This is a genomic window from Nostoc sp. DSM 114161 (genome assembly GCF_052692665.1).
Map to the genome: position 1 here is coordinate 1,446,789 of NZ_CP195141.1, position 115,343 is coordinate 1,562,131.

General features: G+C 41.1%; 86 protein-coding genes, 1 tRNA gene, 1 pseudogene and 1 other annotated feature (1 of these 89 only partly in view). Of the genes and pseudogenes, 40 read left to right on the top strand and 48 right to left on the bottom strand.

The features are described from left to right. The 5 genes from NSTC745_RS06215 to NSTC745_RS06235 form a co-directional block, all read left to right on the top strand. Positions 1 to 564, top strand: the 3' portion of a protein-coding gene (locus NSTC745_RS06215; protein WP_445636371.1) for a glycosyltransferase family 2 protein. 402 nt of this gene lie to the left of the window's left edge; the window shows 564 of its 966 coding nt (coding positions 403-966); its start codon lies beyond the left edge, outside the window; it ends in the stop codon at positions 562 to 564. 168 nt (positions 565 to 732) lie between these two features. Beyond that, on the top strand, positions 733 to 1,200 hold the full coding sequence (locus NSTC745_RS06220; RefSeq protein ID WP_445636372.1) for a DUF2141 domain-containing protein: 468 nt from the start codon (positions 733 to 735) through the stop codon (positions 1,198 to 1,200). 138 nt (positions 1,201 to 1,338) lie between these two features. Continuing rightward, entirely contained in the window at positions 1,339 to 2,598 is a 1,260-nt protein-coding gene (locus NSTC745_RS06225; RefSeq protein ID WP_445638542.1) for a glycosyltransferase, read from the top strand. Positions 2,599 to 3,223: 625 nt separating this feature from the next. Beyond that, positions 3,224 to 4,501, top strand: coding sequence for a glycosyltransferase (locus tag NSTC745_RS06230; protein ID WP_445636373.1), 1,278 nt, complete (start codon positions 3,224 to 3,226; stop codon positions 4,499 to 4,501). 224 nt (positions 4,502 to 4,725) lie between these two features. Next, the gene (locus tag NSTC745_RS06235) at positions 4,726 to 5,382 is read left to right on the top strand and encodes a hypothetical protein (RefSeq protein WP_445636374.1); all 657 of its coding nucleotides are present in this window, start codon (positions 4,726 to 4,728) and stop codon (positions 5,380 to 5,382) included. A 71-nt stretch (positions 5,383 to 5,453) separates the two neighbouring features. Here the strand turns inward: NSTC745_RS06235 and NSTC745_RS06240 are convergent, their stop codons facing one another. Further along, the gene (locus NSTC745_RS06240; RefSeq protein ID WP_445636375.1) at positions 5,454 to 6,413 is read right to left on the bottom strand and encodes a tetratricopeptide repeat protein; all 960 of its coding nucleotides are present in this window, start codon (positions 6,411 to 6,413) and stop codon (positions 5,454 to 5,456) included. A gap of 692 nt (positions 6,414 to 7,105) precedes the next feature. Here NSTC745_RS06240 and NSTC745_RS06245 point away from each other — a divergent pair. After that, positions 7,106 to 8,983 carry an iron uptake porin gene (locus NSTC745_RS06245; RefSeq protein ID WP_445636376.1) on the top strand — a complete coding sequence of 626 codons (1,878 nt, stop codon included), beginning with the start codon at positions 7,106 to 7,108 and terminating at the stop codon, positions 8,981 to 8,983. Between the two features lie 208 nt (positions 8,984 to 9,191). Here NSTC745_RS06245 and NSTC745_RS06250 read toward each other — a convergent pair whose 3' ends face one another. After that, entirely contained in the window at positions 9,192 to 9,725 is a 534-nt protein-coding gene (locus tag NSTC745_RS06250) for a DUF2085 domain-containing protein (protein ID WP_445636377.1), read from the bottom strand. An 815-nt stretch (positions 9,726 to 10,540) separates the two neighbouring features. On the opposite strand from NSTC745_RS06250, the gene NSTC745_RS06255 reads away from it, so the two are divergent. The 3 genes from NSTC745_RS06255 (at position 10,541) to NSTC745_RS06265 (ending at position 18,668) form a co-directional block, all read left to right on the top strand. Further along, the gene (locus NSTC745_RS06255) at positions 10,541 to 15,934 is read left to right on the top strand and encodes a translocation/assembly module TamB domain-containing protein (protein ID WP_445636378.1); all 5,394 of its coding nucleotides are present in this window, start codon (positions 10,541 to 10,543) and stop codon (positions 15,932 to 15,934) included. 43 nt (positions 15,935 to 15,977) lie between these two features. Further along, on the top strand, positions 15,978 to 16,268 hold the full coding sequence (locus NSTC745_RS06260; protein WP_445636379.1) for an HNH endonuclease: 291 nt from the start codon (positions 15,978 to 15,980) through the stop codon (positions 16,266 to 16,268). A 183-nt stretch (positions 16,269 to 16,451) separates the two neighbouring features. Continuing rightward, positions 16,452 to 18,668, top strand: a complete 2,217-nt coding sequence (locus NSTC745_RS06265) for an ATP-binding protein (protein WP_445636380.1) — start codon at positions 16,452 to 16,454, stop codon at positions 18,666 to 18,668. A 108-nt stretch (positions 18,669 to 18,776) separates the two neighbouring features. Here NSTC745_RS06265 and NSTC745_RS06270 read toward each other — a convergent pair whose 3' ends face one another. Further along, entirely contained in the window at positions 18,777 to 18,995 is a 219-nt protein-coding gene (locus NSTC745_RS06270) for a hypothetical protein (RefSeq protein WP_096535610.1), read from the bottom strand. 208 nt (positions 18,996 to 19,203) lie between these two features. After that, positions 19,204 to 21,791 (bottom strand): annotated as a pseudogene (gene nrdJ, locus NSTC745_RS06275) (ribonucleoside-triphosphate reductase, adenosylcobalamin-dependent). Between the two features lie 341 nt (positions 21,792 to 22,132). On the opposite strand from nrdJ, the gene NSTC745_RS06280 reads away from it, so the two are divergent. Further along, entirely contained in the window at positions 22,133 to 22,852 is a 720-nt protein-coding gene (locus tag NSTC745_RS06280; protein ID WP_445636381.1) for a Uma2 family endonuclease, read from the top strand. Positions 22,853 to 22,866: 14 nt separating this feature from the next. Here the strand turns inward: NSTC745_RS06280 and NSTC745_RS06285 are convergent, their stop codons facing one another. The 3 genes from NSTC745_RS06285 to NSTC745_RS06295 form a co-directional block, all read right to left on the bottom strand. Next, positions 22,867 to 23,082, bottom strand: coding sequence for a hypothetical protein (locus NSTC745_RS06285; RefSeq protein ID WP_445636382.1), 216 nt, complete (start codon positions 23,080 to 23,082; stop codon positions 22,867 to 22,869). Positions 23,083 to 23,228: 146 nt separating this feature from the next. Continuing rightward, a complete protein-coding gene (locus NSTC745_RS06290; protein WP_445636383.1) occupies positions 23,229 to 26,879 on the bottom strand; it encodes a tetratricopeptide repeat protein in 3,651 nt (1,216 codons plus the stop codon). A gap of 1 nt (position 26,880) precedes the next feature. After that, the gene (locus tag NSTC745_RS06295; RefSeq protein ID WP_445636384.1) at positions 26,881 to 27,207 is read right to left on the bottom strand and encodes a hypothetical protein; all 327 of its coding nucleotides are present in this window, start codon (positions 27,205 to 27,207) and stop codon (positions 26,881 to 26,883) included. 170 nt (positions 27,208 to 27,377) lie between these two features. Between NSTC745_RS06295 and NSTC745_RS06300 the strand changes: the two genes are divergently transcribed. Next, the gene (locus NSTC745_RS06300) at positions 27,378 to 27,962 is read left to right on the top strand and encodes an Npun_F5749 family FMN-dependent PPOX-type flavoprotein (RefSeq protein WP_445636385.1); all 585 of its coding nucleotides are present in this window, start codon (positions 27,378 to 27,380) and stop codon (positions 27,960 to 27,962) included. 202 nt (positions 27,963 to 28,164) lie between these two features. Here NSTC745_RS06300 and NSTC745_RS06305 read toward each other — a convergent pair whose 3' ends face one another. Further along, entirely contained in the window at positions 28,165 to 29,274 is a 1,110-nt protein-coding gene (locus NSTC745_RS06305; RefSeq protein ID WP_445638543.1) for an S-(hydroxymethyl)glutathione dehydrogenase/class III alcohol dehydrogenase, read from the bottom strand. A 348-nt stretch (positions 29,275 to 29,622) separates the two neighbouring features. Here NSTC745_RS06305 and NSTC745_RS06310 point away from each other — a divergent pair, with 348 nt between their 5' ends. From NSTC745_RS06310 to NSTC745_RS06350, 9 genes are all read left to right on the top strand, one after another. After that, positions 29,623 to 30,906, top strand: a complete 1,284-nt coding sequence (locus tag NSTC745_RS06310; RefSeq protein WP_445636386.1) for a valine--pyruvate transaminase — start codon at positions 29,623 to 29,625, stop codon at positions 30,904 to 30,906. 160 nt (positions 30,907 to 31,066) lie between these two features. Beyond that, positions 31,067 to 31,624, top strand: a complete 558-nt coding sequence (rimM, locus tag NSTC745_RS06315; RefSeq protein ID WP_445636387.1) for a ribosome maturation factor RimM — start codon at positions 31,067 to 31,069, stop codon at positions 31,622 to 31,624. A 22-nt stretch (positions 31,625 to 31,646) separates the two neighbouring features. Next, positions 31,647 to 32,360, top strand: coding sequence for a Uma2 family endonuclease (locus NSTC745_RS06320; protein WP_445638544.1), 714 nt, complete (start codon positions 31,647 to 31,649; stop codon positions 32,358 to 32,360). A 543-nt stretch (positions 32,361 to 32,903) separates the two neighbouring features. Next, complete coding sequence (locus NSTC745_RS06325) at positions 32,904 to 33,107, top strand: hypothetical protein (protein ID WP_445632650.1); 204 nt, start codon at positions 32,904 to 32,906, stop codon at positions 33,105 to 33,107. 19 nt (positions 33,108 to 33,126) lie between these two features. Continuing rightward, positions 33,127 to 33,399, top strand: coding sequence for a winged helix-turn-helix domain-containing protein (locus NSTC745_RS06330; protein WP_445632651.1), 273 nt, complete (start codon positions 33,127 to 33,129; stop codon positions 33,397 to 33,399). A 52-nt stretch (positions 33,400 to 33,451) separates the two neighbouring features. Continuing rightward, on the top strand, positions 33,452 to 33,988 hold the full coding sequence (locus NSTC745_RS06335) for an IS630 family transposase (protein WP_445632652.1): 537 nt from the start codon (positions 33,452 to 33,454) through the stop codon (positions 33,986 to 33,988). A gap of 205 nt (positions 33,989 to 34,193) precedes the next feature. Beyond that, the gene (locus NSTC745_RS06340) at positions 34,194 to 36,575 is read left to right on the top strand and encodes a phosphoketolase family protein (RefSeq protein ID WP_445636388.1); all 2,382 of its coding nucleotides are present in this window, start codon (positions 34,194 to 34,196) and stop codon (positions 36,573 to 36,575) included. A gap of 336 nt (positions 36,576 to 36,911) precedes the next feature. Next, on the top strand, positions 36,912 to 37,577 hold the full coding sequence (locus NSTC745_RS06345) for a DUF4118 domain-containing protein (RefSeq protein WP_445636389.1): 666 nt from the start codon (positions 36,912 to 36,914) through the stop codon (positions 37,575 to 37,577). A 303-nt stretch (positions 37,578 to 37,880) separates the two neighbouring features. Then, complete coding sequence (locus NSTC745_RS06350; protein WP_445636390.1) at positions 37,881 to 39,554, top strand: DUF1565 domain-containing protein; 1,674 nt, start codon at positions 37,881 to 37,883, stop codon at positions 39,552 to 39,554. Between the two features lie 67 nt (positions 39,555 to 39,621). On the opposite strand, the gene NSTC745_RS06355 is transcribed toward NSTC745_RS06350, so the two are convergent. Next, on the bottom strand, positions 39,622 to 40,398 hold the full coding sequence (locus NSTC745_RS06355; protein WP_445636391.1) for a Uma2 family endonuclease: 777 nt from the start codon (positions 40,396 to 40,398) through the stop codon (positions 39,622 to 39,624). A gap of 276 nt (positions 40,399 to 40,674) precedes the next feature. Here NSTC745_RS06355 and NSTC745_RS06360 point away from each other — a divergent pair, with 276 nt between their 5' ends. Beyond that, positions 40,675 to 41,625 (top strand): hypothetical protein, encoded by a 951-nt coding sequence (locus NSTC745_RS06360; protein WP_445636392.1) that lies wholly within the window; start codon positions 40,675 to 40,677, stop codon positions 41,623 to 41,625. A gap of 277 nt (positions 41,626 to 41,902) precedes the next feature. Here the strand turns inward: NSTC745_RS06360 and glgP are convergent, their stop codons facing one another. Both glgP and fghA read right to left on the bottom strand, forming a co-directional pair. After that, entirely contained in the window at positions 41,903 to 44,116 is a 2,214-nt protein-coding gene (gene glgP / locus NSTC745_RS06365; RefSeq protein ID WP_445636393.1) for an alpha-glucan family phosphorylase, read from the bottom strand. A 799-nt stretch (positions 44,117 to 44,915) separates the two neighbouring features. Then, positions 44,916 to 45,770: an S-formylglutathione hydrolase gene (fghA, locus tag NSTC745_RS06370; RefSeq protein ID WP_445636394.1), complete on the bottom strand. Its 855-nt coding sequence runs from the start codon at positions 45,768 to 45,770 to the stop codon at positions 44,916 to 44,918. A 434-nt stretch (positions 45,771 to 46,204) separates the two neighbouring features. On the opposite strand from fghA, the gene NSTC745_RS06375 reads away from it, so the two are divergent. Then, positions 46,205 to 47,725 (top strand): choice-of-anchor Q domain-containing protein, encoded by a 1,521-nt coding sequence (locus NSTC745_RS06375; RefSeq protein ID WP_445636395.1) that lies wholly within the window; start codon positions 46,205 to 46,207, stop codon positions 47,723 to 47,725. Between the two features lie 68 nt (positions 47,726 to 47,793). Here the strand turns inward: NSTC745_RS06375 and NSTC745_RS06380 are convergent, their stop codons facing one another. From NSTC745_RS06380 to NSTC745_RS06450, 15 genes are all read right to left on the bottom strand, one after another. Next, positions 47,794 to 48,606, bottom strand: a complete 813-nt coding sequence (locus tag NSTC745_RS06380; RefSeq protein ID WP_445636396.1) for a WecB/TagA/CpsF family glycosyltransferase — start codon at positions 48,604 to 48,606, stop codon at positions 47,794 to 47,796. Between the two features lie 277 nt (positions 48,607 to 48,883). Beyond that, positions 48,884 to 50,050: a glycosyltransferase gene (locus tag NSTC745_RS06385; protein ID WP_445636397.1), complete on the bottom strand. Its 1,167-nt coding sequence runs from the start codon at positions 50,048 to 50,050 to the stop codon at positions 48,884 to 48,886. Positions 50,051 to 50,084: 34 nt separating this feature from the next. Then, positions 50,085 to 50,972, bottom strand: a complete 888-nt coding sequence (locus tag NSTC745_RS06390) for a hypothetical protein (protein WP_445636398.1) — start codon at positions 50,970 to 50,972, stop codon at positions 50,085 to 50,087. 44 nt (positions 50,973 to 51,016) lie between these two features. Continuing rightward, positions 51,017 to 51,904 (bottom strand): glycosyltransferase family 2 protein, encoded by an 888-nt coding sequence (locus NSTC745_RS06395; RefSeq protein ID WP_445636399.1) that lies wholly within the window; start codon positions 51,902 to 51,904, stop codon positions 51,017 to 51,019. A gap of 78 nt (positions 51,905 to 51,982) precedes the next feature. After that, positions 51,983 to 52,999, bottom strand: coding sequence for a hypothetical protein (locus NSTC745_RS06400; RefSeq protein WP_445636400.1), 1,017 nt, complete (start codon positions 52,997 to 52,999; stop codon positions 51,983 to 51,985). Between the two features lie 69 nt (positions 53,000 to 53,068). Next, positions 53,069 to 54,304: an O-antigen ligase family protein gene (locus NSTC745_RS06405; protein ID WP_445636401.1), complete on the bottom strand. Its 1,236-nt coding sequence runs from the start codon at positions 54,302 to 54,304 to the stop codon at positions 53,069 to 53,071. A gap of 6 nt (positions 54,305 to 54,310) precedes the next feature. Beyond that, positions 54,311 to 55,567, bottom strand: coding sequence for a glycosyltransferase family 4 protein (locus NSTC745_RS06410; RefSeq protein ID WP_445636402.1), 1,257 nt, complete (start codon positions 55,565 to 55,567; stop codon positions 54,311 to 54,313). A 43-nt stretch (positions 55,568 to 55,610) separates the two neighbouring features. Continuing rightward, complete coding sequence (locus NSTC745_RS06415) at positions 55,611 to 56,645, bottom strand: glycosyltransferase family 2 protein (RefSeq protein ID WP_445636403.1); 1,035 nt, start codon at positions 56,643 to 56,645, stop codon at positions 55,611 to 55,613. Positions 56,646 to 56,721: 76 nt separating this feature from the next. Continuing rightward, positions 56,722 to 57,834 (bottom strand): glycosyltransferase family 4 protein, encoded by a 1,113-nt coding sequence (locus NSTC745_RS06420; RefSeq protein ID WP_445636404.1) that lies wholly within the window; start codon positions 57,832 to 57,834, stop codon positions 56,722 to 56,724. A gap of 328 nt (positions 57,835 to 58,162) precedes the next feature. Then, entirely contained in the window at positions 58,163 to 58,711 is a 549-nt protein-coding gene (locus NSTC745_RS06425; protein WP_445636405.1) for a class I SAM-dependent methyltransferase, read from the bottom strand. A gap of 20 nt (positions 58,712 to 58,731) precedes the next feature. Continuing rightward, entirely contained in the window at positions 58,732 to 60,240 is a 1,509-nt protein-coding gene (locus tag NSTC745_RS06430) for a lipopolysaccharide biosynthesis protein (RefSeq protein ID WP_445636406.1), read from the bottom strand. Positions 60,241 to 60,334: 94 nt separating this feature from the next. Further along, positions 60,335 to 62,512, bottom strand: coding sequence for a GumC family protein (locus NSTC745_RS06435; RefSeq protein WP_445636407.1), 2,178 nt, complete (start codon positions 62,510 to 62,512; stop codon positions 60,335 to 60,337). 56 nt (positions 62,513 to 62,568) lie between these two features. Then, entirely contained in the window at positions 62,569 to 62,982 is a 414-nt protein-coding gene (locus tag NSTC745_RS06440) for a hypothetical protein (RefSeq protein ID WP_445636408.1), read from the bottom strand. A 1,408-nt stretch (positions 62,983 to 64,390) separates the two neighbouring features. After that, complete coding sequence (locus NSTC745_RS06445; protein WP_445636409.1) at positions 64,391 to 67,063, bottom strand: non-ribosomal peptide synthetase; 2,673 nt, start codon at positions 67,061 to 67,063, stop codon at positions 64,391 to 64,393. A 718-nt stretch (positions 67,064 to 67,781) separates the two neighbouring features. Continuing rightward, positions 67,782 to 68,573, bottom strand: a complete 792-nt coding sequence (locus NSTC745_RS06450) for an ion transporter (protein WP_445636410.1) — start codon at positions 68,571 to 68,573, stop codon at positions 67,782 to 67,784. An 87-nt stretch (positions 68,574 to 68,660) separates the two neighbouring features. Between NSTC745_RS06450 and NSTC745_RS06455 the strand changes: the two genes are divergently transcribed. Beyond that, the gene (locus NSTC745_RS06455; protein WP_096535579.1) at positions 68,661 to 69,086 is read left to right on the top strand and encodes a nucleoside deaminase; all 426 of its coding nucleotides are present in this window, start codon (positions 68,661 to 68,663) and stop codon (positions 69,084 to 69,086) included. Positions 69,087 to 69,090: 4 nt separating this feature from the next. Here NSTC745_RS06455 and NSTC745_RS06460 read toward each other — a convergent pair whose 3' ends face one another. Together NSTC745_RS06460 and NSTC745_RS06465 are read right to left on the bottom strand one after the other, a co-directional pair. Beyond that, the gene (locus NSTC745_RS06460; protein WP_445636411.1) at positions 69,091 to 69,756 is read right to left on the bottom strand and encodes a response regulator; all 666 of its coding nucleotides are present in this window, start codon (positions 69,754 to 69,756) and stop codon (positions 69,091 to 69,093) included. Beyond that, positions 69,753 to 71,018: a sensor histidine kinase gene (locus NSTC745_RS06465; protein WP_445636412.1), complete on the bottom strand. Its 1,266-nt coding sequence runs from the start codon at positions 71,016 to 71,018 to the stop codon at positions 69,753 to 69,755. Before NSTC745_RS06465 ends, NSTC745_RS06460 begins: the two co-directional genes overlap by 4 nt. A gap of 207 nt (positions 71,019 to 71,225) precedes the next feature. Here NSTC745_RS06465 and NSTC745_RS06470 point away from each other — a divergent pair, with 207 nt between their 5' ends. The 3 genes from NSTC745_RS06470 to NSTC745_RS06480 all read left to right on the top strand — a co-directional run bounded on the left by NSTC745_RS06470 (position 71,226) and on the right by NSTC745_RS06480 (position 73,411). After that, on the top strand, positions 71,226 to 71,729 hold the full coding sequence (locus tag NSTC745_RS06470) for a Spy/CpxP family protein refolding chaperone (protein WP_445636413.1): 504 nt from the start codon (positions 71,226 to 71,228) through the stop codon (positions 71,727 to 71,729). 824 nt (positions 71,730 to 72,553) lie between these two features. Further along, positions 72,554 to 72,796 carry a regulatory protein SipA gene (sipA, locus tag NSTC745_RS06475; protein WP_445636414.1) on the top strand — a complete coding sequence of 81 codons (243 nt, stop codon included), beginning with the start codon at positions 72,554 to 72,556 and terminating at the stop codon, positions 72,794 to 72,796. A gap of 57 nt (positions 72,797 to 72,853) precedes the next feature. Further along, entirely contained in the window at positions 72,854 to 73,411 is a 558-nt protein-coding gene (locus tag NSTC745_RS06480; RefSeq protein WP_445636415.1) for a peroxiredoxin, read from the top strand. Between the two features lie 86 nt (positions 73,412 to 73,497). Here NSTC745_RS06480 and NSTC745_RS06485 read toward each other — a convergent pair whose 3' ends face one another. The 3 genes from NSTC745_RS06485 to ligA all read right to left on the bottom strand — a co-directional run bounded on the left by NSTC745_RS06485 (position 73,498) and on the right by ligA (position 77,208). Beyond that, entirely contained in the window at positions 73,498 to 73,659 is a 162-nt protein-coding gene (locus NSTC745_RS06485) for a hypothetical protein (RefSeq protein WP_445636416.1), read from the bottom strand. 253 nt (positions 73,660 to 73,912) lie between these two features. After that, positions 73,913 to 74,707, bottom strand: coding sequence for a molybdate ABC transporter substrate-binding protein (gene modA, locus NSTC745_RS06490; protein WP_445636417.1), 795 nt, complete (start codon positions 74,705 to 74,707; stop codon positions 73,913 to 73,915). 461 nt (positions 74,708 to 75,168) lie between these two features. Next, a complete protein-coding gene (gene ligA, locus NSTC745_RS06495; RefSeq protein WP_445636418.1) occupies positions 75,169 to 77,208 on the bottom strand; it encodes an NAD-dependent DNA ligase LigA in 2,040 nt (679 codons plus the stop codon). A gap of 206 nt (positions 77,209 to 77,414) precedes the next feature. On the opposite strand from ligA, the gene NSTC745_RS06500 reads away from it, so the two are divergent. The 4 genes from NSTC745_RS06500 (at position 77,415) to NSTC745_RS06515 (ending at position 80,850) form a co-directional block, all read left to right on the top strand. Further along, complete coding sequence (locus tag NSTC745_RS06500) at positions 77,415 to 77,555, top strand: hypothetical protein (protein ID WP_445636419.1); 141 nt, start codon at positions 77,415 to 77,417, stop codon at positions 77,553 to 77,555. 337 nt (positions 77,556 to 77,892) lie between these two features. Further along, on the top strand, positions 77,893 to 78,447 hold the full coding sequence (locus NSTC745_RS06505) for an HNH endonuclease (RefSeq protein WP_445636420.1): 555 nt from the start codon (positions 77,893 to 77,895) through the stop codon (positions 78,445 to 78,447). 185 nt (positions 78,448 to 78,632) lie between these two features. Then, the gene (locus tag NSTC745_RS06510) at positions 78,633 to 80,123 is read left to right on the top strand and encodes an ABC transporter permease subunit (protein WP_445636421.1); all 1,491 of its coding nucleotides are present in this window, start codon (positions 78,633 to 78,635) and stop codon (positions 80,121 to 80,123) included. Continuing rightward, on the top strand, positions 80,116 to 80,850 hold the full coding sequence (locus tag NSTC745_RS06515; RefSeq protein ID WP_445636422.1) for an amino acid ABC transporter ATP-binding protein: 735 nt from the start codon (positions 80,116 to 80,118) through the stop codon (positions 80,848 to 80,850). Before NSTC745_RS06510 ends, NSTC745_RS06515 begins: the two co-directional genes overlap by 8 nt. A 21-nt stretch (positions 80,851 to 80,871) precedes the next feature. Here NSTC745_RS06515 and NSTC745_RS06520 read toward each other — a convergent pair whose 3' ends face one another. The 4 genes from NSTC745_RS06520 to NSTC745_RS06535 form a co-directional block, all read right to left on the bottom strand. Next, entirely contained in the window at positions 80,872 to 81,084 is a 213-nt protein-coding gene (locus tag NSTC745_RS06520; RefSeq protein WP_445636423.1) for a hypothetical protein, read from the bottom strand. A 170-nt stretch (positions 81,085 to 81,254) separates the two neighbouring features. After that, positions 81,255 to 82,526: an EndoU domain-containing protein gene (locus NSTC745_RS06525; protein ID WP_445636424.1), complete on the bottom strand. Its 1,272-nt coding sequence runs from the start codon at positions 82,524 to 82,526 to the stop codon at positions 81,255 to 81,257. Between the two features lie 155 nt (positions 82,527 to 82,681). Beyond that, positions 82,682 to 83,320, bottom strand: a complete 639-nt coding sequence (locus NSTC745_RS06530; protein ID WP_445636425.1) for a ThiF family adenylyltransferase — start codon at positions 83,318 to 83,320, stop codon at positions 82,682 to 82,684. A 79-nt stretch (positions 83,321 to 83,399) separates the two neighbouring features. Continuing rightward, positions 83,400 to 84,230 (bottom strand): hypothetical protein, encoded by an 831-nt coding sequence (locus NSTC745_RS06535; RefSeq protein ID WP_445636426.1) that lies wholly within the window; start codon positions 84,228 to 84,230, stop codon positions 83,400 to 83,402. A 145-nt stretch (positions 84,231 to 84,375) separates the two neighbouring features. Continuing rightward, positions 84,376 to 84,431, bottom strand: a sequence feature (23S ribosomal RNA rRNA prediction is too short). 468 nt (positions 84,432 to 84,899) lie between these two features. On the opposite strand from NSTC745_RS06535, the gene NSTC745_RS06540 reads away from it, so the two are divergent. Beyond that, positions 84,900 to 86,006 carry an acyltransferase family protein gene (locus NSTC745_RS06540; protein ID WP_445636427.1) on the top strand — a complete coding sequence of 369 codons (1,107 nt, stop codon included), beginning with the start codon at positions 84,900 to 84,902 and terminating at the stop codon, positions 86,004 to 86,006. Positions 86,007 to 86,141: 135 nt separating this feature from the next. Here NSTC745_RS06540 and NSTC745_RS06545 read toward each other — a convergent pair whose 3' ends face one another. The 6 genes from NSTC745_RS06545 to NSTC745_RS06570 all read right to left on the bottom strand — a co-directional run bounded on the left by NSTC745_RS06545 (position 86,142) and on the right by NSTC745_RS06570 (position 90,589). After that, positions 86,142 to 87,575, bottom strand: a complete 1,434-nt coding sequence (locus tag NSTC745_RS06545; protein WP_445636428.1) for a vWA domain-containing protein — start codon at positions 87,573 to 87,575, stop codon at positions 86,142 to 86,144. Positions 87,576 to 88,051: 476 nt separating this feature from the next. Next, a complete protein-coding gene (gene rplL / locus NSTC745_RS06550) occupies positions 88,052 to 88,432 on the bottom strand; it encodes a 50S ribosomal protein L7/L12 (protein WP_445636429.1) in 381 nt (126 codons plus the stop codon). Positions 88,433 to 88,653: 221 nt separating this feature from the next. Beyond that, positions 88,654 to 88,722 (bottom strand) — tRNA-Ser (locus tag NSTC745_RS06555). A 32-nt stretch (positions 88,723 to 88,754) separates the two neighbouring features. Further along, positions 88,755 to 89,480 carry a hypothetical protein gene (locus NSTC745_RS06560; protein WP_445636430.1) on the bottom strand — a complete coding sequence of 242 codons (726 nt, stop codon included), beginning with the start codon at positions 89,478 to 89,480 and terminating at the stop codon, positions 88,755 to 88,757. Between the two features lie 484 nt (positions 89,481 to 89,964). After that, a complete protein-coding gene (locus tag NSTC745_RS06565; protein WP_445636431.1) occupies positions 89,965 to 90,165 on the bottom strand; it encodes a hypothetical protein in 201 nt (66 codons plus the stop codon). A gap of 241 nt (positions 90,166 to 90,406) precedes the next feature. Next, entirely contained in the window at positions 90,407 to 90,589 is a 183-nt protein-coding gene (locus NSTC745_RS06570; RefSeq protein ID WP_445636432.1) for a hypothetical protein, read from the bottom strand. 521 nt (positions 90,590 to 91,110) lie between these two features. Here NSTC745_RS06570 and NSTC745_RS06575 point away from each other — a divergent pair. Next, on the top strand, positions 91,111 to 91,377 hold the full coding sequence (locus tag NSTC745_RS06575) for a hypothetical protein (protein WP_445636433.1): 267 nt from the start codon (positions 91,111 to 91,113) through the stop codon (positions 91,375 to 91,377). Between the two features lie 235 nt (positions 91,378 to 91,612). On the opposite strand, the gene NSTC745_RS06580 is transcribed toward NSTC745_RS06575, so the two are convergent. From NSTC745_RS06580 to NSTC745_RS06600, 5 genes are all read right to left on the bottom strand, one after another. Next, positions 91,613 to 93,226 (bottom strand): NAD(P)H-quinone oxidoreductase subunit 4, encoded by a 1,614-nt coding sequence (locus NSTC745_RS06580; RefSeq protein WP_445636434.1) that lies wholly within the window; start codon positions 93,224 to 93,226, stop codon positions 91,613 to 91,615. Between the two features lie 247 nt (positions 93,227 to 93,473). Then, on the bottom strand, positions 93,474 to 93,983 hold the full coding sequence (locus tag NSTC745_RS06585) for a hypothetical protein (protein WP_445638545.1): 510 nt from the start codon (positions 93,981 to 93,983) through the stop codon (positions 93,474 to 93,476). Between the two features lie 190 nt (positions 93,984 to 94,173). Next, complete coding sequence (gene thrB / locus NSTC745_RS06590; protein ID WP_445636435.1) at positions 94,174 to 95,085, bottom strand: homoserine kinase; 912 nt, start codon at positions 95,083 to 95,085, stop codon at positions 94,174 to 94,176. Between the two features lie 269 nt (positions 95,086 to 95,354). Then, positions 95,355 to 97,175, bottom strand: a complete 1,821-nt coding sequence (locus tag NSTC745_RS06595) for a lipoxygenase family protein (RefSeq protein WP_445636436.1) — start codon at positions 97,173 to 97,175, stop codon at positions 95,355 to 95,357. Between the two features lie 481 nt (positions 97,176 to 97,656). Beyond that, positions 97,657 to 99,360 carry an NAD(P)H-quinone oxidoreductase subunit 4 gene (locus tag NSTC745_RS06600; RefSeq protein ID WP_445638546.1) on the bottom strand — a complete coding sequence of 568 codons (1,704 nt, stop codon included), beginning with the start codon at positions 99,358 to 99,360 and terminating at the stop codon, positions 97,657 to 97,659. Between the two features lie 555 nt (positions 99,361 to 99,915). Here NSTC745_RS06600 and NSTC745_RS06605 point away from each other — a divergent pair. Together NSTC745_RS06605 and NSTC745_RS06610 are read left to right on the top strand one after the other, a co-directional pair. Next, complete coding sequence (locus NSTC745_RS06605) at positions 99,916 to 100,683, top strand: integrin alpha (RefSeq protein ID WP_445636437.1); 768 nt, start codon at positions 99,916 to 99,918, stop codon at positions 100,681 to 100,683. Continuing rightward, a complete protein-coding gene (locus NSTC745_RS06610) occupies positions 100,628 to 104,887 on the top strand; it encodes a beta strand repeat-containing protein (protein ID WP_445636438.1) in 4,260 nt (1,419 codons plus the stop codon). The genes NSTC745_RS06605 and NSTC745_RS06610 overlap by 56 nt, the downstream gene beginning before the upstream one ends. Before the next feature lie 50 nt (positions 104,888 to 104,937). On the opposite strand, the gene thrS is transcribed toward NSTC745_RS06610, so the two are convergent. Further along, positions 104,938 to 106,776, bottom strand: a complete 1,839-nt coding sequence (gene thrS / locus NSTC745_RS06615) for a threonine--tRNA ligase (RefSeq protein ID WP_445636439.1) — start codon at positions 106,774 to 106,776, stop codon at positions 104,938 to 104,940. Between the two features lie 440 nt (positions 106,777 to 107,216). On the opposite strand from thrS, the gene NSTC745_RS06620 reads away from it, so the two are divergent. From NSTC745_RS06620 to trpE, 6 genes are all read left to right on the top strand, one after another. Beyond that, the gene (locus NSTC745_RS06620; protein WP_445636440.1) at positions 107,217 to 107,534 is read left to right on the top strand and encodes a DUF2605 domain-containing protein; all 318 of its coding nucleotides are present in this window, start codon (positions 107,217 to 107,219) and stop codon (positions 107,532 to 107,534) included. 304 nt (positions 107,535 to 107,838) lie between these two features. After that, on the top strand, positions 107,839 to 108,162 hold the full coding sequence (locus NSTC745_RS06625; RefSeq protein WP_445636441.1) for a DUF2973 domain-containing protein: 324 nt from the start codon (positions 107,839 to 107,841) through the stop codon (positions 108,160 to 108,162). A 345-nt stretch (positions 108,163 to 108,507) separates the two neighbouring features. Next, a complete protein-coding gene (locus tag NSTC745_RS06630) occupies positions 108,508 to 109,170 on the top strand; it encodes a DUF1877 family protein (RefSeq protein ID WP_445636442.1) in 663 nt (220 codons plus the stop codon). A gap of 756 nt (positions 109,171 to 109,926) precedes the next feature. After that, positions 109,927 to 111,936 (top strand): DICT sensory domain-containing protein, encoded by a 2,010-nt coding sequence (locus NSTC745_RS06635; protein ID WP_445636443.1) that lies wholly within the window; start codon positions 109,927 to 109,929, stop codon positions 111,934 to 111,936. Between the two features lie 220 nt (positions 111,937 to 112,156). Then, positions 112,157 to 112,579, top strand: a complete 423-nt coding sequence (locus NSTC745_RS06640) for a photosystem I reaction center subunit II PsaD (RefSeq protein WP_445636444.1) — start codon at positions 112,157 to 112,159, stop codon at positions 112,577 to 112,579. A 201-nt stretch (positions 112,580 to 112,780) separates the two neighbouring features. After that, entirely contained in the window at positions 112,781 to 114,310 is a 1,530-nt protein-coding gene (trpE, locus tag NSTC745_RS06645; protein WP_445636445.1) for an anthranilate synthase component I, read from the top strand. Between the two features lie 124 nt (positions 114,311 to 114,434). Here trpE and NSTC745_RS06650 read toward each other — a convergent pair whose 3' ends face one another. Further along, positions 114,435 to 114,689, bottom strand: a complete 255-nt coding sequence (locus NSTC745_RS06650; protein WP_445636446.1) for a hypothetical protein — start codon at positions 114,687 to 114,689, stop codon at positions 114,435 to 114,437. Positions 114,690 to 115,343: the final 654 nt, after the last annotated feature.

Sequence of the window (115,343 nt, forward strand, 5' to 3'; positions counted from 1 at the left end):
CAAAACTACGATATCAAACTCAAGACAGATGCTCTAAAGCCACACCAACGCTTTCACGAATTACTGGCTAAACATCTATGTTATCAGTGCTATGGCGTAATTCGTGCTAGCGCTCTGAAAAAAATACCGCCTATGGGTGGTTATGGTAATGCAGATGGAATTTTGTTGTCAAGGCTTGGTCTTCTGGGGAAATTTTATGAAATTCCAGAATACTTGTTCTTTGCTAGAAGCCATCCGCAACAATCCATGAGTATGTTTTTTCCCAATTATTTGTTGGTAGCAAACAACAACCATGCATCTTCATTCAGAAGATTACCTGATTTTTATGGGTATACAGTGTGGTTTGATTCAGCAAAAAAAGGAAAAATCCTATTACCACATTGGAGAATCTTATGGGAGTATTTGCTATCCATCTGGTGTAGCCCCATAAGTTTGTATGAGCGGTTCTGTTGCCATATAAGCCTGCAACATAAGTTGAAAGGCACAGAATATTTGTTACTGAAAGATTTGCTCAAAGTGTTACATAGACTTGCATTAAACTGGCGAAAAACTTCATTTTCATAACAAAATATTACACTTTGAATGAATTGTTAACAGTAAAATCAAAAAGTAAAAAGAGAAGAAGGAAAAACGTTTTTTAATATTTCATCTCTTTTTAGTTTTAAGTTGTGAATGTTGACTTAGTGATTTTTTCCATAGTTTTCCAAAGTAACCAATTTTCACTACAAAATTATGCTGAAACTATCTCAATTACCTTACTTTTTGCTTGCTACTTTAATGGGCATTAGCTTTGCAAAAACAGTGAATGCTGAATCAACAGCAAAACTGAGTATTGTAGTCAATGGAGTCCGTCACCAAAAAGGTGAGATTTGCTTCCGAGTTTTTGGAGGCGAAAAAGGATTTCCCATGAATAGTACTAGTGAAGTTAAAAGTGGCTGCGCTAAGATTACAGGCACTTCTGTAACAAAAGAATTCTCTGGTTTAAAACCTGGGACTTATGCTGTTGCTGTAGTTGACGATCAAAATGGCGATCGCAAACTCAATAAAGACTTTTTTGGTATTCCTACAGAAGGTTTTGGCCTATCCAAAAATCCAACTGTGTCAATACAAACAGGCACACCAAAGTTTCGTGATGCCAGTTTTGTAGTCAACAAAAATACCACAGTCAACATTGTTATGAAATACTCTTTGGATTCATAAAAGGGACTGGGGAAGATGGGGAGATAAGGAGATGGGGAGATGCGGAGAGAATTATACCCCATCGCCCCACCACCCCACCACCCCATCTCCCCACACTTCCAATGCCCCATGCCCCATGCCCTATTCTCGGAGAATTTAATGGAAGATTTGGCAATATTTCTGTCTAAGTCTTTGATGGGTTGGCTAGTTATTCAGGTATGTTTAACGCTAATCTTTGTTTGGTATCTACGCTCATCTCGCAAGACTTTATTACCAGATGAAGAGTTGCCTAAAACAGCAGTAATTCTTTGCCTACGGGGAGCAGATCCGTTTTTACATAATTGCTTGCGATCGCTCCTAAATCAAAACTATCCAAATTATGATTTAAAGTTAGTTATTGATAGCCAGGAAGATCCAGCTTGGAAAATTGCCAGCGAAACTATCATAGAACAAGAAGCGACTAATGTTCAAATTAGTCCTTTGAGAATAGTACGCAATAATTGTAGTCTCAAATGTAGTTCTTTAGTGCAGGCCGTTCGTGAGTTAGACGATTCCTATAAAGTAGTTGCTTTAGTAGATGCTGATACTATAGTTCATCGCAATTGGTTGCGAGAATTAGTCAGTCCTCTAGGAGATGCTAATGTTGGCGCCACAACCGGTAACCGTTGGTATGTGCCAACAGGCAGGTATTGGGGATCTTTAGTGCGATATATAGGCAATGTATCGACGGTTGTGCAAATGTTTCTCTTCCAAATTCCTTGGGGCGGAACTTTAGCTATGAAAACAGAAGTGCTTCACCAAACAGAACTTTTAGATAAGTGGGCACAAGCTTTAAGCGAAGATTTCATGATTCACGATGTCCTAAAAATACATGGACTAAAGGTTAAGTTTGTACCTACTTTACTAACAGTTAATCGGGAAGAAATTGATTTATTCAGCTTACTAGACTCTCTCAAGCGCTTGATACTTTGTTCTCGACTTTATCACCCGCGTTGGTTGGCTATAGTTAGTGAAGCTATTTCTAGTATTCTGTTTCCGACTACAGTAATAATGTTAATTTTAGACTCATTATTAGAGGCAAAATGGGAAGCTGCATCTCTATTATTTGTCTGCTACAGCGTCTATATTGTAGGATTACTTTTGCTGATGCTCGTTTTGGAGTTAGGCATACAGCAAGTGGTTCGCTTAAATGACCAGCCAATAACTAAATTATCAGCCCCTACCATTGTTAAAATGTTGATTGGCATTCCGTTAACACAATGGGTTTATGGGTTAGCAATGCTATCGTCTTTGTGGGCTTCAACAGTCACCTGGCGCAGCCTCAGCTATCGGGTTCGAGGAGCTTGGAATATTCGCTTAGTAGAATATCGCCCCTATCAATGGTTAGATCAGCCTGTTAATAGTAAGATTTCTCTTTGAATAGAATTCAGAATTCAGGAGTCAGAATTCAGGAGTCAGAATTAGAATAGGCTTTCTGGGTAGCTTTGAGATATATATAGCATAGTTCGCTTTTCTTTAAATCTGCTGTCAATATCAACTAGGGCTATGAAAATTATCAGACTAAACATTCCCTAGTGCTGAATTTATATTATCTTATTTTTTAGTAGATTATATTAACGATAACCCTTGTTACACATTGTTGCATTACAAGCAAGGGTTGAAAAATATATTAAGGGGAATTTTGACTAAGTTTTTCAGGTTTTGATAATTTCTGATTAAGAATCGGAAATATCTTTTCCACAATCTCAAACTGAGACTGTTTATCAATGCGTAAATCCTAAAGTGAAATGTATTAGCGGGAATTACTGAGCCAAAATCAGGATGTTAATAGTAAGAAAAAAGCCCTCAAATTTTAGATTTTGAGTAATCAAAAAATCAGGCTTACTATAACTTATTGATTTTTTAAATTTTTAAGTTTGAGGAGAAAAATATTCTGAATTCTGAATTCTGAATTCTGATTTCTGATTTCTTACTTTTCATGAAACATTGCTGCGTAAGTCCTAAGTCCAAAACCAGCATTTTCGTGAAATAATTCCTTTTTGATATGACTAAGCAAAAACTCCGCATTGCCCTATTTACAGGCTTGTACGCTCCTTTCTTAACTGGAGTATCTGTAGCAGTACATCAACGAGTTCGTTGGTTATTGGAACAGGGACATGAGGTTTTTCTAATTCATCCACAAATTAACGATCGCTACCCGAAAAATGTTGGCGATCGCCCCATGCCAGGATTAAGTGAAATCCAATCTTTTCCTAACTTAACTACTTACGCATTTCCCACAAAACCATTAATCTTCTACAAGTCTCTTCCCCAACCATTGCACTACCGACATTGGAGTGATACCAAGCTGTTAGAGAAGTTTAAGCCAGACATTATAGTGGTTGAAGAAGCACCACAAATGAGAGGTTTATACTCATTTTTCTTGCAAGGTTACGGTCGCCCTGTGGGGACACAATACGCAAGACGAACAGGTACGCCAATAATATCGCTTTTCCATACAGATATTGTTGAGTACATCAAATATTACTTTGGAAAGAAATTCTTCAGTTTAGTTCGTCCCATCATTCCCATTTTGGTGAAACAGTTTAGCAACTCGTATGACTTGAATTTCTTTCCTTCCCAAGAACAACTCAAGAAATACAAAGCTTTCAAATGCCAACGTGCTGAATATCTTTCTTATCAAGGTATAGATTGCGAAAAATTCCACCCACGAAATATTTGTTACGACCCAATTCCCAACGATAAACGACCAACTTTATTGTTTGTCGGACGGATTACGGCCGAAAAGAATGTCAACCAACTCATTGATATATATCCCCTCATTGCTGCCAAAATCCCTGATGTCCATCTGGTAATTGTTGGTAGCGGCCCGCAGGATCGAGAAATTCGCGAACGTGCCCAAAAGTTTGCATCGGGTATTACTATCTGGGGTGAATCCCACGGTACGGAACTTTTAGGTTGGTTTGCTAGAGCCGATATTTTTGTTAACCCCTCTATCACCGAAAACTTCTGCACCACAAACAACGAAGCTCTAGCCTCTGGAACCCCTCTGATTGCTGTTGTTGCACCTTCAACCTCAGAACAGGTATCTCCAGGCCATAACGGCTTCCTAGCCCAACCTAACAACTCAATAGACTTTGCCCAAAAGGTAATTGCGATTCTAGGAAATCCTGAGTTGAAGGCAGAAATGACTACAAACGCTCGCCCCTCGATAATCGATTTCGATTGGTCAACATGTATGGAAAAATTTGAAGACAAACTCTATCAAATTGTTGAAGGATCGAAGAAAGTGGAGGTAAGTACAGGCGCTATAAAACTATAGCGATCGCAAACATATCTTAAGGCGATCGCTAGTAATAGATACTAGCGATCGCAAATTCTTGTGTGCGAAGGCAGTACTTTAAGTAAATATCCTGACATTGCTTGATAACTATTAAAATTCAGGTAAAATTTTTATGAATTTACAGTGAAGTTACTGTAATAGCTTTTAATAGTATGCTGATAGCTGTATTATTCTCATAATATTTGCTTGATAAAGTAATACCTATGATTTATTTACGCAAGTTATCGATATCTATAGCAGGAGCAGCTTTAATTGCTTTTAGTACAGGGCAAATAGCCCAAGCAGAACTATTTGCTGAATCAGAGTCGGCAGTTGTGAATCTTGATACTCAAGAAATATTATTTACTATAAATTTTAATAGGGTTCCAGACTTTTTTTCAGTTGATGAATTTGGTAGGCAAGCCGACTCTTTTCAATACTTTATCAACACAGATGGTAAATTTCCTGTTTTTAGTGAAACATCGCCTTTCTATGCCAGCCTTGAGACCATTATTCGAGGAGAAGAAATCAACGTTGGAGGTGATGTTCGGATACGTAATGTCTTCCCAATTGGATCGGAGGAACCAAATTCAGGAGGCTGGGGTAATATTCGGGGTTCAGTACCATACACCCTTGATGGTACTGTCCTCAAATTCTCAGCCCCTGTGCAACTTGTTGGTGATTCAGATGGTTTGTTTAGCTATGCCTTAGAGTTGTACGAGTTTGGTTCTTGGAATGGGATCGCAAACGAAAATAAGTCAACTTTTACCAGTGTTCCCGAACCTAATTTTGTATTGGGTGCATTCTGTTGTGGAGTCCTAAGTGTAGGCTTACGGCTAAAGCGTAAACATAAATCAGCCCAAACCTTGATAACTGATTAATCAGCTAAATTAGATACTTAGTAAATTAGTTCATTTGCAGCTTAATTACTGTTGACAAAACTAATTTTGCTTTAAACTGGGATGAATGATTGCCGTTCTTGTTTCAGCAAAGCAATTTCTGATAACAATGAGAGTTGCCGCTGTAAATTTTTCAGTAAAGCTAAAGTTAGTTCATAGGTTGTAGTGTCTCCCTGTTGGGCAAAGTATTCCAGCGCCTTTCGTAAATCTGCAATTGCCGCTGGTTCGCGGCCAAGCTGATGGTAAGCTATACCCCGATTTAGATAAGCTTGGGCGTTGGTTGGGTTAAGTTTGAGCGATTCCGTAAAATCCCTAACAGCGCAAGAGCGATCGCCACTTCTGGTACAAGCACAACCCCGATTATAATAAGCTCTGTAATCATTGGGATTGATAGCAATTGCCTTTGAGAAGTCGAGCATAGCTGCTTTTAAATCCAATAACTCAAAACGAGCAATTCCTCTATCGTTATAGATATCCGCTTTCAGTACGCCAGATGTTTGGGGAATATTAGTTAGTGCCAGTTCGTAATCTGATATTGCTTGTAGTCGATCGCCCAACATAGCACGAGCTACCCCTCGATTGTAATAAGCTTTAAAATCATTAGGTTTGAGTGCGATCGCTCCATCGTAATCTGCGATCGCTGCTTGATAATTCCCTTGTCTGTAGTATGCTAGTCCTCGGTGTAGATGTGCTTCTACATTGTTGGGTGTAAGATTCAGAGCTTGATTGCAATCGGCGATCGCATTTTGATAATCTTTTAGTTTTAGATAAACAAGACAGCGATGGTTATAAGCCGGAGCAAAATCATTTTTGAGCTTAATTGCCTCGGTAAAATTTTCAATAGCTTCTGCGTAACTGCCATGCTGCATTTTTTCAATTCCTAACTTGAAAAAATCTCCGGCTGTAATTTCAGTAATGGTAGTGGGTAACGAGTACCCAGGTGAAGCGATAAAAAAACAGACGAGTGCGAAGGCAATACCAAAATTGAGCATGAATCGGTAAAAGCGACTCATAATGATATCTCGCATTGCTAACAGAACTAAACTAGTAGGTAATATCAAGTTCGTGTGAATACTTGTAATTAGGTTTAATGTACGCAGAGTTTCCAATTATAAGTAATTCAGCGAATTTGTAACTGATGTATTAAAACCTTCAGATCCTCGTACATTTTGCCTAAAAACGAGGATTTTCATCAATTACCGAGTTGAGCAAGGGCTTTAAGCTCCTTATCAATTCTAATTTTCTTTCTCTTAGCTAGTCACGTCAAAAGACAGTCTGTCAAACTGCGGTCTTTTTAAGGCTAAGGGAGATCTAAAAATCCATCAAATCGCGAGCGAGTTCCCTGCGATATATTCAATCCCGTAAAAACACCGATCCGATCGCCTCCATTCGCACGGTGGACAGCCCAGAACTGCGATCGCTAAAGCTTTTGATAACACGCTACATATCATAATTTTTATTTATAGTATAGAAATTATAAGATTTATTTATAGCATTTAGTGTAATTTTTGTCCCGAAATAGTATTTACTATAATTTAATGCCTGCGAGAAAAATCTATGTATTGATAAGTCACTTCGGCAAAGTAAATTCCTGAGATTTAAAGTTAACAAGATTAGCTTGCTCAAGATACTTTAAAATTACTTATCAATCGTATTTAAATATCGCAATTAAGTTTTTTCTATTTCATATATGTGAGGAGTTGTCATGGCACATCTACTGGCCTCCGCTGGTGGAGCAGGCTTTTTGTGGTTAATTTGCGGATTATTACCCGTACAAGCCCTGAGTAATTTAAATATTGCAGACGAAAATTTAGGAAGCGATCGAGATAACGCCAGCTACACTAAAACTGATTATCTGATTGCCGATAAATTAAATACAGAAGATTTTCCTTTAATCAATAAACAAGAGAAATCTGAAGATGTAGGTTTGCAAAATCCTGCTAATTCTTTACCGCAAACCACACCAAACTCGGCAAATTCATCTCGATCGTCAGATCGACTCGCACAAGTAACATCTGTATCGCAATTGTCTGACGTACAGCCCACAGATTGGGCTTTCCAAGCACTACAATCCTTAGTAGAGCGCTATGGTTGTATTGCGGGTTATCCGAATCTTACCTATCGCGGCAATCGCGCGTTGACTCGCTACGAATTTGCAGCTGGCTTAAATGCTTGTCTAGATAGAGTCAACGAACTAATTGCCACAGCAACGGGCGATTTGGTGACTAAAGAAGATTTAGCCACCTTGCAAAAATTACAAGAACAATTCGCTGCGGAATTAACAACATTGCGCGGTCGGGTAGATGCTGTAGAAGCACGCACAGCAGAGCTAGAAGCAAATCAATTTTCCACTACTACTAAACTGAATGGTGAGGCTATTATTGCTGCTGTTGGTGCTACCGGCGGCGCTCCTGATACGGACGATCCTAATATCATCCTAGTCAATAGAGTGCGATTAAATCTGACCACTAGTTTTACAGGCAAAGACTTATTAATTACTGGCTTGCAAGCTTACAACTTTTTAGGTGGAGCAGATGGTACCGGTAGCGTGCAAGAAACTTTGGGATTAGCTTCGCCTTTACTGAGTGCTAGTAGCGCTCGTACCAGTTTTGAACCACAGTTTCCAGGGGTTAACGCCAGGGATTTGTCCGCCGTTGGCGCCAATAGCTTACAGGTTTACAAATTGCTGTATATTTTTCCCGTCGCTAATAAATTAACCTTATTCGCGGGAACTGCGGCGGAAACATCAGACGCTTTTCCCACAATTACACCTTTTTATGGTGAGGGACAAGAATCAATTTCTCGTTTTGCAAGTTTGAATCCTGTATTACGTGTCTCTGGTGGAACTTCCGGTACCGGTTTAGCATCGGCGGCGGGATTCATTTTTAATATTTCCCCAAGTCTGGATTTCAGAGCTTTATACGGGAACGCCAATGCTAACCTTCCTCAAAAATCCCCAGATGAGGCAGTACCAGGAACAGGAATATCCACTACACCTTTAGGAGCCGGTCTTTTCGGCGGTAGTAGTGTTATAGCCGCACAGTTAACCTTCAAGCCCAGCCGCGACATTGACATTGGTCTGAACTATGCTAACAGCTACCACGAAATCAATATTTTAGGTACGGGATTAATTAGCAGTGACATCGGTGCTTTAGGTGGCGTACCTGCTGACACACCAGTCAAACTCAACTCTGTTGGCGGTACTGTGACATGGCGATTTTCTCCGAAGATAGCCTTATCTGGTTATGGTGCGGCACTATTTGTTGATGATTCTTCTGGAGCTGTTGATGCTTCCACTACCTTTACAAGTTGGATGGTGGGAGTTCACTTCAACGATTTATTCAAGTCAGGAAACAATGCCGGCATTATTTTTGGTCAACCGCTTTATCGTAGTGATGCTAGTGGTGCGGCTGAACTTGGTGCAAATCGGGCTACCCCTTACCATTTAGAAGCGTATTATCGCGTCAAACTCAACGACAACATTAGTATTACCCCTGGTGGATTTGTTCTGTTTAACCCAGAGGGTGACAGCACAAACGAGACGACAACGGTAGGTGTGCTGCGGACTACTTTTACATTTTAAAGAAGTAGGAACGCAAAACAATAGACCTCTTGCAATCGATTGCTTTTTGCACTCTTGTGGTCAAAGGGAAAAGGTTAAAGGGGAAAGGGAAAATACCAAACCTTTCCCCTTTTCCCCTTCCCCTTTTCCCGACTTCTGCAAGAAGTCTAATGGACAGGCGTAGTTTTTACGCTTTGTCCAAAAAATACCGATTTAGGATGTCAAGGTATTAAATTGTTGATGAAAAATTGCGATCGCTAGATCCGTGTAAAATCGGCATGGTAAAAAATCCCCATGCCAAACCCGTAATCAACCCAAAGGGCGTAACGATGTAATTATTGAAACTCCAAAAACCAAAAACCTCTGCTGCCAATTCCAATGGATAAGCCATCATTAGCACGCTAGCTAACGCTGCACCACTCCAGCCATACTGACTTAACCAGTAAAAACCTTTACCATTTGTAATCCCATACAACAGGCGAGTAATTAACAAACCAGTGACAGTACCGTAGCAACGCATACATACAGCCATAATATATGGGGATGCCAAATCTAAGCCCATTGTCGGTTGCGGACATACACAATCGCCCATAAAGTAAATGATATTGGCAACTATGCCAAGCAAAGACACCCCAGACGCAGCCAAAAAAGGAGCAGTTACAGGGCCGACAACCATCCCCGCTAGCATAATATCAGCGATCGAACTGACCCAATTAATGTTTTTGGCAGATTCTAATTGCCTTGCGGAAACGATTCTTTGCATAAACCTTTTTTCGTCTTTTTTAATATATTTACATATCTATAGCCATCCTATTTCAGTTTACGGTTAACTGTTCGGGACTTACGCAAAAATAGGCAACTTCGCTTAATCTAATCAATTTACCCTAACCGTTGGTTTCGACTTCGCTCAACCAACTTCATAACTTACGCAAAAATAGCTAACTTCGCTTAATTTAATGAATTTACCCTAGCCTTGGTTTCGACTCCTTTCTGGAGCGAGACGCTACGCGTAGCTTGCTCGTATTGTAGGGGTATGACTCGGCTCAGGGCAAGTAGCTCAACCAACTTCATAGTCGAGAGTTGAGCGGAGTCGAAACTCGTCAGCGTTGGTATTTTCTTCGCTAAAAATCACCTTAAAAGCTAAATTCGCAACCCACCATTATCGAGGGTTTGATGTTGTACTCTCTGCGCTCATACACCTTACCTATCTTTTGAGAAATCAAACCTTATTCTTATAGTTCAGTTAACAATTACGGAATAAACTTTGAGGTTAAATACATTAGGTTAATCGTTATTTATTATGCACTAGTTGATGAATTTTTTTTAGCGATCGCTCAAATGCTACCCGAATAAAACCAACAATGTAACACTGATAACATTTCTACATAGGCAAGGGCATTATAACTACATACACTTGACGCTGATTTACTAGATAATGCTTTAAAAGCCAAAATGTCAACACTCATCAGAATGAATTATAAATTCTATCTAGAGAAAGTTTTAAGAAATTATTAAAAACATTATGGTATTGTCGGGTAATAAATTTTTTATTACCCTACAGCGGTACTACTAAAGACAATGACAGGCTCTCCAAATCCAGGGAACGATCGCCAACCAAGCAATCCTCGTTTAAATCTGCTGCTTTTAAAACGTGTCGGTTTGGTTTTAGGAATCATTTTGCTTGGAGGAATTGCAGCTGGTGTTTGGTGGACTATAAACTATGTCTATGAAGATCTTGCACCTTTAGTACAACAAAATCTTGAGCAATTACTTGGGCGTCCAATCGAATTAGGGAGAGTTGAACGTTTTTCACTTTCTAGTTTGAGATTTGCTTCGCTATCGATACCAGCAACTCCTACCGATGCAGACGAGTTGACAGCAAAGGCAGTAGATGTGCAGTTTTCGCCTTTACAAGTTATTTTAACTAGAAAGCTAGCATTAAATGTCACATTAGTCCAGCCCAATGTTTACATCCAACAAGATCGAGATGGTCGTTGGGTGACGGCTCAAGTTAAGAGTGGAGAAGGTGCAGGTCCCATTCAAACTGAGTTACAAACACTCCAAATTGTTGATGGAAATGTAGAGTTATCACCAGCCTCTGCGCCAAATAAACCCAAAGGTTCTGTAGTTATAAATCAATTCGGTGGTGTTGCCAAATTTTTACCAAGAAACCAAGGGGTTGGTTATGAAATAAATGGTCAACTCACTAGAGGTGGCGCTGTAAAAATCTCTGGGGAAACCCAATTTAAAGCCGAACAAACTAACCTGAAAGTTGTAGCGCAAAGTTTACAAGCATCTGATGTCAGCCGTTTAATCGAGTTACCAATTGTTTTGCAAGCTGGGCAAATAGATGCTGATTTAGGAGTTACAATTCCATCAAAAGTTTCGGAAATAGCTATCACTGGTACGGCTATTCCTAATCAAGTTACTGCTCAAATTGAAAATTTTCCGCAAAAGTTTGCTAATGCCAATGGCAGATTAATATTTCAAGGTAAAACCATTGCCTTAAATAATTTAACTACAAACTTTGGCAAAGTCCCCATCATTGCAAATGGAGCAGTTAATACTCAAACAGGTTTTAATCTCTCAGCCCAAATCAAACCAGTTAGTGCGAGAAATATCTTAGACACGCTGAAAATAAGTTCGCCGGTGGTGGCTATCGGTGAAGTGCAAGCAAATATTAAGTTACAGGGGCCACTCCAGCAGCCTGTTCTCAGCGGTATTGCAAGTAACACCAAGCCAGTTCAAGTTGACCGCGTTCAATTCAAAAGTGTCAACACCGATTTTAAATTAAGTGTCTCTAAAAAAACATCTACGATCGCCGTCTCTAATCTCAAATTAGTCCCCGCAGCAGGTGGTGAAATTACTGGAAGCGGTCAAGCAACGCTTAACGATCGCGTAAAATTTAATATTATAGCTGACGGTGTTTCCGGAGATGTACTGGCACGCAGCTATGGCTTGAACCCCCCAATTAATGTTGGCAATGTCTCAGCCAGGGCAGAAATTACTGGTTCATTGGGCAAACAACCCTTAGCACTTAACGTTTCTAGCGTTCAAGTCCAGCCACCAGCCGGCGGGCAAATTCTGGGGAATGGTCAAATTCAGCTAGCACCGCAAGGCAATGTCTTGTTTAACATTCAAGCCCAAAATATACCAGGAGATGTCCTCGCCAATACAAACAATACTTCATCTGCCATCAAAATTGGTACGGTATCAGCAAATGCCAGAGTTAGCGGTACTCTTGGGAATCTGCGGACAGTAGTGCAACTGCAAGCGCCTACTGCCACCTATCCTACTACGGGACGAGTTGCGATCGCTCAACAAGGGCAGAATATCCTATTCCCAAGTGCGATTTTTAACGTCGCAGGCGGTAGAATTACAGCCACGGGTCGAGTTGCACAACAACGCTGGCAAGCTTTTGTTAACGCCCAAAGCTTGCAATTAAATCGTTTTGGGCAAATACCACCGCAGTTTCAGGGAGTTCTCAGGAATGCAGCGTTGAATTTGTCCGGAAGCACTGCTTCTTTTCAACCCTCAACCATTCAAGCCACAGGACGAGCAAACTTGAATGTGGCGGGAGGTACGCTTAACGTCAGGGATATTAACTTGAATGACGGTCGCTGGCAAGCAGTTGCTAAGGCTTCCCAAATTCAACTCGGCCGTTTCTCACCACAACTGCGGGGACGACTGAATACTAACGTCAAGTTGACGGGTACAACAAACTCCTTCCAGCTTGCAGATATTCGCGCCGCCGGACAAATTCGTGCTTCACAATTAGCGCAGTTAGCGCAACCGCTGACAGCACAATTTCAGTGGAATGGCAAGCAAATTATAGTTGAACGGGCAAGCACACAAGGAGTAATTGCGAGTGGTGCGATCGCTGTACAATTACCACAAACGGGTACGCCCGAAATTTCTGGCATTAATTTAAACGTCCAAGCCCAGAATTTCAACCTCAAAAATACAGGCGCTTTTGTGCCTGGAGATTTAGCACTAGCAGGGTTATTAGATTTTAATGGACAAATTACAGGCACTCCTAACACTCCTCAGGCTACTGGCAATATCCGGCTGCGGAATTTTAATGTCAGTAATTTGGCATTCGACCCAGTTTTAACTGGAAATGTGAATTTTCAAGGCGGACAAGGAGCAAGCTTGCGACTTGCTGGCACGCAAGACAGGATAGCTTTAAACCTGGGTGCAGATTATCGTCCAACGTCATTTTTAGTCAAGCGCGATGAGGCGGTAACTACAGGGAGAAGCGAGGGAGATAACTTAATTATCAACGCCCAACAGTTTCCCATAGCGCTGGTTGGCGGCTTTTTACCTGATAATAGATTGAAACCCTTAGGGGGGCAATTATCGGGAAACTTAGTTGTTAATCTTAATAATTATGCCGTGAGTGGAGACGTAGCGATCGCCAAGCCGCGCGTTGCCAGAGCCTCCGCAGACGAATTTCGCGGTAATATCAGCTATGCCGATGGCGCTGCTAGTTTAACCAACGGTTTATTGCGGTTAGGAAGCGGCAATATAGCCTTAAGTGGCAATTTGCAAACTGGAAATGACCCCAAATTTCAAGTACAAGCTAATGTAAACCAAATTCAAGTCCAGCAACTCTTACAAGCTTTTAATATCTACGACTTTCAAGACCTTGGTAGCGGGTTAGAGTCTCCGACGTTGGCGGGAGCAGAAGCACTCAACACCACACCCGTTAGTTTACCAAATGCAGATTTAAAAACCCAGTTAGAATATTTCTCCAAGATCGAAACATCGGTAGCACAACAACAGCAAGCAGATACCCAACAACCAGCAGCTTTACCGACCCTTGCACAATTAACAGGTGCATTGAATGGCGGAATTACAGCCAGCGGTTCCTTAAAATCTGGACTGAATGCCGACTTTAATTTTCAAGGTGATAATTGGCAATGGGGTCAATACTCCATTAATCAAGTTATCGCTAGAGGCAATTTTGCAGATGGTGTAGTCACACTTTCACCATTGAGTGTGGGAATAAATCAAGGATTAATCGCTTTTTCTGGACAGTTGGGAACCGAACAATTAGCTGGAAATCTGAATATAGCAAGTTTACCCCTGTCACTTTTACAGCCGTTTATTGAAAAATATCCTATAGATATTACTGGTCAACTTAATGCTACGGCTAATTTGCAAGGTAGTTTAAAAGATCCTAGATTTAATGGCTCGGCATCTTTGGCTAATGCCACTTTAAACCAACAACCCATACAAACAGGACAGCTGAAATTTAACTACGACAATGCCCGCGTAAATTTTGATAGTACCTTGTTGTTGACAGGAACACAACCCGTTGCAATTACAGGTAGCATACCTGCTCCTTTACCTTTTGTGGCAGTAAAACCAGATAATAATCAAATTAATGTTAACGCTAGGGTAAATAATGAAGGCTTGGCACTGTTAAATGTATTTACTAATAATCAAGTTAGTTGGGTAAATGGTGAAGGCGAAGTAGATGTCAAAGTTCAAGGTACTTTAAGCCAGCCAATTATTAATGGAACTGCCAGAATTAATAATGCTACTTTTACCGCTCAAGCTTTATCCGATCCTCTAACAAACGTCACAGGATCGCTACTATTTAATGGCGATACGCTAAATGTAGAAAATATTCAAGGCAATTATAATCAAGGGCTAGTGGCTGCATCAGGAATCCTGCCGATTTTTACTCCTGAGCAAGGTGTATCTAATCCTCTGACTGTATCGATAGAAAAACAACTCAATTTTAAAGTTCCGGCATTATATGAAGGCGATGTCAGCGGTAGCGCCGTAATTCGTGGAACAGCACTAAATCCGATAATTGGTGGAGAAATTGAACTGAGTAATGGTCAAGTGATTATCGGAAAATCAGCCACTGAAACTTCACAACCAGCAACTAAAAAAAGCCCTACTACTATTACTCTCGATAGATTGGATAGTAACAATAATACAATTACATCAGAGTCTACTTCTAATACATCAGATACTAACAGTAATATAAATACACAAGAGCCTACTTCTACTACTTCCAATACACCAGAGACTAACACTACCCCCCCAACTAGACCCAACTTACCTGTAGAGTTTGCAGATTTACGGTTGATTTTGGGCGACGATGTGCGAGTTACGACTGAGCCTTTACTTAGCTTTGTACCGGGAGGAGCAGCGTTGACTCAACCCATACTCAGCTTTGACGCTGAAGGCGACTTGACCATCAATGGTACCTTAGCCAAGCCCCTCCCTCAAGGACTCATCCGTTTAACAGGAGGACGCTTGAGCTTATTTACAACCGAGTTTACCTTGGCGCGGGGTTACGAACACACTGCGCGATTTACTCCCAGCCAAGGACTCGACCCTACCCTCGATGTGCGATTGGTGGCAATTGTACCTGAGGCATCGGCAACGAGCAATCGAATTTTGGAATCACCTTTGTCTGCGGAAATTAGTGATGCTTCTGTGAATAACTTTGGTACATTACGTACCGTTCGCGTCCAAGCAAGGGCCACAGGGCCAGCCAGTGAATTAGGAGAAAATCTGGAATTAACGAGCGAACCTGGACGGAGTAGAGGAGAAATTGTGGCTTTGCTGGGTGGCTCGATTTTAAATTCTTTGAGTCAACCAGGAGATTTAGGCCAAGGATTGACTAATTTTGCCAGTTCTACTATTTTAGGTAGTCTGCAAGGAACTATAACTGCCATCGGACAGGCTGTTGGTTTTAACGAGTTTCGCATATTTCCTACCCCTACCACAAATCAAGAATCAAGAAGATCTTCTGTTCTTGATTTGTCAGCGGAGGGTGTATTTAATGTGAATCGGAATTTCTCTGTTTCTTTATCGCGGGCTTTTTCTACCAATGAGTCTTTGCGTTACAATGTCCTTTACCGCCTCAACGATGAAATTCTTGTACGCGGCTCAACTAATTTAGATGATGACAGTTTATTGTCAGTTGAGTATGAAAATAGATTTTAAGAAGAATTCAGAAGTAATTTAGGTAGAGTTTTAGCAAAATCAAGTGTCTAACAAGCAACTAAAACAATGCGAACTCTGTCAAAGAGAGATGGAAAATTTAACCATCCATCATTTAGTTCCACGACAAAATACCAAACGCAAAAAACAAGACCCAGGGCCAACAATAAATATCTGTTCTGCGTGCCATCGTCAGATTCATGCTTTATTCGACAATAAAGTGCTTGCCAAAGAACTCAACACAATAGACAAGCTGAGCAATGAGCCGCAAATGCAAAAATTTTTAGCTTGGGTAAGAAAGCAAGACCCAGGTAAGCGAGTTTCAGTCCATCGCTAAACAATCAAGTGCGCCCTGTAGAGACGTTGCACTGCCCTGTAGAGACGTTGCACTGCAACGTCTCTATAAGTTGTCATTTGCTACATTGTTTTTTCAAATTGGTATGGCACGCTTTTTTGCTTATAAAAGGGAATTATAGAGCAAACGCCTGTTTCAACAGGCGATCGCATTTTCTATGTAGTTATGGTATCAAAAGCTTTAAAGCGGCGTTCTGTATCCAAGCAGTTGCCACTACACTTGATTCTCATTGTTCCGTTCGTGCTGCAAATTTTCGCAATTGTTGGATTAACCGGTTATCTAACTATCAGTAATGGTTACAAGGCGGTTAATGCTGTTGCATCTGAGCTACGCAATGAAATCAGCGTTCGTATTAATCAACAAATTCTCATTTATTTGGAAAAACCCTACATCGTCAATCAAACGGTTGCATCTGCAATTTCAGAAGGGCAAATTAATTTAACCGATATTCAAGCATTGGAGCGTTATTTCTGGCGTTTGGCGAACCAAAACACTGTAGATTTTCTCCAGGTCGCCACTTTTGAAGGAACCAACGTTCTCATTGAACGTTTGCCAGAAGGATTTATTGTAGCTCGAAGCGCAGACAAATCAATTTTACCCAATCGTAAAAGTTACCGCCTTGATAATCGAGGTCAAAGAGTTGAACTATTGAAAATTCAATCGTTTGACCCCCGTACCCGACCTTGGTATAAAGCTGCATTACAAGCAGGACAACCAACTTGGACTGAAATCTTTATAGCTTCTGCAAACTCATCAAAAGCGACAATTGCTTTATCTGAGCTGATTTACAGCCCAACAGGTAAATTATTGGCAGTACAAAGTAGTAACTTTCGCCTCTTAAAGATCCATGAATTTCTCAAGAGTGTCAAGGTTGGTCATACTGGGCAGACTTTTATTATAGATAAAGCAGGAAATTTAATTGCTAGTTCGGTCATTAAAGAACCCTACAAAATTAACGACTCGAAACTAGAGCAGATCCCCGCAAACAAAATTGAAAATTCTGCGATTAGTTTGACAGCACAAGCTTTATTTAAACGCTTTGGCAATCTTAGCCTTATTAAGGATAACCAACAGCTTGATTTTCTACTTGATGGCAAACGCCAATTTGTGCAAGTTTCACCAATTCAAGATGGGCGAGGAATTGATTGGTTGAGTGTGGTAGTGCTTCCTGAATCTGATTTTATGACACAAATCAATGCCAACACGCGCACAACAATTTTTTTATGCCTAGCTGCATTGATTATTGCAACAGTTTTAGGAATTTATACCTCACAGTGGATTGCTCGACCTATCATGTTTTTGAGTAAGGCATCTGAGTCCGTTGCAGATGGGGCACTGTACCAAAATGTAGAAATTTTTCGGATTCGAGAGTTAGCTATTCTAGCTCTTTCTTTTAATCGGATGACACAGCAGTTGCAAGAATCATTTACTAATTTGGAACAAATAAATCATCAATTAGAACAACGGGTTGAAGAACGAACATCTGAGTTAAAAAATACTCTCGATAACCTCCAACGCGCCCAAACACAAATGATTGCCGAAAAAATGTCGAGTTTGGGACAGCTTGTGGCTGGAGTAGCTCATGAGATTAATAATCCCGTTAATTTCATTCATGGAAACGTGCATCATCTATCTAATTACTCTCAAAATCTGCTTGATTTGATACAACTTTATCAAACCGAATTTCCAAATTTAACTTCTAAAATTCAAGAAAAAATTGATGATATCGATTTGGAATTTATTACTGAAGACATGCTAAAAATACTCTCATCTATGAAAGTTGGTACCGAACGAATTCGAGAAATCGTTAAATCTCTACGTACCTTTTCACGCTTAGATGAGGCTGAGTTTAAGCAAGTTGATATTCATGAAGGAATTGAAACTACATTACTGATTCTCCAGCATCGTTTGACAGCCAATGCAAAGCATCCAGAGATTGAAGTAATTCGGGATTACGCTAATCTACCTCTTGTAGAGTGCTACTCAGGACAACTCAATCAAGTATTTATGAATATTTTAATTAATGCTATTGATGCAATAGAACAAGTCAAAGCTGAACGAACTTCTAAAGAAATCCAGCACAATTGCCAAATTAGAATTCGTACCTCAGCAATCAATTTAGATTGGGTAGAAATTGCGATCGCTGACAATGGTTCGGGTATGCCAGTTGATGTTCAGCAACGTATTTTTGAGCCGTTTTTTACAACAAAACCCGTAGGCAAAGGTACGGGTATGGGTCTTTCGATTAGCTATCAAATCATTATCGACAAACATAATGGCAAACTAAACTGTTTCTCTAGCCTTGGAGAAGGAACGAAATTTGTGATTCAGATTCCTGTGACGCAGGAGCTGAATAAAAAAGTTGAGACTGCAATTATATGAAAAAGACGATTTTTAGGGTAGCACAGCTGTGCTACCCTAGCGCGTACCTCATTAAAACCCAATACGGTTGGTCAAATTGATTAACTCGATTTAAGATTCATCAAGAATTTAGTCAATTGAAATCCTCTGAGGGCCAGTAGCTTTGCCATTATTTGCCTCAGTTGTATTGAAAGTGGAACTATTTGAGTGCTTCTGTTGATCTAGCCAGCTTTTAACGGGATCGTCTGCAAGATTTAGTCGAAGCACACCAGAGAACAATCCACCGAGAAACGAGACTGGGTGCTGGGTAAGTTCTCTGAATATAGGTGACAATTCATCAATGAACATAAAAAGTCTCCTGGCTCTGCCTTAAAAAATTGTTACTTTTCAATTAATCGTAACGTGTTAGGGGATTGGGCATTGGGCATTGGGCATCGGGCAGAAGAGGCGGAGGGGCGGAGGGGCAGAGGGGCAGAGGAGAAAGAATTTGTACAACAACTCTCCCCTGCTCCCCTGCTCCCCTGCCTCCCCTACCTCCCCTACCCCCCCTGCTCCCCTATGAGCTTGGTTCCTGTTCGGGAAACATACATTTATCCGAGTCACAACCACTAGGGCCAGCTTCCGACATTTCGCCTAAATCGTAGCGGCTTAGTGCTGCACAGAAATCATCTGTTTTGCGGCGTGCTTTAACTTCTTGGGTTAAGCGATCGCAGGTTGCTTTATCTATTGGTTCAAACGGCAAACGTGGGAAGGATTGCAAATCGTCAAACCGAGCTAAAAGAGCTGCGGAAATATATCCTTCATCATTTTGAATGCTATCGTAAATCCGCTGTCCCAAGCTTTCAACTTCATCAGAGCGCAGTTCTAAAGTTGCTGATGTGTTGTGACTCACATAGTGGCGCTGAACCTGGAGGACAAAATCAAATTGCGCTAACACCGAAAACTTAGAAACATCAATTTCATCAGCCCCAGGTAAATCAGCCCAAGATACAGCAACGGGAATTTCTACTAACCATTCGCTGACGCGTGGATCGAAAGGATCGTTGAGTAAATTACCGTGTTCGTCTTTGTCTGATTGCGAAGGAATGACATTGTAACCGTAGTCAATACAAGCTAAAGCTACCGGGTCATTTTTTCCAAAGGTAATGCGGCGAATAAATCTTTGGGCTTTGGGGGGATGCCATCCGGAACTAGCATTAGTTAATAAAGCTTTGGTGCCGCTAGGTTGGACTGTAGTGCAGCGATTTGGGCGTTTGAGATTGTGGCGATCGCAATAATCCCAAACAACTCTATGCACCGTATCTTTCCAAAAACTTAAATATTTCTCCTCCTCCCGCTTAAAAGCTAATCCTTGGGGCGTTGCAGGTCTTCCTGCTTCCCACCAGCGCAGCCAATCAACGCCAAAAGCATGAACGAAGAAATCAAATAAACCTGTAAAAGAAACTCCCACAATTGGGTCTAATTCACGGCTGTATTGATAACGTGGTTCTTGGAATTTGTGATTTAAAAGTGCTGCTACAGATAACGCTCCGGCGGTAAAAGCCTCCTCTTGTTCTTTATAGTTAAATGGGTCAATTTGATTGAGATGAACCTCAGATAAATTACAGTGAAAATTAGAGCCGATGATTTCCAATTTTGTTATCCTAAAGGCTTTTTATCCTCTAGTTCTACTGCTTGATGATTTGCAGTAGCTCCGCGTACATTTTGCAAATGTGACTTTAAGAATAAAAGTATTTTTCACATCTGCCCCCGCACTCTTGGAAAGATTATATTCTAGATGCCTATTTTCGGTGTAATCTAGTTTCACTCTCTACGCTGTACGGTGTCAAAGGCTTATTACTTCCTTTGATTACCACGGGATTAGCATCTCAGCTTTCCCCGTTTTTGCGAGGTTTTTAACGTGAGGCAAAATCAATTACCACACGGATTTAGCCCATAGCGAGCCAAACGATGTTCTAGCTCATTAGCATCAAGTTGAGGATAGCGTTCTTCTAGCCATTGCTTTGCTGTTCCTTGGTTGTAAGCATTCAAAAAATCAACTTTTAATGCTTGTGTTGGCAACAAATCTATATTTGCTCTGGCTACAGCTTCACCCGCCCATTGAATCGCACCTTCGCCACTATAATATTGCTTTTGAACAGCACCAATACATTCTTCTAATGTCGGCTTGCGGTGAAAAACTCTGGTATGATTTGCCATTCTCAAAGCATCACGTTCTGGATCGATTCGCCAGTTGCCATCTGCATCCTGTTGCCATAAATTATCTTTGGCATCCGCGAACAAACTATCTTCGCTAGAACCTTGCCTCATACCAGCTGACCGCCTAATGTTGCCTGCAACAATTGTTACAGCGGCTTGATCGATTAATAGACAGCATTCAACTGAAGTTAATTGTCGTCCTTTGGCTTTATTTAGGATAGATGCACAACGCTGATAAAGTCCGGGCAATTTCACAGGATTCGCAACTCCACCAAAGCCGTTGAGAGTTTCTCCTGCTTTGCGGACATCGCTGATATCAACTAATACTTCAACATCTCCCGAAAAACGTTCGTTAGTGGAGAGTTCTAATAGGGTTTGATATGATTCAACCCAACCTTCCCGGCTATCTCCAACGTAGATAGTAACCTTGTTACCTTCTATATGTGTTTGTGTATATTCACGACGCTGAATTTTAACAGTACTACCAATTTCACCTTGTACGGTGACGTTCAAGTGGTTACGGATGGGTGGCAACTGGTTAATATATTGTGGTTCTAAGACGGCTCCAGTACCGCAGCCCATCATTGCCAAATCCATCATTAACCCGAAAGCACTCCAGTTTTCTAGGTTGGTGGAAGTGCAATTGTAAGCGCCGGAAAAATTCTTTGGTTTTCTAATCCAGTCAGTACCGCCAACCCATAACCAGCGTCCACTGGGCATGGCTTTCAGATTGCGCTGCATCCGATCTAATATGGCAACTTCTTCTCTTGCGAGTTTTCCCAACTCGATTAAACCTTGTAAAGTGCGATCGCATACCTCATCCCATGTTTCCCTCAACCCTGCCTTAGTACGGCGGCTATAGGTTCTAAAAAATACAGGATTAGCAGCAGGGGCAGTCTCTGGAAACCCTGCGCTCTGGCGTTTTCTTTCAAGCTTTTGAACCATAAATCAAGTCTTGTTGCGTGCGAACAGATTATGACTATACGCCAAGTAGATTCAGGATTAAAGATTGTCAAATTGTCCACTTTACGCTAGCGCTACGCCCTACTAATTGCAACAGAACTTCATGATATATAATATTCACCACTCCTAAGTAAAGTTATTTTGCTATGTTTTAATTATCACAAATATTTTATAAGTAGATTTTCTCTCAATCTTGAAGCTGATTGTCACTTATAAAAGCTTGCGATCGCTGGGTGTAGATCCTAATTCTCTCACTTAAATTGCTATCAAAATTCATTTATAAAATAAAGATGTACTCATAACAGAGGAACGGGAAATCAATCATGCTAAATTACAATCCATTAGCTTGTTTGCCTTCATCAGAGGAACTACCTGACTCTGACGATACCCCTGTGGATAATGAATTACAAGATTTGATTCCCGGTTTACTGAAAGCGCTTTTGGCAATGGCTTGGCCAGAACGCATGGATTGGTTTTTTGGCGTAGATATGGGTATTTATTATGACCCAGATTTGCCAGCGATAGTACCAGATGGGTTTTTGAGTTTGGGCGTAGAGCGATTTTATGATCAAAACCTCCGCCCTAGTTACGTGCTTTGGGAAGAAAAGAAACTACCAGTATTAGTGCTAGAGGTAGTATCTCAGACATATCGCGGTGAATACTCCACCAAAAAAGCAGAGTACGCCAGATTAGGTATTTTGTATTATGTGGTTTACAACCCATTTCGTCGCCGCAAGCCTCGTTTAGAAGTTTACAAATTAGTGAATAATGTTTATGAATTTCAAGATGGTAATCCTGTTTGGCTACCAGAGATTGGTTTAGGAATTGGCATAGAACAGGGGACTTATCTAGGCATTCCACGAGAGTGGATGTATTGGTATCACCAAGAAGGACAACGGTTTTTAACACCAGAAGAAGACAAAAAACTTGCTCAACAAGAAGCACAGCAAGCTAAACAAGAAGCGCAGCAAGCACAGCAACGCGCCCAATTATTAGCGGAAAGATTAAGATCGCTCGGCGTAGATCCTGATTCTCTCACCTGAATTGCTGTAAACACTCATTCACCAATATCAAAGACTCGCCGACGAGTATCAAAGACTCTCGCGCGAATCTCAAAGACTCGCCGACGAGTATCAAAGACTCTCGCGCGAGTATCAAAGACTCGCCGACGAGTATTAAAGACTCTCGCGCGAGTATCAAAGACTCGCCGACGAGTATCAAAGACTCTCGCGCGAGTATCAAAGACTCGCCGACGAATATCAAAGACTCTCACGCGAATATCAAAGACTCATTCATGAGTATCCAAGACTCATTACAGCAGTTTTCATTTACCTAAATCACACTCTTGCCTTCTTCTTTGCGCCTCTGCGCCTCTGCGTGAAACAAAAAACTTTCAGTGCTGTAATTACGAATTACGAATTACGAATTACAAATTATTCTCTCCAGCATTGCCTGTACCCGTTCAGCATCGGGGGATTTTAACTTTTGCAAAATCTCTAAAGCTGGTTGCAAATAGGATATCGCTTTAGTGTATTCACCCTGCTGTTCTGCCAAATTTCCTAACCACCACAGAGTCATTGCTTTACCTTGGACATCATCAATGCGTTCAGTTATTTCCAAAGACTGATTGAAAAGTGCGATCGCTTCATCCACTTCCCCTTTGTTGGCGTAGAGAATTCCCAGTTCGTGCAACGTCCCTGCTATGCCTTGGACATTTCCAATGCGTTCATCTATTTCCAAAGACTGATTGTAGAGTGCGATGGCTTCTTCTACTTCCCCTTTCTTGGCATAGATATGTCCCAGACAGTACAACGTTGCTGCTTTGCCTTGGAGATTACCAATGCGTTGAGTTATTTCTAAAGACTGATTGTAGAGTGCGATGGCTTCTTCTACTTCCCCTTTCTTGGCATAGATATTTGCTAGGTTATGCAAGGCATCTGCTTGGCTTTTGACATAACCAATGCGTTCAAATATTTCCAAAGACTGATTGAAAAGTGCGATCGCTTCATCCACTTTCCCTTTGTTGGCGTAGATATGTCCCAGTTCGTGCAAGGTCGTCGCTTTGCCTTGGACATTACCAATGCGTTCATTTATTTCCAAAGACTGATTATAGAGTGCGATCGCTTCATCCACTTCTCCTTTGTCGGCGTAGATATTTCCCAGACATTGCAACGTCGCCGCTTTGCCTTGGACATCACCAATGCGTTGTTTTATTTCCAAAGACTGATTGTAGAGTGCGATCGCTTCATCCACTTCTCCTTTGTCGGCGTAAAGAATTCCCAGACAGTGCAACGTCGCCGCTTGACCTTGGACATTATCAATGAGTTGTTTTATTTCCAAAGACTGATTGTAGAGTGTGATCGCTTCATCCACTTCCCCTTTGTTAGCGTGGAGAATTGCCAGTTGGTGCAACGTTGCCGCTTTGCCTTGGACATTACTAATGCGTTCATTTATTTCCAAAGATTGATTGTAGAGTGCGATCGCTTCATCCACTTCCCCTTTGTTAGCGTAGATAATTGCCAGGTTATGAATTATTCCAGCTTTTTGTTTTTCGTCTGTTTCCAAACAAAATTCAAGCGCTTGCTGATAATACTGCTGTGCTTGTTCAAGTTCGCCGAGTTGTTCTTGAGAGCGAGCTATTTCATGTAAAACGCGGTAGTCTGGAGTGAGTTCCAAGGTAGATTTGCAGAGTTGCACTGATTCCCGAAATCGACTTTGATTTTTCCAGCTATTTGCTAAAGAGAAGGCTATTTCTGCCGCGATTTCTTCATCCTTCCCCAACAACGCCAACCGATGAATTTCTAACTTTTGTGCTTCCGTAAAACTTTCCGCCTCTTCCCACCACAGGCGATACAAAATTTGTGCAGCTTGTTTATACAACTCTTCACCCTTGGGGTTTTCTGGAAACTCTAGCAACGGTGACAAAATCCGGGGAACACGATACAACCTCTCTTTATTATTAGTCAGCGTCACTTCCAACAAACCCAAAATTTCCGCGCGTTGAATATAATTTTCCCAATTAGAGATATCCTCACAAATCGGGGAAATCGCAGCTAGAGGCACAGGTAACTCATACACCAACAACTTCCCCAGCATTTGACGCAAAGCTGGAGTTTGCTGCTTTAGCAATTCTTCAGCCAAGATATTCTCACGAAATTCCTTTTCTTTCTCCTCCATCTTTTGCAGAATCATCTCAATTCCCCTCTCCGCTTCCGGCCAGTTCTGGGAATTTTGCAAAATCTTATCTAACCATTCCAACAGCCGAGGATTTCCACCTGCTGCTTTTTTGGCACGTTCCGGTAAATCTGGCTGAAATTGCCAACTGCCATTAAACGAATCCAGACGATTATACTTTTTAATTAAATCTGCCCCAGCCAAAGCCCCCAGAGGTTCGCGGTACAAACGATGATTCAGTTCCGACAGTGTGAAATTGTAGCGACAGGTAATAATTACCTTGTGGGGAAGTTGGGAATTTTGCATCGCCTTCAGCAACGCCAGCAGTACATCCACAACTTGTGGTTGCAAGACATAAACCCCATTTTGTAATTCCAAATTTGCCTCAAAGTCATCCAGCACAAACACGAAACGCTGTTCTTTGGTATTCAGTCCTTCAGTGAAAAACTTGGTGAGGCGCTGCATCAACGGTAACTTGCCATTGAGAATTTCATGCCCCCGTTCCGAGGTACATTGTTCGGCAAGGGTTTTGAGCAGTTTGTCCTCATCCAGTTGCCGAAAAATCACCAGCCTGTGATAGCCAACCATCCTTTCCAGAAGTCGCGCCGTCACAGTACTCTTACCCACACCCCCCAGTCCGTGAATTAGTACCCCTAATGAAGTGCGAATAGCTTTGAGACAACGTTGCAAAGTCCGCCGTCTCCCAACAAACTCAGAGGGTTTCGCCACCCGCACCTGTTGGGTATCGGGGTCTAAAAACTGTTCGTAAGCAGGTTCCGGCGCTGAGGGTGGCACATCTCCCAACACATCCACCAACGCACCCGGACATTCTCCCTGGACATATAACCGTAACAAATGCCAGTCACGCACCTTCTGTTTAAACAACTGCTGGTAAGTGCTAGCGAGTGCTTGGGCTAATTCATATCCCGCGGCCAATTTGCCGTAGAGGTGCGCGGCGGCGGCTGTGGCTGTGGTATCTTGCACAGGCCGCCCCCAACTTAAAACCGCGATCGCCCCTTGGGCAATTAGCGCCTCAGCCATAGAAGGGACAGCCCCTTTGTCTGGTGCTTGTCCAGTCCGACACCCAGACAAAAACACCAACTTGGGAAAGCGAAACCGGAAGACTTCCGCCAGTTCTGCGGCTGTGGTTTCGTGACGTTCCCCGATTTCCGTCTCAGTAATAAAGTAAGGCGTATTCGCCTCTAAATCTTCTCCCCTCCTCGCTTGCGGGGAGGGGTTGGGGGTGGGGTTCTTTTCCACTTCAGCAGGAGTAATTGACGCGTGTCCTGTGAGGTGAAACACATCAAAGTCATCAAGATAGCGACTCCACACCTTACCCAATTCGCTAACGCAACCGCTTTCTTCCACCCGCAAATCTACAGCAAAATCTCGCGTATCAGCCAGAATTCTCGCTTCTTCCTGTTCAAACTCTAACTTTGGTTCCACATCTTCCGGGTCGGTTGCCATAAACAATACTCGCAATTGTCGTGCTTCCACAGCAAACGGTTCGGTTTCTTTTTCAATCCAGCGCAGAGGTAACACCACTGGATTAACCCGCTTCACCAAAAAATCCTCACCATCATGCAACACTTCCCAAGGTAGATGTGCCAGTCGTTTCCCAGTATCAATGGCAATTACCAACCCTTCACCGCGACAGTTAGCAATTCCCCGACTCAACCACCGTCCATCGCCATCCAACCAAAAAAATAACTGCTGCCCGATTCCTGGTAAATTGGGCAGCAGATTATAATAATTGCGATCGCCTTGCTTGAGGAAATCAGCGATTTCTGCTAATTTCAGGCGATGTGATTCATAGTGCTTTTGTTGAGGTAGCCAATACCTGAGTTCAACTGTTTCCTGCGTACTTTCCCGAAGTTGAATGCGGATAGTTTGCACTTTATTTGCTGAGAGATTTGAGGATTTCCGTGATTTCCTCTATGGTAGCTTCTTCGAGAAAAATCCGGCTGCCAGTGTCAGGATCGTAGATAATTACATCGAATTGCTTCCCTGGATGGGATTTTTGCCATTCTTGATACCATTTGCGGATTTGTTCAGCTAAAGCCACAGCACCACCGACAATGCCAACAATGGTTGCAATAGCCGCTAAAGTCCCCTCTTTTTGGGTTTGTACTTCGTAGCTTCCCGATATTCCAGGAATTTCGAGTAAAGCCTCGGCTGCTGTTGGTGCGTCTTCGCCTTCGATTCCGATTTGAATTTGTGCCATAGGGTTATCTGGGAATTTATATAGTATTTTTATCTCACGCAGAGGTGCAGAGGCGCAGAGAGGATTACAAAGTTATCTACTTTGTGTTGTAACAATTGTCTAAAATACAGAGGTAAACCTGGAAACCCAGAGTGAATTTGACTTTCTTCATTTTTAATTTTTAATTAATTATGTCTCTTGCTCCTTGGCGAAGTGCGATCGCCCACGCCCTCCACCGCAACCGCAGTCTTGTTTATGCGCGTTACCTACAACTAGCAACAATACAAGCAAGCGATCGCCCCGCAAATCGGACTGTAGTCTTTCGCGGCTTTCTCGAAGATACCAACCAGCTAAAATTTATCACCGATAGCCGTAGCGCCAAAGCCGACCAAATACAACAACAACCTTGGGCGGAAGCTTGCTGGTACTTTCCTAATACAAGAGAACAATTCCGTCTCGCTGGCTGTTTAACTCTGGTAGGTAATGATAATTCGCACGAAGATTTACAGCCAGCACGCATTTCTATTTGGCAAGAACTGAGTGATGCGGCACGTTTACAATTTGCTTGGCCCGATCCCGGTAAACCTAGAGTACGAGAATTACAAGCTTTTGAGCCACCAGCACCCGACCCCCTACAACCACTACCTAATTTTTGTTTGCTGCTACTCGATCCAGTGCAGGTAGACCATTTAGAATTGCGGGGCGAACCACAGAATAGAAGGTTCTATCACTGCGATGAAAATCAAGAATGGTTTTGTGAAGAAATTAATCCTTAAACAGTTTCAGCATTCGTGTCTATTAGCAGAAATAGAATGTAAGAGACTTCGCTATTATTCCAGTAAATCATTTGTTGTCGTCTCACCTGGATAAAAGCGATCGCTGAAAATATTTTCCAGCATGTAATTATAGTAGGGTAACACAGCTAGCTGCGCTACCCTACAGTTAATTTATTTCAAAGAAAAGTTTTGAATCTAACAGTTAAAAAGTCACCACACTCCGAATTGACTCACCTTTGTGCATCAAATCAAAAGCATCATTAATTTGCTCAATCGGCATTACATGGGTAATCAAATCATCAATATTTATCTTACCTTCCATATACCAATCAACAATTTTTGGCACATCTGTACGCCCTTTAGCACCACCGAATGCCGTACCTTTCCAAACCCTTCCAGTTACTAATTGAAAAGGACGAGTACTAATTTCCTCTCCAGCACCAGCAACACCAATAATTACACTCACGCCCCAACCTTTATGGCAGCATTCTAATGCTTGACGCATTACTTTCACATTACCAATACATTCAAAACTGTAATCAGCACCACCTTTTGTTAAATCAACCAAGTAGGGAACTAGATCGCCCTCTACTTCCTGAGGATTAACAAAGTGCGTCATACCAAATTTTTCTGCTAAAGCGCGTTTGCTGGGATTAATATCCACCCCCACAATCATATTTGCACCTACCATCCGCGCCCCTTGGATGACATTTAAACCAATACCACCCAAACCAAAAACCACCACATTTGCCCCAGGTTCTACCTTTGCTGTATTAATGACTGCTCCAATACCAGTAGTTACGCCACAACCAATGTAACAAACCTTATCAAACGGGGCATCTTCGCGAATTTTTGCTAAGGCAATTTCCGGCAGCACCGTATAGTTAGCAAAAGTAGATGTACCCATGTAATGATGAATCATCTGCCCATCAATGCTAAAGCGACTAGTGCCATCGGGCATGACGCCACGTGCTTGGGTTTGGCGAATAGCTTGACAGAGATTAGTTTTGAAACTCAAACAATATTCGCACTGACGGCATTCAGGAGTGTATAAAGGAATCACGCGATCGCCTGGTTTGAGACTGGTGACACCAGCGCCTACCTCAACCACCACACCAGCACCTTCATGTCCTAAAATTGCTGGAAATAAACCTTCGGGATCTATACCAGAAAGGGTATAGGCGTCGGTATGACAAACCCCACTGGCTTTAATCTCGACTACTACTTCCCCTGCTTGCGGCCCAGATAGTTCAACCGTTTCAATAGTCAACGGCTTACCTGCGCTGTAAGCTACTGCTGCTTTAACTTGCAACGTCAGCCCTCCCAGTTTGTCAATCAACTTATTTGAGTTTATATCGAGGATTAGTCATTAGTTATTAGTCATTGGTCATTGGGCAAACAGGTCATGGGGAAAGGGAAAGGGGTAAGGGGGAAAGATTAAATTTATTCCTTTTCCCTTTTCCCTTTAACCTTTTCCCTGCCTGCCCTGCCCCTCTGCCCGATCTCCCCAATCCCTCAAATATTACTTTGTAAAAATATCATTCTCTAGCTAGATTGGTTAAAGGCGGAAAAAGTTGTTTTGGCAACAATGTAAACTGGATGTCAGCAGCAAACCCCAAGTAATTTGTCCACCCTCAATTAATAAACTTTATCAAAGCGTATGAACCCTGCCCTAACACAAATTGGCGCCCAAATGTCCAACTTGACTGGCGTCCGAGCAATCATGAAGGATATTATCGAAACATTACGAGCCGGTTCAGGGCAACAGTTTATTAATTTGAGTGCTGGGAACCCGTTGATTTTACCAGAGGTAGAACAGTTGTGGCGGGATTGCACTGCACAACTTTTGGCTAGTTCGGAATATGGTGAGGTAGTTTGCCGCTACGGCTCAAGCCAAGGCTATGCACCTTTAATTGAAGCGATCGCCAACGATTTTAATAAACGCTACGGGTTAAAATTGAGCGATCGCAATATCTTTATCACCCCCGGTAGCCAAACCCTGTATTTCTACGCTGCTAACGTATTTGGAGGCTATACCACCAGTGGCGAGTTAAAACAAATCGTTTTGCCCCTAAGCCCTGACTACACCGGTTACGGCGGTATCTGTTTGGAACCAAAAGCCTTAGTCGCCTACAAACCTACCCTCGATATCGATGCACCAGCCCATAGATTTAAATATCGCCCAGACTTCAGCCAACTAACGATTAGTGAAAATACTGGTTGTGTCATCTTCTCTCGCCCCTGTAACCCCACCGGTAACGTCCTCACCGACGATGAAGTGAAAAAGATTGCGGCCCTAGCCTCGCCTTACAATTTACCCGTGCTAATTGACTCGGCTTATGCGCCTCCCTTCCCGTCATTGAACTTTACCGAAATGACCCCGGTGTTTGGCGATAATATTCTCCACTGCATGAGTTTATCCAAAGCAGGATTACCGGGAGAAAGAATTGGTATTGCCATTGGGCATGAAAAGTGGATTGAAGTGCTAGAGTGTTTCCAGGCAAACGCGAGCCTACATTCTTCACGTTACGGTCAAGCGATCGCAGCCTTAGCAATCAATTCTGGTGCTTTAGTAGAAATTTCTCAAACTGTGATTCGTCCTTTCTACCAAAATAAGTTTACCGTTTTAGAAACCAGCTTAGAACAAGCAATGCCTAAGAATTTACCCTGGTTTCTCCATCGCGGTGAAGGAGCAATTTTTGCTTGGCTGTGGTTAGAAAATTTACCCATCACCGACTGGGAATTTTACCAAGAACTCAAACAAGTAGGTGTAATTATTGTCCCTGGAAGTACCTTCTTCCCTGGATTACAGGAAGAGTGGGCGCACAAGCATCAATGCTTCCGTATCAGCCTCACCGGTAGCGATGAAGAAATTGTTACTGCTATGCAACGTTTAGCCAAAGTAGCCGAAGAAGCTTATCAACGTGCAGCAGTGAGTGTGTAACGAGGGAGTGGGGAGCAGGGGAGCAGGGGAGCAGGGGAGCAAGGGAGCAGAGGAGAGTTGTTGTACAAGTTCTTTCTCCTCTGCCCCTCCGCCCCTCTGCCCCTCCGCCCCATACCCAATGACTAACGACTAATGACTAATGACTAATGACTAATGACTAATGACTAATGATGACTGGTTAGAAATTGGTAAGATTGTCGCAGCCCAAGGATTATCTGGGGAGTTACGAGTTTATCCTGACTCGGACTTTCCGGAACGATTTGAAGTGCCGGGAAAACGTTGGTTGTTGCGTCCTGGTGAGACGGAACCGCAACCGATAGAATTATTGGCAGGACGTTATCTTGATGGCAAAAATTTATATGTCATCAAGCTAGCTGGCGTGCAAAATCGCAATCAGGCAGAGGAATTGCGCGGTTGTAAGTTGATGGTGCCAGCAAGCGATCGCCCCCAATTAGCCGAAAATGAATATCATGTCCTCGATTTGATTGGCTTGGAAGTCTTCATGCAAGCATCTGGGGAACTCGTCGGTACGGTGGTAGATGTCATCCCCGCAGGCAATGATTTATTAGAAGTAAAGTTGCATAAATCTGATGCTGCTGACAAAAAGCAAAATACTGTTTTGATTCCTTTTGTAGAAGCGATCGCCCCAGTGGTAGACTTGCAAACAGGCCGCATTGAAATTACACCACCAGATGGTTTATTAGAAATTAATCATTAGTTAAAATTTTGGATGCTGGAAAATTGCTCAAGCTTTGCCAAAAATCGTAACTTTTGCAGAATTTGTCAAGTGGAAACCAGATAACGAACGTTATGAATTGCACAACGGAATAATTATTAAAATGCCTCAACCTGTAGGAAACCATGAAGAAGTAACAGAATTTTTAGCCTTTGAATTAACTAGAGAATGTATCCGTTTAAATCTCCCCTACTTCATACCCAAGACAGCATTAGTCAAGCCACCTGCAAATGAATCAGGTTACTCGCCAGATGTATTGTTGTTGAATCGCCCTAATTTAATCAACGAACCGCTGTGGAAAAAAGAATCTACTGTTAGTCAACCTGTATCAATTCCTATAATTATTGAAGTTGTTAGTACGGCAGTTGCTACCCTGCGGGAACGCCAAGGGCGAACAAGCCGGGAAACCCGTCCAACGCACTGCCTCACTAATTGGCGTGATGATTACCTCAAAAAATACGCTGATTATGTTGGGCAAAGCCCTTCCCGAAGGGTAGAGATGGGAATTCCTGAATATTGGATTGTTGATTATGCTGGCTTAGGAGGTAGAGAGTTTATTGGTAAACCAAAACAACCTACAATCTTAATTTGTTCTTTAGATGAAGATGAGTATCAAATTAACAAGTTTAATGGTACAGAACGTATATATTCTCCAACATTTACAGAATTAAATTTAACTGCTCAACAAATTTTCCAAGCAGGTAATATTTCAGCGTAAATTTGTACTGGCTAAATATAGGAATATTATTTTATTTTGGAAAAATTTTTCAGTATTTTTTCTAAAATTAAATCTGACTCGTATAGCATAATTAAGGTTTCAATTTCTTAAATAATTAAGATTATAAGTAGGTGGACACAATTATTTATAAGGCGCATTTCGACTCCGCTCAATGCTCAGTAGCCTGGCTAAAAGAGGGTTGAGCGACTTGCCCTGAGCGGAGTCGTACCCCTACGGGGAAGCAAGCTACGCGTAGCGTCTCGCAGAGAAAGGAGTCGAAGGGAGTCGAAACCCGGTAATTTCAAGCTGGGTTTAATTTAGTCCTTCTACTTATAAACATCCATCAAAAGAAATATTTTAAAAATATTAGAATATAATTCTTTAAAAGAAAATTTTCTATTTTTACTAGAAATGAAACGAATTTGAAAATTAATATTAAAAAACCAGGAGTTTTCAACTAGTCTTGCTAGCTTATACCAATTCTGTATGAAGATGCGCCAAACTAGGTCAAACTTATAGATGGGTGCATTGAGTAACTTTGTGATGAGTCGTCCATTCCAAATTGAGATTTCAGAAAGCCAAGAAGAATTGGAGAAAGCTGTCAAACATGCCACCACGGCAAGCAGTAAAGAAAGATTACAAATGCTCTATTGGCTCAAGAGTGGTCAAGTTAGCAGCAGGCGATCGCTTGCAGAACGTTTAGGACGCTCTGGTAGCAACCATAACTCGTTGGGTAAGGAAGTATAAAGATCAAGGAACAAGGGGCTTGCTTGAAGTCAAACATGCACCCGGAAAAGCTCCGAGCATTATTGGTTCAGACTTAGAACGCTTGGAACAGCGGTTACAGGAGCCATCTGGGTTTACTAGCTATGGCCAAATTCAACAATGGCTCAAGAGCGAATTAGGGGTTTCACTTGCCTACAAAACAGTCTATGAAATTGTTCGCCAGCGTTTGGGTGCGAAGTTAAAAGTGCCTCGTCCTCAAAGTACCAAACAACACCCACAAAGTCTATCTCACTTTAAAAAAAACTGCCTTTAGCATTCAAATTCTTGCAGGAGGAATTTGGAGCGGGGAAACGATTGAGGTACTTGTGCGGAGCCGGAGACGCTCCGCCTCCGGTCAGGATGAAACACGTTTAGGATTAAAGACAATTGCAGGACGTTTGATTACAGCTAGAGGAGTTAAACCTGTAGGCTTAAGTCAATGGCAACGTGAAAATTTTTATTTATACGGAGTTGTAGAACCTCTAAGTGGATACAGCTTTTTCTATGAGTTCCCCTACCTGAATGCTGATTGTTTTCAACACTTTTTGAAGTTGCTATCTGCTGATCTTGGTGATGATATTGCGGTTATCCAGTTCGACCAAGGATCTTTCCACAAAGCTAAAGCTCTCGATATCCCAGATAACATTATCCCGATTTTTCAACCTCCTCACTCTCCTGAACTCAACCCAATTGAGCGGTTTTGGGAATTTCTCAAATCTCAACTCCAATGGGAAAATTGTAAAACTCTCACACAACTACAGCACAAGTTAACTGATGTCCTCAAAGAAATTACACCTTCGATGATTGCCTCTCTCACTTCTTACGACTTTATTCTTGAAGCCTTATTTAGCGCAGCTTCATAAAGAATTGGTATTACTACTAGCAAAATTCCATAGTTATTTAGACTTATTCTAGATGTGAGTAAAGGTATTATGTGCTAACTAACCCTATCTTTAGCAGCTCGCTTCTGGAAATACTTGTCATGGGTAAGATGGCCTTCATACTCCAGATAAGTAAAATTGCATACTTAATGAACTGGTCAAAATCCTTTTGTAATGGAGTGTCGAAATGACATTAGCAGCTACTCCACAAACAAAGCCTTTAACAGACGAAGAATTACGGAAGATTAATGCCTACTGGTGTGCAGCGAACTATCTTTCAGTTGGGCAAATATATTTACTCGACAATCCGCTACTAAGAGAACCGCTAAAAATAGAACACGTCAAACCCAGGCTTTTGGGTCACTGGGGAACAACACCAGGGTTGAACTTCATCTACGTTCACCTGAATCGGGTTATCAACAAATATGACCTCAACACAATCTACATTGCCGGGCCTGGTCATGGCGGGCCCGGACTGGTAGCCAACACTTATCTCGAAGGTACTTACAGCGAGTATTACCACAACATCTCCCAAGATGCTGAGGGAATGCAGAAACTCTTCAAACAATTCTCTTTCCCTGGTGGTATTCCCAGCCACGTTGCCCCGGAAACTCCTGGTTCTATTCACGAAGGTGGAGAACTGGGTTATGCCCTCGTCCATGCTTTCGGTGCTGCCTTTGACAATCCAGACTTGATTGTTGCTGCGGTTGTGGGTGACGGCGAAGCCGAAACTGGTGCTTTAGCCACAAGCTGGCACTCCAACAAGTTTCTCAACCCAGCGCGTGATGGTGCGGTACTGCCGATTTTGCATCTGAATGGATATAAAATTGCCAATCCTACAGTATTATCGCGGATTAGTCAGGAAGAATTGGAGAGTTTATTTGTAGGCTACGGCTACAAACCATACTTTGTCCAAGGTCACGATCCCGCAGATGTACACCAACAAATGGCGGCAACTCTAGATACAGTAATCGGCGAAATTCAAAATATCCAAAGAGAAGCCCGCGTACATGGTTTCACGGAACGTCCACAGTGGCCGATGATTATCATGCGAACCCCCAAAGGTTGGACAGGGCCAAAGGAAGTAGATGGCAAAAAAACCGAAGATTATTGGCGATCGCATCAGGTTCCCTTTGGTAACATATCCAAACAGCCAGAACACCTGAAACTCCTAGAAGATTGGATGAAGAGTTACAAACCAGAAGAACTCTTTGACAGCAATGGTAAGCTGATTGACGAACTAGCAGAACTAGCCCCGAAAGGACAGCGACGCATGGGTGACAATCCCCATGCCAACGGCGGTATCCTGCTGCATGACTTGAAGATGCCCGATTTTCGAGACTATGCCGTAGATCTTCCAGAACCAGGTACAGTAGTAGCCGAAGCTACCAAAGTTGCTGGTAGATTGCTACGAGATATCGTGCAACTTAACGAAGACAAACGCAACTTCCGCATCTTCGGCCCCGACGAAACGGTATCTAATCGTCTGGATGCTGTGTTTGAAGTCACAAACCGGACTTGGGTAGCCAAAATCCTCCCAGAAGATGACCATCTTTCCCCCGATGGTCGGGTGATGGAAATTCTCAGCGAAACTAATTGTCAAGGATGGTTAGAAGGCTACCTCCTCACAGGCCGCCACGGCTTTTTCTCTTGTTATGAAGCCTTCATCCACATTGTTGATTCTATGTTCAACCAACACGCCAAATGGTTGAAAACTACCAGACATATTCTTTGGCGCAGACCAATTGCTTCCCTCAATTACTTACTTTCCTCCCACGTTTGGCGACAAGACCACAACGGTTTCTCACACCAAGACCCCGGTTTTATTGACCATGTGGTTAACAAGAAAGCAGAAATCGTTCGCGTGTATTTGCCCCCGGATGCCAACACTCTGCTATCAGTAACCGACCACTGTTTGAGAAGCCGCAACTATGTCAACGTCATTGTTGCCGGCAAGCAACCAGCATTGCAATACCTCGACATCGATTCTGCTATCAAGCACTGCACCAAAGGTATCGGCATTTGGGATTGGGCAAGCAACGACCAAGGCGGCGAACCAGATGTAGTACTGGCTTGTGCTGGCGATATTCCTACCTTAGAAACCTTAGCAGCTGTAGATATCTTGCGCCAGAACTTCCCCGATTTAAAAGTGCGGGTAATCAACGTAGTCGATTTGATGACGCTACAGCCAAAAACCGAACATCCCCACGGTTTGAGCGAAAAAGACTTTGATACACTTTTCACCACAGATAAACCGATCATCTTTGCGTTTCATGGCTATCCCTGGCTAATTCATCGCTTAACCTACCGCCAAACCAATCACCAGAATTTGCACGTGCGCGGTTACAAGGAAGAGGGAACTACCACCACGCCTTTTGATATGGTCGTTCTCAACGATCTCGATCGCTTCCATTTAGTAATTGATGTCATAGATCGCGTTCCCAAACTCGGATCTAAGGCAGCTTATGTCAAACAGCAAATGCGAGATAAACTGATCGAACATAAGCACTACATTGAGAAGTACGGCGACGATATGCCGGAAATTCGTGACTGGAAGTGGCCGTATTAATGAGGTAATAAGGAGAAACCAGAGGAGCAACTCTTCTCCCTGCTTCTCCTTTTTTATAACTTATATAAATTCGTAATTCGTAATTAAAAAAGTCAATCGCAAAATTGATCGCCCTCTCTTCATAGATTAGGTTTCCTATAAACAAACTTTAAGATATCCCAGTATAAACACTAAATTTTTGCCAAAAATATTGTGTCATAAATATCGAAATTAGCTTGTAATTCTGATGTCAGACTTATACTAAGGCGCATACACTAAGTTTGTAGCCGCACACCAGCTTGCGGTCAGATATTAGTAAAAAAGTAAATAATACTAAATTTTTAAATAGATATACTGATGAAATTCTACCAGCGATTTTTACCCTTGGGAGTGGCAATTGGCTCGACAGCCATCGCCCTGTTGCTCACACTCTGGCTAGAACCGCTGCTGACGCCAACAATTGGTGCATTTTTTTATATTGCGATCGCTATCAGTTCTTGGTATGGCGGCTTTCGACCAGGGTGTGTGGCTGTTGTTCTTTCGACGCTAGCAATCAATTATTTTTTTATTCTTCCACGATCTCAATCTTGGCTCGATCGACCAGAGGAATTATTAAGGCTAGGTATTTTCCTAATGGTTGCTTTGACGATTAACTTACTTACTAGCAATCTTCACCATAGCCAAAAAAAGATTAAGCAACTCAGCCAACAACTCGTTGGGGAAAATGCCGAGCAACTGCGGATGGCTCTGTCGGCGGCGCACATGGGGATGTGGAACTGGGATATTCTCACAGGAGAAATCAAATGGTCGCCGGAACACGAACAGTTATTTGGCTTGGCTGTTGGTAGCTTTGATGGAAGATATGAAACCTTTGCAGCTTGCTTGCATCCTGAAGATAGCGAAACAGTAAATCATTTAGTAAAGCCAGGTTTTGATTCTGAAGAAACGATCGTTGCAGCCGATAAAGCACTGTATCAGGCAAAATCAACAGGGCGCGATCGTTTTTTTACTTATAATACCTGAGTTTATATTTTCTTAATCCTGTTTTGTCACTTTAGCAGATGGCATCGGTGATTTTGATGTTTGGATTAGTCGAGTACCTGTGAAATCCAAAACTATAGCAGTTGCTAGGTACATTAAGACATCAATCGAGCATAAAACCCGGACACAAAAAAGATTTTCAAGCCTGTTCGCCATTGCCTATTGCCTGGTTGCATAATTTTTTACGTTTGTACTGAAAAGTACTTCAAGCTACTTAATGCATCGATCGCTACTCATTTTCACGGTTAGCGCTAGGATAGCTATGTATTTTTTGGAAGTATAAATATGGCTCAAACTTTTTATGTAAATCCGGTAACAGGAAACGATACTAACGCGGGTAGCCAACAAGCCCCGTTCAAAACTATTACGCAAGCCCTGAAGGTAGCTACAGTTGATACTAAAATTCAACTGGCAAATGGTAATTACAATGCTGCTAGCGGCGAAGTCTTTCCCCTAGCGATCGCATCTGGAGTAACAGTAGTGGGTAATGAAGCCAACAAAGGCAACGGCATCTCGATTGAAGGAAGTGGTAGTTACCTGAGCCGTACTTTTGCTGGTCAAAATGTCACTTTTGTGCTAGCCGACAAAGCCGAACTTCGGGGAGTGACTGTAACAAATCTGGCTAGCCGTGGTAGTGGTGTCTGGGTTGAATCAACTGCCCCCACTGTTGCTAATAGCACCTTCACTCAATGTAAACGGGAAGGAGTATTTGCGACAGGCGACGCTAACCCAGTTATTCTAGGTAATGTGTTCAGTGAGAATGCAGCCAATGGAGTTGCGATCGCTAAAAATTCCCAAGGTCAAATTCAAGGTAATACTTTCTTCAAAACAGGTTTTGGCATTGCCATTAGTGATACTGCATCACCCATACTTCGAGATAACAAAATTTCTGAAAACCGTTCTGGAATTGTCGTCTCTGGTAGTGCCCGTCCCGTATTGCGGAATAATCTGAGTGAAAATAATACTGATGATGGTCTAACTATAATTGCAAGTGCTTTACCTGATATCGGCAGTACTAATAATCCAGGGGGCAACACTCTACGCAATAACGGTAAATTTGATTTGCAAAATGCCAGTTCCAACAAGCTGGTTTCTGTGGGAAATACAATAGATCCGACCAAAGTTACAGGAAAGGTCGAGTTTGCCGATAGTTCGGTTCCCACACCGACACCAACACCCACTCCGACACCCACGCCAACTCCGACACCAACACCCACTCCAACTCCGACACCAACACCCACTCCAACTCCGACACCAACTCCAACTCCAACTCCGACACCAACTCCAACTCCGACACCAACTCCAACTCCGACACCAACACCCACTCCAACTCCAACTCCGACACCAACTCCAACTCCGACTCCGACTCCCACACCTAGTGTTGAATTAACAGATATTACTAATCATTGGGCGGGTGCATTTATTCGGGAATTAGTCAAATTCGGGATAGTTAATGGTTTTCCCGATCGCACATTTAAACCAGATGCTACAATGACGCGGGCGCAATACGCAGCATTAATAGTAAAAGCTTTCAACCCATCGCCAAACCGCCCAGTTACCAAATTTAAAGATGTACCAGCAGACTTTTGGGCATCAAAGGTAATTCAGCAAGCATATCAAGGTTTATTTCTCTCTGGTTTTCCTGATAATACCTTCGGCCCTAACAAAAATATTCAGCGCGTGCAAGTGATTGTCTCTTTGGTGAATGGATTGGGATTATCTGGTAATGCTACAGCGACGAGCAAAACTTTTGATGACCAAGCAAAGATTCCTGATTATGCTAAAGATGAAGTCATCAAAGCTGTTCAAAAAGAGATTATCGTTAATCACCCTAATATTAAACAACTCAATCCCACCCGCGATGCTACGCGTGCTGAGGTAGCTGCTATGGTATATCAAGCTTTGGTAGATGCTGGTCGTGTAGCGGCAATAGACTCACCTTATATTGTGAGTGCGTAAACTCGTTTGTTTTGCTTTGCAACACATCAATCTGTTGTAGAGGCGTACAGCTGTACGCCCCTACTTTCTACTCAAATTTAGGCAAATTATTCGGGTCAATACCCTGAGATTGCAAATAAGCAATCAGCTGTTCTTTTTGCTGGCGTTGTTGTTCGGCGCGTTGGCGTTCTTGTTCGGTGCGTTGGCGTTCTTGTTCAATCTGTTCTACAGCCCAAGGTAACAAATTACCATCTCGATCCCACCAGCGCAACCAATAACCAGTTCGTGCTTCTTTTGTGCCTTGCCAAGTTCCTAAAAATAAGCCCATTACATCAACCCAATGACGACCATTTTCGTCGGGTTGCTTTAACTCATAGCGTTGATTTTCCAGTTGATAATATTCCAATAAACCGCCATCTGGGTCAAAAATTATGTAGATGGGAATCTGTAAAATTTGCTCGTAGAAAAACCATTTGCCTGGTGGATAACTCCGCTTTACCGAATATTCTCCACCATCAGTATCGGATAGAAATTCAATGGCGATCGCTGGAATATCTCCTTCTAAATTCGGTGTATAACTTTTACGATTGCCTACAATTTGATTCACCGACGGCACATAAACCCAGTCTGGTGCTTTGGCGATAAATTGCCCGTTAACAGTGGCACAAAGACCAAAATTTGAAGCTATCAACATTTGAGGTTGAATGAACCCGCTGATTTCTAGACTTTCACGCAAAGCACCAGCCAAAATTGGCTGACCGCTATTCTCCACTGGTTCATCCTCTAGTTGAAAATCTTTGGGTAAGGCTTCCCAAGAGATTACCAGTTCAGTTGCAGATTTGGCTTGGCTGAGTTGGGTTGCCATAAATACAGCATGAATTTATTTTTGATTTTATCGCTTCCAGAAGCGCTGTGGAAGTGATGCCGGTATCAAAAAAAGATAGACAAGCTTCCCCTTCTATTTAACTAAGAAATTTCAAATGCTTTTAATTAAGTCTTAAGGATGTAGCGATCGCCGCATTTGGAGATATATTTTACTACTTAAGATGAATTCCAGTAAAACAAATTTGTATTTAAGATTACAAGTACTAAAATACTAAATTTGCAGGTCATTAATTTTCCCTGCTCCTAAGGAGTAATAATGATTTTAAGTCAAAATCAACGCGTTGTAGGCGTATTTATTCATCGTCGAGATGTAGAGCAGGCACTACAGGAATTGAAAGATTCTGGTTTAGCGATGGAGAAAGTATCTGTAGTTGTACAGAACGCAGACCGTAATTATGACATTGTTAATAGTGAAACTGGCGATACAGCTGACGAAGGTGCAACAGTAGGAGGACTTTCAGGCGGTGCTGTTGGCGGTTTGACTGGTTTATTGGTAGGCCTTGGGACTTTAGCAATCCCTGGAGTCGGGCCAATAATGCTGGCTGGCGCAGCGGCAACTGCTTTGGTTACAACTCTTGTAGGGGCAAGTATTGGTGCTGCTACTGGGACTTTTGCTGGTGCATTAGTTGGTTGGGGAATATCGGAGGATCGAGCTAGAACATATAACGACCGAGTAGAGGATGGACATTATTTAATAATTGTCGATTGTACATCTTTAGAAATTGTTCAAGTAGAAGCAATTTTACAGCGTTGGGGTATTGAAGAGTTCGGCATTTACGAGCATCTCAACACTGAGTATGAAACTACAAATTATTTGAACGCAACGACTTCTGTTAGCGCCATTCCTAATAAAAGTGGAATTCTGACCAAGTATGCGATTAATTACTTCGATCGCATAGATAATGCTGAAGCGGCAATTAACGATATGCTTGTCGTAGGTTTCCCAGTAAGCCAGATTTCCTTAATTAGCAAAGGCTTTCCTCAATTGATTGGATCGACAGATGTTATTTTAAGCGATCGCTTTGACGCTGTGAGGCTAGGAATACCAGATGATTGGGCACGTTTTTACAACGAGCACATTGAGCAAGGCAGTTACATACTCATCGTTAGTGGTACAGACAACGATCTCCATGACGTTAGCTTGATTCTGGGTAAGTATGGTGTTCAAGAGTGCCAAATTTATGACCCAATGTTAATTCGTTTTTAAAAGTGGATGCTGCCATTGATATCGCGAACTTATTTGAGTTTCAGAATATAGTTTATGAAGACAAGTTATACCATTTCACTTTAATAATGATACAAATACGTTGGTAGGGGCACGGCAGTGCCGTGCCCTTACGAGAAATCTATCTGTATCAAGGTTTTCGTGAAACAGTATTACAGCAATTTTCAGGTAATTAGACCATAGGGTAGGGGCGCACAGCTAGCTGTGCGCCCCTACAAATGTACAAATAATTTGGTAGTGGTTTATTTTTGGAAGTGCTTTACAGCAGAACTTTCGCTAAAATCGGTTCCACAGTTTTAGAAATCTCTGGGACATAAACTTGTGAAACATAGTCAGCAATCATTCTGTCAGTGTTGAATAACGGCGCATTGGTCTTAATCGACGTTTTCATCATCTGTACCCAGCGGTGGGGAATACCTTGAGCATCTTGGTCGTAGTATAAAGGAACGATTTCTTCTTCCAAAAGCTGATACAGCGATTGCGAGTCAATACGATCTTGCAATACTTGGTCGCTAGTATTAGCATCTTCACCAATTGCCCAACCGTTAATTCCTTTGCCATCCGGCCCTGCTTGGTAACCTTCGCACCACCAGCCATCAAGAACGCTACAATTCAGACCGCCGTTAAAGCAGACTTTTTGCCCACTCGTACCAGAAGCTTCCAGAGGCCGACGAGGATTATTCAACCAAACATCGACACCTTGCACCAATTTTTGTCCAGTGTAAATGTCGTAATCTTCAATAAAGGCGACTTGGTTAATAATGCCGGAATTATGACACCATTCCATTAAGCGCTGAATAATCCGCTTGCCTTCTTCATCTGCTGGGTGGGCTTTTCCGGCAAAGATAATTTGTACCGGGCGTGAGTTGTTGCCAAAAATCTTTAATGCGCGTTGGGCGTCCCGCAGAATTAGATCCCCACGTTTGTAGGGGCTAAAGCGTCTGGCAAATCCAATGGTTAATACATTGGGGTCGAGTAGCCTTTGGGTTGCTTGAATCAGTTCATAATTTTCGCCACGCAACTCCCGCGATTTCTTCACTTTATAACGCGTGAAAGCAATCAATCGTTCTTTGAGGATGAGATGTCGCGACCACAGTTCCTCATCGGGAATCTCGTCAACTTTAGCCCACATCTTGGGATCGACGGCGCGAGTTTTCCAGTCTTCTCCGAGATACTGATTATATAAGTCAGCTAGTAGGGGTGCAGTCCAAGTGGGTGCATGAACGCCATTAGTAATGTAACCAATTGGTACCGTATCTTCCGATCGCTGCGGAAACAGAACTGTCCACATCTTACGGGAAACTTGACCGTGCAATTCACTGACGCCATTACAAGCCCGACACATCCGCAATGCTAAAACGGTCATACCAAACGGTTCCCAAGGATCGCCCAGTCGGCGTGCGCCCAATGCTAAAAATTGTTCGCGGGAAAGCCCCAATTGCGGCCAGTAGTTGGCAAAGAAGGAGTCAATTAAATCTGGGGAGAAGACATCGTGACCGGCGGGAACGGGGGTATGGGTAGTAAATACACAACTGTTCCGGACTTTGGCTTCGATGTCGTAGAAAGATTTGCCCGTGCGTTCAACTTCTAAACGGGCAATTTCCAAGGTGCAAAATGCAGCGTGTCCTTCGTTGAGGTGATAGACAGAAGGTTGAATTCCCAAAGCATTCAAAGCACGGACGCCACCAATACCCAAAACAACTTCTTGGGCGATGCGGGTTTCTAAGTTACCGCCATATAGGTGTCCCGTTAGCCAACGGTCAATGGGATCGTTATCATGGCGATCGCTATCCAATAAATATAAAGTCACTCGCCCGACTTGTACTCGCCAAATTTGCACTTTTACAAACCGCTGGCGGACTTGTATTTGGATAGTCAAAGCTTCCCCTTGGTCATTTTTAATTAACTCTAGGGGCATTTGCCCAAATGGGTTGTCAATATAATAATCTTCTTGCCAACCGTGGCGGTTCAAGCGTTGCCGAAAATAACCTTGGCGATACAACAAGCCGACGCCAACCATCGGTACGCCCAAATCGGATGATGATTTCAGGTGATCCCCAGCTAGAATGCCCAAGCCACCAGAGTAAACGGGTAGAGATTCGTGAATGCCAAACTCTGCACAAAAATAAGCAACGGGGTGTTCTTTAGATACTTGCGGTGCAACTCGGCTTACCCAAGTATCTTGCTGTTTAATATATTGGTCAAACTCACGCGCCAGGGCGGATATCTGCTTGAGATAGGATGGATCTTCTGCTAATTGGGTGAGACGTTCGTAGCTTGCTGACTCTAAAATCGCCACTGGATTATGGCCGCAGCGTTCCCATTCTTGGGGATCGATGGTTTGGAATAAAGAAATGCGATCGCCACTCCAACTCCACCAATAGTTATAAGCCAAATCTGCTAAACGCTTGAGCGGCAAAGGTAACTTTTCACTCAAGCGTCGTGCTGCTCCTGTTGCACTGCTATTCACCATACTATCTACACCCTCTGTTTTAACTTTTTCTCTAGGGACTGGGGAGTAGGGAATGGGGACTGGGGAAGAGTTTTCCTAACCCAATGCCCAATGCCCCATTCCCAATGCCCAATTCATTTAATTCCCTCTTCAGGTTTATGACGCCGGAGTCTTCAGTTGTTGAATTCTCCCCTGAAGTTGGAGCTTATAGACATCAAACCTTATCCAAATGAATGGTTTTTATTGTTTTTGTCTTTTAAAGATTATCTCTGCTTTTGGGCGGATTTGCATACTTTTTTATATCAAATTCATTGACATTATTTGAATTTATTTGTTTTGTTGTTAATATTTATCTCTTATTTTTCTAAAAATAAAATTATTTATGTTTTTTGTATGTAATTTAGTTTTGACTAAATAATTGCTTGATGATGGAAGTTTATTGAAAACTACTGTAATAATTCGTAACTTTTTATTAGTAATTTGTAATTATCAATTTATAGCTATTGAAATAAGAAGGTAATAGGGGAATCCCTATAATTAAAATTAGGAGATAAATTAAAAAAAAGACGCATTAAAAAATCGCAGCAAGCGACCTCGTTTCAAATACAGCGTATTTCAGGTAAATGAAGTACATGGGTAGGGGCACAATATATTGTGCCCCTACAACGATCTGTACCTCACAAATTAGCAATCTGCTGTATTTAATTTTTTCTCTAATTAAAATTCTCTGTAAGATTATTTTTACTATTGGCTATTACCTTTTGGCTGTCCGAAAGCTAAAAAAGGTGATGGTTTCACCAATAACTGATGGTGGTTACCGTCAGTGAATTAATCCTAAAGCGATCGCATGATGACGGATATGATCTTCAATAAAAGTGGAAATGAAATAATAACTGTGGTCGTAGCCTTCTTGGTAACGTAGCTGTAGCGGTTGGTTAACATCCGCACAAGCTTGCTCAAACACTTCTGGCATTAATTGTTCGGCTAAAAATTGGTCGGCAGTGCCTTGGTCAATGAGGATCGAGCTGTGATATCCTACTTTTTTGACTAATTCGCTAGCATCATAAGCATTCCAGGTTTGGCGATCGCTGCCAAGATAATTACTGAAACTTTTTTGACCCCAAGGACAACGCATAGGTGCAGTAATAGGTGCAAAAGCTGATACTGATTTATAGAGTTGTGGATTTCTCATTGCACAGACTAACGCCCCATGTCCCCCCATTGAATGACCGAAAATACCTTGTTTATCGGATTGCGCGGGGAAGTTTGCGGTAATTAAAGCAGGTAATTCCTGAACGACATAACTATACATTTGGTAATATTGACGCCACGGTTCTTCTGTTGCATCAACATAAAACCCCGCACCACTACCAAAATCCCAATCATCATCCTCACCTGGAATACCTGTATTACGGGGACTAGTGTCTGGTGCGACCAATATCAAACCGTACTGAGCTGCAAACCGCTGCACCCCACCCGCCTTAACCATAAAATTCTCTTCAGTGCAAGTCAAACCAGAGAGAAAATAAAGAATTGGCACAGGTTGTTGAGCTGCTTGTGGTGGTTGATAAATGGCAAAGCGCATTTCACCGTTACAGGTTGATGATGAATGGCTGTAAAAGCCGAGTTTGCCACCAAAGCTTTTATATTCTGAAATGAGGTTGAGGTTAGGCATTGGCTATCTTCTCTTTCCTCGGTTGCCAGAAAAAGATTATACCATTTGAGATTTGAGATTAGAAACGCCTTCTATATCTGGATTTTGTCAATCTATCTGTGGCGATTATTTTTCTAGTACAGGCTCGTCAGCATTTAGATGCGTTTGCCTTGCATTGTAACCCAATCAGACGTTTAAATTCTCGATTGGACAGTCGCTTTGTTTGTTCGTATGGCGTTGATTGATTAAATTCAGATCGAAACTCTTTTTGCTGGCATAAAATAATTTTGCAATAGGTCTAAAGTATAAACACATACTATAAGTAGTATTCAATAATACACTTAATTATTATTGATTGTTATTTTTGCATACACGGCTGTTTAGTATAATCACAGTTGGCACACTTATTTCTTCAAAGTAACTTTGAATGGCAATGTTAACAAAAGTGTGTTTCTATGTTAGTGAAAAGTCTTGTTTCAAGCTTATCTCTTGTTTTACCCTGTGTATTAATTGGTTTTGATAATATACAAAAACTAGCTTTAAAAACAAATGTTCAGGCTGCATTTAACTATGAACAAAAGATTAGTAATAAAGCAGACTTAATAAGCGGTACTACAGGGATTTATAACTCGGTTAAAGGTATTCATAATTCTAGAATTGGCGTTGCCAAATTAGCGCAAGCTACTACCAGCAAGACGTACTACGTCTCTGGCACTGGAAACGATAGCAATAATGGCTTGACAACAAGTACTCCGTTTCGGACGTTGCAACGAGCAGCAGATAAGGTATCAGCACCAGGGGATACAGTTTACGTGATGAATGGTACTTATACGCGGACAAATTCCTCTAAAGAAATTCTTGTGATTTGGGAAAAAAAAGGTACAGCGACTGCTCCAATTACTTTCAAAGCGTATCCCGGACACAAACCCGTCATTAGATCGCAAAATTCTTACGCCATCAATGTCCTTGGCTCCTCTTACGTGATTATTGAGGGTCTTGAACTAGTAGGAAACAACGGCAATGTGACTTTGCAATATGCACTACAGCAAAAAAATAACTTGAATAATCCGTTGACAAGTGGTGTAGGTATTACAATTTATCCCTCCTCTTCAGGAACAGGAATTAGGCAGCATTCCCATCACATAGTGATTCGCAACAACAAAATTTATAATTTTGGTAGTGCAGCGATTGGTACAGTCAAAGCTGACTACATAACCATTGAGAACAATGTTGTTTTTAATAATTGCTTGTATAGTCCTTTGGGCCCAAATACGATTACCATGTTGTACAACTGGAATTCTGACAACAATACCAGCGATTATAAAATGATTATTCGGGGAAATATTTCTCACAACAATCAAAGTCTTGTTCCTTACTATTACAGTGGAAAAATTACTGAAGGTAATGGGATTATGATTGATGATTCTCTGAATACTCAAGCTAATTCAACTCACCAACCTTACTGGGGAAAGACATTAATTGCAAATAATATCATCTACAAAAATGGCGGAGCTGGCATTCAAGTATATAGCAGCGCTAATGTAGATGTAATCAACAACACTACCTATCAAAATGCACAGAAAGCTGAGACTCATAACTGGGGAGAAATTTCAGCGGTTCAGTCCAAACAGGTTAGGGTATTCAACAATATTATGTATGCCAACAAAGATGGGTTAGTCAACAATATATCTAAATCTCAAACAACTATCAGCTATGATAATAACCTTGTGTACAATTCCTCTAAATACACTAGTTCAGGATTAAGCAACATTGTTGGAAAAGACCCACAATTTGTAGATCCAACTAAAGGTAATTTCTCCCTCAAGTACGGTAGCTTTGCAATTGATAGTGGAACTAGTAATTATAATGGTGTGGCAGCACCAAAGATCGATGGGCTTGGTATTACCCGTCCGCAAGATGGAGACGGCAATGGGATAGCAATCATAGATATAGGCGCACTCGAACGTCAACCGTAAACCAATCCTAAATGAGTTGTGAAATTATTCGTTGAGGCAGGCACATTTTTTACCGTATTGGTAGATTGCTAATTTAACTTTCTACCATTTTTTTCTGCCTGGATTATATTTTGGACGTGTATATTATACATGCCCAGAATTTCCTGTAGTAATAGTTTGGCTACAAACCAAGGTTCTACTAAATAACGTTTCCAAAGTCTTCTTGGTTCAGTTACTAGGCGGTAAGACCATTCCAAGCCGAGCTTCCCCATCCACCGAGGAGGGGTAGGAACAGCACCGGCTACATAATCTATGCAAGCTCCACTAGTCAAAATTGCGTTAGTCTGGATATCCTCCAGATTGTCTAATATCCAGTATTCCTGTCGTGGCATACCCATTCCTACCATCAATATGTGCGGTTGGAAAGCGTTAATTGCTGCTAGAGTAGCAAGATTTTCTTGGCTCATCTTTCGCATATCGATGTAGCCGTGGGCTGTTGCAATCTGCAAACCGGCAAACTTTTTCCGCAAAATTCTTGCCCCTTGTTCTGCAATTCCTGGCTTTGAACCTAAGTAGAATACACGCCAATTCTTCTGAGCAGCTTCAGCCATCAAAGGCCATATCCAGTCAGCATAGGTAACTCTTTGCTCTCGTTTCAGGGGAAAACCCAGGAGTTTTCCAAATAAAACTAGAGGCATACCATCAATATGTACATAGTCTGCCTTCGCGTAAAAGCTTCGCATTCTGTGGTTGTGATGGTAAATATAAAGGCTATGAAGATTGTGATTAGCAATAATCGACTTTTTATTTTGCTCAAGAGACTCTGCAATCAAGGAGTTGAGTTCAGGGATAGAAAGTGCATCTATCTGAATGCCAAAAAATTTATATTGCGATCTGTTCATAAATACTCTGTGTGTATTCCTTAGGGAAGGATTGGGTATAAGCAAGACGGATTTTTATACATGCGATCGGATCGTCGTAAAGAGTCCCAAAACGGCGAGGAGTCTCCAACCATATTCTTAATTGGTTGGAGACTCCTTTGTGCGACCCATTGATACAGCAGATTGCGGCTTGCTGAAGTACAGATCGTTATAAGGGCACAACAATGTTGTGCCCCTACCCGTGTACTTCATTTACCTGAAAAACGCTGTAAGTGTTATCGATCGTTACAACTAGACTTTACAACAACTCCTTTTTTACGGTTTGTGTAAGAATTTCAGCAACATTCTGCGCTCTTGCATTCCAGGAATATTTATCTCGAATTAAGCTATATGTCGCTTCTACAAGAGGATAATATTTATTCAAATTAAAAGCTGCCTCTAGCACTGTATTAGCCATTTCTTGAGCAGAGTATCCTGAAATCAACAGATGTTCTTGATGATGAAATTCTTCTAAACCTCTCAAACCTTCTGGTGTAGATATCACTAACTTTTTACAGGCAAAATAATCTAATGCCTTATTACGCGCTCCCCCAGCAACAGCCTGCTTTGGGAAGGGTAAAAGACCTATGTCTGCATATTTTATATGGCTCACAAAATCTTTTCGCTCTGGCAAAAAACCGATGAAAGTCATGTTCGATGGTAGTAATTCCTCAATGTTATTAGAATCACGACCAATAACAACAAAATGAATTTTTTGTTGATGAAATTCTAAGTATTTAGCTACTTCAATAGTCATTGATACAGACATATCGTTACTCGGAAACTGAAATGTTTTAGGAGCAACAACAACCACTATTTTTGCGGGTCGTAAATCTTTGTATGGATCTGTTTCAGGATTTGAGTGTTCGGTATCGTTCAATAAATCTTCAGTTACTCCATTACCTACGCTATAAATCTGCTTTGGCTGATGTCGATACCACTGTGAAATGAGTTTAGGAATTGAATCACCAGCTGCAATAATTGGATTGCCAGAAAATATAAGCAATCCCTGAGCAATGTATGTTTTAATAAATTGCACAAATTCTTTGAAAGGATTAGCAACGGATGACAAGCGACTCCAATATTCAAAAGCAGAAAAAGTGTGTAGGTCTAATATAAGAGAGTATTTCTTTTGTCTTCTGACTGTTAGTGATATTAAAGCAGCCAATCCAGGAAGTGTTTCTTGGGCATATACAATATCTGGACAAAATTCATCTATGCACTGTTGTAATGCTTTAATATATGAAGTCAAACTTCTGGAATATACAGATATAGCTGGTGCATAATCAACTGTCGAACAATCTAATCCTAGATGGCAAACCTCAAAATATTGTACGAGATATTTTCCCAAGTAGTAAGGTCTTGTAAATGCCCCGAATGGTTGTTTAGAATCAAGAGTAGAAACAATTAGCAAGCGTTTAGCCATAACATATATATCTTTGATGTTTTTAACTTCAGAGTTAAACTTCTTCCCACGGTAATTGAGCTATAGATGGAAAGTTATACTCGTTATGAGATTTTGAAAAACTATCAAATGATGGCAGACAGCTATCTACAGTCACTTCTGGCAGAATATCTGTAGCCACATCTTCACTGACGAAAAAAGCATTGAATTTTTTTGTATTGCAGCCAACCAATCTATAACCTAATTTTTTACCTAGATTTACAAATGCTCTTAATGATGCTCCACAATAGTATGCACCGTTAATAATTTTAGCCGTAAACTTTGGATCGTAAGGGACACTCACAGACTTTTCTCCTCCCCAATAAGTGTTATATTCAAGGACAACTACTCGCGGTTTAATACAGTTAATAGATTCCCAGAGCCAATAGTCTATTCCGTCTAAATCAAGCGATAATAAATCAATTTCGCCATTAAATCCATTATTCAATATTAATTCATTGACATTCTCAGATGTTACCCATGCATGAACTAACTGAGGTGGGTTGTTACTCGTAGTTTTTAAGAAGCTATATATTTTCCTACCAATTTTTAGTTGTTCTATATCTCCATCAACTAATATTCCTTGCCAGCCATGATTGATGATGAGATTAGCTGCGTTGCACTCTATTCCATCACCACAACAAATTTCTATAACTTTTTTATTTGTTGTACCTATTAATGAAAATATATATAATAAAAAACCGTCTTCGTCTGTTTGTGAGTAGTTGTGGAAACCAACATCTTGAAATTTAGGTAATGTATTAGTAACTGCTAGATATCTGTATTGATTCATCAAAATCAGCTGCTCGACTTGTCTTTCATTGATAAATTTAAAACTATTAAATAGACGATAAACTGCTATCTTTAGAAGAGATTTTACAAATCTTTTAACTTTTGCTAACATTCATTATTATCCTTTAGTTTTATTAGTTGAAAACAGCATTCAGCCTACAATCGCCCTTCTGGAATTTCCTCAGTAAACGTGGGAGAAGTTGTTAAATCCCTATATCCGATGATTGCTCTTATATAAGGTAAAAACCAATAAATAAACCAGAATAAACCAGAATGCCGCCGACAAAAAATAGTCCAAGGTTTGAGAGGAAATCCTTTGATTTGAACTACCTTTTTTAAGCGTTCTGATAAAGGTAAATCGCTATCTGCCCAACTGTTACGTATTGAGTTTTTGCTACAAATACCGACATATCCAGGTGCAACCCATATAGAGCATCCTAGTTTACGCGCTCTCAAGCCATAATCTAGATCTCCTAGTGAGTGAATAAAGGCAGCATCTAAGTTTCCTACTTTCCTAACAACCGAGTCAGGAATCAACACACAATTGCCGTACATAGTGTCACATTCTTGGAGAACTCCAGAAGGTTCTAAGAACTCAAACTTATTAGAATACCAACGCTTAGATTTTACCGAACCACCATAAGTTGGTTTTCCTGTCTGCGGATCTTTGGTTGAACCAACTACAATGGAATTGGAGCGATCGCGTTCAGACAAGTCTCTATGGATAGCTAATAAACGCTCAATAACGTCTGATTCAATCAAAGTATCATCATTCAACCAAAGATAATATTCATAACCCTTTTGCATAGCTTCAGCGAATGCTAACCTCATTCCTCCCACCCAGTACAAATTCCCATTACCTTTAAGAAGGCGAACTTGTGGATAGTTAGTCTCGATCGCTTCTGAAGTACCGTCAGAACTGTCATCATCAGTTAAATAAACATCAAAAGCCTCTGTTTGCTGATATAACGCACGCAGACAAGTAAGAGTTATATCGCGCCTGTTATAACAAGTCATAATGACTGCCAATTTTACCTGGTTCATAACTTTCTAACTTCTATGGTTAGCTCTGACTTGAATTGAGTCTACAATCATCAGCTTGCACTCAATATTGAAAATAATTTAATATTTAAAATTATTTTCTAACCAATGACTTAATTTTATATTCAAGTTAAATTTATGTAGTTTCGCTTCAATTTTTCTAATATTTAACACATGTCTATGAAAAGCTGATTTGTCTCCCATATTATGTCTGGCAATTCCTTCACATAACCATTGAAATTTTTCTGAAAACTCATCAAAAATATTTATCCTTTCTAGCTGTCTCTGCCAATCTGTATAAAAGAACATATTAAAATAATGAATTGAGACTATTTGCTCGATGCTATTAATTTTGAATTCTTTAGATAAACGGTTGTGTAATGGCAATGGGTAACTATAAAAAGGAGAAAAATGAGATATATTTTCTTCCATAGAAGCTAAAGTAGCAGACAATACTGATTGCTCGACAAAATAATTTCCTTGAGGCGGTGCAACCTTTAGGTACATTACTTTCTCAAAATTATCTTTCCAAGCTTGAAAGATACCAGCATTTCTTCTAACACCTATTAATCCAGAATTCCAATATCCTCTAATCTTGCTATTCCCAATTGGTGTATTGACAAAAATTTCGTGTTTCACATCAAGTATGTTGTATAGTTTCTTCCAATACTCATCTTGAAAATCTTGACTTCCAGTAGAGCCAATACCTTTACCATATTCAGGACGCACGCGAACGTTACAATTTAGTGGAAGTAAAAATTCTTCGGGTGTAGCAAAAAAGCATTTGTCGCTATCTAGAAATACTAAAATCTCTGCATCTATTTTCTGTTCTGCATAAGCGCAAACCAAAGGCTTATTTGCTAAATAATAATCAGAAAACTTTGTATTTATTGGAATTTGTTGATGAATCACTTCCAAAACATCAAATTCTTTCCTAGTTTTGATAGATATAGGTTCCCCTATTCTGGGATGAAAACTGTATATAGGGGTATCTTTTAAGTTACCGCAGAACTTACGAATACTCTCTGCTAAAAGTAGAGATTGACCTTCTAAACGCCCTGGTTCAGTACAAACTATAAAAGCTATAGATATTGACATTTTGATGTTATATCCTTAAATTTACTTTTTGCTTTTAGTTGAAAATTATTGACTTTTCTGTGCTTTTAATCAAGTCAAGAATTTTTTTGAGTATAACTCTTTGCTAAATTTTTCCCATTCCATAGCAATTGAAAGCACTATTGACACATAAATACAACAATATGAACTAGCTGCTGACATAATGAAATTAGTGTCACTCCAACCAGCTATACACATAAATACTAGCAACTCAAGAAAGGTAAAAATTTCTATCTTTTTTGTTGTAATTAATAAAATGAGCGTTTTGATAAATGTTGTTATTAAAGTAATTCCATATACTAATATTCCTAAAAAGCCTAAATTTAAGAATAACTCTAAAAAACTGTTATGAGAGTTAAAGCCTTCTTCTCGAAACCCAGACCATGTATGAAGCATAACGTAGAGACCAGCATCTGAACTCCAGAAAGCGTTCAATCCGTAGCCTAGCCAAGGTTTTTCCAATCCCTTATCAATCGCCAAAGTCCATATTGGTGTGCGCCCATTAAGTTCAAGACTCTTCCCTAAAATATCGACTAAAATAATTTGCAGATTATTTAAAATGAGTAAATTTATACTAGCCACTAAAATGCATAAAGCACCGAAAATAATTACCCGTAGTTTATAGTTTTGTTTAATAAGCTGATATAGGGAAGTCAGCGATATTAACGTTAATATATTAACCAAGCTACTAGCGCTACGAGACAGTAGATTCAGAGTCATACTCAGACTAAATCCCATCCAAGCCAACCAGTTTCTTCTTCGTTTTGTGAATGCAGCAAGTAGAAAAAGCAAGGTTGTGAGACTCATTGCGTTACCCATGTAATTTTTGTAAGCAAAGATGCCCATCCATCCGTTTAGTCCTATTCCGTAACTTGGTATGGCTAAGGTAACTACTAAACTAAAAATCGCTGTTATACTAAACACCAAAGTTAATAATTTTATTTGCTCTTTGATACTATAGCGAGTTGCAATGTACGCTCCAAATAAAAACATACGTAATAAACCTCTAATGCTGTCTAAGGTTCTCAGTTGATCGCCAGTCCATAAAATGGAAAATAGAGCAATTCCTATATAAAGCAACAAAGGTATATCTCTAGTTGCAACATAAGCTAAACGCTTCCAACGTAAAACAACTAAAGTTGCAACTACTGGATAGCTGAGAGCATTAATTAAAATAGGGGCAGGAGATGGTAGTCGTAAGTCTAAAAATGATAAAAGACAAATTATAGTGAATACAAATTCTAAGTTTCTTACCCAGCGATTAATTAATTTATTGTTAATTTGCATTACCGTTCAAAAGTGAATCAGCCGAGATTTAAAAAGAGATAAATAACGACGCGCTTGAATTTCTAAAGTAAATTCTTGTTCTACTTTTTCACGAGCGCGGTGCGACAATTTCTGGTGACGTTCTTCATCTTCCAGCACCCAAACTATTCCTTGAGCTAAGTCTTCAATTTTATAGGGTTGCGCTAAATAGCCATTTTTTTGATGTTCGATCATGTCAGGCATACCGCCAATTTGGAAAGCAACACAAGGTGTACCACAGGCGATCGCTTCCATTACTGTATTCGGTAAGTTATCTTGAAGCGAAGGTGCGATAAAAACATCTGCGGATGAATAGGCTAATGCTAAAGATAAATCATCGTTTAAGGTTCCTAAATAGTGGGATTTAAAGCCGAAGTTTGTAGAGTTTTCTGCTTGGGAAGCTCCAAAAATAACAATTTCCAGCTTCTCTTGCCACTTAGATGCGCTGAGTTTTTGAAGTGCTGGTTGCAATAGCTGAAATCCTTTTCTTTGGTCGCTACTTGCTTGTAGCGATCCAAAAAGAACAAGCTGTTTATCTTCAGGCAAATTGAGTATTTTACGTGCCATCTGTCGGTCAAATGGTTTGTATTTTTGAGTATCAAGACCATAGGGAATGACTTCGACTTGCCTATCTTGGAATAAAGAACTGGCTTTGACACATTGAGCTAGCCACGAACTGGGAGTGACAATTGTTAAATTCAAGTATTTCCAAGCTTTAGCTTTGCGTTGCCAGATCCAACGGGATAAATCAAAATTTGTATTACTACCAAGTTGAGGACAAGCACCGCAGGATGATTTGTAGCGATCGCATTCTTGATTATAGTGGCATCCTCCTGTAAAAGCCCACATATCGTGAAGCGTCCAAATTATAGGTTTTTCTAACTTAGCGATCGACTCGATTTGAAAGTATCCATTACTAATCCAATGTAGATTAACTATATCTGGATTAGCTCTAGCTAGTTTAGCTCTTACTGTATCTGGAAACCATTGTGGAGAAAATTTAGTGCTATTACGGTTTTTGTATAGCTTTAAGGGTACTTGGTCTAGCGTTAGTCTCAAACCATTGACAATTTGTCCCATTCCAGATGTTGACATTAATCCAATCACTTTGTTGTCATCGCTTTCTTTAGATTGAACTAACATCTGAGAATGAACATCAATACTTTTCAAACCTTGGTGTAGTCGATAAGCAGAGCGGGCAGCACCACCATTAACATCAGAACTACTAATAAGTACAATATTCATCTTTGATTTGAAATTATAAGTAATAAAATCAATAAATTAATCATTAAGAAAGCGAAATTGTCCGAAATGTATTTGATAGTTTTGGAATTAATCCTTGGGGTAGTATAATCTGAAAATATTCTCTAATAACCCTAAGAAATATTTTTCGTACAAACTGGTACGGAACCCATACACTCCCAACCTCTATATACCATCGACCATAAAAGTACTGTTTTTTATCAATTATATTTCTTTGATAAGATAGAAACCATACTTCCAATGCTTCAGCTTTTTGAGCTTGAGATAGCCATGTATTCATCAGCCAAAAATAGAGACCTCCTATAAGATATTTACGTTTTGGAGTCAGTATTTGAGCATCGATCAGCATTTGTTGAATATCAAAAAATAATTTTTCATACGATTTAAGATGTGTTTTATCTACTGATTTGCTGCCAATTGAGTTTTGATGTGGAATTCGCCAAAAGCAGTCAGGCTTAGAGAATCTTTGATATTTAAGATTTTTGATCAAAGCACGTAAATGTAATTCAAAATCTTGCCAACTTAAAAGTTCTTCATTCCAATATCCAACTTTGGTTAGTGCTTCACGCCTCCAAATAGGAGATGTCGTTTGCCAGGGAATATCAAAATTCAAAAATCTATCTATATCATTTTCATCTTTATCAATATTCCACAGTAAGTTCATATCACCTGGTTCGTTTTCAAAAAGCATACATGGAAAAATTCCAAAATCCAGATCGGGGTACTGCTCCATTAATTTGAATCGATTTTCTAGAGATTCTGGTGCAAGACAATCATCTGAGTCAAGGTAAATAATATATTTTCCCTGTGATAACTTTGTACCCTCATTTCGACAAACTGGAGCTCCTGTTTTTTGACTTCGGCGTTTTACATATTTAATTCTTGAGTCTTCTTTACTTAAACAAAGAACCTTTTCATCAGTTCCATCATTAGAGCCATCATCAACTACTAATGCCTCCCAGTTTTTAAAGGTTTGATACCGAAGAGAATTCAAGGTTTGTTGAATGAGTTTACCTCGATTAAAGGTTGGAATAATGATAGATATAGATGGTAAGTTCATATTGGATTTATATTGTAATAATTTTACATGTTAATAACGAATTTACAACTTAATATTAAGTATTCAATGTTGTTGATTAAAATTCTAGTTGCATTACCTGTAAGAGACTATTTCTTTCTTTCTCCCATGTGAAGAATTCTCTAGATCTCTGCCAACCAGCAAAACCCATCTTTAATCTCAAATCTGAGTTTTGTGTAAGTAATAAAATTTTTTGCCCCATGTTTAAATAATCATTCTCTTTCACCAGAAAGCCAGTTTCCCCATCTAAAACAGCTTCAGGAATTCCGGCATGTAGAGTTGAAACTACAGGAAGAGCAAATGACATTGCTTCTAAAATTGCTACAGGCAAACCTTCCTCATCTCCATTTTCTGGAGAGATGATACTGTGTTGAAGAAAAATGTCAGCATCTTTCATCATTTCCCGAACAAATTCATTTGGTTGAGCTCCATGTAATGTTACTTTATCTATAAGTCCAAATTCTTGGATAAACTCCTGTACCTCAGGAAGTAAATCTCCTGTTCCTATATAATCAAGTCGAAGATTTGGATATAATTCAACTGCTTTATGAAAAGCTTTTAGGAGTAAAATTGGTGCTTTCTTAGCAACCATACGACCTACAGCAATGCAACGAACTGTCGTATTTTCAGACCTTTTTACAGGTTCGTCTGGCACATCTACACCATAAGGAATAATGTATATTTTACTAGGCTCTATTCCCAAGTCTATCAATCTATTTCGACTTACCTGATTCATAGTAATGATTCCGGCTGCATCTTTGTAGTACGAGTAAAGTTTCTGCCATCTGGGATCGCGTAGTGCTGAAGAAACATCGTTTCCGTGTGCATGGGCAAAATAGGGAATACCAAGCTTTCTAGTAACATAAAAAAAATTAAATGAATCAGTTAGATATTCACCTAAAATTACTTGAACTTTGTGCTTTTTCAAAAATTGTGCAATTGCAACTCCTTCTGAAAATTGTTTTACTTTGTCCTTTAAGTTACCATCGACTTTAAACCATTTACAAATTAAGGTCGGACAATTAACTCTCCAATGACCTGCATGAGGTTTAGAAATATTGTTTGTTACTACTACTGTTTTTTCAGGAAGTAAATCTTCCATGTGTCGCCGAATAAAGGTTTCAGAACGGACACCAATGTGTGCAGCAAAAATAGCAAGTGGTTTATTCATAAGCCGATGTAAGATCAATTCATTTACTGCTTCTACAAATGATAGTTAAGATACATTTATCAACAAGAATTCAGGAGTCAGACTTCATACTGCATTTTGTATGACTGGCGGATAGCACAGCGTTAGCGAGTCCGCGAGCGTCTGAATAAGTGGGTATAAGACCCCCACCTTTGTTGAAATTTGGTGGTGCAACAATAAGCGTGGCGGGTTTGAATCCCCCACTGATAGCACAGCGTAAAGCCTTCTCTACGAGAGGCTTTGCGTGGCTTGGCTCAAAGTGAGTCCGCGAGGGTCTTGATTCTGATTCCTGAATTCTTCTTCAAGATAATTATTTAATAGCCATTAATTCCACATCTAGAAGAAAATTTGACAAGTAATTTAAGTTAAATGTTGAAAAGAATTTTTGCCACAAATAGTTGCTTCTCTTTAGAGAGACCAATTTAAATTGTGCTACTACCCCATAATATATGCCATAGGTTTCCCGTCTTCTATGCCGATCTATATAATACGTAAAAGACTCTTCATTCCAAAAAGAAATGTGAGTAGGATCTTGATATGCGCTAATTCCAGGAGCTTCAGGAACATGTATTTTAAAAATACCTCCTGGTTTTAATACTCTATAAACTTCATTCATTACATGAATGACTCGTGTTTGCTGAATATGCTCCATAAAATCCACTGCAAGTGCTTCGATAAAAGAATTATCTTCAAAAGGAAGTCCTTCGTTTATATCACAAACTAAATCTACCCCAAGGGATGGGTAAATATCGACATTTACATATCCATCTAAAATTTGCCTTCCACAACCCAAGTGCAATTTATTTTTATTATCTGTTACAAGAGATTGTGCCATCGCATTGATTTCAATTCTAGTCATTGTTAATCCTTGGTTAATCCTTAAATTCTTTGTGATTTCAAACTAGATAATACAGATAAATAAAAATCTTTTTTATTAAAAAAGAAAAATACAATTAATAAATATGATACTGCCATAATGATTGATAAAATCGCGGCTGTAATCCACATAGGTAAGTGCGAGCTAATTACTAATTTGGTTCCAAAAACTGCAATACCCGCCGCTAAAGACGCTAAAAATGAATGACCAATATTAAAAGCTATATCTAATAAAGTGATAGTTGTTTGCCTTGTAGCATAATACATACAAGGTAAAGCTTGTAAGAGCATTACTATTGAGTAGCTATATGCAACTCCTGTTGCTCCGTAAGGTAAACCAACGAAAAATGACCCTATAATAAATGGGCAAGCTAACAAACCCCACTGAAGCATTTTATTACTTCTACCTGTGGAGATGTATAACCAACCAGATGTATTGCAAACAGGTTGAACTAATGCAGATATACACAGTAATCGAAAGATGACTGTTGCATCACGCCATTGCGAACCAAGTAGCAATTCAATAATTTCTTCTGATGCAACTATCATGAAACCGATAATTGGCATAGTTAGGAAAGCAACTATTGAAACAGCTTTAAGGTAGTATCGGTGAAATTGTTGTTGCTCCTGTTGTAATCTACTTAACATAGGAATAGCGACCGCAGCAATTGGCGTATTAATCTGGCTAATTGGCAGAAGTAGCAACTGATAGGCTTTAGCATATAAACCTAACTGTTGAGATCCCCAAGATCTTCCTATGAGAATATTGTCAAGATTTCGAGCAAAGTAATTAATAGTGCTGAAAGCAGTAAGATTTCCCCCAAAAACTAGCATGGATCGCACTCCGGCTCGCCAAGTCGGCAGACTCGGACGCCAAGGACAGGCTAGCCAGACTCCTATAGTATTAACAGCTGCCATAACTAACGGTAAAATCACCAATGCCCAGTAGCCAAGTGCATACGCAGCAGCAACAATCGCAGCTACAATGCCAAATAGCATAGAGAAAACATCATTAAACATCAATACCTTATATTGCATCTGACGATTAAGCAAGGCAGAGTGTTGAACGCCTAACCCACTAAATATAAATCCCACTGATAGCGCTACAGTAATCCAGATTAAGCGGGGTTCATGATAAAGCCAGGCAATTGAAGGTGCGATCGCCACAACGAACAGTGCAGTTATCACGCTAAGTACCACGTTCACCCAAAATAGGGTACTAACTTGTGTGTGATTAATCTCATCCTTCTGAATAGTTGCCATTGACAACCCTAAGTCTTTAAATAAAGCTACAAATCCCGTCACCGCAGTTACCATACCAATCAAGCCATAATCTTGCGGTGTCAGCAATCGAGCTAACACCACGTTAGATCCTAAATTCAAGCTTAACTTTAGACCTTGAGCAACCATAGTGACTGCACCACCTCGTACAGAGCGACTTTTAAGGTCGGTCTTAAGATGGTCAGTACGAAAGTATCGATCGTTTTTTCGATTAGAAAAAAGATTTTTCATTAACTCCAGAGTGAGATTTTATAAATGACAACTTTTGAATACAGAGCCTATTTATCAGACTCTGCCGTTGCCTATAATTAATTTTTGAATCATCTTATTTAACAACTAAAGAATTCTGTGCCCTAGAACCAGATTCAACTGATTCTCTGGAGTAGTAGAAGTAGCTGTCAGGTTCTCGTTTGATATTCACACCGTTAATTACCATTCCTAAAACTTGTTGCCCTGACTGTCTGAGAAACTCTTTAGCCGCATTGGCGGTGTCATAGTTAATCACTCCAGGACGAACCACCAACAAGATCCCGTCAACTAACTTACTTAAAACCGCAGCATCTAGCATTCCTGCGAGGGAAGGAGTATCGAAAATTACGAAATCGTACTTCTGTGTAAAATAACCGACCAGTTTAGCCATCCTCTGGGAATCTAGAAGTACTGCTGGGTTAGGAGGTACAACTCCAGAAGGTAGAACGTCAAGGTTTGGCATTACTTTGTGTACAGTTACACTCAGAGGAACTTGGTCAATCATGACATTGGATAGCCCGACTGCATTTGTCATTTCCCAAATATGATGCTGCACTGGATGGCGCATATTGGCATCCACTAGTAGTACTCGTTGTCCTGACTGAGCCATTGTCACAGCTAAATTTGCAGCTACCTCAGACTTGCCTTCTTTGGGTACAGAACTAGTAACTACGATCGCTTTTAGCTTTTTATCGGAATTTAGAAACTGTAAGTTAGCTTGCAGCATTTGGTATGCATCACCAACAGGATACTGGGGTATGTCTCTGCCAATTATTCTAGGGATCTGTTGCTCTAGAGAACTCTTTTTAAGATTCCTACCTACTGAAGGAATCACCCCTACTAAAGTGTATTGGAATAATTGCCTAGCTTCTTTAACTGTTTTCACAGAGCTATCAATTAGATCTAAAGTGAACGCAGCAATAATGCCAATCATCAGACCAATAACTCCACCGCCCAATATAAACAGGGCCTTACGAGGGCTACTAGGATAGTCTGGTACTAAGGCAGAGGAGATGATCCGAGCATTGCCAATATTTTGGTTTTCTGCTACTTGGACTTCTTGGAGTTTTGTCAAAAGTACTTCGTAAGTTGTTTGAGCTGCTTTGAGCTTGCGTTCGAGTTCGCGCTGGGTCTGTTCCAGCTTGGGTAAAACGTTTGCTCGTTGTTTGTATGCATACCACTTATCAGAAAGTGTAGCTATTTGTTTGGCTAAACCAGCCCGTTCTGTCTCAGTACGAGCAAAATCTCCAATCAGACTTTGACGTAGTTCTCCAATCTGTAAATTTTTTGCAGGAATTTGCTGATTAGTACCTATGCTTCCTTTTATACGATTTTGTAGTAAGTTGTTGAGACCAGTAATTTTTTCTCGCAAATTGATGATATTAGGATGAGTTGGCTGCAAACGAGTTTGCTCAACTGTCAACTCGTTTTGTGCTTCTTGTAGTTGAGTCAATACTTGTTGAATTCCAGGTATTTGACTCAAGGAAGCAAAACTTACAGATTGCTGTGAATCAATGCTTGCTTGATTTTGCAACTTTTGTAACCGAGCATTGACATTCACAAATTGAGCTTGGGCTTGAGAAATTTGCTGTTCTAAGCTGGAAATAGTTTGGACTGCTATGGTTGCTTCAGTTTCTAGAACAATTATTTTATTTTCCTCTTTAAATTTACGCAGGTTCGACTCCGCTTCTCTGACAGCTGCTTCAGTAGCAGGTATTTCTTGCCCGATAAACTTCCGGGCTGAAGCTGCCTCTGCCCGATTAGCTTCTATGTTATTCCTGATATAAACTTGCATCAGTTGGTTGACAACTTCGGCAGCTAAAACTGGATCTTTATCTATATAGGAAACTTGTAAAATCTCAGTCCCTTTGGCATTTTCTATCTTCAAGTTTTGCAGAAAGTCCTGAATTTTCAAAGGTTCGCCTTGTTTATCTTTTAGGCCAAGCGTTCTAATAGTTTCCTCAAGAACTGGGACAGATGTCACTATTTTGGCTTGGGTTTCTAGAGGATTATTTGTAGAGGTTAAAGACTCTAGCCTGCCTATAGCTTCTCCTAGACCAGTTAACGAAGAGGTTTCATTTGTCCTAATCAACAAACTGCCATCTGCTCTATATGATGGTTTTAATGACAGTGCAAACAAGGTTGCAGCGGCAGTAACAATTGCCCAAATTCCCACTGTAGCAAGCCAACGTCGTTGTAAAACGAGTAGATATTTTTGAAAATCTATCTCTTCCAAGTTTGCTTTAGTTTCCATAACCGCAAGATATTGATTTTATTGGTCTATAGGAGGCTGCAATTATTTTAAAGTATTTACCGAAAATCCTTGATACCGCTACCGGTGATTCTGGCTTGTCTTTTAGTAAACTCTCCTACGGAAGGGTTGCCTTCGGGGTGAATTACGCCACTTGCTTGCTGCCAAAGTTCTGAGGGTGCGATCGCCACTTCATAAGTGCGATCGCATTTTTTGACGTGATACCACTTTGTCTGCTGACAGAGATTACACCAAAATTCTTCCAACCATTCTCCTTCTAAAGGAATAGCTGTTTTAGTTGCCACTAAAATTAGTGCATTCTGGCGCCCTATACCTCTTTGTTGGAGTTGTCCGGCGCGATCGGCATATAATTTATACTTTTGACTCACACTATCCAAATAGCATCCATGAATTGGACAGTAAATAGCCCGTCGCTTTGAACGTTTCCGATTTTGGTTACACTTATCCTGCAATTAGACCTCACTTATTGGTAGACACACCATTAATAAGGTTCCACTGGAGGGACTGAGATATAAATCATCGAAGCCCAACTCCTAAATCAAACATCAGTTATTTAATTCCAGTTAAAAACTTTGATTAATTACTAATCAGGTTGCATAACTATCTTACTTTTCTTTTTTATTTTCTGTTAGCAAAAAATAAAATTATACCCTAAGACTTAACCATAATTATAGATAGGGTAAATGGAGATTAATCAGAAACATCAAGGTGTCCATTTTTGAGAATCCTTACATCTTTTCACATTTTTTGTAAAAGGCATAGTAGAAACAGGTCAAACTCAAAAGATATAATACTTATACTCCCAGATTTTTACCTATCCTAAATAGTAAGTTTATTTAGTCGATGATTCCTAGAGGCACAATAAACTTACTTCAACTGGATTTATAACCTTGACTTATTGAATAAGTCGAAGATCTCAGCAGCAACTTTTACTTAAGTAATTACAATTCATGACTGGGTACTGGAGATTAAAGATTGACAACCATTCTTGATATGTTCGGACAAGAAATAATTTCTCAATGGATAAACTAACTTTTTCTCAACATATGAAGAATGATTGGCGACTGGGTTGCCACTCGTAAAAATATGTTCCGGGCTTCGATCCCTCCGAAATTTTAGAACAATTTTTCAGTAGCCACTATCCTCCAGACAGAATATACCGACAACCAGCATCATGAAGTATAATTTTGCGCCTCCTTTGGTGTGGTACGGTAGCCAGATCGTGGCTCAGCAGGAACTAGCGATCGCCCCTACAGTCGATTGAGTTTCAGACAAAAAGGCTGATTTTGGTAAGTATTTAAGAAATATTTTATATTTCTTTTTCTCACTTAAGTAAATTAACACTAGTCTCGTTCTAAAGATATAAAAATCTATTAAGATTTGTAAAGATTAGTTGTGTCTGGGGAGGCTGTCAGGCGCACCTATAAGCGATATTGAAATTGTGCATTGCCGCCTTGTCTGCGAGTAAACTCTGCTACAGATGCTTATTGCGTTGTCAGGGTGCGATCCCCAATTCATAGCTGCGATTATATTTCTTGACATAATCTCACTTTGTTTCCTCGCAACTATCAGACCAAAATGTCTTCAGCCATTGGCTTTATAAGGGAATAGCTGTTTTAATTGGCGCTCAAATTAGTGCATTCTGGCGTCCTAAACAACTAATAATATACCCAAAGATAGATTTTATATTCGGCAAGTAACTCTTATTGTTACTAACGAGCATTTTAATAGAGGGTCAATATGAGTCAAACATGAAACCGGAATAACGTGAAAACACATAAGGTTTTACGCACCAAAAAATTCAGCGCACACATCGCACTCTGCCTTAAATTTACAAAAAACTGAAGAGTTTTTTATAGCTCAGGTAGACATTGCAAAAGCCTCATCTAAACAAGCTTTTAATTTTTCCGCCAAAACTTGTACGTGGGGTTCTCTGAGTATGCTAATGTGGTCTCCAGGAATTTCATGAACCTCTACCCCCTCTAATGCCAGCCCGCCCCAACCCCCCAGGGAATCTGAGTAACGTCTTGAAGATTTTAATTTAGCTCGAAACAAGGTGACATGGCTGGGATAAACTTGCGGTAAATAATTTTTGCTGGCGTGGAGGTTAGCTTCTAAAACATTTAGATTGTAGAGAGTTTGAGACGAAGGATCCGTATCACTTAACTTCAGGAAAATCTGGTGAATAGGCTTCGGGATTCTTTTGCTAATATGCCACTCTAACCTTTCCCAGATATAGGTCAGTTTTTCTTGATGTTTGAGTTGTGCAAGGTTATTTAAATGGACAGAAACCAAATCAAAGAATGTGGTGGGTAAATTATTCCATCCAGCACTATCCAACAACGATAGCAAAGCCACTTTTTCACCTTGGGCATAGAGTTGTTGAGCCATCTCGAAAACTACTGTGCCTCCAAAGGAAGCCCCACCAAGAAAATAAGGGCCATTGGGTTGAACGGTACGTATTTCTTTGATGTATTGAGCTGCCATATCTTCGATGCTGGTATGTGGGGGGGTTTTTCCATCCAAGCCTTGAGCTTGTAGTCCATAAACTGGTTGGTTTAAACCCAAATGGCGGGCTAAATCACAGTAGGAAAGAATGTTACCACCTACCGCATGGACAAGAAAAAAAGGAGGTTTGGAACCTTGAGGTTGAATTGGCACTAACGAAGACCAAGGCTTCACCCATCCTGGTTGACGTAAGATGTTAGCTAGTTCCTCAATAGTGGGGGCTTGTAGCAGGGTAGCTAAAGGAAGATTTTTGCCCAAGGTCTTTTCAATTTCTGCGAACAAGCGTACCGCAAGTAGGGAATGTCCTCCCATCTCAAAGAAATTGTTTTTGATACTGATGGGTTGGATGCCTAAAACTTTTTCCCAAATCTTTGTCAGTTCGAGTTCTAATTCATCTTGGGGAGCTACAAAAATGTCTTTTGGCTGCTGTATGGTTTGGTAAGATGCCTTTAGAGCGTAGCGGTCTACTTTGCCATTGGGAGTTAAAGGTAGAGCATCTAACAATACAAAAGAGTTTGGCAGCATGTAATTAGGTAGTTTTTGTTTGAGAAAGTGGCGTACTTCATCAAACATAGGTATCTGTTCTCGGTGGGGAACAATGTAGGCTACTAGCCGCTGGTCGCCTGGGTTATCTTCTGTTGCTATGACTACAGTTTGTTGTATACCAGCGTGTTGTGCGAGAATTGCTTCAATTTCTGCAAGTTCGATGCGGAAGCCCCGCAACTTGATTTGATTGTCAAGGCGACCGAGAAACTCAATGTTGCCATTATCAAGGTAGCGGGCTAAGTCGCCAGTTTTATATAATCGTGCTTCTGGCTCTTTGCTCAAATGGTTCGGAATAAATTTTTCACTGGTTAAATCGGGACGGTTGAGGTAGCCACGAGCAAGTCCAGCACCACTAATATGTAGTTCGCCTGATTGACCAATAGCCGTAGGTTCTAAATTCTCATTCAGAATATAAATCTGTGTATTGGCGATCGCCCTACCAATGGGAGCAATGAGATAACTGCTAGTGCGATCGCATTTCCAAAAAGTGGCATCAATGGAAGCTTCTGTCGGGCCGTAGCAATTATATAGAACGTCGTCTAAGTTGAATTTAGCAAAGAAACGCTCTATGAGTTCCACGGGTAAGGCTTCGCCACCACAAGTAATGTGCCTGAGATGACAATTCTCAATTTCTTTCTCATCTAGTAATACCCGCAGCATCGAAGGTACTAAGGCCATAACGGTGATTTGCTGTTGGAGAATTAACTCAACAAGATATTTAGTATCAAGATTTCCACCAGGACGAGCCATAATTAATTGCGCTCCCCAACACAACGGCCAGAAAATCTGCCACACCGACGGGTCAAAGCTCAGAGAAATATTTTGTAAAACTTTGTCTGCTTGAGTCAATCTAAAAGTTGTTTGTCTCCATGTGATTTGGTTGCAGATCCCACGATGAGTAATCATTACACCTTTGGAGCGTCCTGTAGAACCGGAAGTGTAGATCGTATATATCAGATTATCAAGTGTCGTATTACTGACGAGATTTTCTTGGTTGTTCTCGCTAATCGCTTGCCAATCTGAATCTAGACAAACAACATGAGTTATACGATCGGGTAAACTACTTACTAATTTTTGTGTGGTGACGATCGCTGATATCCGGCTGTCCTCTAAAATATAGGCTAAGTGTTCTGATGGATATGCCGGATCTAAAGGTAAGTATGCGCCTCCAGCCTTGAGAATTCCTAATAGTCCTACCACCATTTCTAAAGACCGTTCGAGATAAATGCCAACAAGTACCTCAGGTTTGATACCTAAACTACGTAGGTGATGCGCCAGTTGATTTGCTCGTTGGTTTAGCTGCTGATAAGACAGTTGATTGTTTTCAAATACTACAGCTGTTGCTTGGGGCGATCGCTCTACTTGCATTTCAAACATCTGATGAATACAGAGTTGATTTCCATCGGGTGTTTGGCTAACTTGAATTTTTGTGAGTTCAGTTAATGTATCGATCTGCTCTAAATTATTACTGGTACTCATCTTTTATATTTTTAATACCTCACTAAATTGTCTAGAGCGAGCTACATTTGCCAAAATTTAGAAGTTGAATTATAGAAATAACCAAAAAATAATGTATAAAATAACACAGAATATTAGATAAGCTACAGATTGTAACTTATAACCAGCGGATACTATAACTTTTCGGAAACTTCACAATGCACACTTCATCTTTTGTGCTGAATTTTTATCTAAATATTAAACGCGATCGGGATTATTTAAATTTATTTTTTTGTAAAACAAAGGATAAAATACTTTAAATAATCTTCAAAATATCTAATTAAAATGCAATGTTTATTATTTAATTACTAAAAATTCAACTAATCCATTAAATCAAGCTAATATCACTCTAGTCTTACTTCTAAAGATATAAAATCATCAACATCTTCATAGATGGATGTATTAAAATTGACATTGTTATAAATTCAAGTTAAAGCATTTTTGAACGGGATGCAGGGACACCGCATATCCGAAGCCTTTTGATTCCAACAAAGAATATTGTTGTCGATATTAGACCTCTTGCATAAGTCGAATAGACTCCCCTTTATCCCCCCTTATAAAGGGGGGAAACTTGAAATCTTGCTCCCTCCCCTTCAGAAGGGGAGGGTTGGGGAGGGGTGATTCAAGAGAGGTCTATTGTTGAACAAATTTACTTTCTAGGCATTCCGCGTCTCTTCTTGCGGTATTTGCGCGTTATCGGTCAATTAACCCTGCGGCTAGGTAACTTAGTTCCACAGCTTTTACAAAATGCAGCATCAATATCGTGGAAAGCCAAACCACAATTTGAACACACTGTTTCTACCTGATTAGCTGTTTTCACCACTTGCTTAATCAAATCTCCCACTTGCCAAGGAATCAAGGCAATTCCTGTAAAAATCATCAGTACTGTTAGCGATCGCCCTAATTCAGAAATGGGGATCACATCACCAAAGCCTACGGTTGTCATTGTGACAACCGAGAAATAAAATGCATCCAAAAATGTAGCGTATTTTTCAGGATTAACCGGATGCTCGACTTGATAAATTAAGCCAGAGTAAACAAAAACAATTGCAAATAATGTAAATAATATTCGTGTAAAAATCAAGCCATCTTCGGTGCTGATACTGGCGAATAAATATTTTCTATCTATAAATCTAATTAGTCGTAAAATCCGAAACCATCGCAGTAGGCGAATAAATCTAATATCTACTATTCCTAATAACAATGGTAAAATTGCCATTAAATCAATAATCGCATAAAAACTAAAAATATACTTAATTTTATTTTCTGCACTCCAGAGACGAAGTATGTATTCTATCAGGAAGATAATGGCGATCGCAGTATCAGCTACGCTCAACTGAAAACGAACAGAATCAGGAATATTATAAGTTTCTGCTACAAAAATTCCTGATGAAATTAACACCAAGACTGCAAGTGTTAAATTAATGGCTTGACCTAAAGGTGTTTCCAAGTCTTTTAAGTAAAATTCTGTTGTTTGCCTACTGAGTAACATATTCGACCATCAACAATTTTAATTCCTAGTTATAGCATTAGAAACACGATATGATTAAACATTGTCTTGATGTTATCTCCAAGTTATATGAACTCAGAATATTTTATGCATTTAGCCTTGGCAGAAGCTAAAAAAGGTGATGCACCTTACGGTGCAGCGATCGTTAAAGATAACGAAGTCGTCGCCGTAGGTCATAATACTGTCAAAAGGGATAACGATCCATCAGCTCATGCGGAAATTAATGTCATTCGTAGTTTAGCAGCTAAACTTAAAAACCCCTCTTTAGAAGGTTATAGCATATATACAACTGGCGAACCTTGTCCAATGTGTGCAACTGCTTGCGTTTGGAGTGGTTTATCAGAAATTGTATATGGCGCTTCAATCCAAGATTTAATTTTGGTCAATCAATCACAAATTAATATATCTTGCGAAGAAGTGATTGCTCAATCATTTAGAAATATCAAAGTAACTAAAGGCGTTTTAAAAAATGAATGTTTGGAGTTATTTGAATAATTTTTTAACTGGGATCGTTCAGATAAGATAAATAGCTATTTGCCCAAATTGCAGCTTGAGTGCGATCGCGCAAATTCAACCTGTTTAAAATATTTGTAACATGATTTTTTACTGTCCCCTCAGAAATGTAAAGTTCCTGAGCAATTTCTCGGTTACTAGCACCTATAGCAATTAATCGCAAAACCTCCTTTTCTCTAGGAGTTAGTTCAGTTAAACCAGATGGTATAGGTGGTGATTGAGTTGGTGTAGGTTGAGAAAACTGGGTCAACAATTTTTTAACTATTCCTGGGCCTAATTGAGTGTATCCTTTATATACAGCGCGAATAGCAACAGCTAACTCTTCTGAGGGTGTATCTTTCAATAAATAACCCATTGCACCACTTTGTAAAGCTGCGGAAACATATTCATTATCATCAAAAGTTGTGAGTACTAAAATCTTCGTTTTGCTAAAATGTTTTTGGATTTCTCGCGTAGCTGCAACTCCATCCATAATGGGCATTCTGATGTCTAACAATACGACATCTGGCTGATATTGAGCAACCAAATTAATTGCTTCTTTACCGTTTTCTGCTTCTCCTACTATTTCCAAATCTGGTTCTAGTTCTAATAAAGCTCTTAATCCTTGACGAATTAAACTTTGGTCATCTACCAACAATACTTTAATACTCATGTTAACCTCGTTAAGGGGATATTAACTATAATTTTGCAACCATAACCAGGAGTAGTATTAATATTAAATTCGCCTCCCAAGGCTAAAGTGCGATCGCGCATACTATGAAGCCCAAAACCAGTAGTATTTTGCTTGATATCGAAACCTCTACCATTATCCTGAATTATTAATCGTAAATTACTTTTGATGGTCGTGAGTTCTATTTTAATTTCTGTTGCAGATGCATATTTAGAAATATTTGTCAAAGATTCTTGAGTAATCCGATAAATAGCAGTATTAATTTCAGGCGGTAAAGAATATTCTAGATTGATTTCATAAATTGGTAGAATACCATTTGAGCGATGAAAGTTTTCTACAAGGTTAGCGATCGCACGTTCTAAAGATTGCTCTTGTAAAGGATTAGAACGCATAGTTGAAACAGATTGACGGACATCTTTGAGTGCTTTTGAACCTAATTCCTTTGCCGTTGCTAGAAATGTCTCAGCCTTAATTGGATTAGATTGCCACAGTTTTAAAGCAGTTTCCAATTGGAGATTTAAAGCAGTTAGAGAATGTCCTAACGAATCATGAATTTCACGAGCAATGCGGTTTCGTTCTTCCAAGGTAGCTTGATTTTCAATTTGCATGGCATATTGGCGAAGTTTTTCGTTAGCAATAGCAAGTTTTTCGCGACTGTGCCGTTCAGATAATACAGCATTCATCATCAACAATACAAAAACTAAACTCAAACCAAACACCAAAGACCAATTCAAGCTCAGAAATCGAAAACGTTCTTGAGCTTGTGGTGAAGATTGAAAATTGAATAATTGATATTTTAATTGTGTAGTCAGTAAAAATAAAGTAAATGAAAGACTCGTCATGAATAAACGCCCAGGTAAATTAAAAATTAGGCAACTGCGAGTCACTAAAATTATATAAAGAAACGGAAAAAGACGCGCGAATCTTTCGCCAAAAAGTCCAGTCAGTAAAATCAATAGAATTTGAATAATTGTGTATATTAATTTACTATTACGATTATTTTTTGGTAACCATAACCCCATTAAGGCAAAAACAATCAGGCTATAAATTGACAATTCTGGTAAGAAATTACAAACCGATAAATCTGGAAATGTCCCACAAATTGATAGCTCTGCCCGTCTAGGACGAAACCGCCGCAAAGGAGGTGGTATAACTGCTATTAAAGCAGTCATTGTCAGTAATATCCATTCTAAATAAAGCAGAGACGGAAAAGGATGTTTTTTAATTTGAATTAGAGGATTCATGATGATAACACCTAATTGCTAACTCTTGTACAGACGCGATTAATCGCGTCTGTACTCCTCACTCTTAACCTCTATTATTGTCAGTTTATTCATAATTAAATCATGACTAAAGTCATGGGCATAACCGTGACTTTCTCCTCATGTGAGTATTGAAGATAAATTCTTATGATGGTGGCATCCACACAGGCAAGAACCACGAAGTAAGTAATGAAACTCAAAACATTATCATTAGTAGCTGGAGCGATCGCTTTAAGTTTAACTGCAACTTCTTTTGCTGTCGTAGCTCAAACAGCCTCTCCCTCACCCCTACTGCTAGCACAAACTCCACAAAAACCAAAGGGGCCTTGGGCAGAATTGGGTCTAACCGATGCACAAAAAAGCCAAATACAGGCAATTCGCAAAGATAGCCGTGCTAAATGGGAAGCAGTTTTGACTTCAGAACAAAAAGCAAAGTTAGAAGCAGCTAAGCAAGCGCGTCAGGCTCAGCGCCAAGCAGGTCAACAAGGTCAACGCCAAGCGGGTCAGCGTCGAGGTGGATGGAAGAACTTTGCAGACTTAAATCTGACTGAAGCACAAAAAACTCAAATGCGGCAAATCCGAGAATCTGAAAAACAACAAATTCAAGCAGTTTTAACCCCCGAACAGCGGCAAAAACTCGAACAAATCCAGCAAAACTTCAAACAGCGTCGCCAACAACGCAATCCTCAATAACTTTAACTAGAAAGAATTCAGGAGTCAGAATCAAGAATTCACCAATTCAATTCTGTGTAACTAATTCTGATTCCTTTATTCTTCAACTTGAAAAAAAGACTTACTAATCTGGGAGGGGTAGTATCGACCATCTCATCCAAAGCTTACTAATACGCACTTTTTTCATAGCTTGATATCATTTTGAATTTTGTATTTTGAATTAAGAATTGCTTTTTACATCTAGGTTTTATTAATCCATCAGTACCAATCATTTTTCAAATTGGTATAAGAATTAAAAAATTATACAGACTTCTTGCAGAAGATGGGAAAGGGGAAAATCGATCTCCTTTCCCTTTCCCTATTTTTGTGAGTAAATAGGGATTTGATTCCGGTTCCCCTTAAGGCTAGGGAGGATCTAAAAGTAGACCTCTTGCAATCAATTGCTTTTTGCACTCTTGCGGTCAAAGAAACTCATCTTTATTGGGGAAAGGAAAAATACCAAACATGCACCCCCTTTCCCCTTCGCCTTTTCCCGACTTCTGCAACAAGTCTAGTGTCTAAAGTCACAGCAAAATACTTTTCAAACAACCTTTTAGCCCAGTTGTGCTAACTACTGCAAGTTGCTATAATATTCGACACAACAAGAGTATAAAAATCTCTTGACCCCTAAACCCCGTAGTGATTTAGCAAAACTAAATCACTACTCCCCACCTCCTATTTTTAAGCTAGTCAACTAGGGGAAAACCCCAAGCAAACATCAAAAAGTTGCTTCCCCCTCCCTAGAGGCGCTATTAATAGCGTCTCTAACTACTCCCCAATCCGTATTTTGAAGCTAGCTTTTCAAGATGTCTAAAGAATTTCCTATTGGTAGTAAAGTCCGTGTTGTAGCGCTACCGCCCTACGTCAAAACTGCTGAACCTATGCCCATGCTTCGCCCCCCTGATGTGATTCACATTGGCGAAGAAGGTATAGTTCTTGACCGTAGACCAGGCGGATATTGGGGTATTCGCTTTGCTAAAGGCGCCTTTCTCCTAGATAGCCAATACATCGAAAATACAGATATTTCTTCCGAATCTGAATCAGAGTGAGATTAGTAGCAACCAGGAATTGTAAACTTGTGTAAAGTTGTCATTTTGGTTTGCACCATGATTTCACGCCGCACTTTTTTAAGCATATTATTTGCCAGCTGTATTTCTATTATCAGCTGGCTGAATTTTGCCCCTACTGCCGATGCTCTTGGTGGTAAACTTCCTGCAATTAATCAACCTGCACCAGAGTTTACCTTGCCAACCAACACAGGTGATGGCAAAATTTCCCTCTCTGACTTTCGCGGTAAGTGGGTAGTTTTGTACTTTTATCCCAAAGATTTCACCTCTGGTTGTACTATAGAAGCTCGTCGTTTCCAAGAAGATTTACCCAAATATTTGGAAAAAAACACACAAATTCTCGGTGTCAGTGCTGATGATATTGATTCCCATGCTAAATTTTGTGATTCAGAGGGACTAAAATTTCCCTTATTGGCTGATACTGATGGTTCAGTGAGTAAAGCTTACGGTTCGTGGCTGAGTTTCTTATCTATGCGCCATAGTTTTATCATCGATCCTCAAGGTATCTTGCGCGAGAATTTTGTGAAAGTTAACCCAACTATTCACAGTTCAGAAGTACTAGCACGACTAGAAAAGTTACAATCCGCGGCTTCTTAAATACAGCACAAAAGCGCAACCCAACAAATACGCTGGGTTGCGCTTAATTCTTCTAGAGTCTTTGCCTGTTGAATGTGCTGCTAAATTTAAATCGTCAATATAAAACCGTTGAATATTAAATCGACAAAATTATCACCTAAAAGCTTGACTTGAATGCCTCCAGCGATCGAGATTAAATCTGCCTCAGATAGTTTCCGTACTTTAACTTGATTGTCAGGTTGTAAGTCAGTGATTTTGATTCTGGACATATTTTTTCTTCAGATTTTTTGAAATCTAGGAGAATTTTCGTTTGATTAGCTAGCAATCTCATCAACCAAAAGTTATAAACTTTAGTATTTACACACTTTTAAAATAGACATTATACGTGCCCCTACAATTATCTGTATCTCACAAAGTAGCAATGTGCTGTAATAGTAATACGCGTTTGTAGTAAAGACTTTAGTCCTTATTTTTTTAAGCACTAAAGTGCTGACTACAAACCTATCAAGAACAAGCTGCTAGTTATTTAGGCACAAGAAACCCATATTTTTTGAGTATATCTTTTGCTTGAGCGCTAGATAAAAACTGGACAAATTCCTTGGCAGCAGCAGGATTTTTACTGCTTTTGAGGACAGCGATTGGATAAACTATCGGTGAGTGAAATTTCTCATCAGCAGCGACTACAACTTTTACCTTATTGGAGATTTTGGCATCAGTGGCATAAACTAAACCAGCTTCGGCGTTACCAGTTTCTACTGCTGCTAAGACTTGACGCACGTTGTTAGCAAAGACTAATTTGGGTTTAAGGCGATTGTAAAGTTTCAATTTCTTTAAAACTTGCTCTCCATATTGCCCTGCTGGTACGCTTCTGGCTTCACCGATCGCAATCTTCTTAATCTTCTCATCCGTTAAATTATAGAAGCTAGTGACGCCCTCAACATCCTGAGCTACTATCAAAACCAGACGGTTATTTGCTAGATTAGTACGGCTACCTGGCAAAAGTAGTCCTTTTTGTTCTAAAGCATCCACTTGTTTTTTGCCAGCCGAAATAAAAATATCTGCTGGCGCACCTTGCTCAATTTGTTGCTGCAAAGCACCAGAAGCCCCAAAATTATAAGTAATATTCACATTTGATTTACTTTGTTGGTACAGAGGCTTAATTTCTTCCAGCGCATCTTTTAAGCTAGCGGCCGCTGACACAAGTATGTTGTTTGATTGTGCAACTACGGGAGAAGGAGTAACTAACGGTAAACTAATTGCTAGCAATAAACCAGCAATTACTATACCCAAAAAGCCAAGAATTTGTCTTCTTTTCATGGAAAAGGCGTTTGAAAGGTTTTTTCATCAAATTGATGCTAGGTAGAATACTACCAAAAATACCAAAATTTACCCAACTATATCGGTAAAATATTTTATTGCATGTTCGCGGACACACCTCGCCGAATCGCCAAAACCCTATATTTTTCGTTTAACTGTGTTGATATTTTACACGACAAGGTTTTGAGGTATGTGTTTGACTTAATTTTCTACAAGATATATAGTCTTGTTCAGAGGTATGCCAAGTTGGCGGTTGAAAGCCTTACGAGGTAAAGCTTTTTGAACTAACTCTTTAGCGATCGCTTTAAATCAGAATTAACTACCTCTGCTTTACCAATTGCTTCAAATCGTAATTAATGAAAACAAGCCATGTAGGCAAACTTTGTTTGTATTAGCAATATGCCAAAACAATTGACTGATTTTCAGGTTTTCATGTTTACATCATACAACAACTCAATGAATTACGAATTATTCACCATCTCCAACAGCTGTGCTTCATTTAACTGATTAATTCCCAATGACACGGCTTTTTCTAACTTAGAACCAGCATCTTCTCCTACTACCAAATAATCTGTTTTTTTGCTGACAGAATCAGTTACTTTCCCACCAGCTTTTTGAATCAATGTCTTGGCTTCGTCCCGCTTTAAGGTTGGCAATGTACCCGTGATTACAAAAGTTTTCCCGGCGAACTTTTGATTGGTATTACTAACTGTTTCTGCTGATTCGGTAGAAGTAAATTGCAATCCTTTTGTTCGCAACCGTTCTATTAATGTTTGGTTGGCATCAATCCGAAACCACTGATAAACAGATTGAGCAATTTCAGCACCGATACCGTAAATACCCTCAATATCTGACTGTTTTGCTGCCGCTAATTCTTCTACGGTGGAATATTTCTGAGTCAACAATTGAGCATTCACACTGCCGACATGACGGATACCTAAACCATACAATACCCTTGACCAAGGTTGGTTTTTTGATTGAGCGATCGCATCCACTAATTTTTCTGCCGATTTTTTTCCCATTCTTTCCAAATCATATAATCTCTCTTCTGTCAACTCGTATAAATCGGCAACGGAATGCACCAAACCTTTATCGACGAGTTGGTATACCAACTTTTCACCCATACCTTTAATATCTAACGCATCACGGCTGACCCAATGTTCGATGGAACCTTTGAGAATCGCCGCACAAGAAGCATTGACGCAGCGAGTTACAGCCTCGCCTGATTCTCGCACCACCGGTTGACCGCAGACTGGGCAATCGGTAGGCATAATAAAAGGTTCGGTATCAGCGGGGCGAAGTTCTTTGAGTACCCTAACCACTTCTGGGATGATTTCCCCAGCTTTGCGGACAATCACAGTGTCGCCAATGCGGATATCTAATTGAGCAATGCGATCGCTATTATGTAAAGTAGCGCGGGAAACCGTTGTCCCCGCCAGTTGCACTGGCCGCATCTGGGCTAAGGGCGTTAACGCTCCGGTTCTACCGACATTCACAGCTATATTTTCCACACGGGTGGGCGCTTCTTCGGCTGGATACTTCAAAGCCACCGCCCAACGAGGGAATTTCTGCGTAAAGCCTAGTTGTTCTTGAAGTTTAAAAGAATCCAACTTCACTACTACCCCATCAGTCATGTAGGGTAAATTCAGCCGTTCCGTATCCCAGTATTCGTAATACTCTGCTACTTCTTTTAGGGAAGCACACAATTTATGGTTGGGATTGACTCGAAAACCCATTTTTTCTAATAACTCCAAGGCTTCCCATTGGGTATTGGCAATACTAGCGTCATCTCTACCGGGAATATGCAACGTATAAGCAAAGAAATCTAGTCGCCGCTTCGCGACAATGCGCGAGTCTAATTGCCTGAGTGTACCAGCTGCGGCATTTCGAGGATTAGCGAATAATTGTTCGCCTGCTTTTTGCCTTTCTTCGTTGATTTGTTTAAACACTTCCAACGGCAAAAAAGCCTCGCCTCGGACTTCTACCCTTTCTAAAATTTCTAAACCTTCAAAATTCAACCGCAGAGGAATTGAGCGAATTGTCCGCACATTTTGGGTGATATCCTCACCCATGACTCCATCACCCCTAGTTGCACCCCTGACTAAAATCCCATTTTGGTAAGTCAAAGCCAAGGCAGAACCATCAATTTTTAGTTCGCTGACATATTTCACTGAGTCTAGTTTCGGTACTTGTCGCCGCCAACGTTGTTCCCAGCCTTGCAACTCAGTAATATTAAACGCATTTTCCAAACTGTACAAAGGAATGTTGTGGCGCACCGAGGTAAACTGAGTTGCCGGTCTCTCACCCACGCGCTGAGTCGGACTATCTGGTGTGGTTAATTCTGGATACTGAATTTCTAGTTCTTGTAATTCCCGATATAACTGGTCATAGATTGCATCCTCCATAATTGGAGTATCTAAGACGTAATAAGCGAAGCTTGCTTGTTGCAATAATTGGCGCAGTTCTTCTGTGCGCTTTACTAGAGGCTGAATCTGTGTCATGAGATTTTTTGTAAAATACTACGAATAAAAGTTAAAGACGATAAAACCTGCCATAAGCAGGTTGTGGATGCATAACCTTACACTGGGAGTCGGGTGGCTTTGGCTTCAAACAAAAACATCTACTTTTCTAGGTTACTAAATTTAATACCAATAGTCCCATCTATCGGTGCAGTTAATAGATTCCTATTTAATTCCAGAAAATCGAGTTGGATCTTTACAAAGATTCATTTGGCTCAACTAATGGGATTAAAAGTGCCATAATTAAGGAATATGCTGTTCAAGCTTTAGATATTCGGCGAATTGTTCTCTGTCTTCATCCTCCAGAAATATTGGCACTAGACAATTAAATACTACAAGTTGTATTATAAATTTAGTTTTGAACTACAAATACTACAATGTTCTCGACGATCGGCAAATTCTCTTCAACCATTGATAGCATGATGCATTGTCAACCGAGCAAGGGTTCAGGCAGAATACCTGGCACGTATGCGTTTGAGAGAGCGTATCGGTTATTAGTGGCTCAATATGCAAGTGAAAGCATTATAGGAGCGATCGCTCTAGCGTTCAATCCACATCGAATAATCGACAGCGGGAGGTGCAACTGTCTCATAGCGCCCATAACTAGGGAAAAAGTACCAACGACCTGACCCCCGCTCCTGATAACCAGAGGTGGGGGTTATTTTTATGAGGAGTTTTTTACACATGCAAGTCCAGCAGCAAACTCAACAACCACACATACTACAAAATTCGGTGGTGGTATTCTCTAAGAACTACCTACCATTGGCACGCATCAACATCAAACGAGCAATAGTACTGTTAGTGACTGGTCAAGCAGAATCATTGGATTTTGGCAGTACAAAGCAGTGGGAAGTCCGTTCGCCCAGTGTTGTACTACAAGTTCCGGAACACATCCGTTTGACAACGGGTAATCCAGAACGACACTGGAAAGTACCTCCTGTGAATCGTCGTGAAGTACTCAAGCGCGATAATCACACTTGCCAATACTGTGGTAGTGGTAAGCGTTTAACCCTTGACCATGTGATTCCTCGCTCCAAAGGTGGACAGCACACCTGGGATAACGTTGTTACGGCTTGCGAGAAGTGCAACTCAACTAAAAGCGATCGCCTACCTCATGAAGCTTCTATGGTACTCAAAACCAAACCCAAAGCTCCAATTCACCCCGCCGTCGCCTTTGCAGAGCATTTTTGGAGCGTACAACGCCTGAATGAAAACGAGTAATTCATTCGGCTATGTCCGTAAACGGCAATATACACCTATTCCAACAAATGTAGAGACGTTGCATTGCAACGTCTCTCATATTTTTTCGTCAGAGTGGTATAGAAACAAACCTTAATTGTTACAATCCTGGCAAAATCAGAGGGGATTCATATAATTATCAAATCCATTAAATACTTCTCAAGTACGTGAAAAAAACAAAAGTATGGCTATTAACGATACTCGTTGTAGGAATAGTAGCAATCAATATCATCGCCGGACATAGCAATACCCTCAAAGCTGCTTCATCTATAGGAAAAGACACCCTAACGATGATTACTTCACCAGATTATCCGCCTTATGAGTTTTATGATACTAAAAGCGGTGAAAATCAAATTGTTGGCTTTGATATAGATATTGCCAAAACCCTGGCTGAAAAACTAGGGTTTAAACTTAAAATCATGGAATCAGATTTTAATGGCTTAATTCCTGCACTCCAAGCAAATCGAGCAGACTTTGTGATGGCAGGGATGACTCCAACTCCAGAACGTCAAAAAAATGTTGATTTTTCAATTATTTATTACGAAGCTAAAGATACGATTGTGGCTGCTAAGGGTAGCAATCTGAAACAGCCGCAAGACTTATCAGGAAAAAAAGTTGGAGTGCAACTAGGAACCATACAAGAACAAAATGCTAAAAAGATTGCCGAAAAAGTTACAGGTATTCAACTAAAGCAACTCAACAAAGTGCCGGAGGTAGTTCAAGAAATCAAATCTCGGCGAATTGATGCGGCAATTGTTGAGGATACCGTAGCGAAAGGATTTGCCCAAGCTAACCCAGATTTAGAGTTTAATGTTATTCCTTCAGAAGAAGCAAGTGGATCGGCGATCGCTTTTCCTAAAAATTCTAATTTAGTCGAACCTTTTAACAAAGTCCTGCAACAAATGAAGGACGATGGCACGTTAAATAAGCTAACAAATAAGTGGTTTTCCCAAAACATTATTACCGATACTAAATCGTCAACTCCTACCAAAACCGGATTAAATCTCGACTTCACAAGAATCTTTCCAGATATTCCCTTTATTCTGCGGGGAATTCCTTTAACTTTGTTGTTTACACTATTATCTGTAACTTTAGGCTTAATCTGGGGAACAATACTTTCTCTATCAAAAATTATCGGCATCAAGCCACTTACCTGGGTTGCAAATGCTTACACCTCTATCTTCCGAGGCACACCCTTGCTGTTACAATTGGCGTTGGTTTATTACGCAACACCCCAACTTACAGGCTATGACATTTCGGCATTGGAAGCAGGAGTTTTAACTTTTACCCTAAATTCTGGCGCTTATATGTCGGAAACCATTAGAGGTGGAATTCAAGCTGTAGATAAAGGACAAACTGAAGCGGCTTTGTCTATGGGTGTTCCCTATCGGTTGATGATGTGGGATGTGATTTTACCCCAAGCCTTGAAGAACATTCTGCCAGCATTAGTAAATGAAACTATTGGACTTTTGAAAGATTCAGCTTTGGTATCAACAATTGGTGTGGTAGAAATATTACGCAGTGCCCAAATTGTTGGCGCAAATAAATATATTTATTTTGAACCATTGCTATTTGCAGGATTAATTTATTATGTTTTGGTCATGGGTTTGACCTTCGGCGCATCCACTTTAGAAAGGAGATTACGGCAAAGTGAGTAATGCAGTAATTCGCACGGAATTCTTGTGTAAATCCTTTGGTCAACTCGACGTACTTAAAGATATTTCTACCCAGATTTATCAAGGCGAAGTCGTTGCCATATTAGGGCCTTCTGGTTCTGGTAAGTCTACCTTTTTGCGATGCATGAATTTGCTAGAACAGCCCACCAGAGGCAGAGTTTATTTTCAGGAGCAAGAAATCACTAATCCTAAAGCAAATATCGCTAAGGTTCGTCAACATTTGGTGATGGTATTTCAACATTTTAATTTGTTTCCCCACATGACAGTGCTGCAAAATGTCACCTACGCACCCATCAAGGTGAAAAAAATAGATAAGCAAAAAGCAGAGAAACATGGTTTAGAATTGCTGGCAAAGGTAGGTTTAGAGCCGAAAGCCGATGTTTACCCATCCAAATTATCCGGGGGACAGAAACAGCGGGTAGCGATCGCCCGTGCATTAGCAATGGAACCAGAGATGATTTTGTTTGATGAACCTACCTCTGCTTTAGATCCAGAAATGGTAAAAGACGTGCTGGAAGTGATGAAAGGTTTAGCCTTATCTGGAATGACAATGGCGATCGTTACTCATGAAATGGGTTTTGCTAGGGAAGTCGCCAGTAGAATTATGTTCCTCGATCGCGGAACCTTAGCAGAAGATACTGCTCCGAGTGAGTTTTTCCAAAATCCTAAATGCGATCGCGCCAAGCAATTCTTAGAAAAAATGCTTTAAAAGTAACCAGATTGCAGGTAGTTACAGCCTTTTTGATCGTATTGAAACACAATATCCGCCCTGCAATTCGATTGCATCGCCCTGCAACTCAATTGCATCGCCCTGCAACTCAATTGCATCGCCTCGCAACTCAATTGCATCGCCTCGCAACTCAATTGCATCGCCTCGCAACTTGATTGCATCGCCCTGCAACTTGATTGCATCGCCTCGCAACTCAATTGCATCGCCCTGCATAGGCGATTAATTGCGTCTCTACTCAATACGCGCTTCAGTACTCAGTGCCTTTCATTAGACCTCTTGCAAAAGTGCTTTCTGCACTTTTGTGAGAAAAGGGAAAAGGTTAAAGCGAAAATACCAAACTTTCCACCTTTCCCCTTCCCCTTTTCCCGACTTCTGCAAGAAGTCTATTGCACACAGGTAGGGTTGCTACCAGGAGTGGCATCAGGATAAAAGGTGCGGACGCCGCCATTTCTCCTCACAAACACTGCTTGAAACGTATTACCCTGATCAGTTACAGTCCAATGACAAACAGTATTAGTCGAACTGGTATTAGGGTTATTTTTATAAGCTAAAGCTGCTTGGCTGAGAATTTCTTCAGCACTGAGGGTATAAGCAAAACCTTTGATAGAGGATTGAGAAGTACTATTGCCTACCTTAACAATGGCACCAATAGTATAAACAGCATTCGGAATAACTTCTTCATTCGATGTGTTGTTATTTAGTCGTCCAGCTAAACCCTTTTCTTGAAGCTCTAGATAACGACCAACAAAGTGCAATCCACCTATTGAACTTCCCGCTACAGGTTCTCCACAGAAAACATGGTCAAAACCCTGTGCATTAAACCAGACGTTAGTCAAATCAGCTAAGAATTGTGCATCAGAAGTGCGTCCCGCAACCAAATATCCACCTACATATTGTTTAATGTTTGCCAAAACAGTAGGATTATTATTCATCATCAGCTGAAAGTTAGAAGGGCTGACAACTGTGCCAGGTTGTCCGCAAAGATCGGTGACTGCTCGATCGAAAGTATTCAGCGTTGGAGCAGGGGGAGTGACATCTGCTGGGCTACCGTATGCTAGTCCAGATACAGGATTATTGATATTGTCAAAGAATGGAACAGAACCAGCAGGTAAAGAGGGGGAACCAGAAGACCCATAATCAGTAATTTCAATATCATCAATGTTAGTTCTGTTAGAACTTCCATCAGTTTTGCGGACTTCGCAGCGAACTATGCCAGAAATATTAGGTGTGAAAGTTGCAGTTTGAAGAGTTTTAGAGCTTGTTGTAACTATTGAACCTACTGCTGTCCATGAGGTGCCGCTAGTAGTCGAACACCACAATCCCCATGTGGTGCTGGCATCATTACCATATTTGGCATGTTTGATTGTAACTGTGCCAGCACCTGTGGTGCGATCGAATTTCATTGTAATTTTGCCACTGTTACGAACGCGGACAGATTGCGCTCCGTTTTTGACATCGCTTGAAGTGTTCCCAATTAGCGCCTCATTCAAATTCCAAACGCCTGAACTGAGATTGACATCAGCCGCAGCATAAGCTCCTTTTTGGCCTGACTCAAACCCCTCTGAAATTGTGGCGCTAATTGCTCGGAAGACAGTAAATGAAAGCAGGAAGGCCGCTCCTCCTGCTATTTTCAATGGTAAACTAAATTTCAGCATACTCAACAAAATTAAATATTCAACTACTAGTTTTAAAGTTGATTGGTTATCTGCTGATTAACCTTTTTTAAAATAGTTTTTAACCCTGTGCTTTCATTTTTTGTGAAAACACAGGGTTAAATAGCGCAGAAGATCTATTCGGGAGCGATCGCCATCTACAAAAGCAGAGATTGAACAGTCAAATCCTTCAAGGTGATGGTGAAGTGACGCTGTTCTGCTGTGGCAATGAATGAGACAATTGTTTCACATGCTACAGCAACAGTTAAGATTACTAAATTTCGCGCCAACGGATAATCACAAACATCATCATTCACCTCAGAAGGAACGCGATAAACGTCATTCCAAATCACTTCTGCATAATCAGCCGCTAGTCCAACATGAAGACAAGGAATGCTAAATTTATCGGCATAATCTTTGACTATTTTACGTGCGACGCTATTATCAAAAACATCGATAATTAATTGACTATCTTGGAGTAATTGATTTACATTTGCTGATGTCAATTCTTTTGTTTTCGCATCAACTTTAGTACCAATTCCTCGATATAAATTGTTTGCCAAAATTTTCGCTTTGAATGCTCCAACATCAGAACGATAGTAAGGCTGGGTAGAAAGATTGCGTTCCTCAATACGATCGCGATCGATTACCGTCAGTTTCTCAAAACCAGACCGAGCCAAGTTTTCCGCAATATTAGCTCCTAATGCTCCCGCCCCACAAATAGTTACAGGGTAGTTTTTCAACTTTGCCATCACAGCATTGCTGCGGTAAAGCTGTTCGTGAAAAAAGACGCTCATTTGATTTTAGATTGTGTACTCAGTATTAAACCTGTTTTACTTCTGACTTCTGAATTCTGAATTCTGAATTCTTCTTTCACTACTCTTGTTGTTCGATAACAGCAACCAAGGATTGCAAGTCGAAGTCGCGATCGTATCCACTTAGGCAAATACCAGAACTGATTACAGTCAAATCAGTTTTGGCGATCGCACTACTGTGGCGAACACCATCAGCGGTTGTCCAATCTACTGTCCAATAGTCGCCGCGATCGTGAAAGTGCTTTAGTTCGCCGCCACCCATCTGCAATGCTTTTCTCAGCCGTCTTTCATCCTGTTGGGGTTGATCGAAGCCTTCAATGCGCTGTGTTGCTAATTCATACACCGTGCGAATTTCTGGAGTGATGCCTTTGAATTGCAATTCTTCAACAGGGATGAGTTGCTTAACGGCAGATTGTAGAGTTTCAACAATAGCCGGATCGGTGCGGCGATCGATTTCTTCAAACCAACACGACTTTCCATTCCAACGCGCAACGATCTGGTCAAAGATGATACCTTCGGTTACTAGATGAATGGCGATCGGTTTAACCACCTGCAACCGTTGACGCATATCTGCTTCATTCACGGGGTATGCTAACCAAGTTTGTCCCCGCAATTGGTGTGCTAACCGCAGCCGTATTTGGGGAAAGTGTTGCAAATATTCGGCAATTTGGGGTAAATCAGCCTCTTCCACAACCGTGGCTGTCTTCTCATCGACAGGCTGAAAGATTCCCCAACCTTGAAATTTACTAGGCTTTGGGGTGAAGGTGTAGACCATTCCTGCTACTTGCGTGCGAACTCGTCCACCTTTTACACAAGGTGCAAGAAATTGAGTGTTACGCAACTGTGCTTCTGCGTTAGCAATTTCATTGATTAGCTTAAATATATTAGTCATAACTAATATTAATTATTTAAAATAACACTACAAATACAACATTAAAAAACTAGATAAAATCTAATTTTTTTAATTACGAATTACGAATTATTCTGCGTGCAAGTTGGTGGAGCATTGCGTTTTCTTAGTTACTAGAGGGACTCCGCTGGTGAGTTGTTACACACTCTTTCAAAGATGGCTACTTCTAAGCCGACTTTCCAGGTTCTTCGCACTCCCCGTTTACAAACGCCCACTGCATTTGGCAGTGTTACCTTTCCTCTCGTACTAGTATGTAGGCTCCACGAATTGGGGCACGCATGAGATTATTATACTACAGTATTATTTTAGGCCCAGATATAGAACTCATATTTAATTTTTGAACAAGATTTCAGATAAAACGGGCTTTTCAGTCTCACGATCTTTTCACAAATCAAATCGGGTTTTATATGGTATGGTATTTTCAATATTAATTGGTTAACTTTATTAGTACTTACGTATTGAGAGAGACAACCAACTGTGGCTTACCTCTTGTTACAAGGCAGAGCCTTGTAACGAGGCAGGACAAGACTTTTAGCTGAACAAGCCTACCATCTACATGATGGTCAATGTGTAAAGTGCGTAAGTCTTATTTACACACAAAAAACCACTTAAATACTTTGTTTTTTCAAAAAATCTACTTTAACACTAACAATGCAGTCAAAAATAGAGGCAAAACCAAGGCTATCGGGTGTTGATTTGTGCCGAGGAATTGCGGCATATGCAGTTGTCTTAGTACATTCAGGCGATGCAACTTGGGGTCGTGTAAGTTACTTTTCCCAACAGATAGAATATCTATTTAGTTTTGCTGTTCCCTTTTTCTTAGCTGCATCTTTTTACTTCATGATTTGTAAGTTTAATGCTGACTTTTCATTAGCTTATTGGAAAGCAAGATGTCGGCGTCTCCTAATACCATATATTGTTTGGACAGTTATTTATGTAATTGCCAAAATAATTATGTTTTCAGCATTAAATCAAAAAGAAGAATTAAACGATCTATTACAAAATCCTTTTTTAATTATATTTTATGGAAAAGCATCATTACAACTATACTATTTACCTCTATTGCTAGTAGGTACTTCGCTCATAATATTTGCAAATTACTTCGCAAAACCGAAAATTGGACTTAAAATATTAGCTAGTTTGTCTGTGTTGAGCCTCATCCTCTACAACCTGCTTTTAATTACTGGAAATACAGTATATTTAAATAAAAGTATAGCTTTTAAGAATTTATTTAATCTAGTGAATTACGATCCTTCTAAAAATGAGTTTGTGAGGTTTATATCTATAGAATTAGCATGGTTAGTGAGGTGTTTACCTTATTTTTTTATTGCAATGACTTTAAGGTATTTACTTCTTAAAACCAACTTTTCATTGTTGCGTGTGAAAATTATATATGCTTACTTGCTATTAGGTTTATTTATTGTTGCTGACGTTTATAGTAACCCAATACTTACTGGTTTTCGGGAAGTTTTTCTGGGATATTCTTTATTATTATACGGTATTGTTTTATCGAATTACTTGAAACAAAACAGCGTAATAAAAAATTTAGCATTATGTTCTTTTGGAATTTACTTGATACACCAATTTGGAATTAATATTATGGAGATTTTTCTAAAGAAAACTCAACCTCAGTTATTAGAGGAAGTAACTTTTATTTCTCAATTAGCATTTTCTATACCCACTTTTCTCATGAGTTGGTTAGCTGTATTCATTCTGATGAAAAATAAAAGGATTGCTAAGTACCTATTTGGTGTTTAGCAACAAATTAAATTAGTTAATAATAAGTTCAATTTACAGAATTTACTATAACTTTGTAAATCAATAAAAGTGAGAATATATGATGGAATAAGATCGGGATGCGTCATGAGTAACCATAACGCACCCTGATGTACTCTACTTATCTTCTCGCACAGGCAACGGCATGTCCAAAATCTCCATCAGCAAATCCAGACGAGAGGGGCGCGTTAGGAGTGGGACGAGGTTCGGCAAGCTGTAGTAGTCACCCTCGAAGGTGAAGGTATCTACTGGTACTTGCTGCTGCTTCAATTGGCTCTCTACCCAGTTGTAATGACTACCTACACGGACAATCACCACATTAGGCATGACTGCAAATTCTCGGCAATAGGTCTTGTAAACTTCACCGAAGTAAGGAGCCGCATTTTCGCCTTCATCCGTCACCAGAATAATTTGGTCAACAACCTGCTTCTTCTTCCGCATTGCTTCCAACGCAGAACCGATGCTAGTACCACCGCCTGCATTGATGTGCTGGAAAGCACGCTCCCAGTCGGTTAACTCCTTGCCCTTTGCCGTGACAGCGTAAGGAATGGTGTCGAAGGCGTAGACAAACAGTTCTGCTTGAGCGATCCCAGAGATTAAGGCACCGAGTTGCTTACCAAGTGCGATCGCATTTTCCATTGAACCAGACTTATCTACCAGTAAGGCAGTTGGACGAGCGATCGCACCACGCCGTTTTACCTGTTCGTTGGTCACTTTTTCCAAACGTGCAACGGTGTCTGCGTCTAAATCTGCGGTGTCTGCGGCAACCTGAGCTTTGAATGCTGCCACACGTCCACTTTTAGAAGCTTCTTCCAGCTTTGAATCAATCAACTTCTTGACTTCTGGATGATCCATTGCACCTCTAGCCTGGAGTGACTTGAGGTTATTGATGGTTTCCTGGGGAGTCATGCTGTTGATTAAAGCCACCAGCACAACCGGTGTGAGTTGTTTGATTGCACCGATCGCGATCGTATATGGAATGTTAAACTCCACAATCAGCCGCGCTTGTTCTGTGGCACTTTCCGCCTTAGCAACCCGCTTGAGGATATCTGCTAAGGAACCCTCTGGCGGAGTATCGCGAAACAGAATCGCATTTGCTCGTTCATTTGGTTTGATGTGCAGCGAAGCATAGAGGTGCTTCATTGCCTTACGACCCCGCAGCGCAGCGCGATCGAACAAAGCCGGATTGCTTTCTCGTGTCTTCAGGTAACGCCGTACAGCAGTCCGAGCCGAACGAGGCACTTTATTTTGCTGCTGTTTCATAAAGTCCACTACACGCGCCACCTGATAAGGTGGAAACTCTTGCAGCATAATAAATCCGGCGTCGCGGTGTTCAATCAAATTGCTGGTTAGCAAATGAGCAATAAACACTTCCTTGTGGTCGCGGACATCACCATAACGCTGATACCAGACTGCCAAGTGTCCGTAGAAAATAGGATCGAGTTCAACAATTAACTTGTGAATTTCTGCGACTTGCTCAAGTTTGCGGTGAGGAGTTGTCAGCAAACTATTGAGCATTTCTAGGCGCAGGTCACGTTCTGCGATATTCATAGTAACCTCCTTTAAGAATTTTGGATTTTGGATTTTTGATTTTGGATTGCAATCAAAAATCCAAAATTGTAGGAGGCAGATGTTGCACGCGGGGCGATTGAGTCACCGCGCAAGTTGTAGAAGCATTGTGTTTAACTTATTCAGAGTTATGTAAGCTTCTGCGATCGGGGCGCGGCAACAACTGCCAAGTGGTTGGAGGAAGGGGCAGAGGAGCAGGGGAGAGAAAGAATAAGCAATGCCCAATGCCCATTGGTGTCAACTTAAGTTAGAACTGGCTTAACTGTTGGCTTCCTCACCCGCCTAGAACTAAAGTTCCAGGCTAAAAGTTAAAGTCATCTAAAGATGACTAAAAATTTTTGGGTATACCCAGTCATCTTCAGATGACTTTCGCTATGAGCAAGGAACTTCAGTTCCTTGCGGGACATCGGTTCTACGTTAAGTTGACACCAATGCCCAATGCCCCATACCCAATTCTGTTAAGTCAAAGAAACAACTGCTCCTGCTTCCTCTAACTGTTGTTTGAGAATTTCAGCTGCTTCCTGATTCAATCCTGTCTGAACCACTTGAGGCAGAGATTCCACAAAGTCTTTTGCTTCTTTAAGTACCAAGCCAGTCACCGTCCGGATGACCTTGAGTAAGGCAATCTTTTTCTCTGCTAGAATCGATACCAACAAGACATCAAATTCCGTTTGAATCTGCGGTTGAGTTTCATCCTCATCTCGCTTGTCAATCTGAAGGAATTTCGGTGTGGATACATCGACATTGAAAGTAGCTTCAATCTGCTTTACTAATTGACTAGTTTCATTAACATTTAGAGACTTAATTTGTTCTAAAATTTCCAAAGTTTTTACAGACATATCAGCCTCGAATCATACCAAATAGAAATAATTAGTTTTGTTTTGCTTTACAAAAAACAGCTTTGTAACTACAGCAGATTTCAAGTAACGTCAAACGAATAACCTCAGCTATGTAGAATATAAAACTTTTTTATTACTGAATTCTGACTCCTGAATTCTGGATTCTGAATTCTGAATTCTTATTTTTAATCACTTCGTGCAAGTTGAAAAAGCTGTTGATTCACACACGGGATTTGAACCCGTAATTCCTCGATATCCAATCAAGTGCCTTACCATTCGGCTAGTATGTAAGCTTTTTCGGTTAGGGCACGAAGTGAAAATTTTAGTTCTGAGAAAGTTTATTTAAAATAAATCGAATCTCTTTCTTACTACACTGCTGTTTCCTAGCAGCGTAAATTCTTCTACCGTTATGCCATGAAGCAGCATACAAATGAATGAAACCTTTAAGAACATCTCTTACATAGTCAGTTGATGATGGGAAATCTTCAAAGGTAATTAGATACCAAATCTCGTTCAGCTTCTGATATTGATGACGATCGTCAACAATCAAAACATCAGTTTGCTTTGGCTTTTGCTTCTGCTTTCGAGGCGTTTTTTCGACTGCACAAAGAATTCCAGTCTCAGGATGAATGTAGAAGCGATCGCCATAGCTTCCAGCTAAGAGATTTCGATAACCTTGGTAAGGCTTGCTATAAACATTACCATCTATTATTTCTACATATCGCTCAACGTAGTCCCACAAATGACCAATAACATGCTGTCCTGCCATTGTTTTGGCATCTAATCGTTGAGACAGTTCGCTGTAAACATCATTCCACGGCTGTCCCACTTTCGAGCGCAAAAACCGACGCAACGGGCCGAGATGATCTGAAAGATATTTTGATTTATTTCTTGGTTTAATTAGGTAGCAATTAAATAATCCATCCTCGGTTGCTTCTTCGGTGAGTTTGTTTAATTGCTTTTTAAAACCACTCAACTTTTTGAGGCTAATTCTTCTACCACAGCGAGGACGCTCAATTACAATCTCGCTCAAACGATGTTCGCTCATATCTCAAGTTGTTTAAATATAGTTCTGGCGATCGAGTTTTGATTAAACATAAATTTGCGAACATCATTGAACTCACCTCCGTATTGATAATTGAATTAGGGTTAATAGATAAATACAATTTAAATAATTGGAATTCCGCACAAGTTAGCAAAGCAGTTTTCACAGTTGCCTTTACCAATTTGGCCACGCTTCCATAAGTGGAAGCGGCAGGAATTGAACCTGCAATCCGTTTCCGGATAGTAGTGTGTATGCTTTACAAGTTAGGGCGCGGAATTAATTCTTCAATTAATCCGTACAAGTTTAAGAAGCTTTTTACAGCTTACGGTCGCTCTTACCAATTATTAGCAGTGGGCACGTATGCTAAATCTGCGAGAGATTTAGAAATCATACTTCGCTAGTTTGATCGCTCGAATTTTACTACCTTAGGGCCGTTATAAATGTGTATGTATGCTTCTTCTGTCAGGGCACGGATAAATAAAATGTTTTAACCGTAAACAGCTTCAGGGCGCACAATTAAATCGCCACTGGGGCGCCGATCTACTACGTAAGCAGAAAGGCGATCGCTATTGACATCTAAATGCCGCGCAACTCGTTCCTTCACTGCCAGATCGTTCATATTTGCTGTGATTCCCAGTTGTGTTTCAACAACATCAACAGAACGTCCTTCAAATCGAATATGAACCATCACAATCACCTCTTTTTTAATTACCAATTACGAATTATTTAGTGGATCTGATCGGAATCGAACCGATACCTTCCTTGTGAGAGTTACACTCACACCTCGTGCAAGTTGAAAAAGCTGTGGTAACACACGCAGGAATCGCACCTGCAACTTTTCGTTTAAGAGACGAATGCTCTACTTTTGAGCTAGTATGTAAGCTTTTTCTGTCAGGGCACAAGTGAATCCAGGCGCTCTACCATTAGAGTTACAGACCCAAGTTTGTTTGGTCAGTGGAGTCGTCGGGAATTGAACCCGAATCCTGCAACCGTCCGTTTGTTGGTTTCGGAGCAGGCGAACGCCAATCGCGACCCCAAAAAGTCGTAGCTATTCGATTTTCTTGGTTCTGAGATGTTTTGCCTTCGCCTCTTGGGGAGGCTTTTGTTTTCATATTACATTTGTAATACATAAGTTACATCGTGTCAAGGGGATACTACAAATTTTTTGGCTTATGAGACAGCCAGTAGTATGAATTTACAAAAAGTTTCAATTATTACAATTCCTAGCCAGGGAATTGGCGGAGGTCATGAAAGTTAGCAGCGTGGGGTTATGGTGTTGTAAACATGACTAGAAGGAAGCTAAAGTCTAAAGCTACCATAGTTAAAAAACTATTATTTTTTGGGAAATAAAAAATATAAGAGTATAAAATTTGCGCTTGGTTGGTTTCATCAATTTTGAGGACGAACAACCAATATTGACGGTCAGCTAAAGTTTGAATAATTTAGAACAGTCCTTATCTTCTAATCCCAAATTGGCAAAAGAAGTATTAGGGACTTCCAACAAATAAATTGTCCAATCTTGTGGGGTAGCTATCTTACCCGTCTTTTGTAGCAGGCAGCAGAGATGCTCGCCTCACAATTAGTCATTGGATAATCTCAGAATGCAACCTACTTAAAAAAAGGCACAACATAAATGTCAGACCAATTTACGTTTACCGTAACCAACAATACCGACTTAGCAATTACAGAACTGTGGGCATCTCTCGATGATGATGAATGGTCTCAATTTACCCTTGCTGAAGAAGGGATTCCTGTGGGTGAAGCAGTAACAATCGCTTGGGCGGAATATACGAATGATTCACCGTGTGAATGGTATATCTCTGCCGTATTTGAAGATGATTCAGAAAGTGAGTCAGCCTTATTTAACTTCTGTGAAGAACCAGATTTAGTATTTGGATAAATTATTCTGTCATGTGTTAAACGTTGACTATTGGCTGTTAACATCAACCACCGATATTTTGTAAAATTTAAATAGGATTGCTATACAGCAATCCTAAATCATTCGTGAAAACTCTCACAATAGAGACTTTGCATTGCAACGTCTCTACAAAAAATTTTAGGGGTGGTTATGTAACCACCCCTTTATTCCCCTCATATTAGAATTTAATTCCAACACCCTTTGTAGGATGTATATTTTACTTTGAAATATTAACTAAACTTTCAACTTGAGAACTAGCCAAGGTTGGTGCTGTAAAAATACGTGAGTAGAGACTTGATGGTTGCTGCTGAGCAACAACTGGTAGAACTTGACGAGCATGAGCAGCTAATTCTACTGTCTTGACATCATAAGTCTGCGTTGCCAACTTGGGATAGAACCCGATACCGATAATTGGTAGCAGCAGACAAGCGGTGATGAACAGTTCGCGGGGTTTGACATCAGATACTACAGCATCCAAGTGCAACTCTTGATTTTGGTTTCCGTAGAACACTTGACGCAGCATCGACAGTAAGTAAATCGGTGTCAAAATCACGCCCACTGCTGAGAGCAACACAACTACAAGTTTAAAGCTAGAACTGTAAACATCACTGGTGGCGATACCCAGGAATACCATCAACTCACCGGCGAAGCCACTCATCCCTGGTAAAGCGAGAGAAGCCATTGAGCCAGCGGTAAACAGAGCAAAAGTTTTGGGCATTACCTTCGCTATTCCACCCATTTTATCCATCATCAAGGTGTGGGTGCGATCGTAAGTTACACCAGATAAGAAGAACAAGCTAGCAGCAATCAAACCGTGAGAAACCATTTGTAGTACTGCGCCGCTAATGCCGAGTTCTGTGTAAGAGGCGATTCCAATCAGCACAAACCCCATGTGGGCAATTGAAGAGTAAGCTAAGCGACGCTTGAGATTGGTTTGAGCAAAGGCACAGCAAGCACCGTAGACAATGTTCACTACACCCAAAATCGCCAGTACTGGAGCAAAGTAAACATGGGCATTAGGCAGCATCTCAACGTTGATGCGGATGAGAGCGTAACCGCCCATTTTCAATAACACACCAGCTAAAATCATCGAACCAGGTGCTGATGCTTCACCGTGAGCATCAGGTAGCCAAGTGTGTAAAGGGAAGATTGGCAGTTTTACACCGAAGGCAATCAAGAAACCTGCGTAAACTAATAGTTCAAGAGCTTTAGGATATTCTTTCATTCCCAGAGTCGCCATATCGAAGGTGACTGTATCTCCTGAGAATGCCATTGCAAAACCAGCTACTAAGATGAATATCGAGGCAGCAGCAGTGTAAAGAATAAATTTGGTGGCTGCATAGCGACGATTTTGTCCTCCCCAGATGGAAATCAGCAGGTAAACCGGCACTAACTCGATTTCCCACATTAAGAAGAACAACAGCAAATCTTGAGCAACAAACACGCCAAGCTGGGCGCTGTACATCGCTAACATCAAACCGTAAAATAATCGCGGCTTGTTGGTAACTTTCCAAGCCGCGAATATTGCGAGGGTATTGATTAAGCCTGTTAGAAGTACCAAGGGCATCGATAATCCATCAACCCCCACAGCCCAATGTAAACCTAACTGCGGTACCCAAGAATAGTTTTCCATAAGTTGGAGCGTTGAACTTTGGAAGTCGTATTTATACCAAAAGGTATAAATCATCAATGCGAAATCTGCAAAAGCAACTCCTAAAGCGTACCAACGGACGGTTTTACCCTCTTTATCTGGGATTAACGGGATGGCTAAGGTAGCCACCAACGGCAAGACAATTATGGCTGTTAACCAAGGAAATTCCATAGCATTCATCACTTCTGACAATCAATTTTACTTTTCGCTTTTAATTACATTATATTAAGCAGTTTGTACTTTTGTAAACGAATTTTGACTTGGGGAGAGTAAATTTAAGATTTTGATAGTAATAAATACTTATCTATAGCTACTCTAGACAATTCTAAATGTAAACTTTTACAACGTCAACAAAAAACGGCAGCATTAGCCACCGTCCTAAGTTATGTTTTACTCGATTTTGGATTGATGAGCGTTGGCTCAGATTTCAAACAATACGGTTGACAATTGTCCAGACTTCACCATCTGAGCGGACGTGAGGAACAGAGATTGTCTTGAACCCAGTAATGAAGGGCTTGTAATAGACTTGCCAATACATGGGACTAAGCTCATCGGCGCAAGCTTTGAGTAGCCGGATTTCTGTAGCTAGTTCTGCTGCGAGTTGATTAATGCGTTGAGCGTGAACCTGAGCTACTTTTTTTGCTTCCTCTAGCTGCTGCTGTTGAGTAAGTTGTTTTGATTCAATTTGCCAACGGGCTAATTCGGCTTGTTTTTGCTGTAGTTGCAATTCCAGTGCTGCAACTGCATCATCTATCCCCCTGAGTTCAGCAGATAATTGGGGATTTTCTCTAGCTTGGCGACGGTAAGCCTCAACCATTGCCAGGGGTGAATCATTTTCGCCGATCGCATCATTATTAATAGTAAGTGCAGCGCGTTCTTGCTGGAGAGCGTGAATTTGAGACTTAAGCGCCGCTATTTCAGCTTGAATTCGATCCATAAGGGGAGTGGGGGATAGGGAGTGGGGAGCAGGGGAGGCAGGGGGAGCAGGGGAGATGAGGGGATAGGGAAGTGTGGGGAGTGTGGGAAGTGTGGGGGAAAGATTTCTTCCCCATCCTCCCACACCTCCCACCCCTCCCACACTTCCTCCTTGCCCCATGCCCCCCTGCCCCATGCCCAATGCTCATTTTCTAACTTTTTGCGCCTTGGATATCCAGAGAAAGCGATCGCACATTGGCTATAATTCCTTCTTGTTCCCAAGCATTGGACATGGCTGCTTCTACAGCCTGTGAGTGTAACTCATCTGTCAAAGCTAAGAGTGTCGGCCCTGCACCACTAATCACCATGCCATAAGCACCAGCCGTTACAGCTGCTAGATTCACAGCATCGTAACCAGGAATTAGAGCTTTACGATAGGGCTGATGCAATTTATCTTGCAAAGCCGTTTTTAACCATTCTGCTTTACCAGTCTCCAAGCCACGCAATAATAAACCCAAGTGTGCAGTATTGAAAATCGCATCTGCACGACTGACTTCCGTTGGCAGAACCCGCCGCGCTTCGGAAGTCGAAAGTTCAAAATCAGGAATAGCTACAACTGGTATGATATCTTGATGCCACGGAACATCACAAATTTCCCAACCTGCGCCACCAGAAGCAGCCAAGCGACATCCACCCAACAAAGCTGGAACTACATTATCAGGATGTCCTTCCATTGCGATCGCTAATTCCATCACCTGTGACTGACTTATCGGCGCACCCTCAAGTTGATTCGCCGCCACTAACCCACCAACAATTGCTGTTGCTGAACTACCCAAACCCCTCGCTAGCGGTACACCCAGTTGAATTTCAATTTTTACCGATGGTGGTGTTTGCTCTATATGCTGATAAAATCTGATAAACGCTTGGTAGAGAAGATTGCTTTCATCGGTTTGTACTCGTTGAGCTTCTTCACCTGTGACAGCGATCGTTAAGCCACCCTCTTCCACACGAGTGAACTTGAACTGGTTGTACAGCTTTAAAGCTGCACCGATGCAATCAAAACCAGGCCCCAAATTAGCGGTTGTAGCGGGAACAGTAACAGTGACACCAGAAACAACAGACATCTGCAAATAATCCCTAATCAATCAACTAGCATCCCACGGAAAGGACTAATTTGTTCATTTGGTTTTATAAGTAAACAGGGTAGCACAGCTGTGCTACCCTGCCATGCATTGAATTTAAACGAAAATCCCTATTTTACCAATTCTCTAAATTCGGCAACAAATTCAAACGTCAAAACCTATATTCTGCTGAAATTTCTTAATTTTGAATTTTGAATACTTCGGCTACGCTCAGTACAAGTTTTGAATTTTGAATTGGTATTATTTCTTCCCTAGATTGCAATACTTTGTGCAATTTTTGAGGGGAGAAGGTAAGTGTAAGGTTGAGAAACAGATGCATTGCGGACAGATATTTTTGTTTCGATTTCTTGAAGATTTGTCTGAAATTTTTGGAATGCCTGCTTTGCTACAGGATCGGAGAAAGGATTTTTTAAAGTCACTAGAGATTTGCTGGAGTATGGTGGCGCTATAGTTAAAGCTTTGACGAGGACGATTTGCACAATAGATTGCAAGCGATTTGGCAACCTTTCGGGAAGTGCTGCTTTGTTTTGGCTTTCAGATTTAAATAGATCTAAGAAAGGTTTGTAAATAGCAAATGGGTTATTAGGAATCCATGCTGCATAGTCATATTGACCAAAATTAAGAGCTGAATGCTGAGCAGTTGCCGTAAAAATAATGATGGTAGCAATCTCAATCAAATCATCTAATGTATTTAGCTGATTAGATTTATCAGGAGCCAGCAGTCCTTTAATGTTGCCATTATCGAGCAGTTCGTCTTTCCAGTTTTGCAGCTGGCGATCGCGGATGATTTCTGCATCATTTTTGTAATGCGATCTTAAAACATCGTCCACATAATTATTGATAGCATTCCAAGCTAATAATGCATCATCACGATAGTAGTAGTTTGGTATATCATCAACCTCACGTTTTCCTAAATCATAAGGCAAAGCTAACTCGTAAAAATTTAATCCTTCTGTTTGATTTTCGCTTGCTTCCCCGTTATGGTTGATACCGTTATATGCTCTATCTAAAGCCCTATTATAACCTACATAACCCACCGATCCTGTATTATCAAATAAACCACCCCTACCAAGGAACACATTACGAGCCATATTATTGATGGGCAAGGTGTTAAAAAAGTGAGGCTTTAACAGTTGATATAAAATGTGTTGTGGCGATAGTTTTCGATTTGTAGTTACTGCAAAAGGCTCAATAATTAGATGTGTATAGAGCAAGTGAGAAATCATCCCTTGGTAAGCAGCATCAGCGCCAGCTACAGCTAACTTAGCTACTGCCCATTCTTCGGGTAGTGAGTTGGGAGTAAAGATTTTTTTAATTATATCATTGTTAGTTTTTTCCTCTAACTGTATGGCGATGGGAACAAGTTGTTTTTGCTCATCTACATAAAAAAGACTAATTGGAGATTGGATGTATCTTCCTAATTGGTCTGATAATTCAGCAGTGGTAATGTTATCGAAAATTGGATAATTCAAGATGAACAAGCGATTTTCTACCAATGCTGATGTCAGGTCGATGTTCTTACCTCTAACTGGGTTAATTATTTCATTGGTAACTGCAAATTTACCACCAGGGTTAATATCTTCAATCTTGCATTTGCGTATCAATATTGGATTCATTCCGTTGAGACGCTGGCGACCAAATTCTATATCTGACTGCCAATTTTTAGCTACATCTGGTCTTTGGAAAAATGTCCAATGTTTAAAGAATTCATTCAATTCTTCAAGGCTGTTCCAGTTATTAAAATCAGCGAAAATTTTTATTAATCCAAAGTCTGCCGTACCTGTAAAGACAATTTCGCCTTTTTTAAACTTGTCCCAAAGGTAAGGAAATAAATGTAGAAATTGTGCTGTCAGTAAACCTATTACACCCTTAATAGCAGTAAATAGAAAAACGAAGATTTTGAATATACTAAATCCTTCTCCCCTGGGAACACCTTTGACATGGCCTGGTAAGTTCTCATAAGTTCGCTCCCATTGGTAACGGCTTTCTATATTCTGCGAAATTTGTTGATTTGTTTGAGTATCGTTGAGTGACGTAAAATCTTTGACCGTGGTTGTTTTAGAGTAATTCATTATCTAGAATTCCTGGATTCTCAACTACTAAAAACGGTGTAAAAATCAAGCTTTTTAGGTATAATACTTGCGTTTTTACTACCTTAGCCACAAATTATGCTGTATTTTCAGCAAAACTATTTAAGTGAAATTACTTAAGAAGTATTAAATAATGTTTCGACGTTCACGATAACTACTCGGATTCAGGAGATAGTATTCAGTTAATTTGCTTATACGGTGCGCTGCGATCGCCAACAAAATCTCTACTTTACCGACACAAAATACAACAACTGCTAATTAAGATTTACAGCTAGTAAGGCTTAACACTGATATAGCGCTTTTACGTAAATGAAGCACGGAATACAACACGCAGCAGGATAGCACATAAGTACTATCCTACAGGCTGTATTATACTTACAGCAGATTTCCAGTTAATCAAGTACATTATCTAGGTCTAAAAGCTAGGCTCAGAGTTGATTGTAATTCTGAATCCTGCTGTAAATTACTTCAAAGTTCCTAAAACGGTTCCTAAAACGGGCGTTAACTCAGTTTCTGGGATTTTTGTCGGAACCAAAAACCTATTGGCGTAAATGTGGGGATTTGTCTGCGAAGCTATGGCATAAGACTGGCGAATGCGAGCGTTAACTGCGACAGTCTTGACATCGTACATCTGCATAGCTGCCTTGGGGTAGAAGCCAATACCGATAATTATCAGCAGAAAACACGCAGCGATAAATACTTCACGAGGTCTGGCATCGTCGTAGACTGCTTCTTCTGGCACGAGGCAGTCTGTACCAAAACAAACTGTTCCCTCATCTTCTTGATTTTCCAAGCTTGCATTATTAATGTCGCATAGAAGTGCTGCATCTTGACCATAAAATACCTGCCGCAGCATGGAAAGTAAATAGATGGGTGTGAGGATGACTCCGACTGCGGCGAGGAAAACCGTTACAGTGCAGAAAGTTGAAGTGTAAACGTCGCTGGTTGTGATGCCAAGGAAGACCGAGAGTTCGCCAGCAAAGCCGCTCATACCGGGGAGAGCCAAGGATGCCATCGCTGAGATTGTAAATAGAGCAAAGACTTTGGGCATGGCTTGACCAATACCACCCATATCTTTCATGACCATAGTATGGGTGCGATCGTAAGTAACACCCGCCAAGAAGAACAGCACCGATGCAATCAAACCATGTGAGATCATCTGTAACATCGCGCCGTTGATTCCTAAATCAGTGAAGGATGCAATACCCAGCAGTACAAATCCCATGTGTGAAATCGACGAATAAGCCAAACGCCGTTTCATATTGGTCTGAGCAAAAGAGTTCAACGCACCATAGATAATGTTGACAACCCCCAGAATTGTTAGAACGGGTGCAAAATAAATGTGTGCATCAGGGAGCATCTCAAGATTGAGGCGAATAAGTCCGTATCCGCCCATTTTGAGCAACACACCAGCCAAAATCATCGACACAGGAGAGGATGCTTCACCGTGAGCATCAGGCAACCAAGTATGCATCGGGAAAACAGCCAGCTTGACACCAAAGGCAATCAACAACCCTGCATAAAGCAACAATTGTAGATCGAGGGGGTATTCTTTCATGGCAAGTGCGGTGATATCAAAAGACATATTACCGTCACCGTATAGACCCATTGCTAGGGCTGCCACTAGAATAAATATCGAAGCTGCTGCTGTATAAAGCAAGAATTTTGTTGCTGCGTAGCGGCGTTTCTGTCCACCCCAAATGCACACTAATAGGTATACGGGAATTAGTTCTACTTCCCACATGATGAAAAATAGTAGCAAGTCTTGGGCAACGAACACGCCTATCTGTGCGGAATACAGCACAAGCATCAGAAAATAAAAAAGGCGGGGTCGGTGATTAACTTGCCAAGCTGAAAACATCGAGAGTGTGGTGACTAATCCTGCTAGAAGCACAAGTGGAAATGAAATTCCATCGACCGATACTGCCCAGTTCAGGCCTAACTGAGGTACCCAGGCATAGTTCTCCACGAGTTGAAAACTAGCACTGCTCGCATCGTAATGCTCCCAAAAGGCGTAACACATCAAGCCAAAGTCTGCGATACCTACACCCAGTGCATACCAACGCACGCGCTTGCCATCTTTATCAGGCAGCACAGGGATGAGTAGGGAAGCAATGAGGGGCAGCAAGACAATCGCGGTAAGCCAAGGAAATCGATCCGCTATCATCATGTGTGTAGGAATAAATACTTATCTGTGAATGATGTCATTCTACTAAAGTTTGTAACAATCTCTTCATAAGTCTTTACCCTGGATAAGCATAGACGGATCTATAAGTGCTTGGACAGTTAAAGTTTTGAGTAGAGAAAAATACCCGCTGCCTTTTCTAAGGTGATAGCGGGTATTTTATATTTCTCTGCGTTGCCAATGAACGTACCCAAGCGATCGCCAGATACTGAAATGATTAAGTATTAGTAAAGATATTAATATTTTGCAGAGATACTAATTATTAAATTCATTTTTGTATTCGATGTTTCAGCAATATTCTGTGAAGTTTGGTTCAAATATAAAGTTTATATGTAGTTGTATGGCTTGTCAGGTAAGGAAAAAATTATATTTCTTCCACAAAATCTTAGTATAATTTCAGTGCTATTACTTATTAACAAAAAATGTTTAGACCTTATTTTTCGCTGATGCGATCGGCGAAAAGGAATCAGCGATTGCCACAGCAGAAGAAAGTATAAATTCTGTAATCAAATTTCAAATTCAAAGAAAGACTCATTCATGGCAAATTCAGTTTTTAACTTATCCAATCTCAACGGCTCTAATGGGTTTGCCATCAACGGCATCGCTGGAAATGACAACTCAGGTAACTCCGTCAGCAGTGCGGGGGATATCAACGGCGACGGCTTCGACGACTTGCTTATCGGCGCGAGGCGTGCTGACCCCAACGGCTTCGACTCAGGGCAAGCCTACGTGGTATTTGGCAACAGCACAGGCTTTGGCGCCACCCTCAACCTCTCCACCCTCAACGGCTCCAACGGCTTCGCTATTAATGGCAACGTAGCAGGCGACCAATTAGGCGTCTCTGTGAGCAGTGCAGGGGATATCAACAGTGACGGCTTCGACGACTTGCTTATTGGGGGGGCATTTGCCGACCCCAACGGCACGAATTCAGGGCAGAGCTATGTGGTGTTTGGCAAAAGCACAGGCTTTGGCGCCACCCTCAACCCCTCCACCCTCAATGGCTCTAACGGCTTCACTATCAACGGTATTGCAGCAGGTAACCAATTAGGTGTCTCTGTCAATACTGCGGGGGATGTCAACGGTGACGGCTTCGACGATTTGATTCTTGGAGCATTTTTTGCCGACCCCAACGGCACGAATTCAGGGCAGAGCTATGTGGTGTTTGGCAAAAGCACAGGCTTTAGCGCCACCCTCGACCTCTCTACCCTCAACGGCTCTAACGGCTTCGTTATCTACGGCATCGCTGCCAATGACAACTCAGGCAACTCCGTCAGCAGCGCAGGAGATATCAACGGCGACGGCTGACCTGCTTATCGGGGCAAGGCGGGCCGACCCTAACGGCTCCGACTCAGGGCAAAGTTACGTGGTGTTTGGTAGCAGTAGTGGCTTTAGTGCGAGCCTCAACCTCTCGACCCTCAACGGCTCTAACGGCTTCGCTATCAACGGCATTGCTGCTGGTGATTACTCAGGCACCTCTGTCAGTAATGCAGGGGATATCAACGGCGATGGGTTCGATGACCTGATTGTCGGGGCCTCATTTGCCGATCCCAATGGCTTTTCTTCAGGGCAGACCTACGTGGTGTTTGGCAAAAGCACAGGCTTTAGCGCTACCCTCAACCTCTCCACCCTCAATGGTTCTAACGGCTTCGCTATCAATGGTATCGCTGCGTATGACTCCTCAGGCACCTCTGTCAGCAGTGCTGGGGATGTCAACGGCGACGGTTTCGACGACCTAATTATCGGGGCAACATTTGCCGATCCCAACGGCTTGAGTTCTGGGCAGAGCTACGTAGTGTTTGGCAAAAGCACAGGCTTTAGCGCGACCCTTAACCTATCTACCCTCAACGGCTCTAACGGCTTTAAAATCAACGGCGTCGTAGCGGAAGACTTCTCTGGCAACTCTGTCAGTAGTGCTGGGGATGTCAACAATGACGGTTTTGATGACCTGATTATCGGGGCCTTCGGTGCCGACCCCAATGGTTCTTCTTCAGGGCGGAGTTACGTGGTGTTTGGCAACGGTGCCCCTGTCCTTGACCTCAACGGCCTAGGCAGTAACTCTGTGGGGATTGATTTTAGCACTACGTTTACCGGTACTCCAGTCTCCATTGTCGATAACGACTTTACCCTGACGGACAACAACGCTACTTTAGTTGGTGCTACCATCGCTATTACTAATCTCTTAGATGGTACAGCAGAAAGTTTGGGCGCTACTGCGATCGGCAACATTAGCGCTAATTACAACACCACCACAGGCATTCTTACCCTCAGCGGTACGGATACAATTGCCAATTATCGACAAGTCTTTGCCAGCCTTACCTACAACAATACAGCTACTTCTCCCAACATTACTAACCGGACAATTGAGTTTGTCGTCAATGACGGGCAAGCTTTCAGTAACACAAGTGTCGTATCGACTACTACCTTAACCTTTAATTTCAATGGCAACCAACCACCAATTGCCGTCAATGATGTCTTCACTACTAGTGAAGATACAGTTCTCAGCGGTAATGTACTAATTGCCAATCCCACCATCGCTGATAGTGACCCGAACAACGACATCTTAAGCGTCATACAGGTTAATGGCAATAGTGCGAGCATAGGCAACCAGATTACTTTAACTTCTGGCGCTTTGCTAACCCTCAACAGCAATGGCAGTTTTGTCTACAACCCTAACAGTAAATTTGAATCTTTGGGTGTGGGAGCCACTGCCAGCGACAGTTTTACTTACACTATCAGTGATGGTAACAGTAGCACCAGCACAGCAACAGTTAACATAACCATCAACGGTGTCAATGATGCAGCGACAATTACAGGCACAGCCACCGCAGTCGTTACAGAAGATGCAACCACCCCCAACCTAACAGCTACCGGTTCCCTCACCGTTAGTGATGTCGATGCAGGTCAAAGTCTATTCAACACTACGGTCACCTCCGCTACAGGAAATCTCGGTAGCCTCAGCATCACTCTTGCCGGAGCTTATACCTACAGTGTTGCTAACAGTGCGGTGCAGTTGTTGGGTGCTGGTCAAACTAAGACTGAAACCTTTACTGTTAGCTCTGTTGACGGCACAGCTAGCCGAAACATTGTCATCACCATCAACGGTGTTAATGATGTTGCCACTATTGCTGGCACAAGCACCGCAGCAGTTACAGAAGACGCAACCACCCCCAACCTAACAGCTACCGGTTCCCTCACCGTTAGCGATGTCGATGCAGGTCAAAGTCTATTCAACACCACGGTCACCTCCGCTACAGGTAATCTTGGTAGCTTGAGTATTAGCAGTGGGGGAACTTACACCTACAGTGTTGCCAACAGTGCGGTGCAGTCCTTAGCTGCTGGTCAAACTAAGACTGAAACCTTCATTGTTAGCTCTATTGACGGCACAGCCACTCAAGATATTGTCATCACCATCAACGGTGTTAATGATGTTGCCACTATTGCTGGCACAAGCACCGCAGCAGTCACAGAAGATGCAACTACCCCCAACCTAACAGCTACCGGTTCCCTCAGCGTTAGCGATGTCGATGCAGGTCAAAGTCTATTCAACACCACGGTCACCTCCGCTACAGGTAATCTTGGTAGCTTGAGTATTAGCAGTGGGGGAACTTACACCTACAGTGTTGCCAACAGTGCGGTGCAGTCCTTAGCTGCTGGTCAAACTAAGACTGAAACCTTCAGTGTTAGCTCTATTGACGGCACAGCTAGCCGAAACATTGTCATCACCATCAACGGTGTTAATGATGTTGCCACTATTGCTGGCACAGCCACCGCAGCAGTCACAGAAGATGCAACCACCCCCAACCTAACAGCTACCGGTTCCCTCACCGTTAGCGATGTCGATGCAGGTCAAAGTCTATTCAACACCACGGTGACTTCAGCTACAGGTAATCTTGGTAGCTTGAGTATTACCAGTGGGGGAGCTTACACCTACAGTGTTGCCAACAGTGCGGTGCAGTCCTTAGCTGCTGGTCAAACTAAGACTGAAACCTTCAGTGTTAGCTCTATTGACGGCACAGCTAGCCGAAACATTGTCATCACCATCAACGGTGTTAATGATGTTGCCACTATTGCTGGCACAGCCACCGCAGCAGTCACAGAAGATGCAACCACCCCCAACCTAACAGCTACCGGTTCCCTCACCGTTAGCGATGTCGATGCAGGTCAAAGTCTATTCAACACTACGGTCACCTCCGCTACAGGAAATCTCGGTAGCCTCAGCATCACTCCTGCCGGAGCTTATACCTACAGTGTTGCTAACAGTGCGGTGCAGTTGTTGGGTGCTGGTCAAACTAAGACTGAAACCTTCATTGTTAGCTCTATTGACGGCACAGCTAGCCGAAACATTGTCATCACCATCAACGGTGTTAATGATGTTGCCACTATTGCTGGCACAAGCACCGCAGCAGTTACAGAAGACGCAACCACCCCCAACCTAACAGCTACCGGTTCCCTCACCGTTAGCGATGTCGATGCAGGTCAAAGTCTATTCAACACCACGGTCACCTCCGCTACAGGTAATCTTGGTAGCTTGAGTATTAGCAGTGGGGGAACTTACACCTACAGTGTTGCCAACAGTGCGGTGCAGTCCTTAGCTGCTGGTCAAACTAAGACTGAAACCTTCAGTGTTAACTCTATTGACGGCACAGCTAGCCGAAACATTGTTGTCACCATCAACGGTGTTAATGATGCGCCAACATTGAATAGCGCGATCGCAGATCAAACTACCATTGATAATAGTGTCTTCAACTTCACCGTTCCCGCCAACACCTTTGCAGATGTCGATACCAGCAACACCTTAACTTACACCGCCACCTTGGATAACGGTAACCCTTTACCTAGCTGGTTAACCTTCAATTCCAATACTCGCACCTTCAGTGGCACACCTGCGACTGCTAATGTGGGAACCATCGCCATTAGAGTTACCGCCAGAGACACTAGCAACGCCACTGTCAGCGATACCTTTAACCTGACAGTCAATCGGCTCAACTTTACGGGAACTGCCAATGCTGATTTACTCACAGGCACAGACGCCAACAACATCATCGATGGATTAGCTGGTAACGATACCCTGATTGGCGGTGCAGGCAATGATACACTTATTGGCGGTGCGGGTAATGATATCCTGACTGGTGGAACTGGTGCCGATAGGTTCCTCTATAACACCTCTGCTACCTTTACAACCTCTAGTGTGGGTGTAGATACTATTACTGATTTCAATAGTTCCCAAGGTGACAAAATCGTACTGGATAAAACCACTTTCACTGCAATTAGTTCTAGTCCAGGAATCGGTTTTAGTAATGCGAGTGACTTTGCTGTGATTAATTTAGACCCCCTAAATCTGACAATTTCACTAGGTTTGAGTAGTGCGGTAATTCTCTATAACAGTTCAACTGGAGGCTTGTTCTACAACCAAAATAGGTTGTTACTTGGTTTGGGCAATGGCGGTCAATTTGCAACTTTGACTGGTGCGCCGAATTTAACAGCTAGTGACTTCATCATTCAAGGGTAGCAAGAGTTAAGTGTGTGGACTGGGCAAATATTTGCCCAGCCTACTTTTCACTAAAAATTCTCAAACTTAGCGATCGCCACTTTCATCTTATCCAACACCTCATCTACAGATATAGTTCCCAATTCCCCAGAGGCGCGGGTGCGGATACTCAAGGTGTTGGTTTCCACTTCCTTGGCTCCCACGACTGCCATCACAGGTATTTTATCTTTCTCTGCGTTGCGAATGAGTTTACCCAAGCGATCGCCACTAGTATCCACCTCTGCACGGATACCCAATGCCTGCATCTTTGCTACCACATCTTTAGTAAAATCTAGCTGTGCTTCGCCTACTGGCAGTAATCTCGCTTGTACTGGCGCCAACCACAAGGGAAAATCACCTGCATACTCTTCAATTAAAATACCAATCAACCTTTCTAGCGAACCAAAAGGCGCACGGTGAATCATCACCGGACGTTTGCGAGAACCATCTTCAGCAACGTACTCCAAATCGAAACGTTCTGGCAAGTTGTAATCTACCTGCACAGTTCCCAATTGCCATTCCCGTTCTAAAGCATCGCTGAAAATAAAATCGAGTTTCGGCCCGTAAAACGCCGCTTCTCCAATTCCCTCAAAATGTTCCATCCCTAAGGTTTCAACTGCACGCCGAATCGCAGCTTCGGCTTTATTCCAAACTTCATCGCTACCAATATACTTATCACTCGCTGGATCGCGGAAACTCAACCTAGCTTTAAAGTTCTTCAGTTGCAGTTTATTGAACACCGATAAAATCAAATCCACCACGCTGATGAATTCGCTATCAAGTTGTTCTGGGGTGACGAACAGGTGAGAATCATCCACAGTAAAACCCCGTACCCGCGTTAAACCCCCTAGTTCTCCCGATTGTTCGTACCGATAAACAGTACCGAATTCTGCCAAGCGCATCGGTAGATCTCGATAGGAACGTAACTCACTCTTATATATTTGGATGTGGAAAGGACAATTCATTGGCTTCATAACGAAGCCTTGTTCCTGTGCTGCGGCTTCTTCATCCTCCGCCATTAAAGGGAACATATCTTCTTTATATTTTTGCCAATGTCCAGAGGTTTTAAATAAATCGACTTTGGCAATGTGGGGAGTTACCACAGGTAAATAACCGCGTTTTAGTTGTTCTTGTTTGAGGAAATCTTCTAAAATACTCCGCAACAGGGTACCTTTGGGCGTCCACAAAGGTAAACCCGGCCCTACTAAGTCAGAAAATATAAATAATCCTAGTTCTTTACCAAGTTTCTTATGATCTCGCCGCAACGCTTCTTCTTTGCGTCGCTTGTACTCAGCAAGTTGTTCTGGACTTTCCCAAGCGGTAGCATAGATGCGTTGTAGTTGGGCTTTGGTTTCATCCCCACGCCAATAAGCGCCAGCAACACTTTCTAATTCAATGGCTTTAGGGTTTAACTCACTAGTATTTTCCACATGAGGCCCCGCACACAAATCCCACCATTCATTCCCCAAATGGTAAATTGTAATTGGTTCCTCTTTAATATCCGCTAGGATTTCTAACTTGTAAGGTTCGTGAATTTCCTGAATGCGGCGTTCGGCTTCTTGGCGGCTGACTTCTTCCCGAACAACTGGCAATTTACGATTGATAATCTTGACCATCTCTTTTTTGATGGCTTTAAGATCGTTTTCGCTAAATGGTTCTGGGTTGTCGAAGTCGTAATAAAATCCGTTTTCAATCCAAGGGCCAATTGTAACTTGCGCCTTGGGAAACAGCTTTTGTACCGCCATTGCCATGACATGGGAAGCAGTATGGCGAATCTTTTTTAACTTCTCCGATTCGCTGGTACGCGGTAAATAAATTTTTTCAGGTTTGTCCAACTCTTCTGAAGGATTTGATGATAATTTTAGCGACATTGGCTGCTGAACCGTTGGCGAAGTGATTACAAAAAGGAATCGATCTGAATTTGTAAGCTTATTCAACTATAGCGGTATTAAGCATTAGGTATGGGAAAGAGGAAAAGGGGAAAGACTTGTTCTAATTTCTCCCCCTGTCTCCTAGTCCTCTTGTTTCTCCATACTTCGGCTTCGCTCAGTACAAGTCTCCCCATCCCCCTACCTCCCCATCCTCATTTCCATACCCGAAGCCCTATTCCCAATGCGTTATCTATATCTATAGACACCTTCCCCAGGGAACTGTACAAACTTCGTAACAAAGCCATATAATTAAATCTGTATTTTTTGTTACAAAATACTAATTTTTTTGAATTTATTCCGAGGGATAGAAATAAGATAATTGTTAAGAATCGTAAATAACGTTAATATTAGTAAGAAAGTTTGAAATATTCCTCTCATTTATGCGAGACTCGAATTTACCGGGGACTGATTTGCTGAAAACGGTTTTAGAACCGTTGTTGGATGATTTTCAGTATTGGTTTAAGCGATCGCGTGACTTACTAGAAAAAGAGAAGCTCTCATTTATGAGCAACCAAGAGCAATCTGACTTACTCTTGCGGGTTAAACAAGCCCAAGAAGAACTAAATACCGCCAAAATGCTTTTTAGTGCTACTGACGGACAAGTTGGAATTGATATGGCAACTTTAATGCCTTGGCATCAATTAGTAACAGAATGTTGGAACGTGGCAATGCGCTTTCGTCAAGCACCTGAAGTCTAAATAGCATAAGCTAAAGTTAGACATTACAGACAGCTTAACAATTGGAAGACGACACATTCAGTCGTTAAACAAATAGTACAAAATTCTTAACATTATCTTAAGTTTGTTTTGATTAACAAAATAATGTATCCTATGTTACCGTAGGTGGAATAACGGTTGACAGATTGCTCCATATCAATACAAGCGCACAAAAAGTGCGTTAAATATTTCCCCTCACTGTGAGCTTAAATGTGAGCCACAGCGTCGGCGAAGCAAAACGTTAGAAAATAAACTTTTAAAAATTGCTGCCCTGGAGGAAAATCCAATGTTACACCTGCTTTACATCTTTGCTTTTACAATCCTTGCATTTATAGCTGTTGGTAACTTAATTCGTAACCTGATTATGTTCAGTTTAGATCGGGAGCGAACTTACCCAACCAATTCTTCAGGTAATCAAGGTAGCTTTGGTTATTACGCATCGAGAAAACAGTTTGTACCCCATCCAGAGTTATTAGATAGCGCGGGCAATTTAATTAAAGAACCGTTATTGGTAATGCGATCGATTAACGTTGAAGATGCTCGCCAACATCTTGATGCACTTTATGAAGCATCTCCAGGGCAGAAAAGAGACAATTCAGAAGAAGCATAAAAGAACGATTTTTTGGATTTGGGATTTTGGATTGTTAGGGAAAATTTCAAATCTTAAATTTCCAGAATTAGGACTTAAAGATTTAGGACAAACCTTGGTGGGGTGTTAAAGCAAAAAGCACCCGACGAAGGTTTATTTTATTGGCGTAGGCGTAGCCCGCCGTTCGCGGAGCGTCTCGTAGAGAAGGCATCGCTTCCTCATACTTCTGATACGCTACTGTTGATGTATGGGTGGGAGTTGCAATTTGTCAATTAAATTTTTACGAACTTGAATTGTAATTGTAGGTTTTTGCGCTATAACATCTCATTTGAGCGGATATATCAAATACCTCGGTGTAAATTAAGTATGGGAATAGAGGGAAACTTTAAACAAATATCCGCACCTCTTTTAGAGATAGCGAAACAAGATTTGTATGTATTGGATTTGTATCTTCATGCAAAAGAAGCCCTAGAAACAGCAGCACTAGAATATCTGCCTTCTTACTTAAAAAAGAAAGGAATTGATTGTAACCTTGACGCTGTTATTGCTGAGGAAGAATGGAGAATTGGAAGATTAGATATTGATTCAGATTGGCACGCAATTCACTACTTACTGACTGAGAATACATCTTCGTGGGAAGAATGCCAGATACCTTCCATAGTTGTCCGAAAGGAGGAAAACAACCGACTGCTAATAAATGCGGTGATGGGTGGAACATCGATTGAAGGAACAACAGGTAGTTTCAAAGATTTCGGCCCTGTAAAATATCTTGTGCCCTCAGAAACTCAGCAAATCTCCGAAGCATTGCTTCAAATTTCAGAAAAAGAGTTTGCTAATAGATACGAAGAGGCTTGTATTTTGAATCCAGATGTTTACAGAACATTATGGGATAAAGAAGTAGATGATTATTGGTACAGATTTAACTGTATTTTAGAGTACTACAAGATAGCTATTAAAGAAACCAGAGGTATGCTGCTCTACCTTGGTTGTTTTTATGGGAGTGATTTCATGTGGGAAATACAAGAGTAATGTTGCAACTTACAGCAGTTTTCATTTGTATGAAGTACAAAGTTATGGGTTTTGGTTTAGGCATAGTTCAGTAGAGCATCCCAGCACAGCTAACTTTAATTTTAAAAGTAACGCAACCACAGGCTTTGCAACGAAACGATCGAAGCTGAGATTGTCACAGTATACTTTTTGGCAAAAAAACAAGGGGGACATCCGTTAATGCGAGTACCTCTGGACTATCGAGAAGCGTTTCAGTATCCACTGAGTGTTTATCTTAACGGCATCAACTGGTAATTGTGGCGGGAAAATGAAAAATTAAAACGAGCGATCGCTTCTTCAAGACAGTAATTTAGCACAGTCAGTTACCTTTTAATTTTTTACTTTTGCTTTGTTCGATGATGATAAAGGCAATGGAGAATGTATATTGGGCTTAGTGGTTTATCATTTAAAACATCACAATGTCAGCCAATGGATAAAAAGACTTGAGTTAAGAACAAAGCGATCGTGGCGAATGACTGCGCCACGCCAAGGTGCGAAAGACAAATGCATTGCCGCTGTTGCTCTATTTCCTACTCAAAACTTTTAAATTTTGTAAATGAAGCTAGCTGCACGCACTTCTGCTAATTGGTAACAAAGTGTTGCATTTGCTTAAGCAAAAAGTGCTTTTTAGCGTTCTTTACATATTGAAACTGTCTATTTAACTTAAGAGTCCTTTGGAATTTGTACAATGCAGCTGTGACGTAGATCTTGTTGAGATTGGGCGTTTAACGATAATTCATGAGCATTTCGACTTCTGTGCTGAGCGATCTCCTAAAGTCCCTACCGTACTTGCGGCCCCAGCTATATTTTAAGGCTTCACTAACGGCGCTCTCCCACGCGATGGAAGATCAAGTTTTGGCTGCGACTTTAGCTCAACCCCTTATAATTGCTAGTTTTCAGCGAGAGCGATTCTACCGCCAAGAAGCTCATCGCTACCAGCGGCTTGCCTTGCGAAGCAATCAAATATACGTATTATCTGCTCCGGAAACTGATTTCGCGAACAGTTCGGAACACTACGAAAAGGTAGCTTTTGAGCCAGAGGATGGTTTAAGTCAAGAGTGGCATTTGGTTGTGATTGGTGACAGCTACGCGACTTGTTTGGTTTGCCGAGAAAACCTCGGTTCTATTGCCAAAAACAAGCAACTACCAGAGCAAAGCCCCAGTCTGGATATGGATACAGCGCGGAGATTTGAGGGGATTTGGACATCCGAAAGGGGAGTTAGCCTCAAAGCCGCCGACTTGCTCTTAGAAAGGATTTTGGCCTACAGACCAGAACTGGCAAGCAAAATTGAGCGGGCGCGTCAAAGGTTTGGCATAGGGCAGACGAGAACCTACTTTGGAGCAGAACAGATTAGCGAATATGCTTGTGACATTGACACCGATCCTTTTGTGCAACGCTTAGTGACTTACTTGCAAGCTAGTCAGTACAAATTGCACAAAGCTTATCGTTCAATTACTGCCCAAGCACGAAAAGAACGATTAGTCAATACAATTAGTACTGCCATTCGGCGATCGCTCGATCCTCACGAAGTTCTCCAGATAGCAGCACAAGAATTAGGACAACATCTCAATGCTTGTCGCTGTCTGATTTACCGGGCTCAAGCTGGGGATAGGCAAGCGATCATTGAACATGAATTTTTGACTGCTGGTGTTTTATCTGTTCGCGGACAAACCTGGGAATTAGAGAAAAATCCCCTATTTCGTGACATCATCCAACAAGACGAAGGGGTTTGTATCAGCGATACACTCAGCGATCCTCGCGTGACAAATTCGGCGGGGCTTTCCTTGATTGCCAAAAAGTTTGCCATTCGTTCTTGGCTGATGGAACCAGTATTTTATCAAGGACGATTATTAGGCATTGTGGAATTACACTACTGCCAGATGCCACCCCACGAGTGCCAACCAGGGGAATTGGATTTAGTCAAAGCGATCGCCACCCAAGTGGGAGCAGCTCTCATCCAAGCCGAAGCCTACGCCAACCTAGAAGAACTCAACCAGCAGTTAGAAGCCCTAGACCGTACCCGCAGCAACCTCATAGCCATTACCGGACACGAACTGCGTACCCCCCTATCCACCATTCAAGTGTGTTTAGAAAGTCTGGCTAGCGAACCAGATATGCCCGTGGAATTGCAACAGGTGATGCTCAACACTGCTTTGGCTGACTCAGAACGAATGCGGAAACTCGTGCAAGATTTCCTCACACTTTCCAACTTAGAAAGCGGTCGCGTGGAATGGCATCCAGAATCTCTGACTTTACAAGAGTGTGTAGATTTAGCACTCAGCCGCCTTCGCACCCGCTCCTCCACAGAAAAGCCCCCCCAAATTCAAACTCAAATTCCTGAAAACTTACCCTTGGTCAGAGCTGATGGTGACTGGCTGGTAGAAGTACTAGCAAAACTCATAGACAACGCTTGTAAATTTACGCCAGCCCAAGGAGAAATCACCATTAACGCGATTCGCAACAGCCGTCAAATGGTCGAGGTTACAGTAGCTGACACAGGACGCGGCATTGAACCGAACCGTTTAGAAATCGTTTTTGACCGTTTCTATCAAGAAGAAGGAGCGCTTCGACGCACCACCGGCGGAACTGGGCTTGGCTTAGCAATTTGTCGCCAAATTGTCAATGGCTGGGGTGGAGAAATTTGGGCTAAATCAGCCGGCAAAGACCAGGGAAGTGAGTTTCACTTCACCATCCCAATTGTTCAGAGTAGCCAGGAGGAAAAGCGGGCGAAAGTTAAGACTAAATAGGGATGGGCATGGGGCATGGGGCATAGGAAGAGGACAAGGGGAAAGGGAAAGGGGTAAGGGGAAAAGGGGAAAGATTAAATTTATTCCTTTTCCTCTGCCCAATACCCCATGCCCCATGCCCAATCAAAAATGACTAAAAACTGTTACAGTCTATGACGCGATCGCAATACGATCCTTATTACGATGTTAGTATGCCCTAAAAACGTTGAGAGAACACTTTATGGCTGAAACACTCTCTGGACAAACGCCACGATTTGCTGGCAACACTGGCGGCTTGCTTTCTAAAGCAGAAGTGGAAGAAAAGTACGCTATCACCTGGACTAGCCCGAAAGAGCAAGTATTTGAATTGCCTACAGGTGGCGCTGCCACTGCGGTAAAAGGTGAAAACCTGCTGTACTTGGCCCGCAAAGAACAAGCCATCGCTTTGGGTGGTCAACTCCGGAAATTCAAGATTACAGACTACAAAATTTACCGGATTTTTCCCAACGGAGAAACTATTTTTATTCACCCAGCTGATGGTGTGTTCCCCGAAAAAGTGAATGAAGGCCGTGAAAAAGTACGTTTCCTCCCACGCCGCATTGGACAAAACCCCAATCCAGCACAACTCAAGTTCAGTGGTACAGCTACCTACGATGCGGACTAGTTACTGCTGGGAAATGGGAACTGGAAACTAGGAACTAGGGACTAGGGAGATAGAAAGGCAGGGAGCAGGGAGCAGGGAGCAGGGGAGAAGAGTTTTTCCCCTCTGCCCCCTTCCCCCTGCTCCCCTGCCTCTTCCCCATATCCCATGCCCCATGCCCAATCCCCAGTTCCCAGTCCCCAATCCCTAATCCCCAAACTATTTATGGTATTTCCCGATTTTTCTGAATTTTCACAGCTAGCTATACAAGGCAACTTCATTCCGGTATATCAGGAATGGGTGGCAGACTTAGATACGCCAGTATCTGCTTGGTATAAAGTCTGTGCAGGTCAGCCCTATAGCTTTTTGTTGGAATCCATAGAAGGTGGAGAAAAACTGGGACGGTATAGTTTAGTGGGTTGCGATCCGTTGTGGGTTTTGGAAGCAAGAGGCGATCGCACAACTCAAATCAACCGCGATGGCTCCCAGGTAGTTTTTGCAGGCGACCCTTTTACAGCTTTAGCTCAATGTCTAGAACCTTATCACCCAGTTAAATTGCCACAGCTACCCCCAGGAATTGGTGGTTTGTTTGGGTTTTGGGGCTATGAATTGATTCGCTGGATTGAACCGCGCGTACCAATTCATCCACCAGATGAGCGAAATATCCCCGATGGATTGTGGATGCAGGTAGACCACCTGTTGATTTTTGACCAGGTGAAGCGGAAAATTTGGGCAGTCGCCTATGCTGATTTACGCGATCCGCAAGTTGATTTCAAAGCAGCATATCAAAAAGCTTGCGATCGCGTTAACCAAATGCTCGAAAAGTTATCTCTCCCCTTATCGCCAGAAAAAACTAGGCTGGAATGGAAGCCGCCAGGGAGCAGAGGAGCAGGGGAGCAAGGGAGCAGGGGAGCAGAGGGGTATCAAAGTAACTTTACTCGCCCTGATTTTTGTGCAAGCGTGCAAAAAGCAAAAGAATATATCAAAGCTGGTGACATTTTCCAAGTAGTTATTTCCCAGCGACTATCAACAACATACACAGGTGACCCCTTTGCTCTTTATCGTTCTTTACGTCAAATAAATCCTTCGCCTTACATGGCTTATTTTCACTTCCAAGATTGGCAAATCATCGGTTCCAGTCCAGAAGTGATGGTGAAAGCAGAAACCGATCCAAATGGTGGAGCGATCGCAACTCTACGTCCAATTGCAGGAACGCGTCCGCGGGGCAAAACCACCCAAGAAGATACATCTTTTGCTGAGGATTTATTGCAAGATCCTAAGGAAATTGCCGAACATGTAATGCTTGTTGATTTAGGGCGGAATGATTTAGGACGTGTTTGCCAAAGTGGTAGCGTCAAAGTTGATGAATTAATGGTAGTTGAACGCTACTCCCATGTAATGCACATTGTCAGCAATGTTGTGGGTAAATTAGCAGACAATAAAACAGCATGGGATTTGCTCAAAGCCTGTTTCCCAGCAGGTACAGTCAGCGGCGCACCCAAGATTAGAGCAATGGAAATTATCTACGAATTAGAGCCTAGTCGTCGGGGTGTTTATTCTGGTGTTTACGGATATTATGATTTTGAAGGACAATTAAATAGTGCTATAGCAATTCGCACAATGGTAGTCCATAATAACACGGTCACCGTCCAAGCTGGTGCCGGTTTGGTGGCTGATTCGGAACCTGAGAAAGAATATGAAGAAACGCTCAATAAAGCTAGAGGTTTATTAGAAGCGATTCGTTGTTTGCGTTAAATTTTGATACTGGGCATTGGGCATTGGGCAGAGGAAAAGGAATAAATTTAATCTTTCCCCTTTTCCCCTTACCCCTTTCCCTTTACCCTTGCTCTCTTCCTATGCCCCATGCCCCATTCCCCACTTATTCATGAATAGCACACTGATTTATATTGGTTGATTGTAAAATTGAACTTGATATCAATACACTAATTGTTCTATTGGCTGTATGAGAATCAAGTCCCGACTTTAAAAGTTGATATATTAATATTCTTCTATTTTGAATTACATAAGTTTTACTTTGAACGGCAAGGTATTTGGCAACAATCTCTGCTACTTCTAAACCTACATATCCACAATAACGCGATAAATTGGGAAGATTTATAAATCCAATTAACATTAATTTTTTCCGAAAGTAAGATAAATTTTGGCATATATTCAATATATAAAGAAGTCTGAATATGAAAATCCAAGGCTTCAGTTGAATTTGCTACAAACAATAAGCCAACAAATTTGTTCGTGCTGAGTGGCTGAAGTAAATTAGCCATATAATTCCAGTACTTCCAGCAGCAATTAAGAGGCTAGTAAAAACTAATACCAATTTGAAAAAAGAATGCGACAGATGGGTAGGGTCACAACAATCTTGTACCCTTACGGATAATTGATGTGTCGCAAACATTATTTGAATTGGTATAACCTCAGTCAATTTGTTGTGCCAGACATTTATCGTCTTCAGCAGCAGTGAAAAATAATAGCATGGCCTGATTTAAATTAATGGACTCAAAGTTGCTGAAAGTGTGCCTAAAAACAACTTGTTCAATTAACTTTTTGCTGGGTAATCGAAATCTGTTTTCCTAGTTATGCCTCTAAGTGGTTATATTCGTCAATTGAGGAAAATTCGGAAATTTAAAGTGTATTTAAAGGCTTATTAGCTATACAACTCCACCATATCAGGTAAAAACTTGCAGTGTTATGAATCAGGCAATACCAATCATCGCCAAATCCTTGTTGAGTTTTTCAGCATATTCCGTAAACCCAGGCTGTGAAATTTCAT

What these genes read in the sequence shown, in the direction of transcription:
- glgP (WP_445636393.1), bottom strand. Translation starts at nt 44,116, where the DNA reads ATGGTGAATAGCAGTGCAACAGGAGCAGCACGACGCTTGAGTGAAAAG.
- modA (WP_445636417.1), bottom strand. Translation starts at nt 74,707, where the DNA reads ATGAAAAGAAGACAAATTCTTGGCTTTTTGGGTATAGTAATTGCTGGT.
- NSTC745_RS06460 (WP_445636411.1), bottom strand. Translation starts at nt 69,756, where the DNA reads ATGAGTATTAAAGTATTGTTGGTAGATGACCAAAGTTTAATTCGTCAA.
- NSTC745_RS06485 (WP_445636416.1), bottom strand. Translation starts at nt 73,659, where the DNA reads ATGTCCAGAATCAAAATCACTGACTTACAACCTGACAATCAAGTTAAA.
- NSTC745_RS06380 (WP_445636396.1), bottom strand. Translation starts at nt 48,606, where the DNA reads ATGAACAGATCGCAATATAAATTTTTTGGCATTCAGATAGATGCACTT.
- NSTC745_RS06630 (WP_445636442.1), top strand. Translation starts at nt 108,508, where the DNA reads ATGGGAATAGAGGGAAACTTTAAACAAATATCCGCACCTCTTTTAGAG.
- NSTC745_RS06640 (WP_445636444.1), top strand. Translation starts at nt 112,157, where the DNA reads ATGGCTGAAACACTCTCTGGACAAACGCCACGATTTGCTGGCAACACT.
- NSTC745_RS06470 (WP_445636413.1), top strand. Translation starts at nt 71,226, where the DNA reads ATGAAACTCAAAACATTATCATTAGTAGCTGGAGCGATCGCTTTAAGT.
- NSTC745_RS06570 (WP_445636432.1), bottom strand. Translation starts at nt 90,589, where the DNA reads ATGAAAACAAAAGCCTCCCCAAGAGGCGAAGGCAAAACATCTCAGAAC.
- NSTC745_RS06375 (WP_445636395.1), top strand. Translation starts at nt 46,205, where the DNA reads ATGTTAGTGAAAAGTCTTGTTTCAAGCTTATCTCTTGTTTTACCCTGT.
- NSTC745_RS06385 (WP_445636397.1), bottom strand. Translation starts at nt 50,050, where the DNA reads ATGGCTAAACGCTTGCTAATTGTTTCTACTCTTGATTCTAAACAACCA.
- NSTC745_RS06400 (WP_445636400.1), bottom strand. Translation starts at nt 52,999, where the DNA reads ATGTCAATATCTATAGCTTTTATAGTTTGTACTGAACCAGGGCGTTTA.
- NSTC745_RS06270 (WP_096535610.1), bottom strand. Translation starts at nt 18,995, where the DNA reads ATGTTCATTGATGAATTGTCACCTATATTCAGAGAACTTACCCAGCAC.
- NSTC745_RS06650 (WP_445636446.1), bottom strand. Translation starts at nt 114,689, where the DNA reads ATGTTAATTGGATTTATAAATCTTCCCAATTTATCGCGTTATTGTGGA.
- NSTC745_RS06295 (WP_445636384.1), bottom strand. Translation starts at nt 27,207, where the DNA reads ATGGCACAAATTCAAATCGGAATCGAAGGCGAAGACGCACCAACAGCA.
- NSTC745_RS06360 (WP_445636392.1), top strand. Translation starts at nt 40,675, where the DNA reads ATGATTTTAAGTCAAAATCAACGCGTTGTAGGCGTATTTATTCATCGT.
- NSTC745_RS06355 (WP_445636391.1), bottom strand. Translation starts at nt 40,398, where the DNA reads ATGGCAACCCAACTCAGCCAAGCCAAATCTGCAACTGAACTGGTAATC.
- sipA (WP_445636414.1), top strand. Translation starts at nt 72,554, where the DNA reads ATGTCTAAAGAATTTCCTATTGGTAGTAAAGTCCGTGTTGTAGCGCTA.
- NSTC745_RS06410 (WP_445636402.1), bottom strand. Translation starts at nt 55,567, where the DNA reads ATGAATATTGTACTTATTAGTAGTTCTGATGTTAATGGTGGTGCTGCC.
- NSTC745_RS06280 (WP_445636381.1), top strand. Translation starts at nt 22,133, where the DNA reads ATGCTAAATTACAATCCATTAGCTTGTTTGCCTTCATCAGAGGAACTA.
- NSTC745_RS06405 (WP_445636401.1), bottom strand. Translation starts at nt 54,304, where the DNA reads ATGCAAATTAACAATAAATTAATTAATCGCTGGGTAAGAAACTTAGAA.
- NSTC745_RS06420 (WP_445636404.1), bottom strand. Translation starts at nt 57,834, where the DNA reads ATGAATAAACCACTTGCTATTTTTGCTGCACACATTGGTGTCCGTTCT.
- NSTC745_RS06310 (WP_445636386.1), top strand. Translation starts at nt 29,623, where the DNA reads ATGAACCCTGCCCTAACACAAATTGGCGCCCAAATGTCCAACTTGACT.
- NSTC745_RS06610 (WP_445636438.1), top strand. Translation starts at nt 100,628, where the DNA reads ATGACAACTCAGGCAACTCCGTCAGCAGCGCAGGAGATATCAACGGCG.
- NSTC745_RS06265 (WP_445636380.1), top strand. Translation starts at nt 16,452, where the DNA reads ATGGTATCAAAAGCTTTAAAGCGGCGTTCTGTATCCAAGCAGTTGCCA.
- NSTC745_RS06600 (WP_445638546.1), bottom strand. Translation starts at nt 99,360, where the DNA reads ATGATAGCGGATCGATTTCCTTGGCTTACCGCGATTGTCTTGCTGCCC.
- NSTC745_RS06340 (WP_445636388.1), top strand. Translation starts at nt 34,194, where the DNA reads ATGACATTAGCAGCTACTCCACAAACAAAGCCTTTAACAGACGAAGAA.
- NSTC745_RS06450 (WP_445636410.1), bottom strand. Translation starts at nt 68,573, where the DNA reads ATGTTACTCAGTAGGCAAACAACAGAATTTTACTTAAAAGACTTGGAA.
- NSTC745_RS06235 (WP_445636374.1), top strand. Translation starts at nt 4,726, where the DNA reads ATGATTTATTTACGCAAGTTATCGATATCTATAGCAGGAGCAGCTTTA.
- trpE (WP_445636445.1), top strand. Translation starts at nt 112,781, where the DNA reads ATGGTATTTCCCGATTTTTCTGAATTTTCACAGCTAGCTATACAAGGC.
- NSTC745_RS06445 (WP_445636409.1), bottom strand. Translation starts at nt 67,063, where the DNA reads ATGAGTACCAGTAATAATTTAGAGCAGATCGATACATTAACTGAACTC.
- NSTC745_RS06245 (WP_445636376.1), top strand. Translation starts at nt 7,106, where the DNA reads ATGGCACATCTACTGGCCTCCGCTGGTGGAGCAGGCTTTTTGTGGTTA.
- NSTC745_RS06595 (WP_445636436.1), bottom strand. Translation starts at nt 97,175, where the DNA reads ATGAATTACTCTAAAACAACCACGGTCAAAGATTTTACGTCACTCAAC.
- NSTC745_RS06250 (WP_445636377.1), bottom strand. Translation starts at nt 9,725, where the DNA reads ATGCAAAGAATCGTTTCCGCAAGGCAATTAGAATCTGCCAAAAACATT.
- NSTC745_RS06300 (WP_445636385.1), top strand. Translation starts at nt 27,378, where the DNA reads ATGTCTCTTGCTCCTTGGCGAAGTGCGATCGCCCACGCCCTCCACCGC.
- NSTC745_RS06455 (WP_096535579.1), top strand. Translation starts at nt 68,661, where the DNA reads ATGAACTCAGAATATTTTATGCATTTAGCCTTGGCAGAAGCTAAAAAA.
- NSTC745_RS06345 (WP_445636389.1), top strand. Translation starts at nt 36,912, where the DNA reads ATGAAATTCTACCAGCGATTTTTACCCTTGGGAGTGGCAATTGGCTCG.
- NSTC745_RS06535 (WP_445636426.1), bottom strand. Translation starts at nt 84,230, where the DNA reads ATGACTAATATATTTAAGCTAATCAATGAAATTGCTAACGCAGAAGCA.
- rplL (WP_445636429.1), bottom strand. Translation starts at nt 88,432, where the DNA reads ATGTCTGTAAAAACTTTGGAAATTTTAGAACAAATTAAGTCTCTAAAT.
- NSTC745_RS06580 (WP_445636434.1), bottom strand. Translation starts at nt 93,226, where the DNA reads ATGAATGCTATGGAATTTCCTTGGTTAACAGCCATAATTGTCTTGCCG.
- NSTC745_RS06560 (WP_445636430.1), bottom strand. Translation starts at nt 89,480, where the DNA reads ATGAGCGAACATCGTTTGAGCGAGATTGTAATTGAGCGTCCTCGCTGT.
- ligA (WP_445636418.1), bottom strand. Translation starts at nt 77,208, where the DNA reads ATGACACAGATTCAGCCTCTAGTAAAGCGCACAGAAGAACTGCGCCAA.
- NSTC745_RS06625 (WP_445636441.1), top strand. Translation starts at nt 107,839, where the DNA reads ATGTTACACCTGCTTTACATCTTTGCTTTTACAATCCTTGCATTTATA.
- NSTC745_RS06545 (WP_445636428.1), bottom strand. Translation starts at nt 87,575, where the DNA reads ATGAATATCGCAGAACGTGACCTGCGCCTAGAAATGCTCAATAGTTTG.
- NSTC745_RS06350 (WP_445636390.1), top strand. Translation starts at nt 37,881, where the DNA reads ATGGCTCAAACTTTTTATGTAAATCCGGTAACAGGAAACGATACTAAC.
- thrS (WP_445636439.1), bottom strand. Translation starts at nt 106,776, where the DNA reads ATGTCGCTAAAATTATCATCAAATCCTTCAGAAGAGTTGGACAAACCT.
- NSTC745_RS06220 (WP_445636372.1), top strand. Translation starts at nt 733, where the DNA reads ATGCTGAAACTATCTCAATTACCTTACTTTTTGCTTGCTACTTTAATG.
- NSTC745_RS06605 (WP_445636437.1), top strand. Translation starts at nt 99,916, where the DNA reads ATGGCAAATTCAGTTTTTAACTTATCCAATCTCAACGGCTCTAATGGG.
- NSTC745_RS06390 (WP_445636398.1), bottom strand. Translation starts at nt 50,972, where the DNA reads ATGTTAGCAAAAGTTAAAAGATTTGTAAAATCTCTTCTAAAGATAGCA.
- NSTC745_RS06225 (WP_445638542.1), top strand. Translation starts at nt 1,339, where the DNA reads ATGGAAGATTTGGCAATATTTCTGTCTAAGTCTTTGATGGGTTGGCTA.
- NSTC745_RS06575 (WP_445636433.1), top strand. Translation starts at nt 91,111, where the DNA reads ATGTCAGACCAATTTACGTTTACCGTAACCAACAATACCGACTTAGCA.
- NSTC745_RS06465 (WP_445636412.1), bottom strand. Translation starts at nt 71,018, where the DNA reads ATGAATCCTCTAATTCAAATTAAAAAACATCCTTTTCCGTCTCTGCTT.
- NSTC745_RS06620 (WP_445636440.1), top strand. Translation starts at nt 107,217, where the DNA reads ATGCGAGACTCGAATTTACCGGGGACTGATTTGCTGAAAACGGTTTTA.
- NSTC745_RS06520 (WP_445636423.1), bottom strand. Translation starts at nt 81,084, where the DNA reads ATGCAGGGCGATGCAATTGAGTTGCGAGGCGATGCAATCAAGTTGCAG.
- NSTC745_RS06530 (WP_445636425.1), bottom strand. Translation starts at nt 83,320, where the DNA reads ATGAGCGTCTTTTTTCACGAACAGCTTTACCGCAGCAATGCTGTGATG.
- NSTC745_RS06565 (WP_445636431.1), bottom strand. Translation starts at nt 90,165, where the DNA reads ATGGTTCATATTCGATTTGAAGGACGTTCTGTTGATGTTGTTGAAACA.
- NSTC745_RS06525 (WP_445636424.1), bottom strand. Translation starts at nt 82,526, where the DNA reads ATGCTGAAATTTAGTTTACCATTGAAAATAGCAGGAGGAGCGGCCTTC.
- thrB (WP_445636435.1), bottom strand. Translation starts at nt 95,085, where the DNA reads ATGTCTGTTGTTTCTGGTGTCACTGTTACTGTTCCCGCTACAACCGCT.
- NSTC745_RS06325 (WP_445632650.1), top strand. Translation starts at nt 32,904, where the DNA reads ATGAGTCGTCCATTCCAAATTGAGATTTCAGAAAGCCAAGAAGAATTG.
- NSTC745_RS06635 (WP_445636443.1), top strand. Translation starts at nt 109,927, where the DNA reads ATGAGCATTTCGACTTCTGTGCTGAGCGATCTCCTAAAGTCCCTACCG.
- NSTC745_RS06415 (WP_445636403.1), bottom strand. Translation starts at nt 56,645, where the DNA reads ATGAACTTACCATCTATATCTATCATTATTCCAACCTTTAATCGAGGT.
- NSTC745_RS06585 (WP_445638545.1), bottom strand. Translation starts at nt 93,983, where the DNA reads ATGGATCGAATTCAAGCTGAAATAGCGGCGCTTAAGTCTCAAATTCAC.
- NSTC745_RS06430 (WP_445636406.1), bottom strand. Translation starts at nt 60,240, where the DNA reads ATGAAAAATCTTTTTTCTAATCGAAAAAACGATCGATACTTTCGTACT.
- NSTC745_RS06395 (WP_445636399.1), bottom strand. Translation starts at nt 51,904, where the DNA reads ATGAACCAGGTAAAATTGGCAGTCATTATGACTTGTTATAACAGGCGC.
- NSTC745_RS06230 (WP_445636373.1), top strand. Translation starts at nt 3,224, where the DNA reads ATGACTAAGCAAAAACTCCGCATTGCCCTATTTACAGGCTTGTACGCT.
- rimM (WP_445636387.1), top strand. Translation starts at nt 31,067, where the DNA reads ATGACTAATGATGACTGGTTAGAAATTGGTAAGATTGTCGCAGCCCAA.
- fghA (WP_445636394.1), bottom strand. Translation starts at nt 45,770, where the DNA reads ATGCCTAACCTCAACCTCATTTCAGAATATAAAAGCTTTGGTGGCAAA.
- NSTC745_RS06435 (WP_445636407.1), bottom strand. Translation starts at nt 62,512, where the DNA reads ATGGAAACTAAAGCAAACTTGGAAGAGATAGATTTTCAAAAATATCTA.
- NSTC745_RS06480 (WP_445636415.1), top strand. Translation starts at nt 72,854, where the DNA reads ATGATTTCACGCCGCACTTTTTTAAGCATATTATTTGCCAGCTGTATT.
- NSTC745_RS06425 (WP_445636405.1), bottom strand. Translation starts at nt 58,711, where the DNA reads ATGACTAGAATTGAAATCAATGCGATGGCACAATCTCTTGTAACAGAT.
- NSTC745_RS06540 (WP_445636427.1), top strand. Translation starts at nt 84,900, where the DNA reads ATGCAGTCAAAAATAGAGGCAAAACCAAGGCTATCGGGTGTTGATTTG.
- NSTC745_RS06255 (WP_445636378.1), top strand. Translation starts at nt 10,541, where the DNA reads ATGACAGGCTCTCCAAATCCAGGGAACGATCGCCAACCAAGCAATCCT.
- NSTC745_RS06240 (WP_445636375.1), bottom strand. Translation starts at nt 6,413, where the DNA reads ATGAGTCGCTTTTACCGATTCATGCTCAATTTTGGTATTGCCTTCGCA.
- NSTC745_RS06505 (WP_445636420.1), top strand. Translation starts at nt 77,893, where the DNA reads ATGAGGAGTTTTTTACACATGCAAGTCCAGCAGCAAACTCAACAACCA.